The following is a 113,670-nucleotide window of genomic DNA, read 5'->3' as shown; positions in this document are numbered from 1 at the left end:
GCGCGAAAAGCGCTACCCAGCGCCAGGAGAGGTGCCAGCGCCTACCCATTCAACCGCGCTTCGACGCGCTCGAGAATCTGACGGCTCACCTTGCCGACCATCGGCCTGGCGGCCTTGTTGACAGCCTTTTCCATCAGCCGGTTGCCGATCTCGTAGGTCAGGGAAAGCGAGACCCGCGTGCCCTCCTGAACCGGTTCGAGCCGGTAGCGCCCCTGGTTCTTGACGCCATCCAGCGACTCCCAGGCGAGCGTGTGCGGCGCCTCGATCTCGGTCACTACCACGTCGAAGGCCCAATCCATGCCTACCGCGCGCACGTGCCAGCGGTAGCGGTCGTCACCCAGCACGTCGATCGCGTGAATCATGTCGGAGTAGTCGGCGAAGTCCTCGACGCGGCGCAGCAGTTCGAACACCCGCTCCGGCGGGGCGTGGACGATCTCACTATGTTCTATGGTTGCCATGAATACATCTCGAAAAGCGTGAAGGGCGATTGACGGGGCCAGCTAGCCAAGCGCCCGGTCAGTGCGTAAACTGCGCAGCGTTCCGGACCGGACCCCGGACGTCTGCCCGTTGGGCACTCGATAAATTCTCCGATCAGCGAGTATTAGCATGTCTTCCCTTTCCTGTACACACTCCCCCGCCACCGTGGTGATCTACTCCGGCGGCATGGACTCCTTTACCGTCTTGCACCGCGCACTCGAGGAAGGCCTCGAGGTTCACGCGCTCTCCTTCGACTACGGCCAGCGCCATCGGCGCGAGCTCGATACCGCCCGCCGGGTATGCGAAAAGCTTGGCATTCCCCATCAGGTGGTGGATATCCGCGCGATCCACGGGCTAATCGACAACTCGGCGTTGACCGATACCAATGCCGCGATGCCCGACGCCGACTACGCCGAGGAGAACCTCAAGAGCACCGTGGTGCCCAACCGCAACATGATCCTCCTGTCGCTGGCCATCGCCAAGGCGGTGAACATCGGCGCCGGGCGGGTGGACTACGGTGCCCACGGCGGCGATCACGTGCTCTACCCGGACTGCCGACCGGAATTCGTCGAGGCGATGCGCCGCGTCGCGCTGATCGCCGATTTCGAGCCCATCGAGGTGAGCGCACCCTATCTCGAGGCCACCAAGGCAGACATTCTGCGCGAGGGCCTGGCCATGGGCCTGGACTACCGTGATACCTGGACCTGCTACGAAGGGCGCGAGCTCGCCTGTGGGCGGTGCGGCAGCTGCCGCGAACGCCTGGCCGCCTTTGCCGCCAACGGCGTGACCGACCCGCTCGCCTACGCACCGGAGGCTTTCGATGTATCACGTTAAGGAAGCCTTCTACACGCTTCAGGGCGAAGGTGCGCAGAGCGGTCGTGCCAGCGTCTTCTGCCGCTTCACCGGCTGCAACCTGTGGTCCGGGCGCGAGGCCGACCGGGCGAGTGCCCGCTGCACCTTCTGCGATACCGACTTCATCGGTACCGACGGTGCCGGCGGCGGCCGTTTCGAGCGGGCCGAGGCGCTCGCCGAGCACCTCGCGGCGCTTTGGCCAGAGGCCCCTTCCCCCGCCGTGCCCTACGTGGTGTTCACCGGCGGCGAGCCGCTTTTGCAGCTCGACGCCGCGCTCATCACCGCAGTCAAGGCCAGGGGGTTCGAGATCGCCGTGGAGACCAACGGCACCCTGGCAGTACCCGAGGGCATCGACTGGGTCTGCGTCAGCCCCAAGGGCGCTAACGCCCTCGTGGCGCAAAGCGGCGACGAGCTGAAGCTGGTCTACCCGCAGCGCGACGCCCTGCCGGAGCGCTTCACGGCGCTCGAGTTCAGCCACTTCTACCTGCAGCCGATGGACACGGGCTGCCACGAGCAGGCCCGCGCGAACATCGAGGCGACCACCGCCTACTGCATGGCCCACCCGCAGTGGCGACTGTCGCTGCAAACTCACAAGATCGCGGGATTCGAATGATGGCGCTTTTCGTCAAGCAGTTGAGTCATATCGACGTATCGCTCTGGTGCCAAGAGCGCGGGCTCGTCGGCATGAGCTGGCAGGTGGATGCAACGCTGGAGGGCGAGCTCGGCGAGGACGGCATGCTGTTCGACTTCGGCCTGGTCAAGCCTTTCATCAAGAAGACCCTGGATGCCGGCGTCGACCACACTCTGCTCGTACCGACCCGCGCCCCGGGCGTTCACGTCGAGGCGTGTCCGGAAGGGCTTTGCGTGCGCACCACCACGCCCTACGCCATGGAGGTGCGCGGGCCCGAGGCAGCGTTCACGCTGATCGATGCCGATACCGTCGAGCCAGAGGTGCTAGCGGCGACGCTGGGTGAAGAGCTCACCCGGCGATGCCCGGAAAACGTCGGCCGCGTGCGCCTTGCGCTCAGCGAGGAAGTCATCGATGGCGCCGCCTACGGCTACAGCCACGGCTTGAAACGCCACCAGGGCAACTGCCAGCGAATCGCCCACGGCCACCGCTCGCGCCTCGAGATCTATCAAGGCGGCGCGCGCGTGCCAGCGCTCGAAGCGCGCTGGGCACGCTGGCTCGACCAGCGCTACCTGCTCGAGCGTGCCGACATCACCGCTGAAGATGACGAGCGCCTCACCTGCCGCTACGTGGCCGGCGAAGGCGCGTTCGCCATCACCCTGCCCCGGGAGCGCTGCGCGGTGCTGCCCTGGCCGACCACGGTGGAGAACATCGCGCGCTGGCTCGCCGAGGAAGTCGCCGGTGAGACGGCGACCCCCACACGCGTGTACGCCTACGAGGGCTTCAACAAGGGAGCTACTGCCGAGAGCGAACTCGAGTGACGGTGCTGATCGCAAGCCAGGAGAGCGCAACGAACGGCGAGTGCAGAGCCGGCTGCGGGGCGTGCTGCATCGCCCCGTCGATCAGTTCAGCCATCCCCGGCATGCCCCGCGGCAAGCCCGCCGGGGTACGCTGCGTGCAGCTAGATGAAGACAACCTGTGCCGTCTCTTCGGCGATCCGAACCGCCCCATCGTTTGCGCCAGGTTCACCTTCGAGGCCTCGGTGTGCGGCACTCGTCGCGACGAGGCGCTCGACAATCTCGCCTGGCTCGAAGCGAACACCTGAGCCAAGGTAACAGACTAACCAGGCTAGCTTTCGACGCTCGCCATGCGCGACGAGCGGCGATCCAGCAGGTTCGCCCAGCGCACCAGAACCGGGGCATCGCTGTGGCTGACGCTGGCCAGGCGCTGGCGGAAAAGTTCGCGGGTAAGCTTGTCTTCCGGCGCGATATGGGTCAGCCAGAACTCGAGAGCTGCCAGTTCGTGGTGACGGTTACCCTGCTCCCGGGCGTGATCGATGGCGAGCTCCGCCAGCCGGCGTACCTCACCGGGCGCCTCGCCACTCAAGTGGCGCACGCGCGCAAGCTGGGTGGCGATTTCCGGTAGAAACAACGTGCTGCGCTCCTGGGCGATGGCCAGGCACTTTTCCAGGTATTCGGCGGCGCAGGCAAGCTCGTCCAGCGCGATACACGCATCGACATACCAGAGCACCGGTCGCTGGAAGCGGTCACGCCCGTTGAACTCGGCCATTTGATCGAGGCTTTCGCACAGCCGCGCAAGCCCGGAGGGATCGCCGCCCAGCGCCTGCTGCCAGCCAAGCACGCCCTGGGCTGCGATCTGCCACAGCTGCAGGTCCGGCGTCGCCGTCATGGCAGCGGCCCGCTCGGCGTGTCGCGCGGCGAGGTGGACGTGACCAAGCTGGCGATACAGGGCCGCCGCGAACATCAGTGCCATGGCGAGCGTGCCGGGATGGCCGATCTTCTCGGCCAGGCGAATCGCCGCCGATATCTGGCGCTCGGCGCGCTGATAGTCGCCGCGCAGGCACAACGTCCAGCCCTGGAAGCACGCCGCGCTCACCTGGGGATGATCCGAGAACGGCAGCCAATCGATCATCATCGGCGCGTTCAGCGGGTCGATCTCGTTGAGGTGATCGAAGGCTTGGGGAATGCGCCCGGCCCAGTACTCGCACTGCGCGCCGGCGTAGTCGGCAAGCCGCGCGTAGCGCGGGTCCTCCAGTCGCTTGGCGATATCCGAGAGCGTGGCGGCCAGTGCGAAAGCGTCGGCGTGGGCGTAGCGCTGACTACGACCCAGCCACAGCCCCCACTTGACCAGAAATATCTGCTCGAGATCCTCCGGGTCCTCGAGAGTGTCACTGCCGGAGTCACGCAGAAGCTCCCGCGCCTGGACGAAGCACTCGTGGGCAGTCGGCGAACCGTGACCTTCCAGCGCGAAGGCCGCCTGACCTTTCACGGTCAGAAGGCTCACCTCGCGCTCGACGTGATCCTCGACGTCGCTCATGCAGCCCAGCCCGAAATCGGCCATCTTCAAGGCGGTGCGATTGGCGCTGACCTTGAGCGCCTCGCGGGCGGCCAGCTCGAAGTAGCGTGCTGCCCGGGCAGGGTGGCCACTGCGCCGCAGGTGGGTGGCGAAATCTCCCGGATGGCGGCTGATCCACATCGGGAAGCGCTCCTCGATCAGCGTCACTACCTGCTGGTGCAGCGCCACGCGCACGTCCTTCGGGCCGGACAGGTACGCCGCCTCGTGCAAGAGCTGATGGCTGAACTGGTACTCGGGCTCGCCCCCGCCGATCTCCACGCTCTCGATGATCTCGAGCTGGCGCATGTGCTCGAGCGCCTTATGCAGGCGGCCCTTGTCGAGGGCACAGGCTTCGCCGAGCATGTCGAGCCGGAAACGCCGGCCAAGCACCGCCGCCACGTGGACGACGTCGCGATCGGCCTCCAGCTGGTCGATCCGGCTGGTGAGCAGTCCCAGCAGCCCCTTCGGCAACTCATTGAACTGGACGCTGCGCCCTTCGCGGCGATCCATGTCGAGTCGCCGGCAGATCTCCTGCAGGTAGAGTGGAACGCCATCGCAGCGCTCGACGATCTGATTTCTGAGCCGCGGACTGAGGTGGATCTGGTAGCGCCGGGCGAGCTGGGACAAGAGCCTGGTGGCCTGACCAACGTCGAGCTTGCCAAGCGTGATCTGCTGGTCCCAGTGCAGCTTGACCGGAAGCGCTTCTCGCCCGTGATGGCTGGCCACCAGCATGAAAGCGGTATTGATCGGCAATCGCGCCTGCAACCCGGAAAGCACCTTGAAGGAGGGTTCGTCGAGCCACTGCAGATCGTCGATCAGCAGCAGCAGCGTACGCGCTCTGGATTCGCGCTCGATGAGTCGGTGCAAAAGCCTTGCGACCAGCTCGACGGCCTCGCCGTTCTGGGTCAGCCGGCTGATGTCCTCGACGTCGCTCACCCCGAGCGCCTGCTCGAGCAACTCCTGGCGCTCGTCGTCGAGCGCGGTCATGTCGAGCGTCTGCTGGAGCGCCCGCAGCGCCGCGCGGTCGCCTTCATGACCGAAGTGCCAGGCGAGCAGTTGCCGGGCGACCCCGTAGGGCTCCAGCACCGACAGCCGCGTGGTGGGCAGCCAGCACACCGCCGCGTCGCGACTCAGCTCGAGCTGGCGAAAGCCGACCATCAGCGCCGACTTCCCCATGCCGGTGCCGCCTCTCACCAGCACGCTCTGGCGCAGGCCGATGCTGGCCCGGACCTGGGCGTCGCGCAGGGTGCGCAGCGCCGTCTCGCGGCCAATGAGGCTCGGCGGCAGCGCATCGCGCCCGCCTTCGTTCTGGCCCAGCACCAGTGCCCGTAGGCGCACCCGGCCGTCGCTGGCAACGAGCCGCGACGAGAGGCGGGGCTGCAGGTCGAGCGCCGGCGGCATGTGCTGGCTCGCCTCCTGGGAAATGACCAGCTCGCTGCCCTCGGCGGCGCTCATCAGCTCGAGGGACACCTGGGTGACCTGGCCGAGCGGGTCGGCCAGCTGGCGCTCGGGCAGGTAGACCACCCGTCCGCTGTGAAGCCCGGCAGTCAGCTCGAAGCTCGGTGGCGCCTGATCGCCGCTCCAACGCCGCTCGATCTCCTGGGCGAGCGCCTTGCGACAGTGCTCGTAGAGGGCCACCAGCTCGGCAAGCTGGTGGGCCGGGCCGTGGGTGCCGAAACAGGCAAGCCCCAGCCCGCCAGTGGCCCCGGGCAGCCAGAAGCCGCCCAGATGGTGGCACTGCTGCTCGAGCCAGCGCAGAAGCTCCAATTGCAGGTTGAGGCAGTGGCGCATGGCCCCGCGCTCCTGCCAGTCGCCCTTGAGCGCGAGGCGAATGGCCATCACCGATAGCTGGCGCAGCTCGATCTCGTCCTCGCGCAGCGGCTTGCTGTCGGCGGCCAGCGCCCGCGAGTAGGCGCCCTGGGGGCTGACCACGTGAGGGTCGAAATGTCCGTCGGACCAGTAGCTCGCGAGCTGCAAGAAACTTGGCTCCGGCTGCTGGCCGGAGAGCGCGAGAAGCTGCAGATAGCCCTGGTACTGCTCGTGGGCAGCGGCCATCTGGTTGTTCTCGGCGAGCTGGCGCACCAGGTGCTCGTGAAAGGGGCCGTAGCCAGAGAAGCGGCTGACCAGCTCTTCGATCAGCGCATCGGGAATATCGCTCTGGGCGTCGAGCACCTGCTCGGCGAAGCGGATCACGCGCTGGCGCCATTCGTTGCGGGTCTGGAGCAGCCAGCGCTGGAACTCGCTGCAGTTGGTGAGCTGCAACTCCTCGACCAGATCGCCTTGGTAGCAGGCCAACACCGCCTCGAGGGTGGCCAGCTCCGGCGGCCCGTCGAGCAGCGCCTGTAGTTCGTGAAGATCTACCTGCCAGTGCGCCGGCAGCTGAAAGGCGATGGTCTGGCGCGATACGTTGAGCACCGCGTCGGCGCGCTCGCCCAGCGACTGGCGTAGGCAGTGCAAGGCGTGGCGCAGGTTGGTACGCCCGGAGGAGAGTCCCTGATCGGGCCACAGAAGTTCGGCAAGCTGGGCGCGATTGACCGGCTGGCGATGCAGCAGCAGATAGACCAGCAAGGCCTTGACCTTGTCGTAGCTGAAATGGGTCAGTGCGTCATCGCCCTGGGTGAGGGAGAAATGCCCAAAGAGGGTTAACTTGTCGATCTGCTTGGCATCGCGCATGGGGCTCATCCTGCTAGACGGTGGTCGACTCAGGCCGGCACACCGCTATGAAAACGAAACGCGGTATCGGGGGAGGTGATCAGCTCGGCCTCTTGCGCTACGAAGAAGGCGATGCGCTCATCAATCGCCTGCGACGTCTGCTGCCGGGCAAGCAGCAGATAATCCTCGTAGTGGCGCCCCTCGGACTTGACCAGCGTGCGATAGAACCTGGCGAGCTCCTCGTCCAGGTATGGGATCAAGCGGGCGAAGCGTTCGCAGCTGCGCGCCTCGATCAAGGCGCCGACAATCAGAATATCGATCAGTCGCTCCGGGTCCTGGCTTCGCAGGTGCGAGCGCAGCCCCTCGGCATAGCGCGAGGCGCTCAGGTGGGTGTAGGCGACGCCGCGGCGCGCCATCAGCCCCACCACCTGTTCGAAATGCAAAAGCTCCTCGCGGGCGAGTTGCGACATCTTGGCCAGCAGATCCGGCTGGTCGACGTAGCGGTAGAGAAGGTTCATCGCCGTCGAGGCCGCTTTCTTCTCGCACTGGGCATGATCGATCAGAAGCGTTTCCGGGTTGTCCAGCGCCCAGGCGAGCCAGGCATCCGGCGTCGGACAGGCAAGAAACGCATGGAGACTTTCAGGCAGCAGATCTTCCGCGCCGAGCGAATGACCTGCAGGACTCAATACATGTGACTCTATCGACATAATACGGCTACCAAGCGCCTCTATTCGTTGCAGACACACCCAGGCAGGGCGTGTCGTTCCCAAGCTTGTCAACGCCCCGGCTACGTGCGTGCTCTTGCCACGCGGCGTTGAATTTTCGTCGAGCACACGAGGTATTTAAGGGTCTATGGCGGGGTCATTGCAAACGCCATTTGCTCCTGCACGACCTTCGCTCACTAAACCTTGCTCATTACAGTCTAAACGAACGTTTGTCATCTTGAGTAGCGCTTTGTCGACACAACGTCCAAACCCGCGCTCGCGCTGTCGTCTTAACATTGTCGACAGTTTGCCGTAGAATCCCCAGCCATCCACCACACGCTGTTTGTCAAGCGTATGTCTCGTGCCAGGCCGCGTACCGACGACCGTGCGGGTATGTGTCCGGCACCCCAAGTAGATGAGAGGGCCCAACGTGCTTGAAGCTTATCGCCAACATGTCGAGGAACGCGCCGCCGAAGGCGTACCACCCAAGCCCCTGAATGCCGAGCAGACCGCGGCCCTGATCGAGCTGCTCAAGACGCCGCCGGCCGGTGAGGAAGAGTTTGTGCTCGACCTGATCACACACCGCGTGCCGCCCGGTGTCGACGAGGCCGCCTACGTCAAGGCAGGCTTTCTGACCGCCATCGCCAAGGGCGAGGCCAGCTCGCCGCTGATCGACAAGATCCACGCCGTGAAGCTTCTGGGTACCATGCAGGGCGGCTACAACATCGTCTCCATGGTCGAGCTTCTCGACAACGAGGAGCTCGCCAAGGAAGCCGGCGAGCAGCTCAAGCACACCCTTTTGATGTTCGACGCCTTCCACGATGTGGAAGAGCGCGCAAAGAACGGCAACGCCGTCGCCAAGGACGTGATCCAGTCCTGGGCCGAGGCCGAGTGGTTCCTCTCCAAGCCGGCGCTCGCCGAGAAGATCACCCTGACCGTGTTCAAGGTGCCCGGCGAAACCAATACCGACGACCTGTCGCCGGCACCGGACGCCTGGTCGCGCCCGGATATCCCGCTGCACGCCAACGCCATGCTCAAGAACGAGCGCGACGGCATCAATCCCGAGGTGCCTGGCACCACCGGCCCGCTCGCCCAGATCGACGAGATCAAGGCCAAGGGCCACCCGGTCGCCTATGTGGGCGACGTGGTGGGCACCGGCTCCTCACGCAAGTCCGCGACCAACTCGGTGCTGTGGTTCTTCGGCGACGATATCCCGTTCGTGCCCAACAAGCGCGGTGGAGGCTTCTGCTTCGGCGGCAAGATCGCACCGATCTTCTTCAACACCATGGAAGACTCCGGCGCCCTGCCCGTCGAAATGGACGTTGCCAAGCTCGAGATGGGTGATGTCATCGACATCTACCCCTATGAAGGCAAGGTCTGCAAGCACGGCACCGACGACGTGGTGAGCACCTTCGAGCTCAAGACCCAGCTGATCCTGGACGAAGTGCGTGCCGGTGGCCGTATTCCGCTGATCATCGGCCGCGGCCTGACCGGCAAGGCGCGCGAGTCGCTGGGCCTTGCGCCTTCCGACGTGTTCCGCCTGCCCGACCAGCCCAAGGATACCGGCAAGGGCTTCACCCTGGCGCAGAAGATGGTCGGCAAGGCGTGCGGCCTGCCCGGCGTGCGCCCGGGCATGTACTGCGAGCCGAAGATGACCACCGTCGGCTCACAGGACACCACCGGCCCGATGACCCGGGACGAGCTCAAGGACCTGGCGTGCCTGGGCTTCCAGGCGGATCTGGTCATGCAGTCGTTCTGCCACACTTCGGCCTACCCCAAGCCCGTGGACGTGGATACCCACCACACCCTGCCGGACTTCATCATGAACCGCGGCGGCGTTTCCCTGCGCCCGGGCGACGGCATCATCCATAGCTGGCTCAACCGCATGCTGCTGCCGGACACCGTCGGCACCGGCGGCGACTCGCACACCCGTTTCCCGATGGGCATCTCCTTCCCGGCGGGCTCGGGGCTGGTCGCCTTCGCCGCGGCCACCGGCGTCATGCCGCTGGACATGCCGGAGTCGATCCTGGTGCGCTTCAAGGGCAAGCGCCAGCCCGGCGTCACCCTACGTGACCTGGTGCATGCGATTCCGCTCTACGGCATCAAGCAGGGCCTTCTGACCGTGGCCAAGTCCGGCAAGAAGAACGCCTTCTCCGGTCGCGTGCTCGAGATCGAAGGTCTCGAGGATCTCACCGTCGAGCAGGCCTTCGAGCTCTCCGATGCCTCCGCCGAGCGTAGCGCCGCGGGCTGTACCATCACGCTGTCCGAGCAGAGCGTGACCGAGTACCTGAAGTCCAATATCACCCTGCTCAAGTGGATGATGGCCAATGGTTACGGCGATGAGCGCACCATCAGCCGTCGTATCGAGGGCATGGAAGCGTGGCTTGCCAACCCGAGCCTGATGCGCGCGGACCAGGACGCCGAATACGCAGAAGTGATCGAGATCGACCTGAGCGAGATCAAGGAGCCGGTTCTCTGTGCGCCGAACGACCCGGACGATGCGCGCCTGCTGTCCGATGTCGCCGGCGAGAAGATCGATGAAGTGTTCATCGGTTCGTGCATGACCAACATTGGCCACTTCCGCGCGGCGGGCAAGCTGCTCGAGAAGCAGCCGGCGGGAAGCCTGAAGACCCGCCTGTGGCTGGCGCCGCCCACCAAGATGGACCAGCACCAGCTCACCGAAGAGGGTTACTACGGTATCTACGGGCGTGCGGGAGCCCGCATGGAAATGCCGGGATGTTCACTGTGTATGGGTAACCAGGCACGCGTGGCGGCGAAAAGCACCGTGGTGTCCACGTCTACACGTAACTTCCCGAACCGCCTGGGTGATGGTGCCAACGTGTACCTCGCCTCGGCGGAGCTGGCGGCGGTCGCCGCCGTCGAAGGCCGCCTGCCGAGCGTCGAGGAGTACCAGCGCTACATGGGCGAATTTGACGCCCTGGCCGGCGAGATCTATCGTTACATGAACTTCCACGAAATCGAGGAGTATCAAAAGATTGCCTCGAACGTGATTCCGGTCGCCCAGGAAGCGTAAGCCCCCCTGTCGACCGACCCATCGCCGATGCTCGCACCATCGCAGAGGACCTTTCCTCTGAGCCGATGACCGAACGCTCCGCACCTTTCAAAGGTCGGAGCGTTTTTTATCGCCCATGGACCCGAATTTGGAACCGCTTTCGCCATGCAGCCGTTGAAACCGTTGGGCTACGCCCTGATGCGTACCCTAAAGGATCACCTGAGGCCTCTGATCGCCTTCCACCTGCTCTACACGCTGCTCGCCTCGGCGCTGCTGCTGCCCACCTTGGGCTGGGTATCGCAGACCCTGCTCGCCGCTCTCCATCGCACCGTGATCACTACCGACGCCCTGGTGGCGCTGCTGTTCAGCCCGACGGGAATGCTGACGCTGCTGGTGGGGCTCGGGTTCGCCTTTCTGCTGATCTACTGGCAGCAGGCGGGCATGCTGATGGTCGCCGTCTCTGAGCGCAACCACCACTATCGGCTGGCGCTGACCGCACTGTGGCGAAGCACTCGGCGCCTGCCGGCGCTGGCGGGGCTGGTCATTCTCCAGGTAGGCGCACATCTTTTGCTGCTCGCCCCGTTCATGCTCGCGATCGCCGGGCTTTACGACGGGTTTCTCAGCGGGTTGGAGCCTTACTATCTGCAGCGCGTCCGCCCGCCCGTGCTGTGGTACTTCCTGGCCTGCGCGCTGCCGCTGGCGCTTGGCTGGATGTGGCTCGCCGCCTGGCTCTACCTGCGCTGGGTACTGGCGCTACCGCTGGTGGCAATCGAAGGTGCATCGCCACTCGCCGCCCTGGGCCGCAGCGTCACTCTCACCCGCGGATGGCGCCGCTCGATCGCCGCGGCGGTATTGACCCTTCTGGTGCTAATCGTGGCGCTGCCGGTGCTGATCACTTGGCTGTTCGATCTGGTGGTCACACCGCTTCTGTGGTGGCTGCCGGAGCATACCGCGGTACTGATTCCGGCCATGCTCGCCTACCTCACCGGCTACGTGCTGATCACGCTGACCATCACCTTCCTCGGTATCGCCGCCAACGCTCTGCTCTCTGCCTGCCTCTACCAGCAGTTGGCGGGTCGTGCACCCTCCTCTTCCACCTTGCCTCAAGCCACGCCCTCGTCCGGTCGGCTCGCCTGGGCGGTGGAGCTCTTCGTACTGGTGTTCGCCGCACTCCAGGCGTGGTGGATTCTCAACAGCTTCGAGATCCGCGACAACGTGGCGGTGATCGCCCATCGGGGCAGTTCGATGGTGGCGCCGGAGAACACCCTGGCCGCCGTACGCCAGGCGCTTGAAGATCGTGCCGACTATGTCGAGCTCGACGTTCGCCTGAGCGCCGACGATCAGGTGATGCTCTACCACGACCGAAGCCTTGCACGCCTGACCGGCGACGAGCGCGACCTGGATGAGCTGACCCGCGAGGAGCTTGCCGGCTTCGATGTCGGTAGCTGGTTCGGCGACGCTTTCGTGGGCGAGCGAATTGCCGGACTCGACGAGACGCTCGCCGAGGTGCGCGGCAAGGCTGGGCTGATGATCGACATGAAGGCCAGCCGAGGCGACGAGCCACGCCTGGCCGAGGCGGTAATGGATGCGCTGGAGGTCGAGTCGGACATTCGCTATCGCTGCTGGGCGACGCAAGAAAGCGCCCTGACCGGCATGAGCGAATGCGGCTTCCCCAATGTCTTCCTGGAGATGCGTCTGGCGACCATGACGCCGAGCCTGATCGAGACGATCAAGGCGCGCGCGCCGGAAATTCGCGTCACCCTGCTGGCTCAACTGATCCTGCCGGGTACGCTCGATCGAACACGTTTCGATGCGCTGGGGCTTCGCCATAATCGCATCACTCGACGCGAGATCGAACTCGCCGGGCTTTACGGCTACGAGATCCACGCCTGGACGGTGAATGACCGCGCGCGCATGTCCACCCTGATTGACCTGGGGGTGGACGCCATCATCACCGACTACCCGGAGCGGCTGAGCGAGCTGATCGAGGACCGCCGTGCGCTGAGCGACGGCGGCATCATTCTCGTCAAGCTGCGCAACTGGCTGCGCGAGTAACCCGGGCGATCACTCGCCCTCCACCACGCCTTCACGGCGTGGATCGGCACCTCCGAACAGCGTGCCGTCCTCGAGGCGACGAATCGCCTGCAGGCCGCTGGTCAGCTCGCGTTCGCTGACGTTATGGCCCCGCTCGGTGAGCGAGTCGATGGTCGCTTCGGGAAAGCGCCCCTCCTCCAGCCAGACATCGCTGCCCAGCGTCACCGCGTGGGGCAGATTGAGCGCTTCCTGGGCGCTCAGCCCCCAGTCGCGCATGGCCATGAGCGTGCGTGCAGTGTAGTGGATGATCGCCGCGCCGCCGGGCGAGCCGAGGCTCGCCACGAAATCGCCGCTCTCTTGGTCGAACACCAGGGTCGGGCTCATGCTCGAGCGCGGGCGCTTGCCGGGCTCGATCCGGTTGGCCACCGGCTCGCCGTCGATCTCCGGAGTGAAGGAGAAATCGGTCATCTCGTTGTTGAGCAGGTAGCCGCCGGGCAGGCCCGTGCCGCCATCGGCCATGATCCGCGAGCCGAAGGCCTGCTCGATGGTAGTGGTCATGGCCACGGCATTGCCGTCTTCATCAACGATGCTGATATGGCTGGTGCCGTACTCGGGCTGGGTCGGCTGGGAGGCGTAACTCACCACGAACTCGCCGGGGTTACCGGGCTCGGCGGTATCGCCCATGCTGCTCTCTCCGATCAGCTGACTGCGGCGTTCCAGGTAATCCGGCGCAAGCATCATCGCCCAATCACCCCCCGGCGCCTCGACGAACTCCGGGTCGCCGATGTAGCGGTTACGATCGGCGAAGGCCAGCCGTGATGCTTCCAGGAACTGGTGAAGCCAACTGGCGCTCGCCACGCCGTTGTCCAGCGGGGCCTCGATCATCGGCTGGTCATCGAGCATGCCGAGAATCTGCATCACGGTGATATGCCCCGAGGACGGCGGCGGGAAGCCGCAGACGCGCCACTGCTGCCAGGGCGTGCAGAGGGCATCGCGCGTCACGCTTTCGTAGCCTGCGAGATCCTCGAGCGTCATGGCGCCCGGGCGGGTGGGATGATTCGTGACGCGCTCGACGAGATCGCGCGCCACCTCGCCTTCGTAGAAGGCTTGGCTGCCCTGCTCGGCAATCAAGCGCAGGATCGCCGCCAGCGCCGGGTTGGTCAGCGTCTCGCCCACGTCGAGCGGCTCGCCGTTCTCATCGAAGTAGAAGGCGCCGGCGAGCGGATCGTCACCCAGCGCCGGATCCTCGGCAATGCTGGTGTGCAGGCGCTGGCTGACCGGAAAGCCCTCCTCGGCGAGCGTGATGGCAGGCACGAACAGCGTCTTCCAATCGAGCTTGCCGTGGGCGGCGTGGGCGGACTCCAGCATCTTCAGCGTGCCGGGCACGCCGACCGCCTGGCCGCTGACCACGGCATCCATGAACGCGATGGGCTCGCCATCATCCATGAACATCGTTTCCGTTGCCGCTTGGGGGGCCGTTTCGCGGCCGTCGAAAGCCTCGACATTGGCACCCTCGGCGTACATCAAGAAGGCGCCGCCGCCGATGCCGCTGGACTGCGGCTCGACCAGCGTCAATACCATCTGCACGGCGATCGCCGCGTCGATGGCATTGCCGCCGGCCGCGAGAATCTGCCGGCCGGCGTCGGCGGCGAGCGGATTGGCGGCGGCCACCGCGAACTCGTCGAAGGCCCAGCCGGGTTTTTCCTCGTAGCCGGAGCCCACTTCCGGGGTGACGGCGGGCGTGTCGTAGGTGAAGCCGAAGCTGTAGAGGGGTACCAGCAACAGGCCGGTCAAGGGTAACGTCGCCTTGCGTGGCAGCATGATCTCTCCTGGATATCTGGCCGGCATGGTCCGACTTGAGCGGGCCGGGTTGAACAATTCGGTGAACGAAGGACGCCTGCCCCGTTTCAAGCTAGCCTATTAAACGCCTGCGCCCGGCACAATGGCCGGGCGCAAATTAACGCAATCATCGAGTCAGGCTTAGGCGATGGTCTCGCCGGCCAGCATGAACCAGGTTTCGAGCACCGCATCCGGGTTGAGCGAGACCGAATCGATGCCCTGCTCCATCAACCACTTGGCGAGTTCAGGGTGATCCGATGGGCCCTGGCCGCAGATGCCGACGTACTTGCCTTGTGCCTTGCACGCCTTGATCGCCATGGAAAGAAGCTTCTTCACCGCCTCGTTACGCTCGTCGAACAGATGCGCAACGATGCCGGAGTCGCGGTCGAGCCCAAGGGTCAGCTGGGTCAGGTCGTTGGAGCCAATCGAGAAGCCGTCGAAGTGCTCGAGGAATTCGTCCGCGAGCAGGGCGTTGGCGGGCAGCTCGCACATCATGATCACCTTGAGATCGCTCTCGCGGCGATCCAGCCCATTGGCGGCCAGCAGCTCGACGACCTCGCGCGCTTCACCCGTGGTGCGCACGAAGGGCACCATGATCTCGACGTTCTTGAAGCCCATCTCGTCGCGCACGCGCTTGAGTGCGCGGCATTCGAGCTCGAAGCAGGGGCGAAACGCCTCGGACACGTAGCGCGAGGCACCGCGAAAGCCGAGCATCGGGTTCTCTTCGCCGGGTTCATAGAGCTTGCCGCCGATCAGGTTCTCGTACTCGTTGGACTTGAAGTCCGACAGACGCACGATGACCTTCTGCGGATGGAACGCCGCGGCAAGCGTCGACACCCCTTCGACGAGCTTGTCGACGTAGAAGCTGACCGGGTCATCGTAGCCCGCCGTGCGCACGTCGATCACCTGCTTGAGATCCGGCGTCTGACGGTCGTACTCGAGAAGCGCTTTGGGATGCACGCCGATCATGCGGTTGATGATGAACTCGAGACGCGCAAGCCCCACCCCTGCATGGGGCAGCCCGGCAAAGCCGAAGGCGCGATCCGGATTGCCCACGTTCATCATGATCTTGAACGGGATCTCAGGCATGGCATCGACGCTCGACACCTTGCACTCGAAATCAAGAAGTCCCTCGTAGACGTTGCCGGTATCGCCCTCGGAGCAGGAGACCGTGACGTCGACGCCTTCACGCAGCGCGGTGGTGGCGTCACCGCAGCCGACCACCGCCGGAATGCCGAGTTCGCGGGCAATGATCGCCGCGTGGCAGGTACGCCCGCCCCGGTTGGTGACGATCGCCGAGGCGCGCTTCATGATCGGCTCCCAGTCCGGGTCGGTCATGTCGGTGACCAGCACGTCGCCGGACTGGACCTTCTCCATGTCGTCCGGACTCATCACCACCTTGACCGTGCCGCTGCCGATGCGCTGGCCGATGGCGCGGCCGGTGATCAGCTTGCGCCCTTTCTCTTTCAGGTGGAAGCGCTCGAGCTTGCCGCCCTCCTGCTGGGAGACCACGGTTTCCGGACGCGCCTGGACGATGTAGAGCTTGCCGTCGTCGCCGTCCAACGCCCACTCGATGTCCATCGGGCGGCCGTAGTGCTGCTCGATGATCACCGCCTGACGGGCGAGATCCATCACCTGGTCATCGCTGATGCAGAAACGTCCGCGATCGGAAAGCGGCACGTCGACGGTGGCCACCGACTTGCCGGCGCTGGCGCTTTCGCCGTAGATCATCTTGATCAGCTTGGAGCCGAGCGTGCGGCGCAGCACCGCCGGGCGGCCGGCCTCGAGCGTGGGCTTGTGGATGTAGAACTCGTCCGGATTGACCGCGCCCTGTACCACCGTCTCACCGAGCCCCCAAGAGGCAGTGACGAACACCGCGTCGCGGTAGCCGGACTCGGTATCAAGAGTGAACATGACGCCGGAGGCGCCGGTTTCCGAGCGCACCATCTTCTGCACGCCGGCGGAAAGCGCGACGTTCTCGTGGGCGTAGCCGCGATGCACGCGGTAGGAAATGGCGCGGTCGTTGAACAGCGACGCGAACACTTCGTGTACGGCGCGCTTGACGTTGTCGAAACCTTCGATGTTGAGGAAGGTCTCCTGCTGGCCTGCAAAGGAAGCGTCCGGCAGATCCTCGGCGGTCGCGGAGCTTCGCACCGCGGCCTTGAGATCGGGATGGCGGCTCTGGAGCGCGGCGTAGGCATCGGCAAGCGCGCTTTCGAAAGCGGACGGCAGGGGGGTGTCGATGATCCACTGGCGGATGGTGCTACCTGCTTCAGACAGCGCCTTGACGTCATCGACGTCGAGGCGCGAGAGCAGCGCGTTGATGCGGTCGTTCAAGCCCTCGTGCGCCAGGAATTCACGATAGGCATGGGCGGTGGTCGCAAAGCCGCCGGGTACCGTGACACCGGCGTCGGACAAATTGGAGATCATTTCGCCCAGCGACGCGTTCTTGCCGCCCACGCGCTCGACGTCGTTCATGCCCAACTGATCGAACCACACAATGTACTCTTGCACGCAACACCCCTTTTATCGTCACCCTTGGGTTGAATCAGCCAGCGAGCCATGGACGCCCGCCGGTTCGCCCCCTGCCATTGAGCGTGTCACCCTATCACCGCCCCCTCGTATTCGCCATTAGTCTAACCGCGAAGTCACTGAAGGTTTTTTACAACACGCAGGCCTTCAAGGAGTTTCCTGTAGTCGCCCTTCCAGAGGCGGCCTTGGCCAGCGCATTTGCGACACGTTGTGCCGATCCAAAGAAGCGGTGAGAATAAAGCCTCGATTCCACGAGCGATGATAAAGAGAAACGATGGAGAGAAATCCATGAAGCGCACGGCGTTTTTCATTTCCGACGGTACGGGCATTACCGCCGAGAGCCTGGGGCGGAGCCTTCTGGCCCAGTTCAGCGGCGTCGAAATCACGATGCTCACCAAGCCCTACATCGATACGATCGAGAAGGCCCGGGCGCTGGCGGATATCATCGACGCTACCGCCAGTCGCGACGGCCAGCGGCCGATCATCATCGACACCATCGTCGATCAAAGCATCCGCGACGTGATTCGCCAGGCCCAGGGCTTCAAGGTCGATGTCTTCTCGACCTTTCTGGAGCCGCTCGAGCAGGAGCTCGAGACCCACTCTTCCTACAGCGTGGGGCGCACTCATGCGATCGGCAGCGACGACGTCTACATGGACCGCATCCACTCGGTGCATTTTGCCCTCGACAACGACGACGGCGCCCGCACCCACCAGTACGACCAGGCGGACGTGATTCTGGTCGGCGTGTCGCGCTGCGGCAAGACCCCAACCTCGCTCTATCTGGCGCTGCAGTTCGGCATCCGCGCGGCCAACTACCCGCTGACCGAGGACGATCTGGACGAGGATGGCAGCCTCAAGCTCCCCCGTGTGCTCGCCCCGCACCGCCACAAGCTGTTCGGACTGACCATCGATGCGCGAAGGCTCTCGGCGATTCGCAACGAGCGCCGGCCCAACAGCCGTTACAGCTCGATCGATCAGTGCGTGCAGGAGGTCGAGCAGGCGGCGGCGCTCTACCGCTCGATGAACATTCCGTTCATCGACACCACGCGCTTCTCGATCGAGGAGATCTCGACGCGCATGATCGCCGAAACCGGCCTCGCGCGGCGTTTTTCACCGCGCTAGCGAGGCAGGATTTCTATAAAAAACGTTACAGGCCCTTGGGCGCGAAGATGCCCGGGGCGTTGCGCCAATAGCCCTTGTAGTCCATGCCGAAACCGAACACGTAGCGATCCGTCACCTCGAGGCCGCAGTAATTGGCCTTGAGGCCGGGCACCGCCTTGCGATCATGCGTCTTGTCGACCAGCACCGCGGTGGACACACTCGCCGCCTGGGCCTCTTCGCAGTATTTGAGAATCGCTGCCAGGGTCGCGCCCTCGTCGAGGATGTCGTCGATGATCACCACGTGGCGCCCGGCCATCGGCACCTCCGGCGAGACGCGCCAGAAGAGCTCGCCGCCGCGCAGCTCGTTGCGATAGCGCGTGGCGTGCAGGTAGTCCACCTCGAGCGGAAAGCCGAGCCGAGTCAACAGGTGCCCGGTGGTGATCAGTCCGCCGTTCATTACGCAATAAAAAACCGGCAACTTGTCGCCGAGATCCGCAGTGATGGCCTCCGCCATGCGATCCAGCGCCTGTTCGACCTGCGCCTGGGAGATCAGGCAGTCGGCGTTGTCCATCAATTCGCGCATCGAATCCAGCGACTCGAGGGTTTCTTTGTCCAGTTTGGCCATGGGGGCTCCGGCGTTACTCGGGAAAAGGTCGGAAAAGAGAAAACGGAAGCGCCGGTCGTTAACCGGCGAGTTCGGAAAGCTTGGCATTGGCGCGGCGCCAGCGCTTGAGCGCGCCAAGCGCCTCTAGATCCGGCCGGGCGCGGGCGTAGCGAAGCTTGCCGATACGCTTGTTCTGAAGGCCCTGGCAGGCGCCGACCACCTCGAGGGCTGCATCGCGATCGTTGCAGATCAACAGCATGTCGCAGCCCGCCGCCAGCGCCGCCCGGGCGCGTTCGGCGGGACTTCCCGCCACGTGGGCGCCGGCCATGGTCAGGTCATCGGAGAAGATGCAACCCTTGAAGCCCAGCGACTCGCGCAGCATGCCGAGCCAGCTCGGCGAAAAGCCTGCCGGTCGCGAGTCGAAAGCGCTGTAGATCACGTGAGCCGGCATCACGCCATCGAGCTCGCCGGCCAGGCGGGCAAAGGGCACCAGATCGTGCGCCTTCAACGCCTCGAGCGGGCGCGGATCCTCGGCCACCTTCAGGTGGGTATCCGCCTCGATGCCACCATGGCCGGGAAAGTGCTTGCCGATCGCCGCCATCCCGGCTTCGTGCAAACCGCGCACGAAGTGGCCACCCAACAGCGCCACCTGCTCCGGGTCGTGGCCGAAGCTGCGATCGCCGATGACGCTCGAAAGCCCGCTCTCGACGTCGAGCACCGGTGCGAAACTCACGTCGAGCCCGCAGGCGGCCATCTCCATGCCCAAGAGCCAGCCGGCATCCGCGGCCAGCGCCACGCCCGCTTCCGGGTCCTCGACGAAGCGCTCGCCGATACGCGCCATGGCAGGCAGGCGGGTCGCTCCCGCCTTGATGCGCTGCACGCGCCCGCCCTCCTGATCGATGCCCAGCAGCAGATCGGGGCGCTCTGCGCGCACGCTGGCACACAGCCGACGAACCTGCTCGGCGTTCTCGACGTTGCGGGCGAACAGGATGACACCGCCGACGGCGGGATCGCGCAGCAGGGTCTTTTCGGCAATCGTGAGGGAAGGGCCTTCCAGGTCGAGCATGACCGGGCCAAGCGATTGTGTCATGAGCATAGATCCAACGAAACGGGCGCCAATTCTAGTCGATCGGCGCGCTCAGGCAAAATCCGCCATCACGCCAGGCTCTCGCCGTGAAGCCAGACCGGCGTACCGGGGGGCGCGGCGGCGAACAGCGTCAAGAGGTCAGCGTTGCGTACCCGAATGCAGCCGTGTGAGGCGGCGACGCCCATCGGCTCATCCGGCGGCGTACCGTGCAGGTAGATGTAGCGGCGCTGGGAATCGACGCGCCCGCCGCGGTTGACGCCCCGCTCGAGCCCGCAGAGCCACAGGATGCGGGTAAGAATCCAGTCACGCTCCGGATGCGCTTTGGCAAGCATCGGAGTGAAGACTTCACCGGTGAAGCGCCGCCCGCGAAATACCGCGTTCTCCGGCAGGCCTTCGCCGATGGCGGCGCGCACGTAGTGCCAGCCGCGCGGAGTGCGCCCGCTCCCCTCCTCCTCGCCGACGCCGTTGACGCCGGTGGAGATGGCGCATTCGTGAACTACACTTCGCCCCTGCCAAAGGCGCAGCTGCTGCGACTGGCAGTCAATCTCGACCCAGGCGCCCTCCACCGGAGGCAGCTCAGCCAGCTTCGGGGTGGACATGGGAAGGCTCCTCCAGGGTGGCGGGCAGCGGCGCGTGCATGGCGGCGACCACCACCGGGCGCAGGCGGCGCACGAGATCGCGTATCGATACCTGCTCGCCGTACTCCTTGTCGGCGATATCGCGCAGCGCATCGAGCCCGGAAAGCGTGAAGATCACCGTGCCTAGCATGAAGTGCAGCCGCCAGAAGCGTTCGGCATCGGGAAGCCCGGGCGTTGCCTGGCGCACCAGCTCGACGAAACGAGTGAATACATCGCCGTACTGCTCATGAATGTAGCGGCGCAGGTGCCCTTGGGCCTGGCTGTAGGCAAGCCCCAAAAGGCGCATGAAGACCTTGAGGCTGTTGCGCTCGGCGGGCACCGTCAGCACCGTGGTCGCCATGGTCTCGAGCAGCACCTCGAGGGGAATCTGCTGCTCGCCATGACGCGCCTGCAGCTCGTCGAGCGCCTCGTGGAAGCGCTCGCTGAACGGATCGAGATAGCGAGCGAACACGGCCTGGATCAGCGCCTTCTTCGACCCGAAGTGATAGTTCACGGCGGCCAGGTTCACCCGCGCCTTGCTGGTAATGTTGCGCAGCGAGGTTTCGGCGAAGCCACGCTCGGCGAACAGCACCTCTGCGGTATCGAGGATACGCGTGACCGTATCTGACTGCGCCATGACATCCTCCAGAAAACGAGTGTTTCAAACATCGCGGCATAAAGCATCGCGGCATAGTAGGCCATTCACGTTCAGGGCTCAATCGCCAAAACGACGGGGCCTGGCTCGAGAAAGCCAGCGCGCGCTTTATAAACCGGGGCTTGGGTCATATACTGGACACAGAGACATACTGTATACTTAAACACATGTTCTACCGGTCACCTTTTTAGTTACCCGTTTACCCTGGAGTGCGCCATGTCACGCCCGCTTACCGTTCGTCAGCAGCACGTGTTCGACTTTATCGTCAAGACCATGAACGACTACGGCTACCCGCCGACGCGTGCGGAAATCGCCAAGGCACTCGGGTTTCGCTCTCCCAATGCCGCCGAGGAGCACCTGCGCGCGCTCGAGCGCAAGGGAGCGATCCGCATCATTCGCCACACCTCGCGCGGCATCCGCCTGCCCAATCAGGAAGGCGCCGATGCACCGGACACCGCCCCGGCCGCCAACGATTCAACGGACACCGGCACCAGCGGACTTCCGATCATCGGTGAAGTCGCGGCAGGCAGCCCCATTCTCGCTGCGGAGCACATCGATCGCTATTGCCCGCTGCCGGCAGAGTACTTCACGCCCAAGGCCGACTACCTGCTGCGCGTGCGCGGGCTTTCGATGAAGGACATCGGCATTCTGGAAGGCGACCTGCTCGCCGTGCACCGCACCGAGCGGGTGCGCGATGGCCAGATCGTAGTGGCGCGCCTCGAGGACGAAGTGACCGTCAAGCGCTTCAAGCGCGACGGCCATCAGGTGACGCTGCTGGCGGAGAACAGCGATTTCGCCCCCATCGAAATCGACCTGCGCACTCAGCAGCTCGATATCGAAGGGGTCGGCGTCGGAGTGATTCGCGGCGGCAGCGGACAGGCGCTGGGCTAGGAAGTCTCGGCCTTCGGCCGACGTTTGCAATCAAGAACGGGGCGTTTCGCCCCGTTTTCGTTTCTCTCAACCGAACACCACGGTCTTGTTGCCATCGATCAGCACCCGATCCTCGAGATGCCAGCGAAGCCCGCGGGCCAGCACCGACTTTTCCACGTCGCGGCCGAAACGCACCAGATCCGCCGGCGTATGGCAGTGGCTCACGCGGTGAATGTCCTGCTCGATGATCGGCCCGGCGTCGAGCTCTTCGGTCACGTAATGACACGTCGCGCCGATCAGCTTCACACCCCGGGCGTAGGCCTGGTGGTACGGTTTGGCCCCGGCGAAGGACGGCAGGAAACTGTGATGGATGTTGATGATCTGCCCGGCATAGTGCTCGCAAAGCGCCGGCGGCAGGATCTGCATGTAGCGGGCGAGCACGATGCAATCCGCGTCGAGCGCCTCGATCTGCGCCTGAACGGCATCGAAGGAGGCTTGCTTGTTGGTCGGATCCACGGCGATATGGAAATAGGGAATCTCGTACCACTCGGAAAGCGCGCGCATGTCCGGGTGGTTCGAGATGATACCAACGATGTTGCAGTCGAGCTCGCCAGCCTGCCAGCGGTAAAGAAGATCCACCAGGCAGTGCGACTCCCGGGAGACCATGATCACCACGTTGCGCCGCTTCTGGGTATCCACCAGCGCCCACTGCATGTCGAAGGTGGCGGCGATCGGTGCGAACGCCTCTTCAAGTTCGCCTGCGCTCATGCCGATGGAGTCGGCGAGAATCTCGTAGCGCATGAAGAAGCGCCCGGTCTGCAGGTCCGAATGCTGGCTCGCTTCGGTGATGGAGCCACCGTGCTGGGCGATGAAGCTCGAAACGCGGGCGACGATGCCCACCTGATCGGGGCAGGAAACCACTAGACGGTAATAATGTGACATAAATAGACTCTACGTGAATGCACTCTAGAAACATGGCCCGCTGTCAGGCCTGCCAGCGCTCTACCCGGCAAGGTCGCTAGTGTAGCGCAAGCTTTGATCCGAGGCATTGCGATCATTGTTAGCCGCCTCCGCACACCGTATAGTTAAAGTCTTACTTTTCAGGCTGTTCAAAATCAATGGATCCATCACGCGTTCAACTTCGTCCCCGTCGCCGCCCACCCTTGCGCATTCTGCCGCTGGGTGGCTGCGGCGAAATAGGAATGAACCTGACGCTTTATGGCCATGGCGATCACTGGATCGCCATCGATTGCGGCATGATGATTCGCCAGGACCTGCCAAGCGCGCCACTCCAGGTGCCCAACACCCGAACGCTAGAAGAACTCGCGATCGCTCCCAAGGCGCTGTTCATCACCCACGGCCACGAGGACCATATCGGCGCGGTTGCCTGGCTATGGCCCAAGTGGCAGTGCCCGATCTACGCCACGCCCCTGGCGGCGGGACTTCTGCGCCACAAGTTCGCCGAACATAGCCTCTCGAGCGCGGCGATTCGCGTGATCGAGCCGGGCGAGGCGCTCAAGGAAGGCCCGTTCACGCTGCGCTACCTGCTGATGACCCACTCGATTCCCGAGAGCTGCGCGATCATGATGCAGGCTGGCGACTATCGGGTGCTGCATACCGGCGACTGGAAACTCGATCCGGCGCCATTGATCGGCCCCTGCGTCGATCCGAGCCACTTTCAGGCGCTCGCGCCGATCGACCTGTTGGTGGGCGACTCCACCAACGCGCCGCTGCCCGGCAGCGCCGGCAGCGAAGGCGCGGTGGCCAAGGCCCTGGAACAGACGCTCAAGGAGTGCGAGGGGCGCGTGGTGGTTTCCTGCTTTGCCAGCAACCTGGCGCGGGTATTGGCGATCGGCCAGGCGGCGGCTCGAAACGGGCGCCGAGTGAGCCTGATGGGGCGCTCGATGGAGCGCATGGTGAGCGTGGCGCGCGGACTTGGCTACCTGGACGACTTCCCGGCACTGGTGCCGGCCCAGGATCTCGGTTACCTGCCGGCCAACGAGGTAGTGGTGATCGCTACCGGAAGCCAGGGCGAGCCGCGCGCGGCGCTTCAGCGCCTGGCCCAGCGTCGCCACCCCTTTCTGGATCTCGAGCCCGGCGATACCGTCATTTTCTCCGCCAAGGCGATTCCCGGCAACGAACGGCCGATCGCTTCGCTCAAGAAGCGCCTCGCCCAGCTCGGCGTGACGCTGTTCGACGAGACCAATCACCCGGAGCTGCACGCCACCGGCCACCCCGCCCAGGAGGAGCTCAAGACCCTTTACCGCTGGGTTCGTCCGCGCCTGCTCCTGCCGGTGCACGGCGAGATGATCCACCAGCAGGCCCATCAGGCGCTCGCCGAGGAACTCGGTATAAAAGCGCCCCTGGCACCGGTCAACGGCGACCTGCTGACGCTCGACCAGGAAGGCCTGCGGCTTGAAGCGCGCTACCCCCAGCACCCTCACGTGGTGGACCAGAACAGCGTGGTGGCCCATCCAGGGCTGGGGACGCGCGAGAGTGATGCGCCGCGCCGGGGAACGCTCTTTCTGGCACTGCCGGTGTACGCCACCGACACCGGCTGGCAGCGTATCGGCCGGCTGATGCTGGACTCAAGCCACTCCAGCCCGATCGACGAGGAAAGCTTCAGCGACTGGCTCGACGAGCGCCTCGAGGAGATCGAGGCGGACACCCTGACGGAGCTTCGAGAAGCTCTCACCCCGCGCATGCTGAGCTGGCTCGACGACCACTGCCGCCACCTGCCGGACGTTCACCTGCAGATCATGGCGACGGAATCGCCCTTCAACGCCTAGATCACTCGCCTCACCAGCGTGCGGCGTCGCCGGCGTCGCTTTCGCGCTCCTTGACCCAGTAGTCACCTTGGGTTGCGTGCTCCTTCTTCCAGAAAGGCGCGCGAGTCTTGAGAATGTCCATGATGAAGTCGCAGCCCTCGAAAGCGTCGCGGCGATGGGCGCTGGCGGCCAGTACCCGCACGATCGGATCACCCGGCACAAGACGCCCCACCCGGTGAATGATCACCACGCCGGTCAGTGCCCAGCGCGCGCAGGCCTGTGCGGCGATATCGCCAAGGGCGCGCTCGGTCATGCCGGGATAGTGCTCCAGCGTCAGCGCTGTGACCTCCGGTGCCTCGTTGAAGTCACGCACCAGCCCCGTGAAGCCGACCACCGCGCCGATGTCGCAGCGATTGTCGAGCAGTGCGGCGTACCCCTCGTCGAAGGCGAAGGCGGCTTCCTGAACCGTGACGATAATACGAGGATCGCTCATTCAGCCTCCCGTGACCGGCGGAAAGAACGCCACTTCGTCCTCGTCGGTGATCAGCGCCGCATCGTTGGCCATCACCTGATTGATCGCGCAGAGCGTACGCTGCTCTTCGAGCACCGCGAAGCTCGCATCCTGCGCGATTAGCGCTGCCTTGAGACCGGCCACGTCGCGGCTTTGCAGCCGATCGAGCGATAGCGACAGCTCGCTGATGCCGACCCTCTCGCGCAGCTCGGCGAGAAACTTCACCTTGACGCAGGGCGAGAGCTCGCAGCGCCCGCCCAGGCTGACCTCGCCTGGCGTTCCGTCACCGGTGACCAGCGGCGCCCGGGTGCGCTGGTAATCACCGCGCACGCCGCCCTGCTTGCTTTCAAGCTGGATAGCCTCGATGACCATCTCCTTGTCCACCGCCTTGCACATGTCGTAGAGCGTCAGACACGCCACGGAAACGGCGGTGAGTGCTTCCATCTCGACACCGGTACGCCCGGTCAGCCGACAAAGCGCTTCGACCTTGACAACGCCGGCATCGCGGTCGAGGGTGAAGTCGACGCTCACCTTGCTCAACGACAGCGCGTGGCACAAAGGTATCAGCTCGGCGGTGCGCTTGGCGGCCTGAATACCGGCGATGCGCGCCGTCGCGAGCACGTCGCCCTTCGGCAGCTCGCCGGCGCCGAGAAGCTCGAGCGTGGCCGGCGCCATGCGAACGCGGCCCGAGGCCACTGCTTCCCGATGGGAAGGGTCCTTGTTGCCGATATCCACCATGTTGGCTTCGCCATGCGTATTGAGGTGCGTCAGCTGCATATCGTTACCTTTCGTGGTCGGGGAACGCGGCGCACCACTGGAGTATCCAGTGCGCGATGGCGTCGATGTTATCAAGGTCGAGCCGCACAATCGAAGCCTCGAGCGTATCCGGTGCCGCGCCCTTGAGCGCGACCGCCTGGACGTTCTCGCAAGCCAAGATGCCGGGGTCGCCGATATCGTCGCGATATAGCACGAGCTTCGCAATCGGCCACTGCTTGAAGCCTTCGACGATCACCAGATCCGGCGCGTGGGGCTCCATCAGCGACAACAGATGGACAAGATCCGGCTCGTCCTGGTTCGGCGTTTCCTGCATCAGAGCGTAACGTCTGGCGGAGGCGACCAGCGTCGGCGCGGCCCCGGCCTCGCGCAGCCGGTAGCTGTCCTTGCCCGGCTTGTCGATATCGAAGTCATGGTGGGCGTGCTTGATCACCCCGACCTCGAGCCCCGCCGCGCGCAGGCGCGGCAGCAGCTCGACGAGCAGCGTGGTCTTGCCCGTCGAGCTCCAGGCGGCCACGCCCAGCACGGGAAACGTCGTGGCGATCGGCCCCACGGCAACGCTCGTCCGTGTATCAGGCAAGCTCTTTCTCCGCAGGTAGAACCCAGTTCAAGACGATGCCCACCAGGGCGGCAAGACTCACGCCCTGCAGGGTGAATTGGCCTTCCCCAAATTGCATGCCACCAATGCCGAACACCAGGATCAGCGACACCACCACCAGGTTGCGCGGTGCGGTCAGCGACTGTCCGGCGCGCACCAGCGTGTTCATGCCGACCACGGCGATCGAGCCGAACAGCAGCGTCATGATGCCGCCCATCACGGGACCGGGGATGGTCTGGAGCAGCGCGCCGAGCTTGCTGATGAAGGCCAGCACGATGGCAAGCACGGCAGCCACGATCATGAACTTGGGGTTGAACGCCCGAGTCAGCGTGACCGCCCCGGTCACCTCCGAGTAGGTGGTGTTGGGCGGGCCGCCGAACAGCGCCGCTGCGCTGGTGGCCAGGCCATCACCCAGCAGCGTGCGGTGCAGGCCGGGCTTCTCCAGGTAGTTCTTGCGGGTCACCGAGCCGATGGCGACCATGTCGCCGATGTGCTCTACCGCCGGGGCGATGGCCACGGGAAGCATGAACAAAATCGCCGCCCAGTGAAAGGTGGGCGCGGTGAAGGCGGGCACGGAGACCCAGGCGGCATCACGCACCGCAGTGAAATCGACCACGCCCATGATCAGCGACAGTGCATAGCCGGTCACTACGCCACCGATGATCGGCACCAGGCGCAGAAGCCCGCGCCCGAACACGGCGAGCACCAGCGTCACCAGAAGACTCGCCATCGAAAGGAAGATCGCCTGGCCGTAGCTGATGCCCTCGCTGGTCTCGCCTATCGCCATGCTGACCGCGACCGGCGCCAACGCCAGGCCGATGACCATGATCACCGGCCCGACCACCACCGGCGGCAGCAGCCGATGAAGCCAGCCGGTTCCTTTCAGCCGCACGGCTTGGGAGATAACGGTATAAACCAGCCCCGAAGCCATCAGCCCGCCAAGCGTCGCGGGTATGCCGAAGCTTGCGATGGATCCCTGGATCGGCGCGATAAACGCGAAGGACGAGGCCAGAAACACCGGCACGCTTTGCCTGGTGACCGCATGGAAGATCAGCGTACCAATCCCGGCGGTGAACAGCGCCACGCTCGGATCGAGCCCGGTGAGCAGTGGCACCAGCACCAGCGCGCCGAAGGCGACGAACAGCATCTGCGCCCCGGTCAGAAGCGTCTTGGGCCAGGAGTCTTGCGGTGTTTCGTTAGTCATTCAACGTCCCTTGCGTTGTCATGGCCGCGGCTTTCGCTGCGGCTTTTCGAATGGCCGCCAACGGCTGGCCAAAAAAATGCCCCCGGCGCGAGGCGCAAGGGGCATTTCGAAGCGGTCCGCTCAGCGCGTACCAAAGATCTTGTCGCCTGCATCGCCCAGGCCCGGCACGATGTAGCCGTTCTCGTCGAGGCGCTCGTCGACGGAGGCGGTGTAGATCTCGACGTCCGGATGCGCCTTTCGAACCCGCTCGATGCCTTCGGGAGCGGCGACCAGCACGATCACTTTCATACTCTCGCAGCCGCGCTCGCGCAACATGTCGAGGGTGGCGATCATCGAGCCACCGGTGGCGAGCATCGGATCGATGACGATCGCCATGCGCTCCTCGATGTCATTGGCGAACTTGGCGAAGTACGGCACCGGCTCGAGGGTTTCCTCGTCACGGTAAAGACCCACCACGCTGACGCGAGCACTGGGAATCAGGTCGGTCACGCCTTCGAGCATGCCGAGACCCGCACGCAGGATCGGCACTACCGTGACCTTCTTGCCCTTCAGGCGGCAGGTGTTGATCGGCGAGCCGTTCCAGCCCTCGATCTCATGATCCTCGAGCTCGAGGTCCTTGGTGGCTTCGTAGGTCAGAAGCTTGGCGACTTCACCTGCCAGCTCGCGAAAGCTCTTGGTGCTCAGACCCCCTTCCCGCATGAGTCCCAACTTGTGCTGGACAAGCGGATGATTGATGGCATAAACACTCATGAAACGACCTCACTGCAGGGGTGGATGCGCCTGGCATGCGCAAAATTGCGCGCCATTCTACCCGCAACCGGGGCGAAGGTTAAGGGGTGGCGGGCAATTGCCATTCGATCGGCGAGCGCCCGTGCTCTTCGAGAAACCGGTTGGCCTGGGAGAAATGGCGATTGCCCAGAAAGCCGCGATGCGCGGAGAGCGGCGACGGATGTGGCGATTCGAGAATCAAGTGGCGCGCCTGATCGATCAAGGCCTTCTTCTGCCGTGCGTGGCTGCCCCAGAGCAGAAAGACGCAGGGCTCTGCGTGTTCGCTGACCGCCTTGATCGCGGCGTCGGTAAAGTGCTCCCACCCCTTGCCGCGATGAGAAGCGGCGTTGCCCTGCTCTACCGTTAGCGCCGTGTTCAGCAACAATACACCCTGCTTCGCCCAGGGCTCGAGAAAACCGTGGTTGACCGGCGCGACGCCCAGGTCGCTCTCGAGCTCCTTGTAGATGTTGACCAGCGACGGCGGCACCCGCACTTCGGGCAATACCGAAAAGCACAGCCCGTGAGCCTGGTGCGGTCCGTGGTACGGGTCCTGACCGAGAATGACGACCTTGACCCTCTCCAAGGGCGTGAGCTCGAAGGCACGAAACCAGTTCGAGGAGTGCGGGTAGATCACTTTCTTCGCCGCTTTCTCCTGAGTCAGAAACGCCTTCAGCGCGGCCATGTAGTCGGCCTGGAACTCCTGGCCGAGCCATTGGCTCCAGTCCTTGGGTAGCGGGTCGGTCATGTCATCTCTTCAGTTGGTCGGCGAGCGGCTCGACGTAGGCCACGCCCATGTCCCAAGGGAATTGGATCCAGCAATGCTGACCCACTTCGGTCAGGTACTGATCCACCAGCGGGCGGCCATCCGGCTTGGCGTAGATGGTCACGAAATGCGCCTTGGGCAGCATCTCGCGCACCGCCTTCGCGGTCTTGCCGGTATCGACCAGGTCGTCCACCAGCAGCCACCCTTCTCCATCATGGTCCACGCCTTTCAACACGTCCAGCCCGCTCTGCTCCATGTGGTCGTAGCTCTTGATGCACACGGTGTCGATCAGGCGGATGTTGAGTTCGCGGGCGATGAGCGCCGCCGGAATCAGCCCGCCGCGGGTGATCGCGACGATGCCCTTGAAGTCACGCTCGATCAACTGGTGGCAAAGCGCGCGGACGTCGCGATGAAGCTGATCCCAGGAAACCGTGAAATGCTGGTGGTAGCGTTCGCTGCTCATCGTCGGTCACTCGTCTTCGTTGAAGGAACATACCGCGAACACGCCAAAGCCCGCGTCGCGAATTTTCTGGGAACCGCCCAGTTCGGGCAGATCGATGATGGTCGCGGTTTCCACCACCTGGCCGCCGCAACGCTGGATCAGGTTGGCGGCGGCCAGCATGGTGCCGCCGGTGGCGATCAGATCGTCCATCAAGAGGATGCGGTCGCCGTTCTCGAAGGCGTCGGCGTGAAGCTCGACTTCCGAATGGCCGTACTCGAGGGTATAGGTCTCGCTGATCGTCTTGAAGGGCAGCTTGCCCTTCTTGCGCACTGGCACGAAGCTGCAGCCAAGCTCATAAGCCAGCGGCGCGCCGATGATGAAGCCCCGCGCATCGATCGCCGCGATGGCATCTAGGTTCATTTCCTGGTAGCGGTGCACGAAGCTGTCGATCAGCTTGCGAAAGGCGGCGCTGTTCTGGAGCAAGGGGGTGATGTCACGAAAGTTCACGCCCTGCTCAGGCCAGTCTGGAACCGTGCGAATAACGGACTTGATATAGTCGCCGTAGATGCTCATCGCGTCTCTCGTTGGTTGATGTAAACGGGGCCTACCCGAAGAAGAAGAATTTCACTGCGAACAGAAGCCCCAGCACGACCACCGCCGGATTGAGGTCCTTGAAGCGGCCGGAAAGTACCTTGATCGCCACGAAGCTGATGAAGCCCAGGGCGATGCCGTCGGCGATCGAGAAGGTCAGCGGCATGGCGAGTGCAGCGATCAGGACCGGGGCGGCGTCGGTGGCGTCGTCCCAGTTGGCGTGGGCCAGGCTTCCGGCCATCAGCGTCGCCACGTATAGAAGCGCCCCGGCGGTGGCGTAGGCCGGAATCGATCCTGCCAGCGGCGCGAAGAACAGGCTGATCAGAAACAGCACGCCCACCACCACGGCGGTGAGACCGGTACGCCCGCCGGAGGCGATGCCCGCAGTGGACTCGATGTAGCTGGTGGTGGTCGAGGTGCCCAGCGCCGCACCGGCCATGGAGGCGGTGCTGTCCGCCATCATGGCGCGGCCGATACGCGGAAGCTTTCCGTCCTTGTCCAAAAGCTTGCCGCGGTGGGCGACCCCGACCAGCGTACCGGAAGTATCGAACAGGTCCACGAACAGGAAGGCGAAGATCACGCTGAGCATGGCGACGTCGAGCGCGCCCGCCAGGTCCATCGCCATGAAGGTCGGTGCGATCGAGGGCGGCATGGACATCAGCCCGCCGTAGGCGTTGTGCCCCAGCAGCATGGCCACCACGGTCACGCCGAGAATGCCGATCATCACGGCCCCGGTGACGTTCAGGTAGGCTAGTGCCGTGATCACGAAGAAACCGACCAGCGCATAGATGGGTGCGGGCTGGGTAAGATCGCCAAGCGACACGTAGGTAGCCGGGTTGGCGACGATGATACCGGCATTCTTCAAGGCGATCATCGCCAGGAAAAGGCCGATACCCGCCGCGATCCCCAAGCGCAGCGACAGCGGAATAGAGTTGATGATCCACTCGCGGATCCTGAAGATGCTCAGCAAAAAGAACGTCAGGCCCGAGAAGAACACCGCCCCCAGCGCCGCTTCCCAGGTATAGCCCATGCCGAGCACCACGCCGTAGGTAAAGAAGGCATTGAGCCCCATGCCCGGCGCCTGGGCGATCGGGTAGTTGGCCCAGATACCCATCACGAAGCAGCCCACGGCGGCGGCAAGGCAGGTGGCCACGAATACCGCGCCGTAGTCCATCCCCGCTTCCGACAAAATGCTCGGGTTGACGAAGATGATGTAGGCCATCGTCAGAAAGGTGGTGATACCGGCGATCACCTCGGTCTTGACGCTGGTGCCTTGCTCGGAGAGCTTGAAGTAATTATCCAGACCTTTCATAGCGTTTTTTTGTCCCTGCGCCCTTGGATACGAGCCCTAGATACGAGAAAAGCCGCACATACTACCGAAAGGCCCCGCCTGATGCGAGCGCCCGGCACGTGCAGCCAACGGGTGCGGGAAGTGCCCCGCGCTGACTCTTTGCAACGAGTGTGAAGCAATCTTCAGGCCATGGCTTGACCACTCGGTCAGCTCGGCCGTTTTTTTTGACGGCTGGCCGACGACAGCGCGGGAACGTATCAGGCGCGCGCGGCGAGAACTCGCTCCACGGTCTCGACGATCACCTGGGTCTGCGGGTCGACCTCGATATTGACCTTTGAGCCCGGCAGGCGCTCCTTAAGCGTGGTGCGCTCGAGGGTTTCGGGAATTAGGTTGACGCTGAATTCGACGCGCTCCTCGCCGCGCCGCACGTCACCGACCGTCAGGCTGATGCCGTCCACCCCGATATAGCCCTTCTCGAACACGAATCGGCCAAGCGATCCGGGCAGCGAAAACCACAGCCGGCGATTGTTGGGTGCCTCGTCGATGGCGACGACCTCCGCCATGCTGATGATGTGGCCGGACATGGCGTGGCCACCGATCTCGTCACCAAAGCGTGCCGCGCGCTCGATATTGACGCGATCACCGGGTACCAGCGCACCAAGATTGGTCAGCCGCAGCGTCTCGCGCATCAGGTCGAAGCTGACGCGTTCGCCCTCGACGCGCGTCACGGTCAAGCAGACGCCGTTGTGGGCCACGGAGGCGCCGAGCGCCAGCCCTTCGCGAAGCGCCGGCGACAGCGCCACCACGTGAGTGCGAAACCCGTCGAGCTCGTGAATGTCGACGATCTCCGCCGTGCCCTGCACAATACCTGTAAACATCGCTCTCCCCTTGCAGCTTCGTGCGCACCGATCACGGGACCGACGCGCTTGAGGCGGCATTATCGCCCTTAACCGGCTGCGAACCAACGCCCTTGCGTCCATTTATCGAAGGCGGATTAAAACGCCCGCTTCAATTGACAACCCGCAGGCCTCTATTTAGACTTTCGGCGCAAATGTTTTGACGCCGATTTGTACCCAGATTGCGGGCGTCCACCTGCCGATGGCGTGGTGAAGTGCAGCTAAAAGGGTGTGTCCAGCGTTGATGGCCACCCGTATGGGTGGCCTTTTTTTATTTCACGCCCCCGCCACTTCACGTCTTCGGCCTAGAATCAAGGCAGACGCTATGATCGAACTCAGCAACGTCAGTAAAACCTACGGCAGCGGCGCCAAAGCGGTGCATGCCCTGAAGAACGTCCACCTCGCCATTCCCAAGGGGGCGATCCACGGCGTCATCGGACTTTCCGGGGCGGGCAAGTCCACCCTGATCCGCTGCGTCAACCTGCTCGAGCGCCCTACCGAAGGCAGCGTCGTCGTCGACGGTCGCGACATCACGCGACTCGGCGCGGCCGAGCTCAACCGGGCGCGCCACCGCATCGGCATGATCTTCCAGCACTTCAACCTCCTGACCACGCGCACGGTGTTCGACAACGTCGCGCTGCCGCTGGAGCTTGCCGGCGAGCGCAAGGCGGCGATCAAGCGCCGCGTGGCGCCGCTGCTCGACATGGTAGGCCTTGCCGACAAGGCGGGCATGTATCCCGCCCAGCTTTCCGGCGGGCAAAAGCAGCGCGTGGCCATCGCCCGGGCGCTGGCCAGCGACCCGCAGGTGCTGCTGTGCGACGAGGCCACCTCGGCCCTCGACCCGCAGACCACCAGCGCTATTCTGGAGCTTCTGCGCGACATCAACGTCAAGCTCGGCATCACCATCTTGCTGATCACCCACGAGATGGAGGTGGTCAAGTCGATCTGCCACCGGGTCAGCCTGATTTCCAACGGCGAGCTGGTCGAGGACGCCGACGTGGGGGACTTCTTCACCGCGCCACGCACCGACCTGGGCCGCGATTTCTTGAACGACTTTCTGGAGCTCACCCCGCCCAAGGAGCTCACCGCACGCCTGCTCGAGGCCCCGGGCGAGCACACCCACCCGGTGGTACGCCTGACGTTCTCGGGCGATGCCGTCTCGACCCCGCTGATCTCGCGCCTGGCACGGGAGTGCGACGTGGATGTCAGCATCCTGCAGGCGAAGGTGGAATCGATCCAGGAGCGCACCTTAGGCCTGATGATCGCCGAGCTGCTCGGCGACACCGATCAGACCCGCAAGGCGATGGAGTATCTGAAAGCGCATCAACTACAGGTGGAGGTACTAGGCCATGTCCAGCGCGATGTTTGATCTGATCCTGCAGGCCACGCTCGACACGCTCTACATGGTGGCGATCTCCGGCGTGATCTCGACGCTTCTGGGGCTGCCGCTCGGCGTGCTGCTCTATGTCACCCGCCCGCGCCAGATTCTCGCGCGGCCGATGCTGAACCAGGCACTGAGCCTGATCACCAATATCGGCCGCTCGATCCCCTTCATCATTCTGATGGTGGCGATCATCCCTTTCACGCGCATGCTGGTGGGCACCTCGATCGGCATCAACGCCGCATCAGTGCCGCTGACCATCGCCGCGATCCCTTTCGTCGCGCGGTTGATCGAAGGCGCGCTCAACGAGCTCTCGCCGGGGCTGATCGAGTCCGCCCAGGCAATGGGCGCCACACCCTGGCAGATCATCTGCAAGGTGCTGATTCCCGAAGCGCGCGGTGGCATCATCACCGGCCTCACCATCACCGTGGTGACGCTGGTGAGCTATTCGGCCATGGCCGGGGCGGTAGGCGGCGGCGGCCTGGGAGATCTGGGCATTCGCTACGGCTACAATCGCTTCAACCCGACCATCATGCTGACCACGGTGGTGATTCTCGTGTTCATGGTACAGGGCTTTCAGAGCTTGGGTGACTACCTGGTGCGCAAGAGCGATCGCAAGTAGTTGGCGAGTTCACCGGAACCGATGCCAAATATAACCAAAAAGCATTATAAAAAGTTTTTTTATTGCTATAATCTCGTATCTTCAAGGTACGTCAACAGGAGAGTCACCATGCAGAAACAGCTTCTCGGCGGCCTGACCGCCCTTGCTCTGGCCATCAACGTGGCCCACGCCCAGGAAGCCCGCAGCATCAAGATCGGCACCGTCGCGGGCCCCGAGAGCGAGGTCATGGAAGTGGCCGCGCGCATCGCCAAGCAGGAGTACGACCTCGATGTCGAGATCGTCGAGTTCACCGACTACGTCACCCCGAACGCGGCGCTCGCCGACGGCAGCCTGGATGCCAACGCCTACCAGCATGCCCCCTATCTCGAAACCATGAACAGCGACCGCGGCTACGACCTAGTGGCCGCCGGCTACACCTTCGTCTACCCGATCGGCGCCTACTCCTCGAAATACGACAGCCTCGAGGCGCTTCCCGACGGTGCACAGATCGCCCTGCCCAACGACCCGACCAACGAAGGGCGCTCGCTGATCCTGATGCACAACCAAGGCCTGATCACCCTGAGCGACCCGGAAAACCTGGAAGCGACGCCGATCGACATCGCCGAGAACCCCAGGAACTTCCGTTTCCGCGAGATCGAAGCCGCCCAGCTGCCGCGCGTGCTGCCGGACGTGGACATGGCGTTCATCAACAACACCTTCGCCCAGCCAGCAGGGCTGAGCCTCGACGACGCGCTGGTGCGTGAAGGCCCCGAATCCCCCTACGTCAACCTGATCGCCGTGCGCAGTGGCGACGAGGAGCGCAAGGAGATTCGCCAGCTCGTCGACGCCTACCAGCGTGACGAGGTGATCGAGAAAGCCGAGGAGCTCTTCCAGGGTGGTGCCGTGCCGGGTTGGGTCGAGTAAACCTGCTTTCCACCCACCAAGCATCACTCAGGCCGGCCCCAGGGCCGGCCTGTTATTTTTCAAGGAGATATCATGGCACCGGTCGACTACCCCCTGCTCAACCGCCAGCTCGAAGCGCTGCTGGACACGCGTGACTGGCTGGTCAACGCCGCCCAGACCAGCGCCTTTCTCATGCAGTCACTGCCCGCGCTGAACTGGGTGGGGTTCTACCTGCAGCGCGAGCCCGAGCTCCTGAGCCTGGGCCCCTTTCAGGGCAATCCGGCCTGCAACCCCATCCCCTTCAGCAAGGGCGTGTGCGGGGCGGCGGCGCGCAGCCGCGTTACCCAGCGCGTGGAGGACGTTCACGCCGTGGCGGACCATATCGCCTGTGATGCGGCCTCCCGGTCGGAACTGGTGATCCCCGTCGTGGCCGGTACCCATTTGTGGGGAGTGCTGGACATCGACAGCCCCGAACTCGCGCGCTTCAGCGCCGAGGATCAGGCCGGCATCGAGGCATTGGTCGCGACCTTCGTGCGCCAAACCGACCTTTCCTGAGCCGCGCACCAACGATATCTAGACAAACGAAAACGCCCCGCTCTGATGAGCGAGGCGTTCATGAATTCTGGTAGGACCAGGCGGATTTGAACCGCCGACCTCCACGATGTCAACGTGGCGCTCTAACCAACTGAGCTATGGTCCTTCAGCACGCGTCAAAGACCTGGTAGGACCAGGCGGATTTGAACCGCCGACCTCCACGATGTCAACGTGGCGCTCTAACCAACTGAGCTATGGTCCTGCTTTGTGTGCGAGGCGTATTCTACGTATTCGAGTCACAAATGCAAGGTGTTTTTTCATCGCGTGCTTTTTATAGAGCCTTGAAAAGAAAGTTCTCTTTTACATCGACACGTCTTTCACAAGCCAGCTAAGCTAAGTCCAATAACGTCATAGCCTATGTTAAGGAGGTAGATCTTGCTCGGGCCACTCGTGGGCATCATCGCACTACTGCTGTTCCTCGCGACTCTGATCGCTCGCATTCATCTACGCTGGTGGTTCGTACGAAGCTTCGAGTTCCCGCGCGTCCAGCTCGCCATCGCCGCCTTCGCCAACACGGTGGCAGCGCTCGTGCTGCTTGACCCCGGCGCCTGGCGCGCCGGAGCCGGCACGCTGTCCCTGGTCACTCTGCTGATCCAGGTGGTCTACATCCTGCCGTGGACGCGAGTCTGGCCGGTGGAGGTGAAATCTGCTTGCGAGCCAGAGCCAGCGCGTGTCATCACGCTGCTGATCTCTAACGTGCTTACCCCCAACCGCCAGTCCGACAAGTTGATCGCGGCGATCAAGGCGCATCAGCCCGATATCGTCATCACCCTGGAGTCGGACGACTGGTGGCAGGCACGGCTCGACGAGTCACTGGGTGAAAGTTACTTCCACAGCGTCAAGGTGCCGCTCGACAACCTCTACGGCATGCACCTCTACTCGCGCCTGCCCCTCGAGGGCACAGAGGTAAAGTGGTTGATCCAGGAAGATATTCCTTCAATTCACACCTACGTGACGCTCGAAAGCGGCGAGCGCATTCGGCTTTACGCCGTTCACCCTCGCCCGCCGGCCCCCAGCGAAAGCGAAAAATCGCTATGGCGCGATGCCGAGCTTCTATGGGTGGGTCAGGAAATTCACGAGAAGCCGGCGCCGACGCTGGTGGCGGGAGATCTCAACGACGTGGCCTGGTCGCGGACCACGCGGCGCTTCTGCCGCGTGGGCGGCATGCTCGACCCGCGCCGAGGCCGGGGCATGTTCAGTACCTTCCACGCTCACTACCCCATGCTTCGCTGGCCGCTGGATCACATCTTCGTCACCGAGCACTTCACTCTGATGGACATGCAGCGCCTTGCGGAAATCGGCTCGGACCATTTTCCGATCCTGGCATCGTTTTGTTACTGCCCCGCAGAGCAAGGCGAGCAGGAAACGCCGCAGGCGAGCGAGGAAGAGCGGGAAGAAGCCGAGGAAACGATTCGCGAAGGCCAGACGGAAAAGCAGCAGCGCTGACCCGCCCGGCTCCGGGGCGGCCTATTCCGGCACACCGCCCCGGGTGAGCACGGCCGGGTCAAGCAGGCGCTCGAGCGTCTGGCGATCAAGCTCGGTCTCCTCCTCGGCCACATCGATAATCGGCCTTCCCGCCTGATAAGCCTTCTTGGCCACCGCCGCCGCCGCGTTATACCCGATAGCGCCGTTCAGCGCCGTCACCAGGATCGGGTTGCGCGCCAGCGGCTCCTCCAGATGCGTCTTGCGCACCTTGAAGGTGGCGATAGCGCGCTTGGCCAACAGGTTCGCCGTGTTGCTCATCAGGGTGATCGAGGTGAGCAGGTTCGTGGCCACCAGGGGCAGCATCACATTGAGCTGAAAGTTGCCGCTCTGCCCCGCCACGGTGATCGCCGCATCGAGCCCGATCACCTGGGCGGCGGCCTGGGCGGCGGACTCGGGAATCACCGGATTGACCTTGCCCGGCATGATCGAGCTGCCCGGCTGCAGCGCCTCGAGCTCGATCTCGCCCAGGCCCGCCAGTGGACCGGAGTTCATCCAGCGCAGGTCGTTGGCGATCTTCATGATCACGCAGGCGAGCCCCTTGAGCTGACCGGAGAGCTCCACCGCAGCGTCCTGGCTCGAAAGGCTGGCGAAGAAGCTGTCGTTGGGGACGAAGGAGAGCCCGGTCTGGGCGCTGAGCTCCTTGGCCACGGCCTCTGCGAAACCTTCCGGCGCGTTGATGCCGGTACCCACGGCAGTGCCTCCCTGGGCCAGGCGCTGAAGGCGCTCGAGGGCGCTGTCGAAACGCTCGATCGCCTGGCCGATCTGGCTCGACCAGCCGCCGAGCTCCTGGTCCATGCGCAGCGGCATGGCGTCCATCAGGTGCGTTCGCCCGGTCTTCACCAAGTCCTTGAGCTCGTCAGCGCGGCGGTCGATGGTCTCGCGCAGGGCGACCAGCGCCGGGCGCAGGGTGTCGCTCACGGCGATGGCCGCCGCCACGTGAATGGCGCTGGGAATCACGTCGTTGCTCGATTGGCCCATGTTGACGTGGTCGTTGGGTGTCACCTCTACCCCTTCGCGGGAGGCGAGCGTGGCCAGCACCTCATTGACGTTCATGTTGGTCGAGGTGCCGGAGCCGGTCTGGTAGACGTCGATGGGGAACTGGTCGTCGTGATGGCCATCGATCACCGCTTGCGCCGCCTTCTCGATCGCTTTGGCGCGAGGCTCGTCAAGATACCCCAGCGCCAGGTTGCTGCGCGCCGCGGCGAGCTTGATGCGCGCCACCGCGTGCACGAACGCCGTGGGCATCGGGGTGTGCGATACCGGGAAGTTGTCGATCGCCCGCTGGGTCTGGGCGCCGTACAGGGCGCTGGCGGGTACCTCGAGCTCGCCCATGCTGTCGCGTTCGATGCGTGTCTGCATTGCCTGCCTCCTTTCAGTGAACCGATCTCCGCGCGGCGGCGCGGCTACCTGATTACCCTAGTCGGCGATACCGCTTACGACAACACGGCGCCACGTGCGGGGCGCTCTACCAGGCGAGTGCCGACTTGACGAAGGGAATGGTGAGCTTGCGCTTGGCGGAGAGCGAGGCCTGATCCAGGGTATCCAGCGCCCGGCAGAGCTCGCCGAGCTCTCGCGGGCCGCGGTGAAGGATGTAGCGGGCGACATCGTCGGGAAGCTCCATGCCGCGCACCCGGGCGCGCAGCTTGAGCGCCTCGAGCCGGTCGGCATCGTCCAGCGGATGCAGGTGGTAGGTGACCCCCCAGCTCAACCGCGAGGCCAGATCCGACAGCGCGACGTTCAACTGACGCGGCGGAGCGCTGGCCGAAACGATCAATCCCTTGCCCGCATCGCGCAGCCGGTTGAAGGCGTGAAACAGCGCCTCTTCCCAGCGCTTGCGGCCCACCACGTACTCCAGGTCGTCGATGGCGACCAGATCGAGGCGCTCGATGTCCTCGAGCATCAGCGGCGGGAAGTGGCCGAGATCCGCAAGCGGCAGATAGAGCGAGCGCTTGTCGGCATCCGAGGCCGCGTGGCAGGCCGCCTGCAAGAGGTGGCTCCGCCCGCTCTTCGGTGCCCCCCAGAGGTAGATGAACGGCTCCGATGCCGGCGCCAGCTGGCGAGTCAGCGACGTCAGAAGCGACGCGTTCTCGCGCGAGGCAAAGTAGTTGCCGAAGGTGGCATCGTCACGCAAGCCGACGCCGAGCGGCAGCTGGGCCGGTACTCTGCTCATGGAATCTCCCTGTCCGTATCATGATCGAGCCGGTGCGGCAGTGCCGGGCCCTCCATCGGCCGCTCCACCCCCGCGTAGAGCTCGCTTTTCTTGTAGCGCTCGATCACCTCGCGCAGCAGCACCATGATGACCGCCGCGGCGGGCAGTGCCAGCAGCACGCCGGTCAATCCGAACAAACTGCCTCCGGCGAGCACTGCAAAGATCACCGCCACCGGATGAAGGCCGATCTTATCACCTAACAATTTTGGTTGTAATACAACGCTTTCCGCTACCTGCCCGATACTGAACACGGCTAGCACCCCGACCAGTCCCCACCAGCTTTCGAACTGGAAGAAGGCCACGACCAGGGCAACGCCGAGCCCCACGATGAAGCCCAGAAACGGCACGATGCTGACCAGCCCCGAGACCACTCCGATCAGCAGACCGAAGTTGAGCCCGATCACGGTCAACCCCACGGCATAGATCACCCCCAGGCACAGCATGACCAGAAGCTGCCCACGCAGGAAGGCGGCCAGCACCTCGTCGCAGCGCCGCGCCAGGCGCGCGGTGTCCGCAAGCCAATGGCGCGGCACGAGGCCGACGATATTGGCCAGCAGCCGATCCCAGTCGAGCAGCAGATAGAAGGTGACCACGGGAATCAGCGCCACGTAGGTGATCCAGGTGGCAAATGCCGCACCAGATCGGCCTATCTGCCCGAGCGCCTGGGCGAGATACCCACCGGCGTCGCGCCAGTTCTCGGCGAGCGTGGCCTGCAGGTTGCCGAGTTCCGAGCGCACATCGTAGCCGGTCCAGTCGAGCACCTGCGGTGCCAGGCGATTCTCGACCCAGGTGAAGATGCCCGGCAACGCCTCGCCGAGCTGCTTGATCTGGGAGACGATCAACGGAATCAGGATCAGTAGTGCCACGGTAAGCAGCAGTGTCAGCACCAGGAAGACGCTGCAGACCGCGACGGGGCGCTTCATGCCCCACTCCTGGAAGCGATTGGCCAGTGGATCCGCGAGATACGCCAGTATCATGCCGGCGATGAACGGCATGAGAATCGACTCCAGCAGGTAGACGAAGCCCACCAGCAGGACCAGAAACACTACACCCCACCAAGAGTTGCGCATACGGGTCATCCAAGGTCGTCAAGGGTCATGGCGCATGGTATCCCGAAGGTAACCTGTCTTGCGAGATATGGCGACACGTCGATGCGGCTTCCCTCGTCAAATGGTACAATCCGCCGGATCAACGGCCGACACCGGCCGCGCGGCCTCCCCACCCCGTTTCGCTATAGGCTCTACAGGACCTGTCATGACCAAGACAACCCCTTCTCAGGCTTCTTCATCACTTAGCTACAAGGATGCCGGCGTCGATATCGATGCCGGCAACGCCCTGGTGGAGCGCATCAAGCACGTCGCCAAGCGGACGACGCGCCCGGAAGTGATGGGAGGGCTCGGCGGTTTCGGCGCGCTGTGCGAGATGCCGGCGGGCTACAAGCAGCCGGTACTGGTCACGGGAACCGATGGGGTCGGCACCAAGCTGCGCCTGGCGATGGATCTTGATAAGCACGACACCATCGGCATCGATCTGGTCGCGATGTGCGTCAACGATCTGGTGGTAGCCGGCGCCGAGCCCTTCGTGTTTCTCGACTACTACGCCACCGGCAAGCTCGACGTCGACATTGCCGCCGACGTCGTGACCGGCATCGGTGCCGGCTGCGAACAGGCGGGCTGCGCGCTGGTCGGCGGCGAGACCGCCGAGATGCCCGGCATGTACGAAGGCAGCGACTACGACCTGGCGGGCTTTTGCGTCGGCGTGGTGGAAAAGGCCGACATCCTCGACGGCAGCCGCGTTGGTGAAGGCGACGTGCTCCTGGGCCTGGCCTCCTCCGGCCCGCACTCCAACGGCTACTCGCTGATTCGCAAGATCCTCGAGATCAACGCAAGCTCTCTCGACGAAAGCATCGACGGCACGCCCTTGAAAGACGCGCTGATGGCGCCGACGCGCATCTATGTCAAACCGCTGCTGGCGCTGCTGCGCGAAAGCGGCCTTGCCGTTCACGCGCTCTCTCACATCACCGGCGGCGGGCTGCTCGAGAACATCCCCCGGGTGCTGCCGGAGACGCTGGCGGCGCGCATCGACGTCAGCGCCTGGAAGCGCCCGGCGGTGTTCGACTGGCTGCAGCAGAAAGGCAACGTCAGCGAGGTGGAGATGCACCGGGTGCTCAACTGCGGTATCGGCATGGTGGTCGTCGTGCCCGCCGCCGAGGCCGACCAGGCCGAAGCCTACCTGAAGGTGCAGGGTGAAACCGTTCACCGCATCGGCGCTATCGTCGAGCGCAGCGGCGAGGCGGTCGTGCTGGAGAACCCGCGCCGTGAGCAGTAACGACTACGCCAGTGACACGCTGACCGACATGACGCCGGCGCCGGTCGATCAGCGCCGCATCGTGGTGCTGATTTCCGGCAGCGGCAGCAACCTCGCCGCGCTGATCGAGGCCCAGACCCACGACCGCCTCGGCGGCGAGATCAAGGCGGTCATCTCCAACGAGCCCGGCGCTTACGGGCTCAAGCGCGCCCATGAGGCGGGCATCGAGGCGGTCGCCCTGCCCCACCGCGAGTACGACAGCCGCGAGGCCTACGACGGTGCCCTGATCAAGGTGATCGAGCGCCACGAGCCGGATTTGATCGTGCTGGCAGGCTTCATGCGCATCCTGACGCCGCGCTTCGTGCAGCGCTTCATGGGCCGGATGCTCAACATCCACCCGTCGCTGCTGCCCGCCTACCAGGGGCTTGACACCCACGCTCGGGCACTTGCCGATGGCGTCGATGTTCACGGCTGCAGCGTGCACTTCGTCACCGAGGAACTCGATGGCGGCCCGGTCGTGCTTCAGGCCGAGTGCCGGGTCACCCCGGAGGACAGCGTCGAGAGCCTCAAGGAGAAGGTCCACGCCCGCGAGCACCTGATCTTCCCCATCGCCGTACAGTGGTTCCTGCAGGGTCGGCTTCAGTACGCCAACGATGCCGTGACCATCGATGGCCAGCCCCTGCCGCCCCACGGCATGCGTCTTTCTCACGACGATGCCGCCGAGGAGCTCGACGAAGAGCGCTGACGGTCGCCTCGGACCGGCAGGAACCAACGAAAAAAGTGCGCCTTGTAAGGCGCGCTTTTTTTGGCTTCGATAGCGCTCAGGTACGCGGAAGCGTCACGCCACGCTGGCCCATGTACTTGCCGCCGCGATCCTTGTAGGAGGTTTCGCACTCCTCGTCGGCGGTCAAAAACAGCATCTGTGCCACGCCTTCGTGGGCGTAGATCTTGGCCGGCAGGTTGGTGGTATTGGAGAACTCCAGCGTCACGTGGCCTTCCCACTCGGGCTCGAGGGGCGTGACGTTGACGATGATGCCGCAGCGCGCGTAGGTGGACTTGCCAAGGCAGATGGTTAGTACGTTGCGCGGAATGCGAAAGTACTCGACGGTACGCGCCAGCGCAAAGGAGTTGGGCGGAATGATGCAGACATCGCCCTTCACGTCGACGAAGCTCTTCTCGTCGAACGCCTTGGGATCGACGATCGCCGAGTGGATGTTGGTAAAAACCTTGAATTCGTCCGAGCAGCGCACGTCGTAGCCATAGCTCGAGGTACCGTAGGAGATCACCCGCTGGTCGTCGACATGACGCACTTGACCGGGCTCGAAGGGTTCGATCATGGCGCTCTCTTGCGCCATGCGGCGAATCCACTTATCTGGCTGAATACTCATGGGCTGGCTAATCACTCACTAAAGGAAATCGTGGGGCCGCTCTGCTGCGTCCCCATCACCGCCTGGGCCACCTGGCGGGCGATATCGGCAAAGGCCTGGCTCTCGGCGCTCTCGGGCTTGGCGATCACGCTGGGTGTACCGGAGTCGGCCAGCTCGCGAATGTCGAGGGTCAGCGGCAGGCGACCGAGCAGCGCGGTATTATACTCATCGGCGATGCGTTCGCCTCCACCGGCGCCGAAAATAGTGGCTTCGTGGCCGCACTTCTCGCAGGTGTAGAGACTCATGTTCTCGACCACACCGACCACCGGCACCTTGACCTTGCGGAACATCTCGATGCCCTTGCGTGCGTCGAGCAGCGCGATGTCCTGCGGCGTGGTGACAACCACCGCGCCGGAAACCGGCACCTTCTGGGCAAGTGTCAGCTGGATATCACCGGTACCCGGAGGCATGTCGATCAACAGGAAGTCGAGATCGTCCCACTTCGTCTGGTTGAGCATCTGCTGGAAGGCACCGACCACCATCGGACCGCGCCACACCAGCGCATCCCGGCTGTTGACCAGAAACGCCATCGACATCGCCTGGAGCCCATGGGCCTCGAGCGGCAGAAAGGTATTCTCGCCCACGGTTTGTGGACGCGTCCCCTCCGCAACGCCAAGCATCTGCGCCTGGCTCGGCCCATAGATGTCCGCATCCAGCACGCCGACACGATACCCCTGGGCGGACAGCGCCAGCGCCAGGTTGACGGTGACGGTGGACTTGCCGACGCCCCCCTTGCCGGATGCAACGGCGACGATATGCTTGATCCCTTCCATCGGGCGCTCCTTGAACGTTGAATTGGCTAGATCATACGCGTTGAGGCGGCGTTCATAAACTCGGCGCATAAAAAAGCGGGTACGGCCCTGACCGTACCCGCGGGACATCTGAAGGCTCAGTTATTGGCCTGGCCCTGCTGCTCGTCGTCGGCTTCCTGGTTCTGCTGCACTTCGTCCTGCTGTGTCTGCTCCTGTGACGCAGAACCATCCTGGCCCTGCGCGGACTGGCCTTGCGCGGAAGAGGCGCTGCCGGAAAGATCGGGCACGTCGTCCTCGGTCACATCGTCGACCTCGCCCAGGCGGTCATCCAGCGCCGAGAGCTCGCTGCGCCAGTCGCGCAGCTGGTTCTCCAGCCGCTCGAGCTGCGCTTCGCGAGTCTCGATATCGCTTTCGACGCTTGCCAGTTCCTCGCGGCCGATATCGAGCGCCACCATCAGGTCGTCGGTCTCGCCGCGCACCTGAGTCAGGCTCTGCTCCTGCTCTTGGCGCTGCTCACCGAGCGCGTCGATCTCGCTCTGTAGATCGTCGCGTTCGCTGCTGATGCTGTCGCGCTGGCTCTGAAGCTGCTCGAGCTCCTGCTCGGCGCTGTCGACCTGCTCCTGGAGTGCGCTCAAGCGCTCATTGGCCTGATCGACCTGGGACTGGATCGCTTCGAGCTCTTCCTGAGCCTCGTTCTGCTCGTCGAGCGCCTGCTGGCGCTGCTCCTCGGCCTGTTGACGCGCGGTTTCCGCTTCCTGACGCGCCTCTTCAGCGCTTTCGCGGGCCTGTTCGAGCTCGTCGAGCGACGACTGGGCCTCGTCGCGAGCGCTGACCGCTTCGTCACGCTCGTCGCGTAGCGACTGCATGCTGCTCTGAGCATTTTCGAGCTCTTCTTCCAGTGCATCCACTTCCTGCTGGAGCGAGTCACGCTGACTTTGAAGCTCCTCGAGTCGCGACTGGACCGAGCCAACCTCTTGCTGCGCCTCCTCGAGACCCGACTGTGCCTGACTTTGCTGCTCCTCGAGGGAAGCAATCTCTTCACGCATCGCCGCAAGGTCCGTCTCGGCTTGCTCGTACTCGCTCACGCGCTGACTCAGGCGCTGGTTCTGCTGCTCGGCGGCGGCCAGATCAGCTTGCAACGAATCGACGCGCTCGCGATGGGTGTTGGCATTGGACTGCGCCATGATGGCCCAGACCACTCCGATTGCGGCGATACCGGCGATCGCCCTGACCCGGTTGTGACGAAAGAGCTCGCGCGTGCTGAGCTTGCGAGGAGTGTCATGCCGATGATCTAGCGGATTCTCGTCTGCCATATTGCGTCCCTGAACGATTTGTTTATCTTCAAAAACTTGGTTTATCTTCAAAAACGTAGTTAACTCGGACGCTACCCGCCAGTAATTCACGAAAAACCCGCGTCGTACCCTGCCATCCTGCCGCTTAACCGTCATTTTATATTCCAAAAAGATATAACTTCTTTCGTCAATCATGGCAGAAGGCTTACATCGCTGCGCCGGGTTTGACGCTATCCTCTCTTATCGATTGCCGACCACCACGTATTGCGAAGGGATCACGCATGCTCGTGCACGACACACCTTCCACCGCTCTTCTCAGCGCAGAGCGCCTGCTAGCGCATCTGCCAGGCGTCATCTTCCAGCTTCATCGCGACCGCAACGGGCGACTACAGTTTCGCTACCTCGAAGGGGGTGGCAGTATTCTCGAGCGCCTGGATCGGGTGCGCCTGGGGGAGGATGCCGCGCCGGTCATCCAGACGCTGGCCGGCGAGCATTGGCCTGCCATCGAAACCGCGATCGAGCGCTCGGCGCGCTGGCTGGTGCCGCTGTCGACCCGCTTTCGCATCGTCCACCCCCAGCATCGACTGTGCTGGGTCGGCGTGAGCGCCCTCCCCGAGCGAAACGTGGACGGCGTGACATGGAACGGGCTGATGATGGACGTCACAGGCCAGGTCGCTCACGAGCAGCGTCTCGAGAAGCGCTGCCATACCGACCTTCTCACCGGACTCGCCAACCGGCGCCGTTTGATGATGGAGCTCAAGCGTCGTGCCCAGCAAAGCCGCGAGGAGGCGACGCCCTTGTCGGTGATGATGATCGACGTGGACTTCTTCAAGCGCTTCAACGATCGCCACGGCCACGCTCGGGGCGACGAGATCCTGCGCTCGTTGGCGCAACAGACGCAGCAACTTCTGCGTGCAAGCGATCTGATGGCGCGCCTGGGCGGTGAAGAGTTCGTGGTAGTGGCGCCGCGCACCCCCCTGAGCCACTGTCGCTGCATCGCCGACCGCGTTCGCGATGCCATCGCACGGCTTGACCTGGGTACCGGCGTTGGCGAGGTCACGGTCAGCATCGGCGTTGCCGAATATCGCCCGGACGAGGCGTTGACCACCCTGCTCAAACGCGCCGATCAGGCGCTCTACCGGGCCAAGGATACCGGTCGTGACTGCGTCTACCCCATTGCCTGAACCCGCTTGAGGCCACTGCTTGAATTTGTGGCCTATTCGCACCCGCGCGGTGTGGCAGTTCTTCTACCACGGTGGCATCATTAAGCGCTGCACATCCTTTCCAGTCATCGCCTAACGAGGTAGTGGTCTACATGTTCGAGCATATTGAGCGGGTCCCGGGAGACGCCATTCTAGGACTGATCGAAGCTTTCAAGAAGGACACCAATCCCCAGAAAGTGGATCTGGGCGTTGGCGTATACCGCGATGCCCAGGGCAATACGCCGGTCATGCGCGCCGTCAAGGAAGCAGAGTTCCGCCTGCTCGAGAACGAGACCACCAAGACCTACATCGGCTCCCACGGTGCCCCCGCCTACGGCGAGGTCGTGCTGCCGATCGTGCTCGGCGAAGGCTCACCGGTACTGGCCGCCAAGCGCGCCAGCGCCACCCAGTCTCCGGGCGGCACCGGCGCGCTGCGCCTGGCGGCGGACTTCATCGCAAGCCAGATGCCTGGCAAGGGCATCTGGGTGAGCGACCCCACTTGGCCGAACCATCACGGCATCTTCACCTCGGCCGGCATTGAGCTGCACAAGTATCCCTACGTCGACGCGGACAATCGCCTGGACTTCGACGGCATGGTCAACGCGCTCAAGCAGATCCCGGAAGGCGATGTGGTGGTGCTGCACGCCTGCTGCCATAATCCTACCGGCTTTGATCTCTCCCAGGAGCAGTGGCGCGAAGTGCTCGACATCCTCAAGCAGCGCAAGCTGCTGCCGCTGGTGGATTTCGCCTACCAGGGCTTCGGCGAAGGGCTCGAAGAGGATGCCTTCGGCGTACGTCTGCTGGCCGAGAACCTCGACGAGGTCATCATCACTAGCTCCTGCTCGAAGAACTTCGGTATCTACTGCGAACGTACGGGCTGCCTGATCCTGGTAGCGAAGGACGAGGAGCAGATGGAGAACGTCCGCTCCCAGGTCGCCATCGTCGCCCGCGAGAACTACTCCAACCCGCCGGCCCATGGCGGTGCCATCGTCAGCACCATCCTGAGTGATACCGAACTCACGGCGATGTGGCGCGAGGAGCTGACCGAGATGCGCGATCGCATCAACACACTGCGCCGCGAGTTCGTCGAGGCGCTCGCGCCGTACGGCCTGGCGGACAAGTACGCCTGCGTCGCCGAGCAGCGCGGCATGTTCTCCTACACTGGCCTGACACCGGAGCAGGTGGATCGCCTGCGCGACGAGTTCGGCATCTACATGGTGCGCTCGGGACGCGCCAACGTGGCCGGCTTCTCCAAGGAGAACCTGCCCTATCTCGCCAAGGCGATCGCCGCCGTCAACGAGTAACGTACCACTCCCTCGAAGCGCCCGGGCCTTGTGCCCGGGCGCTTTCGTTTTGAATCCGAAAAAACTGACCGATTAGTCAAGTCGCCAACGACACGGCGGCTTTTTATCCTAGAGGCATTTCATGGCGGCCCACGGCATACGCTACCCTTGGTACAAGAAGGAAGACACCGACGCTTTCTTCGCCCTCTTTCAGAACAACATCGCCAACTTCGTGATCATCGCGATCACAATGCTGAGCCTCGGCTTTCCTGCCGAGATCGTCTACGGCCAGGTACTGCCCGGCGCGGCAGTGGCCGTGATGGTGGGCAATTTCTACTACGCCTGGAGCGCAGCGCGCCTGGCGCGACGCGAACAGCGCACCGACGTCACTGCGCTCTCCTACGGCATCTCGACGCCGGTGATGTTCGTCTTCCTGTTCGGCGTGCTGCTGCCCGCCAAGCAGCTCACCGGCGACGCCGAGCTCGCCTGGAAGGTGGCCGTCGCCGCCTGCTTCATCAGCGGCGCCATCGAGGTGCTGGTCAGCCTGGTGGGTCGCTTCGTTCAGCACCACCTTCCGCGAGCGGCAATGCTAGGCGCGGTCGCCGGGGTAGCGCTCACCTTCATCGCCGGCGAGATGCTGTTCAAGACGCTGGAAATGCCGGTCATCGGCCTGGTGGTGCTGGCCATCACTATCGTGGGTCTGGTGGCGCGCGTGGCCATGCCGTTCAGGCTGCCCACCTCGCTGTTCGCCATCGTGATCGGCACGGCGCTTGCCTACCTGATCGACGATGCCGGCGGCGAGCGTTTCAGCGACGCTTTCACCCATCTGGGCTTCTACCCGTTGCTGCCCAACGCCGCCTGGTGGGAAGGCCTGGTCTTCCTGCTGACCGGCATGCTCGCCATCCTCACCGTGGTGCTGCCGATCACGCTCTACAACGCCATCGAGACGATGAACAATGTCGAGGCAATGGAAGCCGCGGGCGACAAGTACGACGTGCGCGAGTGCCAGGCGGTGGACGGCGCCGGCACCATGATCGGCGCGCTGTTCGGCGGCGTGTTTCCGACCACGGTCTACATCGCCACCGTCGGTGCCAAGTGGATGGGCGCCGGGCGCGGCTATAGCCTGCTCAACGGGGCGGTCTATGGCCTGGCGACGATGCTCGGGCTGATCGCCGCGCTCGCCGCGATCATTCCCGTCTCGGTGGTCGCCCCGATCCTGGTGTTCGTGGGCATCTCGATGATCGCCACGGCCTTTCAGGCCAACGATACCCGTTACTACCCGGCGGTGGCGCTGGCCATGCTGCCCTACTTCGCCAACTACGTGATGACGCGCTTCAACCGCGGCGCCGAAGAGGTCGTCAGCGGTATCTCGCCGGCCATCGTCGGTGTGGGCCAGGGAGCGATGTTCATGGCGATCCTGCTCGGGGCGATGACGGTTTCGGCGATCGATCACCAGTTCCGCAAGGCGGCGGTCTTCGCGCTGATCGCCGCCGGACTCTCCTTCGTCGGCTTGATGCATGCTCCGGCGCTCGCCCTGAACGCCGCACCGCAGTTCGTCATGGGTTATCTCGCCATGGCGCTGCTGTTCGCCTACTTCTCGTTGCAGAAGACGCCGCTGCGCTAGCCCGGCGCTCGTGCCCGCCGCTGCGGGCGCGAAAGGATTCGCCGCAGCAGGTACCAGGCGGCGAGCCCCGCCAACACGTTACCCGCCGCTGCTCCGGCGGCGAGTCCCGTCCAGCCGTAAAGCGCGGCCCCGATCCACAGGCAAGGCAGGTAGAACGCGAACAGCCGGGCGCTTGACAGCAGCATGGCGCGCAGCGGCCAGCCCAGTGCGTTGCCGGCGGATACCACCAGCATGCACACCCCGAGCGCTGCGTAGCTGGGCAGCAGGAAGCGAATCAACAGCGTCAGCGCCTCCCGTACATCCGGGCTGCCCGCCAACACATCAGCCACGAACGGGGCCCCCAGCGCCAGCAACACGCCCAGCGCCAGTTGCCAGCACACCGCCACCTTGAGCGCCAGGCTCATGAGCGCGTGGATCTGTGTCCAGTCGCCGGCACCGAAGCAGCGCCCGAGCCAGGGCGGCAGCGACATGGTCATCGCCAGGATCACCATCAGCGACACCGTCTCCAGCCGGTTGGCGAGTCCCCAGGCGGCCACCTGAACGTCGCCAAGCCCGGCCACCGCGGAGATCGCCAGCATCGCCGCCAGCGGCGGCATCAGCTGGCCGATCATCGCCGGCCCCGCGATGCCGAGAAACCCGCGCGCCGAGGCGTGCGCTTCGTCGAGTACGCCCTCGCGGGCCAGCCATCGCTTGCCAACGAGCTTGCGTCCGACTACCCACAGCCCTACGCCAAAAGCGATGGCAGTCGCCCAGGCCGCACCCGGGAGCCCAAGCCCCGGCCAGTCGCCGACCCCGAAGATCAACAGCGGATCGAGCGCCAGATTGACGAAGCTGCTGAGCACCATCATCTTGCCCGGCAGGCGCGTGTCGCCGTGGGCGCGAAACAGGCTATAGACGAAGTAGAGCAGCGCCCCGAGCCAGGAGGAGAAGAGCTGAGGTCCCCAGTAGCGGCGGATATAGTCAAGCGCGCCTTCATCGGCCCCCAGGAGCGTGAAGACCGGCACCTGCACGACCCACAAGAGCAGCGCCAGCACACCGATGACGCCGCCGCCGAAGAGCAGTACCAGGGTCCCCAGGCGCCTGGCACGCGCGATTTCTCCGGCGCCCAGCGCGCGCGATATCAGCGCGGCGATAGCGATGCCCATGCCCACTTGGACGCCGATGATCAGAAACGACAGTGGAAAGGTGAACGACTGGGCAGCCAGGGGCGCGGTACCGAGCCTGGCGATGAAGGCGCTGTCCACCAGTTGAAACCCCAGCAGGGCCAGAACGCCGATCGCCATGGGCCAGGTCTGGCGCCACAGGGTAATCGCCAGGGAGTGCCTGAAAACGGCCAACGCGTCTCTCCTCGTTGAAAATTCGATGCGTCACAACGCAAAAACGCCACCACCCCGATCGGAGTGGTGGCGTTTTTAACACACCGCTGTTACTGGCGGATACCTTCGAAGGTCACGTAGAGCTCGAGCTCGTGCATGGCTTCCGGGAAGTCGCTCATGTCGATACCGTAGTCGTCGAGCACGAGAGTGGTGCTGCCCTCGAAGCCGGCGCGGTAGTTGCCCCAGGGGTCTTCGCCCTGGCCGATCAGCGTGACCGGCATCTCGATTTCCTGGGTCTCGCCGTGCAGGGTCAGCTCACCGGTGAGGGTGCCTTCGTCGTCGCCGGTGGACTCGAAACCGGTGGAGGTAAAGGTGGCGGTCGGGTACTCGCTGGCATTCAGGAAGTCGCCGCTCAGGATGTGGCGATCGCGCTCGGCGTGGTTGGAGTTGAGGCTATCGATCTGCACCTCGACGTTGACGCTCGAGGCGTCCAGGTCGTCTTCATCGAAGGTGAAATCGCCGCTGAACTCCTCGAAGCTGCCCAGGATGTAGGACATGCCGAGGTGGCTGATCTTGAACTGGACGAAGGCGTGCTGGCCTTCGGTATCGATCACGTAGTCGGCAGCCTGAGCCTGGCTCAACGGAATCAGGGCAGCGGCGGCAACAGCGCTTGCAAGCAGACTTTTCTTCAACATGGGACAACTCCTCTCTTTCCTTGCTGGGGGTCGAGGCGCCAGGGCGCCCCTCGTTGGGAAATCGTTCAGCCGGGGCGGCGGCTGTGCGCCGGGTTCACCATCCGCACCAAGGTGCGGTGGCGATCGTGAAAATGATGCTTGATGGCCGCTAAAGCGTGGCCCGCGGCGACGATAAGCAAAAGCACCGCGCTGTACCAGTGGATGTCGCCGGCAATGCTTGCCTGGTTGGGCAAGCCGTGGAGCAAGGCCGGCATCTCGAACCAGCCGAACACGCTGACCCCGCGCCCGTTGGCAGTAGAAATCATATAGCCGCTGAGCATGACCAGCAGCAGCAGCACGTAAATACCGATATGGCCCAAGTGGGCGGCGATGCGCTCGAAGCGACTCCCTTCGGCCGCGGGTGTCGCGTTCAACAAGCGCCATGCCATTCGCCCCACCGTCACCAGTAGCAACAGAATGCCGATCGAGCGATGGATCCATGGCGCCTGGTTGTACCATGAGTGGTAATAACCCAAGCCGGTCATCCACCAGCCTAGTAGGAAAAGGCCGATCACGGCGAGTGCACTCAGCCAGTGAAACGAGATACTCACCACTCCCCAACCATTTCGCGTGTTACGCCACATGCCCATCCCCTGATCCAGCCTTTCCTACATGATCGGCATGCATCGCCTGCCGCATTTTTTTGATCAATGTTTCAACGACTTCGAGCGATAGAGCATAGCGATTCGCCGCTCGAACTACTGCTGAAAAAAGCAGGACATTTCATTCGTAAAAACCATTGATTAACCGGCTAAACGTTACCATCCATCTAGACGAGACTTGGCAAACCATCACGGTGAAGCGAAAAACCCCACCAACGTGGGGTTTTCAAGACCAGCATTGGATGTCGCGTCAGGTGGCCAGTGCATCCAGGCCCCGGGCGAGATCGGCACGAATGTCTTCCTGACTCTCGAGCCCCACCGCGATGCGGATCAGCCCGGGGGCGATGCCCGCAGCCTCGCGCTGGGCGTCACTCAGCCGGCCGTGAGTCGTGGTCGCCGGGTGAGTGATGGTCGTCTTGACATCGCCCAGGTTACCGGTGATCGATAAGAGCCGCGTGGCGTCGATCACCTGCCAGGCGCCCTCTTGGCCGCCCGTGACTTCGACGCCCAGCACTGCCCCGAAGCCGCGCTGCTGGGCCTTGGCCAGCGCGTGCTGCGGGTGGCTGGGCAGGCCGCTGTAGTGCACCTTGACCACCGCCGGGTGCGCCGCCAACCACTCGGCGAGCGCCTGAGCGTTCTCGCTATGGGCCTTCATGCGCAGCGACAGCGTCTCGAGCCCCTTGGTAAAGATCCAGGCGTTGAAGGGGCTCAGGCACGGCCCGCAGGTGCGCACCACGCCGAAGACCTCCTCGAGAAGCGTCGATCGCCCCACCACCGCGCCGCCAATGGCGCGCCCCTGGCCGTCGAGGTACTTGGTGGCGGAGTGGATGACCAGATCCGCCCCAAGCTCCAGCGGTCGCTGAAGCGCCGGGGTGAGAAAGCAGTTGTCGATCGCCAGCAGCGCCCCGCTCTTCTTGGCAAGCGCCGAAAGTGCCGCGATGTCGGCCACCTCGGAAAGCGGGTTGGAGGGTGTTTCGGCGAACAGCAGTCTAGTCGCCGGGGTGATCGCTTGCTCCCAGGCGTCCAGGTCGGAAAGCTCCACGTAGCGGGTGACGATGCCGAACTTGCCCAGGTACTTGTCGAACAGGCTCACCGTCGAGCCGAACAGCGAGCGGGAGGCGACGATCTCGTCACCCTGAGAGAGCAGCGCCAGCGCCGTGGAGAGGATCGCCGCCATGCCGGAGCTGGTCGCCACGCAGCGTTCGCCGCCTTCGAGCGCCGCCAGGCGGCGCTCGAAGGTATGCACCGTCGGGTTGGTGAAGCGCGAGTAGACGTTGCCGGGCTCCTTGCCGCCGAACTTGCGCGCCGCTTCAGCGGCGCTCTCGTAGACGAAGCTCGAGGTAGGAAAGATCGGCTCGGCGTGCTCCTGCTCGAAGGTGCGCTCGTGGCCGGCGCGAATGGCCAGCGTCTCGAGCGAGTAGTTCGCGACCTCAAAATCGTCGTGCATGGTCATCCTTCCCGGAAAATCGCGTGGGTGTTAGTCGTCCAGGTCGTCGTCCTGGTTGTGCATGTCCACCAGCGCGTGATCACCCGCGCTCTTGTCCTTCGCTGCGTCGTTACGGCTAGCTTCGAGCACTGCAAGGTAGGCGTCGTCGATGTCGCCGGTGACGTAGTTACCGTCGAACACCGAACAGTCGAACTCCTTCATGTCCGGATTCACCTCGCGACAGGCCGCCTTCAGGTCCTCGAGATCCTGATAGAAAATGCGGTCGGCACCGATCATCTCACCGACCTCGGCCTCGGTGCGCCCGTGGGCGATCAGCTCGGATGCTACCGGCATGTCAATGCCGTAAACGTTGGGGTAGCGCACCGGCGGCGCGGCGGAGGCGAAGTAGACGTTCTGGGCGCCAGCGTCGCGAGCCATCTGGATGATCTGCTTGCAGGTGGTGCCGCGCACGATGGAGTCGTCCACCAGCAACACGTTCTTGCCACGAAACTCGACGTCGATGGCGTTGAGCTTCTGACGCACCGACTTCTTGCGCTGGGTCTGACCCGGCATGATGAAGGTACGCCCGATGTAGCGATTCTTCATGAACCCTTCGCGGTAGGTCACGCCCAGGTGCTGAGCCATCTCCAGCGCCGAGGTGCGCGAGGTATCGGGAATCGGGATGACCACATCGATGTCGTGATCCGGCCATTCGCTCAAGATTCGATCACCGAGCTTTCTGCCCATCTGCATGCGCGTACCGTAGACATAGGCGCCGTCGAGCAGCGAGTCAGGCCGCGCCAGGTAGACGTGCTCGAAGATGCACGAGTGCAACGTGGGCTTGTCGGCGCACACTTGAGTGGTGATACGCCCTTCCATGTCGACGAAGATCGCCTCGCCCGGGCCCAGATCACGCACGAGTTCGAAGCCGCCAACGTCGAGCGCGACGGATTCGGAGGCGATCATCACCTCCTGGCTGTCACCTTCCTGGCGGGTGCCGAACACCACCGGGCGAATGCCGTGAGGGTCGCGAAACGCCACCATGCCGAAGCCGTTGATGATCGCCACCGCCGCGTAGCCGCCCTTGCAGCGCCGATGGACCCGCCGCACGGCATCGAAGATGTCGCCGGGCTCGAGGTGCAGCCCCTGCTTGCCCAGCTCGTGGGCGAACACGTTGAGCAGCACTTCGGAATCGGAGCTGGTATTGATGTGGCGAAGGTCGGTGGAGAAGAGCTCCTGCTTCAGCTGCTCGGAGTTGGTCAGGTTGCCGTTGTGGGCAAGCGCGATGCCGTAGGGCGAGTTGACATAGAACGGCTGCGACTCGGCTTCGCTCGATGAGCCGGCGGTAGGGTAGCGCACGTGGCCGATGCCCAGGCGCCCCTTCAGGCGCGCCATGTGGCGGGTATGGAACACATCCCGTACCAGCCCGTTACTCTTGCGCAGCAGAAAGCGTCCCTCGCTCCAAGTCATCATGCCCGCGGCATCCTGCCCCCGGTGCTGAAGAACGGTCAGGGCGTCGTAGATACCCTGGTTCACCGCTTGCTTGGCCAGAAGGCCGACGATACCGCACATGCGTGTTACCTCGCTTTGCACCACGCCCGGGACAGCGAGCGCGGATGTTCGATCATGATGTAGCCGGCCCCACGCAGGGGGCGGGACCGGTAATTACGGCGCGGGGGCCGGTGAGCCGTTGGATGCGCCTGGCACGCTCAAACGAAGCTCGGGCAAACTAATGTCGCGCAGCGACTCGGGCGCCCGGGGCAGCTCGCGCTCCCATTGGTTAAGCTGGCTGACCGCCCAGTCTCTTAGTTCGATAAAGGTGGGACGCAGGCTCGCCTGCTGCCAGGCCTCGAGATCGGACAGCGGCGTCAGGGTGATCAGCACCGTCGCGACCAGCAGCACGACCACGCCGCGCGCCGCGCCGAAGGCAGCCCCGGCAAAACGGTTCAAGAGCCCCATGCCGACCCAGACGATCGCGGCGTGCACCAGGCGAATGACGATGCCGCACAGAAGGATCACTGCGAAGATGACCAGCGCGAAGGCCAGTACCAGGCGCGCATCGTAGCTGTCGATCAGCCCGCTCATGAGCTCCGCGACCGGGGCGGCCAGCACCCTCGCCACCATCAGCGCGATCACCCAGGCGGCCAGGCCCAGTGCTTCGCGCACGAAGCCGCGCAGAAACCCCGCCAGCATTGACAGCGCCAGCACCGCCAGAAAGAGTGCATCGATCCAGGTAAGCGCCATCGTCAATCCCGCACCCGCACCAGGAGCCCCTGAACGTTAGCACGCTGCTTGATCAGCGCCATGGCGGATTCACCCTCTTCCGAGGTGGCGTAGGGGCCGACATAGACCGATGTCAGGTTATTGTCCCGGGCGCGGCGAAAGGCAGTGAAACCCTGGCTTGCGAGCTGCTCGCTCAGTCGCTGGGCATTGGCCACGTCACCGAAGCTACCCACCTGTACGGCCCACTCGCCCTGCTCGGCGGTGGCCGGAGCACGGGTCGAGGACGCCTCGCTCTGATCGCTTCCCGAGGAACTGGCGGTATTCGAGGTAACCTCGTTGGAGGCGACCAGATCGGCGATCGGGTCGGGCGTGGCGGGGGCTTCGCTTGAGTTGGGCGAAGACGCTTCAACGCGATCGGTATCCGGCGAGACCGGCAGGGCTTCGATGCCGCTGGCGACGGCCGTGTCGCGAGACGGCTCCGGCGCGTCCTCCTCGATGCTGGCCGGACGTTGCGGTACGGGCACTTCCTGGCGGGTGACGCTGCCGGGCTGCTCGATGACGAACGTGGGCTGCGGGCGCTCTTCGCGGGGAGCCGGGTCACTCATCAACCACGGCACGAAGATGGCCAGCAGCGCAAGCAGGATCACGATACCGCTGATGCGCTCCGTCTTACCGTATTTCATATCGCTCTCCTTGAAGGCGTCAGGCCCGCCTGACGCTCAAACACCGCCGATTCACGCCTGGGGCAGCGTGAGCTCGAGCAGTGCAGCCACGGTCTTGAACGAGCCCATTGCCAGCACGCGATCGCGTTCGCCAAGCTCGGCCTCGATGGCATGCACGCCGGCCTCGGGCGAATCGGCCAGTGCACGCACCGTACCGCCCTTGGCCTCGATCCGCCGGCCAAGATCCGCGGCGCTGCGCCCGCGCTCGCCGTCGAGGCTCACGCATACCCAGTCGGTGACGCGGTCGAGCAGCGCATCGATCACCCCATCGGCATCCTTGTCCTCGAGCATGCCGATCAACGCCCACTGGCGGCCGCCTTCGGGCGGGGCCGGCAGTCGATTGGCCACGTAGCGCGCCGCGTGGGGGTTATGGCCCACGTCGAGGCACCACTGGCCGATCCACTGCATACGACCGGCGACGATCAGGCCGCGAAACGCCTGGGTAGTCAAGGCGGTATCGAAATCCAGCCCCACCAGCGCCAGCGCCTGCAGGGCCGTGGCGGCATTGTCGATCGGCAGCCCCGGATCCGGCAGCGCGTCGAGCGAAACGGTATCGCCCTCCGGCGTGAGCCCATGCCAGCACCAGGGCGTGGTGAGATCACCCGGCGCCTTGACGCCAGCGCTGTGCTTGAACCCGACACCCTGGGCGTAGATCGTGGACGCCATGGCGATCGCGGTGTCCGGCACGCTGACGGGAAGCGACGTGCTGCCCAGCACCGCCGGCTTGAGGGGGCGAAAGATGCCCGACTTCTCGCGACCGATCTGCTCGAGGTCGGTGCCGAGGTAGTCGGCGTGATCCAGCGCCACCGTGGTGACGATGCTCACGTCCGGCTCGATGATGTTGACCGCGTCCAGACGACCGCCCAGGCCGACCTCGAGAAGCGCAAGGTCAAGTTCCTCCTGGGAAAGACACCAAAGCGCACAGAGCGTTCCCGCCTCGAAGTAGGTAAGGCTGACCTCGGGCGCCCGGGTGCGCGCCTTCTCGACCTGCTCGAAGCCATCGATCAACTGCGCGTCGCTGGCTTGGCGGCCGTTGATGGTCACGCGCTCGTTGTAGCGCACCAGGTGCGGCGAGGAGTAGGTTCCCGCGCGCCAGCCGTGGGCGCGCGCGACGGCATCCATCATGGCAAGGGTGGAGCCCTTGCCGTTGGTGCCCGCCACCATGATGACGTGCTTGGCTACCGGGCGCTCGAGAAGCCCCATACGGTTGGCGACCTCGGTGACCCGGTCGAGGCCCATGTCGATGCCCACCGGGTGCAGGGTTTCCAGATGAGCAAGCCAATCGGCCAGGGAGTTAGGCATTGCGGCTGGATTCGTCGCTCGTGGCGCTGGAGGACGTCGCGTGCGCTTCGGCGTCGCTTGCGATCTGCTCCTCGTTCACCACCGGTTCCTGGATATCGGCGTCGAGGGCCTCGTCGCCATCGCCGAGCGGGTCCTGGTGGGTGAGCTTGCGCAGCACACCGCCGACCCGGGTACGCATGTCGTGGCGATGGACGATCATGTCAACGGTGCCGTGCTCGAGCAGGAACTCGCTGCGCTGGAAGCCTTCCGGCAGAGTCTCGCGCACGGTCTGCTCGATCACGCGCGGGCCGGCGAAGCCGATCAGCGCATTGGGCTCGGCGATGTTGAGATCCCCGAGCATCGCAAGCGACGCCGAAACGCCGCCAAAGACCGGGTCGGTCAACACCGAGATGTAGGGAATGCCGGCCTGCTTGAGCTTTTCGAGCGCCGCCGACGTCTTGGCCATCTGCATCAGGGAGAACAGCGCCTCCTGCATGCGCGCTCCGCCGGAAGCGCCGAAGCAGACCAGCGGAATCTCCTCTTCAAGCGCCAAGGTCGCGGCGCGCACGAACTTCTCGCCTACGACGGCGCCCATCGAGCCACCCATGAAGGTGAACTCGAAGGAGACGGCGACGATCGGCAGACCATCCAGGGTGCCGCGCATGGCGATCAGCGCATCCTTCTCGCCGGTCTCCTTCTGGGCCGCGCTCAGGCGATCCTTGTACTTCTTGGAGTCCTTGAACTTGAGCCGGTCGACGGGCTCGAGGTCTGCGGCGATCTCCTCACGCCCTTCCTTGTCGAGGAACCAGTCAAGGCGCTTGCGCGCGGTCAGGCGCAGGTGATGATCGCACTTGGGGCATACGCTTTGATGCTTCTCAAGCTCAGGCAGGTAAAGCACCGCCTCGCACTTGGGACATTTACGCCAGAGACCGTCGGGCACGCTGGCACGACGGTCCTTACGCTGGATACGCCCCATGGAAGGTACGATTTTATCTAACCAGCTCATATCAAAAAGGCTTCCGTAGTCGTCACGCCCGGCCATGCCAGGCTATGGGTGTCGTCGATCAAGATTCAGTCCAAGCGATGGAGGCCCTCAGGCGTCCATCGCGGTGCGCATCTCGCTCAGCACGCTCGCAAGCTCGCCGGCGATCACTTCCGGGGTATCGGCGTGTTCGGCGATACGGTTCACCAACGCACTGCCGACGATCACCCCATCGGCCACCTTGGCCACTTCAGCGGCAGTGATGCCGTCGCGGATGCCGAAGCCCACGCATAGAGGAAGGCGCGTCAGCTCGCGCAGTGGCGCGAGGTGCTCGGCGACGTCCTGGGCATTAAGGGTAGCGGCACCGGTGACGCCCTTGAGCGACACGTAGTAAAGGTACCCTTCACCATGGGCGCATATTGTAGCGGCTCGGCCCCGGGAAGTGGTAGGCGCAACGAGGAAAATTGCAGCCAAATCACGCTGTTTGAGAATAGGCCCGAACTCGTCGGCCTCCTCCGGGGGCATGTCCACCACCAGTACCCCGTCGACGCCCGCCTGCGCCGCCCGGTCGGCAAAGGCGGCGTAGCCGATCCGCTCGATGGGGTTCAGGTAGCCCATCAGCACCACCGGCGTGCGGGTATCGCTCTGGCGGAACTCGGCCACCATGTCCAGAAGATCCACCAGCCGCGTGCCCCTAGCCAGCGCCCGCTCGCAGGCCTTCTGGATCACCGGGCCGTCGGCCATCGGGTCGGAGAACGGCACGCCGAGCTCGATCACGTCGGCCCCGGCCTCGACCAAGGCATGCATGAAGCCCACGGTGTGCTCCGGGCCCGGATCTCCGGCGGTGATGTAGGGAATCAGGGCCTTGCGGCCCTGACGCTTGAGTTCGTCGAAGCGCTGATCGATACGATTCATGCTCACCCTCAAAACGTGATGCCGTCGATATCGGCAACGGTCATGATGTCCTTGTCGCCGCGCCCGGAGAGATTGACCACGATGTGCTGATCACGCCCCATGGTCGGCGCCAGCACCTTGGCATGGGCCAGGGCGTGGGCGGACTCGAGCGCCGGCATGATGCCCTCCATGCGGGTCAGCTCGCGAAACGCCTCGAGCACCTCCTTGTCATTGGCGGTGACGTACTCGACCCGCCCGACATCCTTCCACAGCGCATGCTCGGGCCCCACGCCCGGGTAGTCGAGCCCGGCGGAGATCGAGTGGGTGTCCGACACCTGCCCCGCCTCGTCGGACATCAAGTAGGTGCGGTTGCCGTGCAGCACGCCGCGCGGGGCATTGGAGGCCAGGGGTGCCGCGTGGCGGCCGGTCTCGACGCCATCGCCGCCGGCCTCGACGCCGTACATCGCCACACCCTCGTCCTCGACGAAGGGATAGAACAGCCCAATGGCGTTGGAGCCGCCGCCGACGCAGGCGACGAGCGCATCCGGCAGCCGCCCGATTTGCTCGAGCGACTGGCGGCGCGCCTCGCGCCCGGTCACGGCGTTGAAGTCGCGCACCAGCTGCGGGTACGGGTGCGGGCCGGCCACGGTGCCGATGATGTAGAAGGTGTCGTCGACGTTGGTCACCCAGTCCCTGAGCGCCTCGTTCATGGCGTCCTTGAGCGTGCGGGTACCGGATTCCACCGGAATGACGCGGGCGCCGAGCAGGTGCATGCGGTAGACGTTGAGCTTCTGGCGCTCGACGTCCTGAGCGCCCATGTAGATATCGCAGGAGAGCCCGAGGCGCGCCGCGACCGTGGCGGTGGCCACGCCGTGCTGGCCGGCTCCGGTCTCGGCGATGACGCGCGGCTTGCCGCTGCGCTTGGCGAGCAGCGCCTGGCCGATGGTGTTGTTCACCTTGTGGGCACCGGTGTGGTTGAGATCCTCGCGCTTGAGCCAGATCTGCGCGCCGCCGAGGGACTCGGACCAGCGCTTGGCATGGTAGAGCGGCGACGGGCGCCCCACGTAGTGGGCGAGATCGACGTCGAACTCGGCCTGAAAATCGGGGTCGTCACGCAGGCTGTGGTAGGTCTTTTCCAGATCCTCGAGCGCGAAGCTCAACGTCTCCGACACGAACCGACCACCGTAGGGCCCGAAATGTCCGCGCGCATCCGGTAGCCGGGTCAGATCGCTCAGGCCGGGCTTCGCGTTGGGGGTCTCCCCTTTTGCTGAGACACTCACAAAGGCACCTCTCAAGATCGCCAGCAGGCAAACAGTCGATGAACGTGGGCTTGAGCGTTCGCGCCGGACGCTACTCGGCGCCGCGATCGGCGAGCGCCACCTGGCGCGCGAACTCGCTCATGGCTTGGCGGGATTTGACCCCGGGCGAGGCCTCGATACCGCCGGAGACATCCAGCGCGTAGGGGGCGACCGCAGCGATCGCCCCGGCGGCGTTAGCCGGGCTCAATCCACCGGCGAGGATAACAGGTTTTGCCAGGGATGCGGGAATTCTCGACCAGTCGAAGACCTCCCCGGTGCCGCCGGGCACGCCGGGGCGATAGGCATCCAGCAGCAGCGCCTGGGCATCTGCGTAAGCGTCTGCGGCGGCCGCGAGATCGACTCCTTCGCGCATGCGCAGCGCCTTGATCCAGGGCTTGCCGAACTGGGCGCAGAACGCCGGCGTCTCGTCACCGTGAAACTGCAGCAGATCCAGGTGCGCCAGCGCCTGCTCGATCTCTTCGCACGGCTGATCGACGAACAGCCCCACCCGGGTAACGAAGGCCGGAACGCTCGATGCGAGCTTTGCCAGAGCTTGCGCCGTGATGGCTCGCTTGCTGTGGGGCCAGAGCACGAACCCCAGCGCATCCACCCCGAGGGTCACGGCGTGGTCGATATCCTCGGCTCGCGTGAGCCCGCAAAACTTGATGCGCGTGCGCATGGTGCTCCCTTGAATGACTGGATGGAATGACTGGATGGAATGACTGGATGGAATGGCTGAATGACGAAAGACCGCGCGATGTGCCTAGGGCCGAGGGTCCAGGGCATCGGCGAAGCTGAGCTTGCGCCGGGCGGCGATGCGCGCGTTGTCCGGCAGCGCCCGCTCGCCGCTCCACTCGCCGGTGAAGGCGAGCAGGTTCGGGCCCAGCGGCTCGCGCGGCAGTTCAAAGCGCTCGTCGTAGATCGAGTCGACGAAGTGCAGCCCGCAGGCCGGCGCGGTCACGTCGCCCTCGCGGCGGCTACGCTTGTCAAGCAGCTCCTTGATGTAGCTCTCGCTCCGAGCACCCCGGCCAACGCTCGCCAGGGCGCCTGCGATGTTGCGAATCATGTGATGCAGAAAGGCGTTGCCCTGGATGTCGATGACCACCAGCGGGCCAAAGCGATTGACCTCGCAAAAGTGCATCTGCCGCCAGGGCGACTTGGACTGGCAGCCCGCCGCCCGGAAGCTCGAGAAGTCGTGCTCGCCCACCAGCGCCTGGGCGGCGCGGTGCATCGCCGGCGCGTCGAGCGGGTCACGACACCAGGTGACGTTGTGGCGCTCCATCACCGGGCGACTCAGCTGGTTCAGGAAGATATAGCGGTAGCGCCGGGCGAGCGCCCCCAGGCGACTGTGGAAGTCGTCGGCGACCGGTTTGACCCAGCGAATGGCCAGGTCCCGCGGCAGGTTGCTGTTGGCGCCGAAGATCCAGGCCTTCTCGCTGCGCGCCGTCGGCGGGTCGAAGTGGATCACCTGACGGGTGGCGTGCACGCCGGAGTCGGTGCGTCCGCTGGCGTAGAGATGCACCGGGGCGCCGGCCACTCGGGCGAGCGCCTCTTCGAGTGCCCCCTGCACCGACGGGGCGTGCTTCAGGCGCTGAAAACCGCAAAACCGCGTGCCGTCGTACTCAACGCCCATCGCGAGCCGGCCGGTCAGCGGCGTCGTTTCGTCAAAGTGGTAGTAAAGCGTCATTCGCCACGTCTGCTGGAAAAAGGATCAGTTATTATCCCGGCGTCGCGGCTTAAATGCCACCTCCTCGATCTCCCACTCCGGCGAATCAGCAGGCGACGACGACGGCTCGTCGCGTTCGAGCGCCGGTGCCGCCGACGCATCGGTCTTGGCGTGTGCCGGGGGCTGGTAGTCGATGGTGTAATCGGCCGCGTCGCGGGCGGGCTTGGGCGCCAGGGGTTGCTCCGGCTCCTCGGCGATCGGTGCCGGTGGGGCATCCTCCTGCAACGCCATTGCCGTATCGGCCTCCTCGTCCCACCAGGCGGCGGTCTTGGCGGGCGCCTCCCGAGACGCCGGAGTGCGCTCTTCCAAGGCCAGGCGAGTCGCCTGCTCGCTTGCCGGCACGGACGCCTTTGGCGGCGTCGGTGCGGGGCGCTTCTCGACCGGCGCGGGCGGCGCGGCGCGGGCCGCGCTCGGCTCGCTCACCGGCGTGGATGCAGACGCTGGGCCGACCGCAGGCTCGGTGCGGGGCGGCGGCGCCTTGGCACTGGCGGGCGCAACGGGGGCCCTCGGCGTCTCGACCAGCGGCGCTGGCTCCCAGCGGCGCTCGCGGCGCTTGCGCGTGATCACCATGGTGGCCAGCAGCAGCGCCAGTGCCAGGCCGGCAAGCCATACCCACTGCTCGCGCAGCGTGGCCCAGAACCCGGGCGATGCCTGCTCGGCGGATGTCGCGCTGGGCAGCGCCGCAGGCTCGGCGAGCGCCAGCGTCTGAACGGCGGCGAGCGTCTCGCGCAGGCCGGCCATTTCCCGGCGCAGGGTGTCGATCTCCTCGGCCTGACGCGCCTGCTCGTCGCGCAGCGCCGCCAGCTCACGCTCGTCCGGCGCGGCCTGGGCCAGCGGCAGAGGCGACAGCGCCGAGAGCGGCGCCAGAAGCCCGGCCAGGCGTTCGATGCTCGAGCTATCCAGCGCAGAAACGGGCCCCTCGCGGCCCTCGGGCTCGCCTTCGCTAGCGACAGCGCTCTCCCCGCCGCCCGGTACCGATGGCTCGGTGAGCGCCACTGCCGCCTCCTGCGCCGGCTGCGATACGCCGGGCGCGGCCGCAACGGTGCGTTCCAGCGGCGCCGGCGGCGGGGCTCGGCGCGCGCGCAGGCTGCGCGCCGCCTCCTCCGGGCTCAGATTCAGCGCCTGTTCGCGGCTAGGCAGGCGTAGGCGCTGACCGACGCGCAGGTCATCGATGCTGCCGTTGGCAAAGGTCTGGGGGTTCGCCGCCACCAGCGCCGCGATCATCTGCTGGGCCTCGACGCCGGGCGCGCGAGTGCGCAGAGCGATGTTCCAGAGGGTATCTCCGGGAGCGACGGCAATCTCGTCCCCGGAGGTGGCTGACGCCGGCCGCGGTGGCGCTGTTTCAACCGGCGCCGGGCGAACGGGCTGCGGCGTGCGCGGTACGCTTGCGGCGGCGGGCGTGGCCGGCAGGTAGTCGACGGGGTCGAACAGCAGCGTGATCGCCTGAGTCTGGCGTCCGGCGGGCGTGGTGAGGGTGACCAGTACGTCGAGCCAGGGCGTATCGACGGGCAGGCCGCTGGTGAGCTGCAGGTAGGTGCGTCCGTTCTGGCGTACGGGGGTGATGTCGACGCCGCTCAAAAGCGGCGACCAGTCGAGGCCCAGCGCGCCAAAAGCGGACGGTTCGGCCACGCTTGCCCCGAGCGCCTCGACCGGGACGTCATCGGCATCGAGCAGGGCGACGCGCGCGTCGAGCGGCGCCGAGAGCGGCGACAGCACGGTGGTCTGCCCGAGCCCTACGGCAAGCGCAACGGGGCTCAGTAGCGTCAGTGAGAGCCAGGATGCCCTGGCAAGCGTCTTGTTCATCGAGGCCCCTTGCCTTCGTTTCCCGGGCCTTGGGTTCGCAGGCCCCTGGATCATGCTTTTTTACCATAGCCTACTCTGTTTTGGGGGGCCGAGTGTAGCGCTCTTCGCCCGGCGTCAACGAAAAGGGAGGCCGCTAGGGCCTCCCTCTTTGACGCGCCTGTCGCGAATGCGACGTGCGATCACTGCTCGCGCAGGATCTTGAGCATGCGCTTGAGCGGCTCTGCCGCGCCCCACAGGAGCTGATCGCCGACGCTGAAGGCGGAGAGATATTCGCCGCCCATGTTGAGCTTGCGCAGACGGCCGACCGGAATGTCCAGCGTGCCGGTCGCCGCCGTCGGGGTGAGCCCGGCGATGGTGGCTTCCTTGTCGTTGGGGATCAGCTTCACCCAGTCGTTGTGCTTGGCGATGCGCTCCTCGATCTCGTCGAGCGGCACATCCTGCTTGAGCTTGATGGTGAACGCCTGGCTGTGCGAGCGCATCGCGCCGATGCGCACGCACAGGCCGTCGATGGGCACCGGGTTGTCGCCAAGGCCGAGGATCTTGTTGGTCTCGACGAAGCCCTTCCACTCTTCGCGGCTCTGGCCGTTTTCGAGTTTGCTGTCGATCCAGGGGATCAGGCTGCCGGCCAAGGGTGCTGTAAAGTTCTCGGTCGGGAAATCGCCGGCGCGCATTCTGGCCGTGACCTGGCGGTCGATCTCGAGAATGGCGCTGGCGGGATTGGCGAGATCCGTCACCACACTATCTCGCAGATCGCCCATCTGACTGAGAAGCTCGCGCATGTGCTTGGCGCCGGAGCCGGAAGCCGCCTGGTAGGTCATGGAGGTCATCCACTCGACCATGTTGGCCTCGAAAAGCCCGCCCAGGCCCATCAGCATCAGGCTTACGGTGCAGTTGCCGCCCACGAAGGTCTTGGCACCACGGGCGAGTTGCGCATCGATAACGTGGCGGTTGACCGGGTCGAGCACGATGGTCGCCTCGTCTTCCATGCGCAGGGTGCTCGCCGCATCGATCCAGTAGCCGTTCCAGCCGCTCTGGCGCAGGTCCTTGTATACCTTCTTGGTGTAGTCGCCGCCCTGACAGGTGACGATGACATCCAGTGCCTTGAGGGCGTCGAGATCGAAGGCATCTTTCAGCGCCGGTACGTCCACGCCGATGTCGGGTCCCGGCTGACCCACCTGCGAGGTGGTGAAGAACACGGGTTCGATCCCCTTGAACTCACCGTCCTCCTGCAGGCGATCCATGAGCACCGAGCCCACCATGCCGCGCCATCCGACAAAACCGACTTTCAACATGTAACGTCCTCCGCTGGTACGTGTAAGAGTTGTAGGTCATTCACTATAACAAAAGACGCCGGCCGCTGCGTACAGCGGCCGGCGGTTCGGGCCCTGAGGTGTGCGCAGCGCTCAGCCGCGCTTGGCGAAGGCCTCAAGCACGGCGTCGCCCATCTCGACGGTAGAGGCGTGGACCTCGCCCGGCTGGGCGATGTCCGCGGTACGAAGCCCCTGGTCGAGCACGTCGCCCACGGCAGCCTCGATGCGCTCGGCAAGCGTCGGCTCGTCGAGCGAGTAGCGCAGCATCATGGCGACCGAGAGCATCATCGCCAAGGGGTTCGCCACGTTCTGGCCGGCGATGTCCGGGGCGCTGCCGTGGCAGGGTTCGTACATGCCCTGGCCGGATTCATTGAGTGACGCCGACGGCAGCATGCCGATGGAGCCGGTAAGCATGGCGGCGGCATCCGACAGGATGTCGCCGAACATGTTGCCGGTGACCACCACGTCGAACTGCTTGGGCGCACGCACCAGCTGCATGGCGGCGTTGTCGACGTACATGTGGGAAAGCTCGACGTCCGGGTACTCCGGCGCCAGGCGTTCCATCACTTCGCGCCACAGGATGGTGACCTCGAGCACGTTGGCCTTGTCTACCGAGCAAAGCTTGCCGCCGCGCTTTTGCGCCATCTCGAAGGCGACCCGACCGATGCGCTCGATCTCCGACTCCGAGTAGACGTAGGTATTGAAGCCCACCCGCTCGCCGTTTCGTTCCTCGATGCCGCGCGGCTGACCGAAGTAGATACCGCCGGTGAGTTCGCGCACGATCATGATATCGAGCCCGGCCACCAGCTCCGGCTTCAGGCTCGAGGCGCTGGCGAGCTGCGGGTACAAGAGCGCCGGGCGCAGGTTGCCGAACAGGCCGAGGTTCTTGCGCAGGCCGAGAAGCCCCTTTTCCGGACGCTTGGAGAGATCGTCGAGCTTGTCCCACTTCGGCCCGCCGACGGCGCCAAGCAGGATGGCATCGGCGGCCTTGGCTTTTTCCAGCGTCTCGGCGGGCAGCGGCTCGCCGAACGCATCAAACGCCGAGCCGCCGACCAGCGCCTCTTCCACCTCGATATCGAGCCCCGCGTTCTGGCAGGCCTCGAGCAGTCGGGCCGCCTGAGCGGCGATTTCCGGGCCAATGCCGTCACCGGGCAAAAGCAGTACTTTCTGGGTCATGCGAATTCCTTAAAAAGCGTCGGTGAACGTCAGGCACTCTGACGGAAAAGCCACGGGCGGGCCTGGCGGTGCTTCGCCTCGAAATCACGAATGGCATCCTCGTCCTGGAGCGTGATGCCAATGTCGTCGAGGCCCTCGAGCAGGCAGTGCTTGCGAAAGGCGTCTACCTCGAAGGTGAAGACGTCGCCGCCCGGGGTGGTGACGCGCTGGTTCTCGAGGTCAACGTCCAGGCGGTAGCCTTCACTGCTTTCGACTTCCTGGAACAGCTGGTCGACCTGCTCTTCGGCCAAGGTGATCAGCAGGATGCCGTTCTTGAAGGCGTTGTTGTAGAAGATGTCGGCGAAGCTCGGCGCGATCACCACACGAAAGCCGAAGTCGTCCAGCGCCCAAGGGGCGTGCTCGCGAGAGCTGCCGCAGCCGAAGTTGCGCCGGGCGAGCAACACCTGGGCGCCCTGGTAGCGCGGCTGGTTGAGCACGAAGCCGTCGTTGAGCGGGCGCTTCGAGCAGTCCTGGCCGGGCTGGCCTTCGTCGAGGTAGCGCAGCTCGTCGAACAGGTTCACCCCGAAGCCAGTGCGCTTGATCGATTTCAGAAACTGCTTGGGGATGATCAGGTCGGTGTCGACGTTGGCGCGATCCAGCGGCGCGACCAGACCTTCCAGGCGTTCGAACTTGTTCATATCAGGCCTCCTGGGCGTGAGTGGCGTCGTTGGCGGGCAACGTGCGCACGTCGACGAAATGGCCGGCGATCGCCGCGGCGGCGGCCATGGCTGGGCTCACCAGATGGGTGCGCCCGCCGTAGCCCTGACGGCCTTCGAAGTTGCGATTCGACGTCGAGGCGCAGTGCTCGCCGGCGCCGAGCTTGTCGGCGTTCATCGCCAGGCACATCGAGCAGCCCGGCTCGCGCCACTCGAAGCCCGCCTCGATGAAGATCCTGTCGAGCCCCTCGGCTTCCGCCTGGCGTTTCACGAGCCCCGAGCCCGGCACCACCATGGCGAGCTTGATCGAGTCCGCCACCTTGTTGCCCTTGGCCACTTTAGCGGCCTCGCGCAGATCCTCGATGCGCGAGTTGGTGCAGGAGCCGATGAACACCTTGTCGAGCTTGATGTCGGTGATCTTCTGGTTCGCCTGCAGGCCCATGTACTCCAGCGCCCGGGTGTGGCTGCGCTTGACAGTTTCGTCCACCGCGGCCAACGGGTCCGGCACCTGGCCTGAAATGCCGGTGACCATCTCGGGGCTGGTGCCCCAGCTCACCTGGGGCTCGATCTCTTCGGCTTTCAGCGTGACGACCTTGTCGAAGGCCGCGTCACTGTCCGAGACCAGCGCGCGCCAGTCGGCCACCGCGGCGTCCCACTGCTCGGCGGTGGGCGCGAAGGGGCGCTCGGCGAGGTACTCGATGGTGGTGTCGTCGACGCCAATCAGGCCCACCCGGGCGCCGGCTTCGATCGCCATGTTGCACACCGTCATGCGCCCTTCCATGGAGAGCGAGGCAATGGCGCTGCCGGCGAACTCGATGGCGTAGCCGGTGCCGCCGGCGGTGCCGATCTCGCCGATGATCGCCAGCACCACGTCCTTGGCAGTCACGCCGAGACCCAGTTCGCCTTCCACCCGCACCTGCATGTTCTTCATCTTCTGGGCCAGCAAGCACTGGGTCGCCAGCACGTGCTCGACTTCCGACGTGCCGATGCCGTGGGCCAGTGCCGCGAAAGCGCCGTGGGTGGCGGTGTGGGAGTCGCCGCACACCACGGTCATGCCGGGAAGCGTGGCGCCCTGCTCCGGGCCCACCACGTGGACGATACCCTGGCGCGGGTCGTTGATCTTGAACTCTTCGATGCCGTACTCAAGGCAGTTGTCGTCAAGTGTCTGCACCTGGATCAAGGAGACCGGGTCCTCGATACCGCTATTGCCGGCAGCGCGCTCCTTGAGCGTGGTCGGCACGTTGTGATCCGGCGTGGCCAGGTTGGCATCCAACCGCCACGGTTTGCGCCCGGCCAGGCGCAGGCCCTCGAACGCCTGAGGTGAGGTCACTTCGTGCAGCAGCTGGCGATCGATGTAGATCAGCGCAGTGCCGTCGTCGCGCTGTTTGACCAGGTGCTGGTTCCAGAGTTTGTCGTACAGGGTTTGACCTGACATCGTGCTCTCCCGGGCGGTTGCCCTGCTGGTTCGGTCCGGTGCGTCAATTTTATTGCATTCCGCCTCTCGGGGCGGTAGATGGCGACCAGTGTCACGCGGCTCGCACATAAAAGCAATTCATGTTATTCATGGATTGGATTCCATACTGGAATACCTGCCCAAGCGCTTTTCAGTCAGGAGATCGCGGATGGATACCCAGAGCCTGCAGGCTTTTCTGGCCGTAGCCGATACCCAAAGCTTTTCCCGCGCTGCCGAGCGACTCCACCTGACCCAGCCGGCGGTGAGCAAGCGCATCGCCACCCTCGAAACCCAGCTCACAACACGGCTTTTCGATCGTATCGGGCGGCGCATCGCGCTGACCGAGGCGGGCCATTTGCTGCGCCCGCAGGCAGTGCGCATTCTCGAGGCGATGGAGGATAGCCGCCGGGCGCTGGCCAACCTGTCGGGCCAGGTGGGCGGCAGGTTGACGCTTGCCACCAGTCATCACATCGGCCTTCATCGCCTGCCACCGATTCTCAAGCGCTATACCCGGGCCCACCCGGACGTGGCGCTGGATTTGCGCTTTCTGGATTCGGAGCTCGCCTACCAAAGCGTGCTCGACGGTCAGGTGGAGATCGCGGTGGTGACCCTTTCACCCACGCCGCTGACAGCGCTTTCGGCAATGGAGCTATGGCGCGACCGGCTGTGTTTCGTCTGCGCTGCGGATCACCCCCTCGCCCACCTGCCGGCGCCGCTGTCGCTCGACACGCTGTGTGCCTTCGACTGCGTATTGCCGGGGTTTCAGACCTTCACCCACGCGCTGATCCAGCGCCGCTTCGAGCAGGCGGGCCTGGCGCTTCAGGTGTCCGTCGCCACCAACTACCTCGAGACGCTGAAGATGCTGTGCAGCGTCGGCCTCGGCTGGAGCGTGCTGCCCCAAGGCATGGTGGAGGGTGAGCTGGTCGAGCTCGAAGTCGCCACTTCCCGCCTCGAGCGCCCGCTGGGCTATCTGGTACATACCCGCCGCACGCTCTCCAATGCCGCGCTCGAGCTGATCGACGCGTTAGAAAGTCAAGGCCAGGCGCCGAAAGCAAGATGAGAAATGTCATGCGCTTTCTCTAGGTCGGGCGTAGCAAGCGGGCGTGATATGGGCTGGGCCTCACTGGCCATCAGGTTCACGTTTTAGGCTAGTTTTACATTTCAGATACTCCTATACACTGAAAGTTACACTTAATTACAAAAGTGTTACTTCATCGCCCTGTGTAGGACACTCATCATGCATGATCGCCTTCGCCCTTTCTGGCCCTTGAGCCTGCTCGCAAGCCTGATGGCAGGAGCGGCCCAGGCCCAGAGCAGTACGGACGTGACCCGCGAATCGCTGGTACGCGAAGCGCGCCAGGGGGCGCTTCCTGAGGCCATCGCGGGCCTCGAGCGCCTTTACGCCCAGACCGGCGACGAGCGTGTGCGGGCGGATCTGATCGCGCTGCTGGTGCGTGCCGAGCGCTACCAGCAAGCGCTCAATGTCTGCACCGGCTGCCGAGTCGAACAGTACCAGGTCGGCGAACTCGAGACGCTAGCGAGCGCGGCGAGAAGCATCCAGGCCTTCGATCAGGCGCTTGTCTACTACCAGGCGCTCGCGCGGCGCGACCCGGAGGCCACCCAGGCTCTGCTCGGCCAGGCGCTCGTCTACACCGACCAGCAGCGCTATACCGAAGCCGGTATCGCGTTAGAGCGCTACGAGCGCCTTGCGGGCAGCACCACCCAGGGGCTCGAGGCGCGCGGCTATCTCGCCTCCCAGACCCAGAACCCGGTACAGGAGCTCGCCGCCCGCCAGGCGCTGGTCGAGCGCAATATCGACAACACCGGCGAGCTCCAGGCGGTCTACCGCCTGGCGGTGGGGCTCGGCGCCAGCAGCGCCGCGCGTGAGCTGATGCTCGCACACCCGGACACCTTCGCGGCCAGCGACCGGCTGTGGCTCGCCTACTACGAGGCGGTGACCGATATTCGCCTGGGCATTCATACCGACCAGCCGGACCGCACGGCAAGCGGGCTGGCCCAGCTCGATTCAGTGCTGGCCGCGCCGGGCCTGCCCGACGAGCTCGAAGCCCGCGCCGAGTACGACAAGGTGGTGGCCCTCTCGGAGCTGCGCCGCTTCAGCGAGGCCGAGGCGCTGTCGATGCGACTCGAGCTTCAGCATGGTGCCCTGCCCGACTACGTGCTGCGCGCCCGCGCCCTGGCGCTGAACGGGCTGGGACGCCCGGATGAAGCCGCCACCCTCTACCGCGAGCTGATCCGCCGCTCACCGCAGATGGCCGTGGACCCGGACGACCCGCTCAACGAAGGGCTCTTCTACAGCTATACCGACGCCCAGCGCTTCAAGGAGGCCGACCGGCTGCTGCAGAGCTGGCTTGCCAAGGAGCCGGAGTACCGCTGGGACTTCACCCGCACCGTTCAAATCAACAACACCAACTACCAGAAGATTCTCATGCTCGATGTCCTCCTGACCGCCTGGCGCGGACAGATGGACGAGGCCAGCGAGCGGCTGGCGAGCTACCAGGCCCAGGCGCCGGGCGAGCCGTATCTTTGGGTCACCAAGGGCGACCTGGAGCGCGACCGGGGCTGGCCACGCGAAGCCGAAACCTCTTATCAGATGGCCGAAACCCTGCTGCCGCCGGACCAGCGCTACCAGGCCGAGCACGGGGTGCTTCTGGCGCGCCTGCAGCGCGGCCAGTGGGAAGGCACCACGACCGAGATCGCCCGCGAAATAAGCGAAGCGCGCCCCAGCGCCTCCCGTGACGAGCTGGCCCGGGAGTGGCGTGAAGCCCGGGCGCCGCAGCTGAGCGCCACCTTCACGCGCGGCCGCAGCGACGGCACGAGCACCCAGGCATCGCAAGAGTGGCGCTCGCAAGTGCGCCTGGATGGACCGCGCGACGCCCGTGGCTCGCTCCCCTTCGTCGAGCAGATCAACCAGTACGGCGAGTTCGACGACCGAGAGCTTCGCGCCGGCTACACCGTGGCAGGCTACGAGATCAACCTGTACCCGGCGACCGTGGTGGTCGCGGCAGGCACCGGCGCGCAGCTGGGCCGCGACTTTCTCGCCCGGGCGGACATTCGCTACGCCATCAATGATCAGCTCAGCGCGACGCTGGGCGTCGACATCAACAGCGTGGATACGCCGCTGCGCGCGCTCGACGACGGCGTCAGCGCCGACCGCTACCGCGCCGAGCTCGCCTTTCGCCGCGACGAGCGCGGCACCGGCGCGCTCGGCGTATCGGCGATGGACTTCAGCGATGACAACCTGCGCCGCGCCGCCTACGGCTACTGGCGTGAGACGCTCTATCACCTGGATCGCTGGCAGATCGACGCTGAAGTACAGGCGAGCGCCTCGCTCAACGACGACGTGACGGCGAGCTACTTCAACCCGGAGCGCGACGCGAATCTCGCCGGGGTACTGTCGGTGAACTACGAGATTCCGCTGGATTACCGCCAGTCGTTCATCCAAACGCTGACGATCGGCTCCGGGCGCTACTGGCAGGAGAATTTCGATGACGAGAATACCTGGTCGATCGGCTACGGCCACCGCTTCGAGCTCGCGCCACGCTTCGAGCTCGAATACGGCATCACCCGGGAGCGCGCGGTCTACGATGGCGTTCCTGAGTACGACAACACCCTGAGTGCAGGTATCGTATGGAGATTTCAGTAATGGACTGGCGACGATTCATCGCAGGCGTGGTGATCTTGCTGGCGAGCCTGCCGGCCCTGGCGCAGCGCGCCCCGAACGACTTCGTGGTGATCAGCTACCACGACGTGGTGGACGCCCAGGTCACACCGGATAGAACGCTCTATTCCCAGACCATCACGCGCACGCGGCTGGTGGAGCATTTCAACCTCATCGAAGCGGAGGGCTATCAGCCGGTCAGCTTCCAGCAGATCCTCGATGCCCGAGAAGGCCGCGCGCCGCTGCCGGACAAGGCGGTGCTCTTGACCTTCGACGACGGCTACCAAAGCTTCTACGACATCGTCTTTCCGCTTTTGAAGCTCTACGACTTTCCTGCCGTGCAGGCGGTGGTGGGCAGCTGGCTCGACGTGCCCGCCGGCGGCCAAGTGCCCTACGGGGCCACCACCCTGCCCCGCGAGCAGTTCTTGAGCTGGGCGCAGGTGCGCGAGCTCGACGACTCCCCGCTGGTCGAGATCGCCTCGCACTCCTTTGATCTACACCACGGGGTGCTGGGCAACCCGCAGGGCAACGAGCAGGGCGCGGCGGTGACCAGCATCTGGAGCCGCCAGGGCGGCTACGAGTCCGAAGCCGGGTACCTGGCGCGCATTCGCGCCGACATGGCGCGCACCCGCGCGCAGTTCGACGAGCACCTGGGCCGCGCGCCGCGCCTGATGGTATGGCCTTACGGGGCGTACAGTCAGGCCACCCTCGACCTTGCCGCCGAGGTCGGCATGCGCTACACCTTCAGCCTTTTGAGCTCGCCCAACCGCGAAGGCGACTCGCTCGACAGCATCCACCGCTACCTGATCGATCAGGAGACCAGCCTGCAGACGATCGACGAGATCCTCGCCAACCGCGTGTGGGAGAACGAGGCGCTGCGCATCGTCCACGTGGACCTCGACTACGTCTATGACCCGGACCCGGTCCAGCAGGAGCAGAACCTCGACCGACTGATCCAGCGCATCTACAGCTACGGCGTTTCCACGGTCTACCTGCAGGCCTTCGCCGACCCGGAAGGCGACGGCGTGGCCAACGCCCTCTACTTCCCCAACCGCCACCTGCCGATGCGCGCGGACCTGTTCAATCGCGTGGCCTGGCAGCTCAAGAAGCGCGCCGGAGTGAAGGTCTACGCCTGGATGCCGGTGCTCTCCTTCAACCTGGGCGAGGGTCACTCCTACGTCATCAACGACCGCACCGGCGGCGAGGCGCCGGAGCTCTACCGCCGCCTCTCCCCCTTCGACGCCGACAACCGCCGGCTCATCAACGAGATTTACCAGGATCTCGGTCGCATGACCAAGTTCGACGGCGTGCTGTTCCACGACGACGCCTTCCTGACCGATCACGAGGATGCCGGCACCGAGGCGCTCAGGGCCTACGCCAACGCCGGCCTGCCCGGTAGCCTCGATGCGCTACAGAGTGAGGCCTCGATTGCGCGCTGGACCGACTACAAGGAGCGTTTTCTGGCGGACTTCACCCAAGAGCTGCTCGCCTCGGCCAACTATTACCGCCAGTCGGACAACAAGGAATTCACCAGTTCGCGCAACCTTTACGCGGTCACGATCATGAACCCGGAAAGCCAGCAGTGGTTCTCGCAAAGCGCGACCGGCTTCGCCCGCGCCTACGATTTTGTCGCGGTGATGGCCATGCCCTACATGGAAAGGGCCGATACCGATCCCGACGGCTGGCTAAGAACGCTCGCGCGGCGCGCGCTTGCAAGTGTCAGCGCCGAGCAGCTGGTGTTCGAGCTGCAGACCCAGGACTGGCGTACCCAGACGCCGATCCCGAGCGAGGAGATCGCTGGCTGGGTGCGCCTGCTCAAGGAGGAAGGCATTCGCCACATCGGCTACTACCCGGACGACTTTCTGCAGAATCACCCGGAGATCGACGTGATCCGCCCGCACTTTTCTATTGGCCAACGCTTCAGGGCGCTCCCATGAACCTGCTCGACTCCCTGGCCGTCTTCACGCTGAGCTACCCAAGCGTCATGGCCACCATCTGGATATGCGGTGGCGTCTACTTCTACCTTCACTGGGAGCGCAAGCAACCGCGCACCACCACCTTTCAGTGGCAGGCCGGTGCGCCGTCGGTTTCGGTGCTGCTGCCCTGCTACAACGAAGGGCTCAACGTTGATGAAACCGTGCAGCACCTGTTCAGGCAGAACTACCCCGACATGGAGGTAGTGGCGATCAACGACGGCAGTCGCGATGACACTCTGGCGAGGCTCACCGCCCTGGCAGCGATCCACCCGCGCCTGACAGTGCTCGACCAGCCCAACCAGGGCAAGGCGAGCGCCATGAACCACGGTCTGAGCTGCGCTCGCGGCGAGATCATCGTGGGCATCGACGGCGACGCAATCCTCGATTACGACGCGGTGGGCTTCATGGTCAGCCACTTTCTGAGCAGCCCCCGGGTGAGCGGCGTGACCGGCAATCCCCGGGTGCGTACCCGCTCGACGGCGATCGGCAAGATCCAGACCGGCGAGTTCTCGGCGATCATCGGGCTGATCAAGCGCGCCCAGCGCATCTACGGCATGGTGTTCACCATTTCCGGGGTGATCTGCGCCTTTCGCCGCCAGGCGCTGGAAGAGATCGGCGGCTGGAGCACCGACATGATCACCGAGGATATCGACGTCAGTTGGCGCCTGCAGCTGGCTGGCGGCCAGGTGCGCTACGAGCCGCGGGCCATGTGCTGGGTCTTGATGCCCGAGACCCTGCGCGGGCTCTACAAGCAGCGCCTGCGCTGGGCCCAAGGGGGTGGCGAGGTGTTTTTGCGCTACTTCACCCAGACCATGCGTTGGCGAAACCGCCGCTTCTGGGTCTTGATGCTCGAATACATCGTCAGCGTGATCTGGTGCTACTCGGTACTGGTGCTGATGCTTTGCTGGCTTGTCACGACGTTACTCTCACCCTGGAGCTTTCCGATCACCGCCGGGATGCTGTCGTATTTCGGCAGCCTTCTGGTGTTCATCAGCTTCATCCAGTTCTCGGTGAGCTTCTACATCGATAGCCGCTACGACCGCGAGATTCTCAAATGCGTGTACTGGAGCATCTGGTACCCCTTCGCCTACTGGCTGCTCAACATGACCACCGTGATCGTCGCCTTTCCCAAGGCAATGCGTCGTCAAAATGGCCGGCTCGCCACCTGGCAGAGCCCCGACCGAGGAGAGATGTTCCATGAGCAACAAGCTGACTCACGTGATCATCGATAATGCCTGCCGCAAAGGCTGGCAGTACCGCGCCCGCGACGGTGTCATGGCGCTGGTCACCCTGGCCCTGTGGCTGATGGTACTGTCGCGGCTGCATGCCTTCTACGCGGTGGAGGACGCCATCCTCGCGCAGCTCATGCACTCGACCATGCTCCAGCTGCTGGTCGCGGGGTTCATCGTCACCTTCCTGACGTTTCACGCCTGGGCGATCTACAATCGCTATCTCTATGTGAGCATGTTGAAGAACCTTGCCATCGAAACACCGGTACTCGAACACCAGGTCCCTTTCGAGCACGAGCAGTTTGGCCTTGCCCAGCGCATTAAAGTGCCTGCTCCACCCAAGCGACAGTAACATTGCTCGATAAAATCCCGAATCGCCTGACCAGAAACCTTGAAGTTCTTCCGCCTCACGAACCCTGTGAGTGCTTCGCGAACAGCTCCTCGCCGGTAAGGTTTTCGGTCTTTTCGGAAAACGAGTAGTAAGCAGGTTTTTGCTCGATGAACACCTGCTGGGTGAACGACCAAGCGGTACTGCCCTCGAACAGCCCCACGGGTACAGCGCAGTAACTCAGATCTTTCAAGCGAAAGAAGAGATGAGTGCCGCACTGTCTGCAAAATCCGCGTTCCGCCCACTCGGAGGAGCCGAAAAGCACTATGTATTGCTGACCTTCGAAACTCAGGTTGCGATTACACTCCACGACCATCATCGGGCCGCCTCCCCATCGGCGACACATCTGACAGTGGCACGCATCGACATGCAGAGAGGTTGGGATGGCCGTTAGACGCACGGCGCCACACAGGCACTGTCCGCGTAGCTCGGATCGAGTGGTCATGTTTATCTCCTTTCTCCAAGGGTCAGTGACACCGTTGTACCCTACCCTTTTCTACCTCTTGAAACACGGGTGCGGGTCGCTCTGGTCTTTCATCGCCGTTGCGATTAGCCTGCTAATCCCTCTTCAAGGAAAAGTCATGGATAGAACTCTCTCTCGCCAACGTCTCGCGGGCGCCTTGGCGTTGCTGGGATTGATCGCTCAGCTCGTGGGCTTTACCCCTTGGGCCGACACCACTCAGGGCGTGAGCTACCTGTTCTGGGCAGCGGTGGCGCTGCTGTGGAAAGACATACCCAAGCGGTCGCGAACTCAAGCGGCGGTGCTGATCATACTCTCCTGCGCGATGCTGTTACTGGCGCGGCTTGGCTATGGCGCGGACATCCAGTGGACTCGAGTGCTGGACGGCAACGTCTTCGTGGTGGCGATGCTGATCGGGGTGAGCTTCATATCGCTGGTCGGCTCTCAGGAAAACACACGGGCGTCGGGCAAGCGGCTGACCGGCAGCGGCGGCATCCTGCGTACCTGGCTGGGGGTGCACTTTCTGGGCACCATCCTGAATCTTTCAACCATCTTCATGGTGGGCGATCGCATCGCGCGCCGGCGCCCGTTGAGCATGCCCCAGTACCTGGCACTCAACCGGGGCCTTTCGAGCGCCGCGCTCTGGTCGCCGTTCTTCGCCTCGATGGGGCTGGTCATCGCGCTGGCGCCCGAGGTGCGGTACGGTCATATCGCGCTGCTGGGATTTCCGCTCGCCCTGCTGTCGGGACTTTTCACCACCGTGGAGCTCAACCGGCGCTTCGACCTCGCCGAGGTTGACGGTTTCTCGCTCTCGCCCAGAAGTCTTCTGATGCCGCTGTGCATGGCGGCGGGTGTCATGCTCTTTCATTTCTGGCTGACGCCCACGCTCTCCATCGTCAGCATCATCACGTTCTTGATTCCCGCCGTGGCGGTATGCGCCAATCTGCGTCATGGCGGCGTCCAGACCGTCAAGCGCCTGCGCCTGCACACGTTCAGCCGCCTGCCCGCCATGCGCGGCGAGCTTTCACTATTCCTGGCGGCGGGGCTTCTGACCACCGGGCTCTCGACGCTGGTCAACGCCGCTGCCGGCGAGAACTGGACGCTCTTCGCGCACTTCGGCACGTTTCAGGCGATGGCGAGTTTTATCGCGATCACGCTGAGCGCACTGGCGGGGCTTCACCCGATCATCGGCATCTCGATACTGGCCTCGGTGCTCGAGCTTGGCGCCGGTGAGCAAACGCTGTTCGCCTTCGTGGCGCTGAGCGCCTGGTCGGTAGGGACCAGCGTCGGGCCGCTTTCCGGTATCAATCTCTCGCTGCAGGGGCGCTATGGCGTGGGCAGTTACGCGATGATGCGCAACAACTTCGTATATGCCGGGGTGATGAGCCTGCTCTCGCTGGGCGCGATCGCAGGCCTGGGAAGGGTCGGCGTCTAAGGCCGCTCAGGTCTCGACAATCTTGTTCGGGAAGCGGTAGAAGTAGCGGTGGCCGCACTGATGACAGGGCTCGAGGCGCGCGACGGTCTCAAGCATCACCTGGGCATCGCAGTGGACGCAGGCCATGAGCCCGGGGGCAGCCACCTCGCCTTCGCAGTAGTCGGCACGCGCGGCCTCCAGGTCATCCTCGAAACGCTCGCGCTCGACCACGCTGCGATCGGCAATGGAAAGCAGCGACTCCGCGACCCGCCGCGACAGCGTGTCGATGTCGACGCCGAGCCACTGGGCGACCTGCTTGCCGGTGTCCGCCATGTAATGGCGCATGTCCTTGAGATCGCGCTCGACCCAGGCGCGCAGCAGTGCCATCTCGTCCTTGGTGTACTCCTCGAACTCCGCCTCGAAAGCCACGGCGTCGTCCAGATCCTTCTGCAGGTTGGTCCAGGTGAGCTCGCTTGCGCCATCCTTCATGCGCTCCAGTAGGCGTTCGTAGCCTTCGCGCAGCCGGTGATCGTTGTGTCGTTCCATGGTCGCTCTCCTTTTCAATATCGCGCTTGACGTGCCTGGCCACCATCGGCGGCTAACCGTTCAAGGTTTTATCAGCATAGGATACAATCGAGCCTACTTGTCTGACAGATGTCATTCTCATTCATACCGCGCCCGCAGGGGCGACTTACGCCAAGGCATTGAAAAAACCGATGGATGCACACTACAGCCCTCGTGAGATCGAACGTGACGCCCAGCAGTACTGGGACAAGAACCAGTGCTTCAAGGCGGTAGAGGACGCCAACCGCGAAAAGTTCTACTGCCTGTCGATGTTCCCCTACCCCAGCGGCAAGCTTCACATGGGCCACGTGCGCAACTACACCATCGGTGACGTGGTCTCGCGCTTTCACCGCATGCAGGGCAAGAACGTCCTTCAACCGATGGGCTGGGACGCCTTCGGCATGCCGGCGGAAAATGCCGCCATCCAGAACCAGGTGCCACCGGGTGAGTGGACCTACCAGAACATCGACTACATGCGTCGCCAGTTGAAGGCGCTGGGCTTCGCCTACGACTGGAGCCGCGAGTTCGCCACCTGCGACGTCAGCTACTACCGCTGGGAGCAGTGGTTCTTTACCAAGCTGGTCGACAAGGGCCTGGTCTACAAGAAGATGTCCACGGTCAACTGGGACCCGGTGGACCAGACGGTATTGGCCAACGAGCAGGTGATCGATGGCCGCGGCTGGCGCTCCGGAGCACTCGTCGAGCGCAAGGAGATTCCGCTGTGGTTCTTGAAGATCACCGACTACGCCGAGGAGCTTCTGGCGGATCTGGACAAGGTCGAGTGGCCGGAGCAGGTCAAGACCATGCAGCGCAATTGGATCGGCAAGTCGAAAGGCGTGGAGCTCAGCTTCGATATCCAGACTCACACCGGCGAGGCGTGCGAGCCGTTGTCCGTCTACACCACTCGCCCGGACACGCTGATGGGCGTGACCTACGTGGCCGTGGCCGCCGGCCACCCGCTGGCGAAAGCCGCCGGCGAGCACAACCCGGCGCTTGCCGCCTTCTGTGAAGAGTGCGCCAAGGGCGGTACCTCGGAAGCCGAAATGGCGACCAAGGAGAAGCTCGGCATGGCCACCGGCCATAGCGCGACCCATCCGATCACCGGCGAGCGCGTGCCGGTTTTCGTGGCCAACTTCGTGCTCATGGAGTTCGGTACCGGCGCGGTGATGGCAGTGCCCGCCCACGATCAGCGCGACTGGGAGTTCGCTACCAAGTACGGCGTGACGATCAAGCCGGTCATCGCCGGTGAAGATGGCAGCGCGCCGGATCTGTCGGCGGCCGCCTATACCGAGCACGGCACGCTGATCAACTCCGGAGAGTTCGACGGCCTCGGGTTCGAGGCGGCGTTCGAGGCCATCGCAGCGAAACTTGCCGAGATGGGCCGCGGCGAGGTCAAGACCAACTACCGCATCCGCGACTGGGGCGTGGCCCGCCAGCGCTACTGGGGCGCGCCGATTCCGGTCAAGTACGGCCCCGAAGGCCAGACCGTCCCGCTCACTGACGACGAACTCCCGGTACACTTGCCCATGGAGGTCACCGTTGACGCCTCCGGCTCGCCGCTCAAGAAGATGCCGGCATTTTCCGATCTGGGCGACGGCTGGACGCGCGAAACCGACACCTTCGACACCTTCATGGAGTCCTCCTGGTACTTCGCCCGCTTCGCCTGCGCCGATAACACTGATGCCATGCTCGACGAGCGCGCCAACTACTGGCTGCCGGTGGATCTCTACATCGGCGGTATCGAGCACGCCATCCTGCACCTGCTCTACGCCCGCTTCTTCCACAAGCTGATGCGCGATTTCGGCCTGGTCGAGTGCGACGAGCCCTTCCAGCAGCTACTCACCCAGGGCATGGTGATCGCCGAGACCTACTACCGCACGCAGGATAACGGCGGCAAGCAGTGGTTCAACCCGGCGGACGTGGACGTCACCCGCGATGACAAGGGCCGCCCGGTCAGCGCGGTATTGTTGAGCGATGGGCAGCCGGTCGAGATGGGCGGCATCGAGAAGATGTCGAAATCAAAGAACAACGGGGTCGATCCGCAGTCGATGATCGACCGCTTCGGCGCCGACACCGTGCGCCTGTTCATGATGTTCGCCGCCCCGCCGGAGCAGTCGCTCGAGTGGTCCGACTCCGGCGTCGAAGGCGCGCACCGCTTCTTGAAGCGCATCTGGCGTCAGGTCCAGGAGCATCTGGAAGCCGGTACGCCCAGCTCGCTCGATACCGCCGCGCTCGACGACGAGCAGAAGACGCTGCGGCGCAAGACCCACGAGACGATCAAGAAGGCGAGCGACGACATCGGTCGGCGCACCACCTTCAACACCGCCATCGCGGCGGTCATGGAGCTTTCGAACGCCGTGGCCAAGTTCGACGATGCCTCCACCCAGGGTCTCGCCGTGAGTCGCGAGGCGCTCGAGGCGTGCGTGCTGATCCTCGCGCCAATCACCCCGCACATCGCCCATGCGCTGTGGCAACAGCTTGGCCACAGCGAGCCCGCCATCGAGGCGACCTGGCCGGCGGTGGACGAGACGGCGCTGACCCGCGAAAGCCTCGAGCTTGTGGTGCAGGTCAACGGCAAGCTGCGCGCCCGCCTCGAGGTACCGGCCCAGGCGGACAAGGCCTCCATCGAGCAACTGGCGATGGAGAACGACAACGTACAGCGACATCTCGAGGGCAAGACGGTGCGCAAGGTGATCGTCGTCCCGGGCAAGCTGGTCAACATCGTGGTGAGTGGATGAGCATTTCTCGACCCGTGACACGCCGCCGCCTGCTGGCGATCGGCACAAGCCTCGCCTCGGCGGCGCTGCTCGCCGGGTGCGGCTTCAAGCTGCGGGGCGCCGACTCGCTCCCCGCCCTGCCGCCACTGTCGCTCGAAGGCGACACTACCTCGGCTCTCGCCCGCTCGCTTGAGGCCCAGCTCTCTCGCCAGGGCACCCAGGTAGCCGGCGACGCCCCCTGGCGGGTGACCCTGAGCACGCCGACGGTCGAGAACCGGGCGATCGGCAGCGAAGGCCGCGCCAGCCGCGAGCACGAGCTGACCATGAGGGTCACGGTATCGGTGCAGCAGCGCGCCAACGACGCCTACGCGCTCAACAACGAAGCAATCGCCACGTCCACGCGGATTCGCGTCAACGACGACGACCTGCTGAACCGCCAGAGCCTGCTCGAGGAAGCGACCCAGACGCTGGCCCGGCGGCTCGCCGAGCGTATCATCGAGCGACTGGGCCGACTCGAGGCGCCGGCGTGAAAGTCTTCGCCGATCAGCTGGCCGCGCAGCTCGCCAAGAAGCTGCCTCGCACGGTGATCGTCGCCGGCGACGAGCCCTTGCAGCATCGCGATGCCTGCGACGCAGTGCGCCAGGCGGCGCGGGGCGCCGGCATCGAGGAGCGCGAGGTACTCGACGTCGAGGCCAACTTCGCCTGGGGGCGACTGCTGGAAACCGCCAGCAACCTGTCGCTGTTCGCCAGCAGCAAGCTTCTAGAGCTTCGCCTGGGCCACCACAAGCTCGGCCAGGAGGGCGCCAAGGCGCTCGCCCAGTACGCCGAGCTTTCGGAGCAAGGCGACGACGTGCTGCTGATCAGCATGGGCAAGCTCGATACCAAGCAGCAGAAGAGCGCCTGGTTCAAGGCGCTCGACAAGCAGGGGCTGTTCGTGCCGGTCTGGCCGGTAGACGTCTCGCGGCTGGGCTACTGGCTGCGGGACCGCGCCGCCCTGCACGGCGTGCAGATCGACCTCGATGCAGCGCGCCTGCTCGGCGAGCGCACCGAAGGCAACCTGCTCGCCGCCGACCAGGAGCTGCAGAAGCTGGCGCTGATCCATCCGCCGGGCGCCCGGCTCGACGTCGAGAGCATCGCCGTGGGCGTCGAGGACAGCTCGCGCTTCGACGTCTTCAACCTGGCGGACGCTTGCCTCAAGGGCGAGCCCCAGCGCGTGTCTCGCATCGTCACCGGGCTCAAGAGCGAAGGCGTCGAGGCACCGATCGTGCTCTGGGCGCTGACCCGGGAGCTCAGGACGCTGCTCTCGCTTCATCAGCACCTGGACCAGGGCCAGAGCTTCGAGCACGCCTGCAAGACGCAGAAGCCGATGATCTTTGACAAGCGCCGTCCGGCTTACCAGAAAGCGATCAACCGTCTGCCGATGAAACGCCTGCACAAGCTTTTGCTCATGGCCCAGCGCCTGGATCTCGCGGTCAAGGGCGCATCCGCAGTGCCGCTATGGCCGGGGCTGCACGATTTGGCGATGACGCTGTCCGGAGCGAAAGGTATACTCGCCGAGACCCCCTGGACCTACCGTATCGGGGTCTAGGATTCACGACTCCCCGTTCTACTGCGCTTTGCGCGATTGTCTAAGGATGAAGACGATGAAAACCCTGCGTGCCTCCCTCTCCTCCCTGCTGATCCTGGCCTTGGTGATCACCAGCCTGCCGGTCGTCGCCGCAACCCCCGCCGCCAGCGAGCTGATGTCGACCCAGTCGGTGCTGGCAAGCGATCAGGCTGGCAGCGACCGTCAGCGCATCAACGACGTTCTTGCCCGCGCCGACGTGCAGCAGGCGCTCGTGAACCAGGGCGTGAGCCCCGCGGACGTGCAGGAGCGCGTAGCAGCGCTGAGCGACAGCGAAGCCCGGCAGATGGCGGATCGCCTCGACGAACTGCCCGCCGGCGCCGGCGTGGTCGGTGCGCTGTTCGCGGTCTTCGTGATCCTGTTGATCACCGACATTCTTGGCCTGACCGACGTCTATCCGTTCACGCGCTGATCCTTCGATGACACGCTGCCTCTTCAACGCCCGCCTCGCGGGCGTTTTCATGCTGGCCCTTGTTCTGAGCGCCTGTGCGCGAACGCCGGTGTTGCTCGACAGCACCCGCGAGGAAATCGCCCCGCGCACGGAGCTCGGCGAGGTGCCCTTTTACGCTCAGACCGAGTATCAGTGCGGCCCGGCGTCGCTTGCCATGGTGCTCGAGCATCAGGGCGAGACCGCCAGCATCGAGGCACTGATTCGCCAGGTCTACGTGCCCGGGCGAGAAGGCAGCCTGCAGCCGGAAATGCTCGCCGCCGTGCGCCGCCATGGCCTGATCGCCTATCCGATTCGCCCCACGCTGGATGCGCTGCTCGCTCATCTCGACGCCGATGAACCGGTGGTGGTGCTGCAGAACCTGTCGCTGCCGCTTTACCCGATGTGGCACTACGCGGTGGCGATCGGCTACGACCTGCCTAGAGAAACCCTGATACTGCGAAGCGGCGAGATTCCGCGCCATACGCTTTCGCTTGCGCGTTTCGATGCCACCTGGGCACGCAGCCAGCGCTGGGGGTTCGTGGTCAAGCCGCCAGGCGAACTCGCCACAGGCGTTTCGGTACGCAGTGCCATCGAGGCGATCAGCGCCTTCGAGGCCGTGCAGGGGCCGAGTACCGCACTCGATAGCTGGCAGGCACTGGTAGAACGTCATCCGGATAGCGCCCTTGGCTGGTTCGCGCTCGGCAACGCCCGCTACGCCGACGGCAAGCCTGGTGAAGCAGTCGACGCCTTCGAGACGGCGACTCGGCAGGACCCGGCGCTGGGGGCGGCGTGGCTCAATCTGGGGCTGTTGCTGACCCAGCTTGATCAGCCCGGCGCGATCACCGCCTTCGAGCGCGCCGCCGCCCTCGAGGGGCCGTGGCAGTCCAAGGCGAGAGAACACTTGGGCCATTGACCCCATCACGCAACGAAAAAAGGGCCCGCAGGCCCTTTTTTCATGCGTGATACCGGCTAGAACACCCGATTGAGGCCGTTCTGCGCCGCCACCCGGTAGGCTTCCGCCATGGTCGGGTAGTTGAAGGTGGTATTGATGAAGTAGCGCAGCGTGTTGGCCTCGCCCTTCTGCTGCATGATCGCCTGGCCGATATGCAGGATCTCGGAGGCCTGGTCGCCGAAGCAGTGGATGCCGAGTATCTCGAGCGTGTCTTGATGGAACAGGATCTTGAGCATGCCCACCGTGTCGCCGGTGATCTGTGCCCGGGCGGTATCCTTGAAGAACGCCTTGCCGACCTCGTAGGGAATCTTCGCCTCGGTCAGCTCGCGCTCGTTGCGCCCGAAGGAGCTGATCTCGGGAATGGTGTAGATGCCCGTGGGAATGTCGGTGACGAAGCGGTACTCCTTGTCGAGCAGCTCGTTGCTCGAGTTGAGCCCTTGGTCGTAGGCGGCGCTGGCAAGGCTCGGCCAGCCGATGACGTCGCCTGCGGCGTAGATGTGCGGGATCTCGGTACGGTAGTGCTCGTCGACGTTGAGCTGACCGCGGCCATTGGCCTGCAGGCCGATATTCTCGAGCCCCAGCGAATCGGTGTTTCCAGTGCGCCCATTAGCCCACAAGAAGGCATCGGCGCGAATCTTCTTGCCAGACTTGAGATAGACGACCACGCCGGCTTCATCGCCCTCCACGCGGTCGTACTCCTCGTTGTGGCGTACCAGCACGCCGTGCTTGCGAAGATGGTACGACAGCGCATCGCTGATCTCGTCATCCAGAAACGACAGGAGACTGTCGCGGCTGTTGATCAGGTCGACCTTGACACCGAGCCCCGAGAAGATCGAGGCGTACTCGCAGCCGATGACCCCGGCGCCGAAGATCACCATGGTGCGCGGCGAATGGGCAAGGCTCAGGATGGTGTCCGAGCAGTAGATGCGAGGGTGGCGAAAGTCGATGTCGCCGGGGCGGTACGGGCGCGAGCCGGTGGCGATCACCACCTTCTTGGCGACAAGCTCTTCGGTGGCGTTCTGGCGATCGCGCACCAGCAGGGTATGCTCGTCCTTGAAGCGCGCGGTGCCCTGGAACAGGTCGATACGGTTTCGCGCATAGAACGTGGTGCGCATCTCGACCTGCTTGTCGATGGTCTCACGCGAGCGCTCCATGACGCGCGGAAAGGAGAACAGGCGCGGCTCGCCGATATCGCGGAACATGCGGTTGGTGTTGAACGACAGGATCTGCCTGACCTGATGACGCAGCGCCTTCGAGGGAATCGTGCCCCAGTGGGTGCAATTTCCGCCCACCTGAGGCTGCTTCTCGACGATGGCCACACGCTGGTCGTGCTTGGCTGCGTTGATGGCCGCGCTTTCGCCCGCCGGGCCCGTCCCGATCACTACCACATCGTAATTGTGAACCGCCATACCGTCTGCGTCTCCTCGATCCCGTTGTCGCGGGCCATGCCCGCGCTGTCGTCTACCGCGTGGCTTTGACCCCTAGCGACGGGTCGCATCGTAACCGAGGTCCGCGCCACGGCTTTCGTCGCTCGCCCGGCGCAGGCTACCGCGCTTGCGATTCTCTTCCTCGCACACCTCATCCTTGCCGCCGCAGATATCGCAGCCGTCCTTCATACCGATCGCATTGAGCCCGCCGCAGGAGCCCGCAATGGGCTTGCGCCCCATCAGCACGCCGACCGCCATGGCGGTCATGATCAGCGCCATGAAACCGAATACCAGTAACCAGATAGCCATATACGCCTCCTGTGACGTCCAAACCGCTCCCTTCGGGACAACGGTGCGTCTGGAAAGTGCCGCTCCGGGCCGACCGGCCCCGGCGAGGAAATACTGCGTCATTATACCTTACAGTGGCGGTACGATCAGGCAGTACGTCCCGATCAAAAACGAACGGGGCTAGCCTTGGCTAGCCCCGTCGAGGGTGAACCGCGCCCTTAACCGCCGAAGTCGTCGAGCATGATGTTCTCGGGCTCGACGCCGAGATCCAGCAAGAGCTTGATGACCGAGGCGTTCATCATGGGAGGCCCGCACATGTAGTACTCGCAATCTTCCGGCGCCGGGTGGTCCTTCAGATAGTTTTCGTACAGCACGTTGTGGATGAAGCCCGTCGGACCTTCCCAGTTGTCTTCCGGCAGCGGGTCGGAGAGCGCCAGGTGCCATTCGAAGTTCGGGAACTCCTCGGCGAGCTGGTCGTACTCCTCGTTGTAGAACGTCTCGCGCCAGGAGCGCGCGCCGTACCAGAACGACATCTTGCGATCGGACTTCAAGCGCTTCAGCTGATCGAAGATGTGGCTGCGCATCGGCGCCATGCCGGCACCGCCGCCGATGAAGACCATCTCGGCCTCGGTGTCCTTGGCGAAGAATTCGCCGAAGGGTCCCATGACCGTGACCTTGTCACCCTCTTTCAGGCTGAAGACGTAGGTCGACATCAAACCGGGCGGGTGGCTCGAGTTGGGCGGGGGCGTCGCGATACGGATGTTGAACTTCAGAAGCCCTTTCTCTTCCGGATAGTTCGCCATCGAGTAGGCGCGAATGACCTCTTCGTCGTTCTTGTGAGACACGTCGAACAACTTGAATTTTTCCCAATCCTCGCGGTACTCCTGTTCGATATCGAATTCCGAGAACTTGATATCGTAGGGAGGCGCGACCAGCTGCACGTAGCCGCCGGCGCGGAAGGCGACTTCCTCGCCTTCGGGCAGCTTCAGGTTGAGCTCCTTGATGAAGGTGGCGACGTTGGGGTTGGCGGTGACCTCGCACTCCCACTTCTTGACGCCGAACACCTCCTCGGGCACCTCGATCTTCATGTCCTGCTTGACCGGTACCTGGCAGGAGAGGCGCCAGCCTTCCTTCTTCTCGCGCATGGTGAAGTGCGACTCTTCGGTCGGCAGAATCGAGCCGCCGCCCTCTTCCACCCGGCACTTGCACTGGGCACAGGAGCCGCCGCCGCCACAGGCGGAGGACAGGAAGATGCCGTTGGCCGCCAGGGTGTTGAGAAGCTTGCCGCCGGCCTGGGTGGTCAGGGTGTTCTGGGGGTCGTCGTTGACCTCGATGGTCACGTCCCCGCTACTCACGAGCTTGCTGCGCGCTGCCAGAATGATCGCCGTCAGACTGATGACGATGACCGTGAACATGACAACACCGAGCAAGATGACGGATGTATCGATCATGTCGGTTTCCTATTGCTGGGGTCGTGCCGCGGGTCTTGGCCGCGACACGACCGGCCGATTAAAGCTGGATGCCGGAGAAGGACATGAAGCCCAGGGACATCAAGCCAACGGTGATGAACGTGATGCCCAGGCCCTGCAGTCCGCCCGGCACGTCGCTGTACTTCAGCTTCTCGCGAATACCCGCCAGGGCCGCGATCGCCAGCGCCCAGCCGGTGCCGGCGCCGAAGCCGTAGACCACGGCTTCACCGAAGTTGTAGCTACGCTCGACCATGAACAGCACGCCACCGAGGATGGCGCAGTTCACGGTGATCAGCGGCAGGAAGACGCCCAGCGCGTTGTAGAGCGACGGTACGTACTTGTCCAGGAACATCTCCATGATCTGGACGAGGGCCGCGATCACGCCGATGTAGGACAGAAGCCCCAGAAACGACAGGTCGATGTTCTCGGCGCCCTCGATCCCGGTCCAGGTCAACGCACCCTCCTGCAGCAGGTAGGTGTAGACCAGGTTGTTGACCGGCACGGTGACGGTGAGCACCACGATGACCGCGATACCCAGGCCGATGGCGGAGGAAACCTTCTTGGAAACCGCAAGGAAGGTACACATCCCCAGGAAGAAGGCCAGCGCCATGTTCTCGACGAAGACCGAAGCGACGAAAAGGCTCAGATAGTGTTCCATGTTACACGGCCTCCTTCGGCTTGGTGTTTTCCTTCATCTTGAACTCGTTCTCTTCCACCTGCTCGGGGTTGAGCGAGCGCAGCACCCAGATCATCAGACCGATGATGAAGAAGGCCGAGGGCGGCAGCAGCAGCAGGCCGTTGGAGATGTACCAGCCGCCATCCTGCACGGTGGGCAGCACGGTGAAACCGAAGATGCTGCCCGCACCGAGCAGCTCGCGGAAAAAGCCCACGACCAGCAGCACGAAGCCGTAACCAAGGCCGTTGCCGATACCGTCGAGAAACGACATGCCCGGCGTGTTGGACATGGCGAAACCTTCGGCACGCCCCATCACGATGCAGTTGGTGATGATCAAACCGACGAACACCGACAGCTGCTTGGACATCTCGTAGGCGTACGCCTTCAGGATCTGATCCACCACAATGACCAGCGAGGCGATGATGGTCATCTGCACGATGATACGAATCGCCGAGGGGATGTGGTTACGTATCAGCGATACGAACAGGTTCGAGAAGGCGGTCACGAAGATAACCGCCAATGCCATGACCAGCGACACGCTCATGCTGGTGGTGACCGCCAGAGCGGAACAGATTCCGAGAATCTGAAGCGCAATGGGGTTGTTCTGGAATATAGGGCCTACCAGTACGCCCTTTACATTTACATCCGCCATGATCAAGCCCCCTCAACGTCGTTGAAGTCGGTATCGGTGTCGTCGGCGTCTTCCGGCTCGGTACCGCTTCTGAACTTGGCAAGATAAGGACCGAAGCCCTCTTCGCTGAGCCAGAACTGCAGCATGTTGGTCACGCCGTTACTGGTCAGCGTGGCGCCGGAAAGCGCGTCCACTTCGTACTCGCCGCTTGCGCTCTTGCTCAGGTGAATCGCCGGGGTGAGATCGCCTTCCTCATCGTAGATCTCCTTGCCCTCCCACTGAGCCTGCCAACGCGGATTGTTGACCTCACCACCGAGCCCGGGAGTTTCGCTGTGCTCGAAGTAAGTGATACTCACGATGGTGTTGCCATCGCCTTCGACCGCCAGGAAGCCGCGCATGCGCCCCCACAAACCCTGGCCACGGATCGGCAGAACGATCTGCTCCGGGTCTTCCGGGTCGCCCACGAGATAGACGGTGGCATAGTTCTCGACGCGTGTGAGACCCGCGATGTCACGATCACCCGAGAGCGTGCGGCCGGTGGCCGGGTCACGGGCGGCTTCGAAGCCATCGTACTCGTCAGCGTCGAACTGATCGGTGTAGTCGCCGGTCTCGAGCTCGACCACGCGGCCGGTGATCTGCTCGGCGAAGACCTCTTCCACATCCATGCCCGGCTCATAGAGCTTGGCCACGTTGAGGATGTTGGTCTTGCGGTCGAGCTCCTGATTGAGCTGCTGCGCCGGGCGCAGCGCCACGGCCGCCGTGGAGACGATCACCGAGCAGATGATGCACAGCGAAAACGCCACGATCAGGATTTTCTTGATGGAGTTGTTACCTTGTGCCATTAGGCGGTCTCCTCGGCCGGTGCGCCGACACGCTTACGACGACGCTTCACGTTGGCCTGGACGAAGAAGTAATCGATCAAGGGCGCGAACAGGTTGGAGAACAGGATCGCCAGCATGATGCCCTCCGGGAAGGCCGGGTTCACCACGCGGATCAATACCGTCATCACCCCGATCAGCGCGCCGAAGACCAGACGCCCCTGGTTGGTCATCGATGCCGAGACCGGATCGGTGGCCATGAACACCATGCCGAAGGCGAAGCCGCCGATCACCAGATGCCAGTACCAGGTCATGGCGAACATCGGGTTGGTCTCGGAGCCGATCAGGTTGAACAGCGTGCTGGTCGCCACCATGCCGAGGAATACCCCGAGCATGATTCGCCAGGAGGCGATGCGCGTCCACAGGAGCACCGCAGCGCCGAGCAGGATCGCAAGAGTCGACACCTCTCCCACCGAGCCCGGAACGAAGCCGAAGAAGGCATCACTCCAGCTGAAGGTGTTGGAAAGCGTGTCCATGCCGTCCTGGAAGGCGACCGACAGTGCCGTGGCGCCGGTATAGCCGTCCGCGGCGACCCACACCGCGTCACCGGAGATCTGGGCCGGGTAGGCGAAGTACAGAAACGCACGACCGGTCAGCGCCGGGTTCAAGAAGTTCTTGCCGGTGCCGCCGAAGATCTCCTTGCCGATTACCACGCCGAAGGTGATGCCGAGCGCCACCTGCCAAAGCGGAATGGTCGCTGGCAGGATCAGAGCGTAGAGCACCGAGGTGACGAAGAAGCCTTCATTGACCTCATGGCCACGCTTGAGCGCGAACAGCACTTCCCAGAAGCCACCCACGGCGAAGGTCACCAGGTAGATCGGCAGGAAATACACGGCGCCCAACGCGAAGTTGGACCACAGGCTGCCCGGATCGTGACCGGCGGCCAGCAGCATGAACAGCGACTCGCGCCAGCCTTCGAGCGGAGCGTAGCCCGCATCGATGGCGACGTTGGCCTGCCAGCCGGCGTTCCACATGCCGAAGAACATGGCCGGGAAGGTGCATAGCCACACCGTGATCATGATCCGCTTGAGGTCGATACCGTCACGAATGTGCGCGGTGGTCTTGGCGACGCTCGGCGGAGAGTAGAAGATCGTGTCCACCGCCTCGTAAAGCGGGTAGAACTTCTCGTACTTGCCACCCTTGTGGAAGTGCGGCTCGAGCGTGTCGAGTGTGTGTCGAATACCCATATCAGGCCTCTTTCTCGATCATGGTGAGATTGTCACGCAGGATAGGGCCGTACTCGTACTTGCCGGGACAGGCGTAAGTACAAAGGGCGAGATCCTCCTCGTCGAGCTCCAGGCAGCCCAGGTCCATGGCGGACTCGATGTCACCCACGATCAGCGAACGCAGAAGCTGCGTCGGCATCACGTCCAGCGGCATCACGCGCTCGTAGTTGCCCACCGGCACCATGGCGCGCTCGGAGCCGTTGGTGGAGGTGGTCGGCGCGAAGTTGTGCAGGCCCTTGAACTTGGACAGGTAGATACCCATGACCGAGTGGCGGTTGGCGCCCGGCGAGAGCCAGCCCATGAAGGTACGCTTGTTACCCTCTTCGAGCAGACTGATCTGGTTGTGGAAGCGGCCAAGGTAGGTCAGCTTGCCTTCGGCGGCAAAGCCCGAGAATACCGACCCGGAGATGGTGCGCGTATCCTGGGGTTGGATGGTTTCACCCTCGAGAAGTTCATCGAGACTGGCACCGACGCGGGTACGCAAGAGGCGCGGCGCCTCGGCGCGCGGGCCGCCAACGGCGACGATGCGACGGTTGTCGATACGCCCCTCGACGAACAGCTTGCCGAACGCTATCACGTCCTGATAGCCGATATGCCATACCTGCTTGTGCAGGGCCACGGGCGAGAGGTAATGGATGTGCGTGCCGACCAGGCCCGCCGGGTGCGGCCCCTTGAAGCTTTCGGTCTTGACACCGCTTACGTCGCTACCGGGAATGGCAGCGTTTTCACCCGTGCACAGAAAAACGTTGCCCTCGGTCAGGCGGGTTAGCACCTTGAGGCCGTCTTCGAATGCCTGGGCATTTTCGTCGATGATGAAGGCAGGGTCAGCGCTGAGTGGATGGGTATCCACGGCGGTGACGAAGATGTCGGCGGGTTTGCTGCTTGGCGCCGGCGTACGCGAGAAAGGGCGCGTGCGCAGGGCCGTCCAGAGTCCGCTTTCGATGAGTTGGTCGACGACCAGCTGACGCTCGAGCGTGGTCAGGGCGTCGCGATCGTGGGAGGCGAAGGTTTCGGCCTCCTCGTTCTCGTCGACCTTGATGACCACGGAGAGCAGACGTCGTTTTTCGCCACGGTTGATAGCCACCACTTCACCACCGGCAGGCGCGGTAAAGCGTACGCCTTCGATCTTCTTGTCGGTGAAAAGTAGCTGGCCCAGTTTGACCTTGTCCCCTTCCTGAACTTCCATGGTTGGCTTCATGCCAACGTAGTCGGTACCCAGGATTGCCACGTGGCGCACAGGCCGCGCATCGTCAATACGCTGCTCGGGCGCTCCCGTGATGGGGAGATCCAGGCCTTTTTTGACTTCGATCATAGTCTCGCCCAGTTGATGGATCGGATATACGAAGGTAAGGGGTTCGAATGCTCATGTTCTGCAGAGGGAATTCTTGTTGGCGGTGCAGATCGTTACCAGTCAGGCCCAAGCATGCTTGAACCACCCCGAAAAATCCCCAGCATTATAAAGACAAGCGCGGCCAATGACCACATCCCCGACCGTCGCCTAAAGTGTTATATACGTGAAGCGCCTCTTGATTCATCCATAAAAAAACGCCACCTTGCGGTGGCGTTGTCGTCTTAAGCGAGGCGCGAAAGATTATCCGCGCGGCAGCTTCAGAAATTCGACGTTGGACATGTGCTGCAGGATGCGAATGACCTGGCAGCTGTAGCCGAACTCGTTGTCGTACCACATGTAGACCACCGCGTGGTTGCCGTTGGCGATGGTCGCCTTGGCATCGACGATCCCGGCGTGGCGATTGCCGACGAAATCCGACGACACCACTTCGGCGGAGTCGACGAAGTCGATCTGCTTCTGGAAGTTGGAGTCGATCGACATGCGACGCAGGTAGTCGTTTAGCGCGGCGGCGTCGGTCTCCTTCTCGAGCGTCAGGTTCAGGATCGCCATCGAGACGTTGGGCGTGGGCACGCGAATGGCGTTGCCGGTCAGCTTGCCTTCGAGCTCTGGCAGCGCCTTGGAAACGGCCTTGGCCGCACCGGTCTCGGTCAACACCATATTGAGCGCGGCGCTACGCCCGCGACGGTCGCCCTTGTGGTAGTTGTCGATCAGGTTCTGATCGTTGGTGTAGGCGTGGACGGTCTCGACGTGACCGGTCTTCACGCCGAATTCGTCGTTGATCACCTTGAGCACCGGCACGATGGCATTGGTGGTGCACGACGCCGCCGAGACGATGCGATCATCATCATTGATCGACTGATGGTTGATACCGAAGACGATGTTCTTGATATCGCCCTTGCCCGGCGCCGTCAGAAGCGCCTTCGCCACGCCCTTGCACTCCAGGTGCTGACCCAGGCCCGCCTCGTCGCGCCAGATACCGGTGTTGTCGACCACTACGGCGTTGTGGATACCGTAGACGGTGTAGTCAATCTCGCTTGGCGAGTCGGCGTAGATCACCTGCACCACGTTCCCGTTGATGGTCAGCGTGCGCGCCTCGGCGTCGACCCCGATGGTGCCCTCGAAGGGGCCGTGGACGGAGTCGCGGCGCAGAAGGCTAGCGCGCTTCTCGAGGTCCTTGGCAATGTCGCCGCGCCCGCGCACGACGATCGCGCGAAGCCGCAGCAGGTTGCCGCCGCCGGCCTTTTCGACCAGCACGCGCGCCAGCAGCCGGCCGATACGCCCGAAGCCGTAAAGCACCACGTCCTTGGGCTCGCCGGTGCTCGCCCCCGGCTGGTGGCCGTCGATGATCTCCGCAAGCTCACGCTTCAAGAACGCGTCCAGGTCGCCACCGCCCTGATGTTTGAAGGCGACCGCCAGCTTGCCGATATCGACGTGGGCCGGGCCGAGATTCAGCGCCGCCATCGCCTCGACGATCGGAAAGGTGTCCTGGACCGAGAGCTCGGTGCCCTCGATCTTGCGCACGAAACGGTGGTCCTTGAGAATGCGGATGACCGACTTCTTGATCAGCGAACGCCCGAACATGGTGGCCACGACGTTGTTCTGGCGGTACAGCTTGCCGACCAGCGGAATCATCTGCTCGGCAAGCGCTTCGTCGCTTTGCCACTTCTGAAAGACGTTCTCGAGCGTTTGCTGGCTCACGTAGGGCCCCTTTGCGTGGTGATGGTAATCAGCGCGTATTATCCAAAGCCCGCCCCTCCCCCGCAATCAAAGGATAGTCGCACGCCGTGTAGGGGTATTACACAACGGCCCATTTGACTACAAACACGAAATCGGGTTATGCGCGAGGCACGCACGGTCTCTCTGACGCCACGATCGTGTATGATTAGACCTTTGTCCAGGCGCAAGATACGACTATGCCCTCTTTCTCCCCGCTCGACCCGCCCGAGCCCCAAGGGGCTCGCGACACGCTTTATCTGACGGCGCCGCCCGGAAGCGCGCCGGCGTTGACGCTGGCCCGGATCGCCGATGACGCGCCCTTGCTGGTCATCACGCCCAGCACTGCCAGCGCCCAGCGGCTGGAGCAGGACCTGGCGTTCTACAGCCAGGTACCGGTGCTGCCCTTTCCGGACTGGGAGACGCTGCCCTACGACAGCTTCTCGCCGCACCAGGATATCGTCTCCGCTCGGCTGCGCACCCTGCGCCTTCTGCAGGACGGCGTGAAGGGCATCGTGCTGGTACCGATCAATACCCTGATGCAGCGCCTGCCGCCGGTTTCCTATATCGCCGGGCGCGTCATGACCCTCGAGGCCGGCGCGACCCTCGAGCGCGAGAGCTTTCGCGAATCACTGTCGCGGGCGGGCTATCGCGCCGTGGAAACGGTTTATGAACCCGGCGAGTACGCCATGCGCGGCGCGCTGATCGATCTGTTCCCGATGGGTGTTCCCGACCCGATCCGCATCGACTTGTTCGACGACGAGATCGACACCCTGCGCCACTTCGACCCGGGCAGCCAGCGCTCCACGGAGAAGGTCGAGCGCATCGAGCTTCTGCCCGCCCACGAGTATTCGCTCAGTCGCAGCGCCATTGCCTGCTTTCGCGAGCAGTTCGAGACCCTGTTCGACGTCGACCCGCGCCAGTGCCCGCTCTACAACGACGCGCTCAAGGCGATTCCCTCGCCGGGGCTTGAACACTACCTGCCGCTGTTCTTCGACGAGACCGCCTCATTATTCGAACACCTGACTCGGGACACCCGCGTGGCGCTGCTGCCTGGCGTGTTCGAGGCCGCCGAACAGCACTGGCGCTCGATCGAGTCGCGTTATGAGAATCTCGGCGTCGACCCGACCCGGCCACTTCTGCCGCCGCACCGCGCGTTTCTTCCGGTCAACGAGATCTTCTCGGCGATCAAGGAGCGCCCGCGCGTCGAGCTCGTCGAGACGGACAGCGACCAGCGCCATGCCCACGCGCCAAAGGCCCAGGCGCTGCCTTCGCTTGCCGTCAACGCCCGCGCCAAGGCACCGCTCGGCGCGCTCGAGAGCTTTCTTTCTGAGCACGCACAGACCCGCGTACTGTTCGTGGCCGAATCCCGCGGCCGGCGCGAGGCGCTCGAGGAGCTTTTGGCACCGCTGCGCCTCGCGCTGCCCTACGTCGCCGGCTTCACGGCGTTTCTGGAAAGCGAAGCCCGCACGGCCATCACCGAGAGCCCGCTCACCAGCGGCCTGTGGCTCGGCGACCCGTCGCTTGCGGTGGTCAGCGAGACCGAGCTGTTCGGCGATGTGGTGCGCCAGAGCCGCCGCCAGGACAAGGCGACCGACGACAACGAACTGGCGGTACGCCATCTGGCCGAGCTCAAGGAGGGGGCGCCGGTGGTGCATCAGGCTCATGGCGTGGGACGCTACCTGGGCCTCGAGGCGCTGGAAGCCGGTGGCCAGGCCAACGAGTTCCTGGCGCTCGAGTACGATGGTGGCGCCAAGCTCTACGTGCCCGTTGACAGCCTGCACCTGATCTCGCGCTACAACGGCGCCGACGACGAGCATGCTCCGCTCAACAAGCTCGGCTCCGACCAGTGGGAGAAGGCACGGCGCAAGGCCGCCGAGAAGATTCGCGATACCGCTGCCGAGCTTCTGGACATCTACGCCCGTCGCGAGGCCCGCGAGGGTACGGTCTACCAGGCCCCGGACGAGGAGTACGCCCGCTTCGCGGCGAGCTTCCCCTTCGAGGAGACACCGGACCAGAAAGCCGCCATCGAGGCAGTGATCGACGACATGGTCTCGCCCCAGCCGATGGATCGCGTGGTGTGCGGCGACGTCGGCTTCGGCAAGACCGAAGTCGCCATGCGCGCGGCGTTTCTGGCGGTGCAATCCGGCCGCCAGGTGGTGGTGCTGGTGCCCACCACCCTGCTCGCCCGCCAGCACTTCGAGAACTTCCGCGACCGCTTCGCCGACACCGCGGTCAACATCAGCCTGATCTCGCGCTTCACCGGCGGCAAGGAGATGACCAAGACGCTCGAGAACATCAAGGAGGGGCACGCGGATATCGTCATCGGCACCCACAAGCTTTTGTCGAAGAGCGTCGAGCTGCCCAAGATGGGTCTTCTGATCATCGACGAGGAGCACCGCTTCGGCGTCGCGCAAAAGGAGAAACTCAAGAGCCTGCGCGCCGAGATCGATATCCTCACGCTGACCGCCACGCCGATCCCGCGCACGCTCAACATGGCGATGAGCGGCATTCGCGATCTCTCGATCATCGCCACCCCGCCGGCCAAACGGCTGTCGGTGAAGACCTTCGTGCAGCAGCACAACGAAAGCCTGATCAAGGAAGCGCTGCTGCGCGAGCTACTTCGCGGCGGCCAGGTCTACTTCCTGCACAACGAAGTGAAGACCATCGAGAACGCCGCCGAGAAGATTCGCGAGCTGGTACCCGAGGCGCGCGTCGGCGTGGCCCACGGTCAGTTGCCGGAGCGAAGCCTAGAACGGGTGATGTCGGACTTCTACCACCGCCGCTTCAACGTGCTGGTGTGCTCGACCATCATCGAGACCGGCATCGACGTGCCGAGCGCCAACACCATCCTCATCGAGCGCGCGGACAAGTTCGGCCTCGCCCAGCTCCACCAGTTGCGCGGGCGCGTGGGCCGAAGCCATCACCAGGCCTACGCCTACCTGCTCACCCCGCCGCCCAAGGCGATGACTCGGGACGCGGTCAAGCGCCTCGAAGCGATCAGCGCCTCGGTCGATCTGGGGGCGGGCTTCACGCTCGCCAGCCATGACATGGAGATTCGCGGCGCCGGCGAGCTTCTCGGCGACGAGCAGAGCGGCCAGATGGAGACCGTCGGCTACACTCTCTACATGGAGATGCTCGACCGGGCGGTGAAGGCGATTCGCGCCGGCAAGACACCCAACATCGAGGCGCCGTTCGATAGCGGCCTGGAAATCAGCCTGAACCTACCCGCCTTGATCCCCAGCGACTATATTCATGATGTACAGCAGCGTCTGGTGATGTACAAGCGTATCGCCAATACCCAAAGCGACGCCGAGCTCAAGGAGCTGCAGGTGGAACTGATCGATCGTTTTGGCCTGTTGCCCGCTGCGCTCAAGAACCTGATTCGCCAGACCCGGCTTCGCCATCGGGCCGAACCGCTGGGCATCGCGCGCATCGAGGCCGGCGATACCCGAGGCCGTGTGCTCTTCGAGAACACGACACAGGTCGACCCGCTGACGCTGGTCAACCTGATCCAGACCTCCTCGGCGCACTATCGCCTCGACGGCGCGGATACGCTGAGGTTCGAATTTCCCATGGAAACCTTCGATCAGCGTTTCGAGGTCATCGAAAACCTGCTGGGGAAGCTCAACCAAAAAGTAGCGGCGGCGTAAGCCTTGGGGCACACTTAGACCTAAGCCGCATGACAAGCGGATTGGCTCGACTGAAGACGCGACTTAGCGGTGGATTAACTCATTAGGAACGACCATGAACACACGACGCACCTTTACTCTCTGGGGGCCCACGAGCCTTGCGGTCCTGATGGCCGCCAGCCTCGCCGGGCCGGTCTACGCACAGCAAAACGGTGACGCACCGACCGTCGCCACCCAGGGTCTGGACGCCCAGGCGCTGGCCAGCGCCGAGCAGGTCGAGGCCCAGCGCGAGCTGCCGCGCGGCCACTACCGCCTGCCGGACGAAGGCGACATCGTCGGCCAGTACTACACCGTCACCGTCGAAAACCCGGAAGAGACGCTGCTCGACATCGCCAGACGCCACAATATCGGCTATGAAGAGATTCGCATGGCCAACCCGGACGTGAGCCTCTGGGTACCCGGCGAAGGCACCGAGGTGGTGATTCCCGCCCAGTACATCCTGCCGCCGGCGGAGCGCAAGGGCATCGTGGTCAACCTGTCGGAGCTGCGCCTTTACTACTACCCCGAGGACAATCCCGGCATCGTCGAGACCTACCCGGTCAGCGTCGGCCGCGAGGAGTTCGCCACCCCGGTGGGCTTGACTCGCACCACCGTCAAGGTGAAGGACCCCGCCTGGTCGCCCCCCGCTTCCATGCGCCGTGAAGCCGCCGAGCGTGGTGAACCCGCCCCTTCCGTGGTCCCCGCCGGCCCGGACAACCCGCTGGGTCGTCACGCGATCCTCCTGGGCATGCCGAGCTACCTGATCCACGGTACCAACCGCCCTGACGGCGTGGGCATGCGTGCTAGCCGTGGCTGCATTCGCATGTATCCGGAAGACATCGAATCGCTCTGGGAGCGGGTTCCGAGCGGCACCCAGGTCAACCTGATGGATGCGCCGTTCAAGGCCGGCTGGGGCGCTGACGGCACACTCTACGTGCAGTCCTACCCGCAGCTCGAGGAGAACGTGGGGGATTTCGAACCGCTGCTCAACGCCATCGAGCGTGTCGAGGCACTCACCCAGGAAGAGATCGAGGTGGATTACGCCCAGGTGAAGCGCGCGGTGGAATCCCCGAACGGTCGCTTCGTGGCCCTGTACGGCCCGCAGGCGCCGGCGGCAGAAGCCGAGTCGCCCGCAGAGCAGGCGCCTTCCGAGCGCGAAGGACTCTTCCAGGAAGTGGAGCTCAGCGCCGTGGTCGAGGGCGACAGCGACGCCTGACAAGCTCTGAAGCAATCAGCGGCTACCACCCAGCGGTAGCCGCTTTTTCATGCCCGCTTCCTTTTCACCCCCGCTTCCCTTTTTCAGTCCCGCTTCATGGCGCTGCCTGAAACAGACAATAAAAACGAGCAATAAAGAACCGGCCATAAAAAACCCCGCACAAGGCGGGGTTTTTCACAGCTTACGCAGACCGCTGAGCCCAGTGGGTACTCAGTGGTCCATGCAGAATTACTTCTGCATGGAGCGCTGGAACTGACGGCTCATTTCTTCACGGTTCTGCTCGGACATCTGCAGAGCGGCTTGCGCGTCGCGCTGAGCCTGGTTTGCAGTGTTCAGAGCCTGTGAAGCCATGCTGCGAGCTTCTGCGGCGTCAGCCTGGGCAGATTCGGCAGTCATGCGAACTTCTTCCAGAGCGCTGGTAGAAGCACAGCCAGCCAGAACGGCCAGAGAAGCAGCAGCAGCGGTCATTTTCAGAGCAGTCTTCAGAGTCATGATGTTCTCCTTGAGTCTTCCTTGGGTACTACGTTGAAGGTATGACAAAACGAAGGCTAGAAGGTCAGCTTGGTTTTGTCTACCTGCGGTGCAGGTTCTTTACAGTGACTGGCGCCAATGACTTACGTCATCCGGCTCAAGTCAAACGCTGTTTTATATTAGTCCACAGCGCTTGTCCATAGCCACCTGTTTTAAACCTGAAACTTCCTTATGGACCGCTATCATACTAGCGGATCACGACACGGGTGCCAACATCTACGAGCGATGCGATGCGTTCGATCTGATCGTTGGTGACCGCGATGCAACCCTGAGTCCAGTGATAACGCCCGTGAATATCCGGGTCGGCGGAGCCCAGCCCGTGTATGCCGATGGCGCCCCCCAAGGCGGTTTCCTGCGGGGGGTACCCGAAGCGGCGGTACGCGTCGAAATACGCCTCGTAATCGGCCTGGGAGTAGATACCGGCCTCGAGCGCCATGCGCGCGTGAGGCGGCGTAGGATAATCGATACCGATGAAGATATGCCAGCGACTTTCGCGGTTGAAGCGATACACGCGAAACTCGCCCAGCGGCGTGGTGTTGTCACCGCGTACCCGCTGCGTTCTGGCGCCGCCCCGCCCCAGCGAAATCGGCGCGTAACGCTCGATCAAGGCGTCGCCGCGGAAAACGCTCAATACCGATTCTCGGTCGTCGATCAGCACCCAGAGTTCGTTGCTATGACGCGGCTTGGCGGCGCTGTCGAGCAACGTCCGGATCAAGTCGCTGGGCTGGTACGGGGTGGCGGGCGCGTTGACGGATGCACTGGCGACGGCGGGCCAGCCCATGGCGAGCGCTAGAAAGCGACGACGGTTCAAAGGCATCGGACAATTCTCGGTACGGGCCAAAAACGATCGGCCGAGAGACAAAATGGCTAGGGACGTTTATACCCTATCGGCCGTGGCCCTGTCAGTGCCCGAGCATTAAAAAGGCGCCTCGCGGCGCCTTGAAAATGACTCGACCCAGCTGAGGCGCCCGACTTCGCCCTGGCGGGTCACCGTCGACGACGGATGGTCACGCACCCAAGCCTGAGGGGCTTGAGCGCGTCGCGATCTACCACTCCAGACTGGTTTCACGCAGCGCGGCCATATCCTGCTTGGCCTGACGCAGGCGATGGCGAAGCTCGTCGCCGAGGGGGGGCTCGCCGTCAAGGGCGATCATCGCCGGGTTCGAGGAGCGCCTGCGGGCCACGCCGTCGTCGCCGTGCAGCATGACGAGCTTGCCCACCAGCCAGCCGAGCCAGCTGTCGGGGTCACGGGCCAGATCGCCAAGCCGTTTCAACTCGGCAAGCGGTGGACCGTCGGTGGCGAGCAGCACCTGCCAACGGCGCGTGTCGAGGCGCGCATGCTCGGTCACCTCGGCGAGAAAGGCTTCCAGCGCCAGCTCGAAAAGCGCCAGCGCCCCCTCCTCGATGGCCATACGGCGCGCCGCGGCGTGCTCGTCATCACCGCCGGGCGACTCCGCGAGCAACTCGGCCTGGTAGAGAAGCTGGTTGGTGCGCGCCCTCGAGCTCACTTGCGCTTGTCCTCGACGTGCCACTTGCCGGCCTCGAAGGTGGCTTTCCACCCCGTTGCCTTGCCCTCCTCATCGGTCATCACGTACTGCTCCTTGTTCTTGCGCGAATAGCGGATCTGCGCCGGGCGACCGTCCGGGTCTTCGCTAGGCGCCTTGAGGATGAAGTGATACTTCTCCGGCAGCTCGTCCTTGTGTGCCTTGAGCTCCTTGACCAAAGGCGGACGCGTCTCGCGGTTCTTGGGGAACTTGCTTGCGGCGAGAAACAGGCCGCTGGCGCCATCACGCAGCACGTAGTGATCGTCCACCTTCTGGCAGGCGAGCTCCGGCATCGGGATCGGGTCCATCTTGGGCGGCGCCACTTCTCCGCTTCTCAACAGCTTGCGGGTATTCTTGCATTCGCTGTTGGTGCAGCCGAAGTACTTGCCGAAGCGCCCTGACTTGAGCTGCATTTCGGATCCGCACTTGTCGCATTCGATCACCGGGCCGTCGTAGCCTTTGATCTTGAACTTGCCCTGCTCCACGGCGTAACCATCGCAGTCCGGGCTCTGCCCGCAGATATGCAGTTTGCGCGTCTCGTCGATCAGGTAGCTGTCCATCGCCGTGCCGCACTTGTCGCAACGGCGTTTGGCGCGCAGCGCATCGGTTTCAGCTTCTTCACTGGCATCTTCGGCGACCGCTTCTTCACCGGGAATCAAATCGATGGTGGTCTTGCAGCGCTCCTTGGGCGGCAGGTTGTAACCGCTGCAGCCGAGGAATACGCCGGTCGAGGCGGTACGGATCTGCATCTTGCGTCCGCAGCTCGGGCAGTCGATATCCGTCGGTACCGGTTGGTTGGGGCGCATGCCCTCATCGCTTTCGGCACGACCGAGCTCCTGGCTGAACTCGCCGTAGAAGCTATCGAGTAGCGCCCGCCAGTTGCGCTCGCCTTCGGCCACCTCGTCGAGGCTGTCCTCCATGCGCGCGGTGAAGGAGTAGTCCATGAGATCTGGAAACGACTCCTTCAAGCGTTCGGTGACGATGTCACCAAGCTTCTCGGCGTAGAAGCGCCGACTTTCGAGCTTGACGTAGCCGCGATCCTGAATGGTCGAGATGATCGAAGCGTAGGTAGAGGGGCGGCCGATGCCCTGCTTCTCGAGCTCCTTGACCAGGCTCGCCTCGGTATAGCGCGCCGGGGGCTTGGTGAAGTGCTGCTGCGGGTCGAGCTTCTCGAGCGTCATCGGGGTATCGACGGGCAGATCCGGCAGGCTCTGGTCCTCGTTCTTGCCGGCAGGCTTCATCACCCGGGTATAGCCGTCGAACTTCAGCACGCGGCCCTTGGCACGCAGCTCGAATCCGTCCACTTCCACGCTCAGGGTGCTGGAAAGATACTCCGCCGGCACCATCTGGCAGGCCACGAACTGGCGCCAGATCAGCTCGTAGAGCCGCTCGGCGTCGCGCTCCATCCCGGAAAGATCGCTCGCCTTGCGCTCGACGCTCGAGGGACGAATCGCCTCGTGAGCTTCCTGGGCGCTCTCCTTGCTGGAGTAGCGGTTGGGCGACTCGGGCAGGTAGCGCTTGCCGTATTCGCTCGCGATGTAATCGCGCGCACTCTCCACCGCATCCTTGGAAAGATTGGTGGAGTCGGTACGCATGTAGGTGATGTAGCCCGCCTCGTAAAGCCGCTGGGCCATGGTCATGGTCTTCTTCACCGAAAAGCCGAGCCGGCCGCTGGCCGCCTGCTGAAGCGTCGAGGTGATGAAGGGGGCGGTCGGCTTGGAGCGGGTCGGCTTGTCTTCCCGGTTGGTGATCGCAAGCGAGGCACCCTCGAGGCCGGCGATGCGCGCGTAGGTCTCGTCGCGAGAGGTCGGGCGAAACGCCTGACCATCCTGACGGGCAAGCGCAAAGCGCACCGACTGGCCATCCGGCGAGACCAGGTCCGCGTGCACGTCCCAGAATTCTTCGGGAATGAAGGCGCGAATGTCACGCTCGCGCTCGACGATCAGGCGCACCGCCACCGACTGCACGCGTCCGGCGGAGAGCCCGCGGGCGATCTTGGCCCACAAGAGCGGCGAGAGCATGAAGCCGACCACTCGGTCGAGAAAGCGCCGCGCCTGCTGGGCTTCGACACGCGGAATGTTGAGCGCCCCCGGCGCCTTGAAGGCATCCTGGATGGCGTTCTTGGTGATCTCGTTAAACACCACGCGCTTGTAGCGCGCATCGTCACCGCCGATGGTCTCGCGCAGGTGCCAGGCGATCGCCTCTCCTTCGCGGTCCAAGTCCGTCGCCAGGTAGACGGCGTCGGCCTTCTCGGCGAGCTTCTTGAGCTCGGCAACCACCTTTTCCTTGCCGGGCAGTATCTCGTAATGGGCCTGCCAGGCGTTGTCCGGGTCGATGCCCATGCGGCGAATCAACTGGTCGTGGGCCTTCTTCTTCTTGTACTCCGCCTTCTCCTCCGGCGAGAGCTTGCGGGTCGCCGCAGCTTGGCGCGCGCGCTCCTTGGGGTCGACGGCGGTCTTGCCCGAGCCGCTGGTCGGCAGGTCACGTATATGACCCACGCTCGACTTAACGATGAAATCGTTGCCGAGATACTTATTGATCGTCTTCGCCTTGGCAGGCGACTCGACGATGACCAGTGACTTGCCCATAGTGCTCCACTTCCTGTTGCTCGAGCTTGAAAGCCTTCGCTCTGAATACGTACCGCGTCTAGACGTGGTGTCGGTGTCAAAAAATGCGCCTACCCTACCCCAGGCCTTGACCAAGCGCCAGTCGCCCGAAGCGAGCCGGGTGCTTTATTGAATGAGGGCGAGAGCCGCCGTTTGCAAATTTCACTGCAAGGTAGCTAGACACTAGACTGCCATGTACCACTCGGCAACCAAAACCGGCCCGCGTAACGAAACGCCCCGGGCATTGCCCGGGGCGCAGGAAAAGCGCTCGATAGCGCGAGGCGGCTCAGCGCTTGGGACGAGGCTTGGTTCCAGTGCGCTTGGCAGGTGCGGCGCGCTTGGCGCCCGCTTGTGCGGTGTCACTATTTACACTGGCGGAAGAGGCCTTGGAAATAGCCTTCGGTTTTTGGCGCGCTTGATCGAACAGCATCTTGATCTGCTCGAAGCGCTCGGCCCCGTTCTCGCTGAGCGCGCCGCTGGCGGCGAATACCTGGGTCAACTGCTGAAGATGCCTGTCGAGTGCTTCGTTGCTCTCACCCTCGAGAAGGCCTGGCAGCGTCGCGAGCGCCTTGTCACGGTCGAGCTTAAGAATGAAGAACTGCTCGCGCACCAGGCGCTTGAATTCGCACAGCGATACCTGGGAGTCGAGCTTGGCGCGCGAGGCGCGAAGACGCTTGAAATTGCGCTCGTCGGTGGCGGGCGCCCCGCCCAGCACGTAGATGATCGAGCGCACGATCGCCTCGGGCGCGCCGCCCTGGCTTGCCTTTTCTCGCAGCGACTGCTGGCGATGGGCGATGAAGCGCCGATGCTCGGGCTCGGCGCCTGGACGACGGCGATGCACGTGGGCATCGCCGTAGAGCCCGACGGCAGCTTGAAGCAGCGGCTGGCCGTAGAGGGCCAGGAACGCCGTTTCGGTCGCACCGTCACGCAGATCGCGAAAGCCGTTCAGGTTGCTGACGATCTGATCCGATACCAGCGTCTCGAGGGTCCTGAAGGGGTTGTCCTCTGTCACCTCATGACGATTATCCCGCACCATTTGAGCCATCGTCGGCAGCAGTACGGTGAGCGGATTGCGATCCGACATCAGGCGATAGCCCAGGCGAATGGGGTGCATTCGGCGCATCAGGCGCGCCGATTCCGGCGTGACCATGGCACGTACCCAAGGCTGCATGTAAAGCCGGTAGAACCCCAGGTTGATCTCTGAAATACGCGCGACCGTGGCAAACCGGCGATCGTCCTCGGGGCGATGCTGAACGTCCTTGTCGAGCTCGTCGAAGTCACGCGGCGAGAACTCCAGCAAGTAGTCGCGCTCGATGAGTTCGGCGTCCTCGCGTTCGCTGGCACGGCTGATCGTGGTCTCGTAAAGCCCCGGGGGCATCACATCGATGTAGTCCATGTTGGCGGTGAACTCGGAGTGCTCCTTGCGCGAGACGCTGCCGGAAACGAAGATCCCGAGGTGCCCGGTGGTATCGTGCAGACAGTAGATGATGGTCTGCTCGTTGGCGACGATATCCTCCTCCCCCTCGTAGAGATCACGAATCCAGCCCAGCGCCTGAGGCGGTGGGGTAATATCGTCACCGCGCGAACAGAACACCACTACCGGCGAGCGCAGGTTGCGCAGGTCGATGCGCCGCCCGTCCTGGGTCACCAGCTGGGCGGTAGACAGCCGGTTACCGACGAACAGGTTGTCGACGATGTACTGAATCTCGTCACCGCCGAGCACCACGTGGCCACCCCACCAGCGCTCGAACTCCAGATAGCGCGTGGTTTCGGTATCGACATTGGCGTAGAGGTGGTACTGCTTTTTCCAGTAGGTGTTGGCCGGGTTCAAGCGCTCGAAGTTCTGCACGAGCCATGCGCCGTCGAACCAGCCGTTTCCGAGATCGCTCGTCAGCGCCGTGCTCCAGCTGCCGCCTGCCATACCGGCGGTATAGCGCATCGGCGCCTTGCCGCGTTCACCAGCCCAGTAGGAGAGCGGAGCGCCGGCGATCAGAATCGGCCCGAAGACGTCCGGCTCGAGCGCGGCGGCCATCATCAGCTGCCACCCCGCCTGGCAATTGCCCACTACCATGGGTTTCTCGGTGATATCCGGGTGGCGCGCGATCACGTGGCGCAGAAACTCGACTTCCGCCTCGACCACGTCCTCCACGGTCTGGCCCGGCTCGGGATAGGGCAGAAAACCGATGAAGTAGCAAGGATGTCCTGCCTTGAGCGCCACGCCGATCTCGCTGTCCGGCTTGAAGCCGCCGATGCCAGGGCCGTGGCCGGCACGCGGGTCGACCACCACGAAGGGCCGCTTGGCCGGGTCGATGTGCACTCCTTCCGGGGGCAGCACGCGCAAGAGCTCGTAGTTAGTGGGCCGCGCAAGCGTTCGACCATCGACGAGCACTTCGGTCTTGAAACCCAGCACGTTGGGCTTGGTCTGTTCCATGTGTTCGAGGTACTGGTTGCCGCGTTCGCGCATCACATCCCAGTAGAGGATGCTGCGCTCGACACCATCACGCCAGTAGTCGATGGCGGCACGCCCGACGCCGAAAGGGTCCATCAGGTTGGCGAGCGCGTTCTGCGCCGGGGCGGCGTCGCCATCTTCCAGGCGCTCGGGCAGCTTGAACCAGCGTGCCGGCAGAAAGGGATTCGCGAGAAAGCTCATAGAGTCTCCTGGGAATTTGTCAGGCGTTGCCTCAAGCGTCGCCCATGACGCGACCATGCTGCAATGCAACAAGTCTAGGCCATTCCCGGCACGTCGTCGATATAAAGACACCCTGCCCGCGCCGTACAGACGAAACCTGCCATTGATGGTAGCATTTCGCTCACTCGTCACTGCTCGACCGCGCCAAGCTCATCGACCGGAGAGGTTGCCATGACATCACCCAACCTGCTCAATCGATTGACCTTTCGCCAGCTCCAGGTATTCCAGGAGGTGTATCGAAAGCGCTCCTACTCCCGCGCAGCCGAGCAGCTCGGCCTCACCCAGCCCGCGGTGAGCTCCCAGATCCGCCAGCTCGAACAGGCGCTGAGCGAGCCGCTCTTCAAGTACGCCGGCAAGACCCTGCACACCCTGCCCGCAGCGGACACCCTGGCACTGTCGGCACGCGAGATCATCGGCCAGCTCGCACGGCTGCAGATGAACCTCTCAGGGCTCGATGGCAGCATCAAGGGGGAGCTCAACCTGGCAGCGGTCTCGTCGGCGCAGTACGTGGTGCCCTATCTGCTCGCCCGCTTTCGCGCCCGGTATCCGGACATCACGCTGCGCCTGAAGGTGTGCAACCGCAGCCAGGCTCTGGAGCGGCTGGCCCAGCAGCGCGACGACGTGGTGATCATGGCCATGGTGCCCGAGGACGACGGCCTCTCAGTGCTGCCGCTGCTGGAGAACGAGCTGATCGCCGTGGTCTGGCCCAACCACCCGCTGCTCGACCTGGCTCAACCGACGCTCGTCGACTTCGCCCGCCATTATGTCCTGATGCGCGAGCCGGGCTCCGGGGTACGCAACGCCTTCGAGCAGCTGGTGGCCGATCAGGAAGTAGGCCTGCCTCACCGCCTTGAGCTTGGCTCGAACGAAGCCATCAAGCAGGGCGTGATGGCGCACCTGGGCGTTGCGGTGCTGCCTCGGCTGTCCGTCAAGCTCGAACTCGAACATGGCCTTCTGGCGCAGCTCGATTTGCCGCACTTTCCCCTGCGTCGGGCCTGGTGCGCGGTACACCGGCGCGATCACTTCCCCACGCCCGCCGCCGAACTCTTTCTGCGTTTCACCCGTGAGCACCTGGCCGATTACCGGCGCCATTTTCAGACCCTGGCCGCGCCGCTCCCGAGTCCTGGCGTTTCGTGCCTGCCGTTGTCGGTCATGCCGTGACCCTGACCCCACGCTATTTAGCGCGCCGCCAAATATGTTACATTGACACTACTACCTATGTCGTATCCAACATGTCGTATCGAGCACGTCGAGTCGAGTGCGTCGATACCCTATACCGGGACGGGCCGACGAACGGCCTCGACGTTCAGCACCTTCGATATGGCCCGTTGCACAGTAGAGAGGCTCTTGTCTATGAGCGATACCCCCACACGGCGTGTACCCAGCGGCGAAAAGTTTCGCGACGAACGCGGCACGACGGTGATCAAGGATGGGATGAAGCAGCGCAAGGAGCAGCAGCCCCAGAGCCCGTCGCTCGAACGCAAGCCCAAGTGGCTACGCGCCCAGATTCCTGCGGGCGAACGCTTCGAAGCCGTCAAGAAGAACGTGGCCACCCACCGCTTGAGCACGGTGTGCGCCGAGTCCCACTGCCCCAACATGGGCGAGTGCTGGAGCAACGGCACCGCCACCATCATGCTGATGGGCTCCGTCTGTACCCGGGCTTGTCGCTTCTGCGCCGTGGATACCGGCAACCCCAAGGGCTGGCTCGATGCCGAGGAGCCGGAGAACACCGCCAAGTCCGTCGAGCTGATGGGGCTTCGCTACATTGTGCTCACGTCGGTTGACCGCGACGACCTTGATGATGGCGGCGCAACCCACTACGCCAAGTGCATCCAGGCGATCAAGGCACGCACGCCTGAGGTGGTGGTCGAGGCGCTCACGCCGGACTTCGACGGCAAGCACGATGCCATCGAGCGCGTGGTGGACTCGGGTCTCGAGGTGTTCGCCCAGAATGTCGAGACCGTCGAGCGACTGACCTCGCGGGTACGCGATCCCCGCGCCGGCTATCGCAAGACGCTGGACGTGCTGGCGCATGCCAAGCAGCACCGCCCTGACGTGATCACCAAGACCAGCCTGATGCTCGGCCTCGGCGAGACCGACGAGGAGATCCTGCAGACCTTCGATGACCTGCGCGAGATCGGCGTGGACATCGTCACCCTTGGCCAATACCTGCGCCCGACCAAAAACCACCTGCCGGTGGAGCGCTGGGTCAGCCCCGAGGAGTTCGACCGCTACCGCGTACTGGGCCTGGAAAAAGGCTTCATGGAAGTGCCCTCCGGCCCGCTGGTGCGCTCGAGCTATCGCGCCGACCGGGTGTTCGAAAAGAACAACCTGGGGCTGACCTCCCCCGCCGCCGTGCCGGGTCAGGAAGAAGACACCAACCGTATTCCGGTGTTCAACGTCGGCTAGAACGGGCACGCAAACAAAAAAGCGCCTGACCGCACACGCGGTCAGGCGCTTTTTTAATGGCTCAAGGCCCTTTACGGCATATCGCTGTATGCCGGGCTTACGTCGCGACCGAGAAGCTCGGCAAGCGCCCGGGCAAGCTTTTCGCCCACCGCGCCAGGAGCGTCGAGCGCCACCAGATCGGCCAGGCGCGTTACCGCCATACCCGCGTAGCCGCAAGGATTGATGCGGGCAAAAGGCGCAAGATCGGCATCGACGTTCAGTGCCACCCCGTGATAGCTCGCCCCGCGGCGAATGCGCAGCCCGAGCGAGGCGATCTTGGCCTCACCAAACGGGGTCTTCACGTACACCCCCGGTGCATCCGGGCGGGCGTGAGCCGCCACCCCGTAGCCATCAAGCACCGTGATCACGGCGTTTTCCAGCGCGCTGACGAGATCGCGCACGCCGAGCTTCGCCCGGCGTACGTCGAGCAGCGGGTAGAGCACCACCTGGCCCGGGCCATGATAGGTCACCTGCCCGCCACGGTCGGTCTGCACCACGGGAATGTCGCCAGGCATCAAGAGGTGCTCGGGCTTGCCGGCCTGGCCCTGGGTGAAGACCGGGTCGTGCTCGACGAGCCAGAACTGATCCGGCGTCGTGTCGTCCCGCCCATCGGTGAGCGAGCGCATCGCTTCCCAGACCGGCGTATAGGGGCGCCGGCCCAGGTCGAACAGCTCGATGGGCGCATCGCTTGTCATCACACCACCATGTGCACGCGGCCGGTCGCCTTGAGCTCCTCGAACAGCGCGGCGAGCTGCTGCTCGCCGGTCGCCCGGATGCTCACGCGTACCGACTGGAAGCGGCCATTGCGGCTGTCCACCACCTGCAGCGCGCCAGCGTCGAAGTCCGGATCGTACTTGACCAGGATCTGGCAGACGCTGGCGGCGAAATCCTCCGCCGCATCCCCCACCACCTTCAGCGGGTAGTCGCAGGGAAAGCTGATCTTCGGTACGTTGACACTCGGCGTTCGCAGATCGCGAAAGCCCTTCTTCACATCCTTTTTCATGGCCTGCCTTTGGTTACCGGTGGGCGCCCGTCTCGCGGGCGCATCTCGATGAACGCGTGGGATCAGTCGGTGAAGTTGCTGATCAAACCACTGAAGAAGCGACGCACCTGATCGAACAGGCGCTTGAAGAGACCGCCCTCCTCGACGTTTTCCAGCGCCGTCAGCTGACGCTCGCCGACCATCTCGTCGCCCAGGTACACCTCAAGGGTGCCCACTTCGTCGCCTACCGCGATCGGCGCCTGCAGGTCCTCGCGCAGATTCAGGCGCGCGCGCAGCTCCTCGTTGCGGTTGCGCGGTAGGGTCATGTAGACCTCCTCATCGACGCCGACGCGAAGCTCATTGGTCTCGCCGCCCCACACGCGGGGAGTGGCCAGCACCGCGCCGCGCTCGTAGAGTTTCATGGTCTCAAAGAAGCGAAAGCCGTAGCTCAAGAGCTTCTGGGTTTCCTGAGCACGAGCCTCTTCGGAGTTGGTGCCCATGACCACCGAGATCAGACGCATGTCCTCGCGCTGGGCCGAGGCGACCAGACAGTAGCCTGCCGCGTTGGTCCAGCCGGTCTTCAGGCCGTCGACGGTCGGGTCGCGCCACAACAGCCGGTTGCGGTTGGGCTGGTCGATGCCGCCGTAGGAGAAGTTTCGCTGGGAGTAGACTGCGTAGTGCTCGGGGTAGTCGTTAATGATGTGCTGGGACAGCAGCGCCAGGTCGTGTGCCGAGGAGTAGTGGTTGTCGTGAGGCAGGCCCGTGGCGTTCTCGAAGTGAGTGTTGCGCATGCCGAGCCGGTCGGCGTGCTGGTTCATGAGATCGGCGAAGGGCGTCTCGCCGCCGGCCAGGTGCTCGGCCATGGCCACGCTCGCGTCGTTGCCGGAGACGATGATGATACCGTGCAGCAGGTCGTCGACGGAGACCTGATCGCCCACCTCGATGAACATCTTGGAGCCGCCGGTACGCCAGGCGGTTTCGCTGATGTTGACCATGTCCTCGAGGTTGATGGTACCGCGATCCAGCTCGCGCTCGACCAGGTAGGCGGTCATCAACTTGGTGATACTCGCCGGCGGCAGGCGCTCGTCGGCGTTGTGCTCGACCAGAATGCGTCCGCTGTTGGCATCCATCAGGATCCAGGAGCTCGCGGCGAGCTGCGGCGCAGCGGGAATGATCGTCTGCGGCTGGGGAATTACCTGGGCGCTGGCCGTGACCGGCAGGGCAACGGCGGTCACCGTCGCGAAGAGGCAAAGCCGGGCAGAGCGGCGAATCGCGTTGAAAATAGTCATTACTCACTTCTCACTTGCAAAAAAAGAACGTCAAGAAAACCGTTGAAGGGCCACGGGTGTTACCGATTATCGCACAACGAAGACCTGTGAGAAGCCCGCCTGGTTGAGCGCCGCACGAGCCTGTTGCTCCTGGCTCGGCGCCATCGGCCCGACCTGGACGCGGTGGACGTCACTGTCGCTGAGCACGCGCACCGAATGCAGAAGCTCGTCGCCCAGGCGCTGCTGAAGCGCCCGTGCGCCCTCTTCGCTGCCGAGCGCGGCGATCTGCAGATAGATCTCATCGCCCTGGCCGGCGGGCGACGGACGGGCGGCGGGTGGCGCGGCGGGAGCCGGGCTGGTTGCCGGAGCCGGCGCGGCAGCAGGCGCCCTCACTGGTCCAGCGCTGGCGGCCGGCGCGGGGCGCGTCCCGCCGCCCCGGTTGGCGAGCCACTGCTCGGGGTCGATCGCCTCGACGCGAACGCCGCCAGTGCCGTTGTCCAGGATGCCGAGTCGCGCCGCCGCAGCGTAGGAGAGATCGATCTCACGGTCGCTGTGGAAAGGGCCACGGTCGTTGACCCGCACGATGACCGAGCGCCCGTTGGCAAGGCTCGTCACCCGCGCGAAGGTCGGCAGCGGCAGCGAGCGATGCGCCGCCGACATCTTGTACATGTCGTAGATTTCGCCGTTGGAGGTGGCGTAGCCATGGAACTTCTCGCCGTACCAGGAGGCTGTCCCCTGCTTGGCATAGCCATTGGCACTGGGCAGCACGTGATAGGTTTCGCCCCACACCTCGTAGGTCGATCGGTTGCCCGCCGACGAGCGCGGCTCGATGCGCGGCTGAGCGTCGGGTACCTCGCTGACATCCGGCGGCTCGAGCGGGTAGGCGTCGCCGCTCATGGCGTAGCGCCCGCCCCCGGAGCTCGCGGCGCTGGCTGCCTTGGGGGCATCTTCACGCGGGGTGTGGTCCACGCTCGACGTCGGTGACGCCGCCTGCCCGGCGCAGCCTGCAAGCAGCGCCGCCAGAGCGAGCCCGGCACCGGCCGTCGCCGCCTTGTAGAACCTTGGTTTCATCCTTGAGCCTCAAGCTTTTGCGCAATGGCATCTGCCAGTTCGGTCACCGCCATCGCGTAGAGATGGCTGTGGTTATAGCGAGTGATGACGTAGAAATTGAACTCCCCCACGCCATAGCGGATGCGGCCATCATTGAGCTCCAACGCAAGCGGTGTCACTTCGAGAGCCGGATCGAGCGTCTCGACGGGCTCGATGCCGAAGGCCTGCAGCGCGTCGAGACGCGTGGCTGGCGGCGTGGTCAGGTTGACGTCGAGCTCGCCCGGCACGCGCTCGGGGCCTTGTGCCTCGTGATAGATGGGGGCGCCTGCGCGCCAACCGTGTTCGGCGAAGTAGTTGGCCACGCTGCCGATGGCGTCGACGGGATTTTCCCACAAATCGCGCCGCCCATCATCATCGAAATCCACGGCGTAGGCCTGGTAGCTGGTGGGAATGAACTGCGGGTAGCCCATCGCTCCGGCGTAGGAGCCGTAGACGCTGTCCGGCTCTACCTGCTGCTGATAGGCGATCTCGAGAAAGGCTGCGAGCTCGCCGCGAAAGAAGTCGCCGCGGCTCGGGTGGTAGAACGCCAGTGTCGCCAGGGAGTCGAGCACCTTGTGCTGCCCCTTGTGGCGTCCGTAGTAGGTTTCCACGCCGATGATCGCCGCGATCACTTCAGGGGGCACGCCGTAGGTTTCTTGCGCCCGCTCGAAGGCGTCGCGATGCGCCGCGATGAAATCGGCCCCCGCGTCGATGCGCTCCTCGCTCATGAAGATATCGCGATACTCGTGCCAGGCCAGGCGTCGCTCCGCCGCCCCGTCCATGGCGTCGAGCACTTCCTGACGGTAGCGTGCAAGACCGAGTGACTGCTCGAGCCACGCATCGGGAAGCCCGCGGGCAACGAGTTCTTGCGTCAGTTGACGCGTGTCCGCATTGGTCTCTGGCGCGAACGAGACCGTGCCATCATCGCCCATCACCGGTGAGGCGCCCGCCATCCAGGCCGCCAATAAAACGCCGCTGATCGTGTATCGGGTCCTGCCCATTGCACCTCTCCTTTGAAATTCCTTCGCCAGCCGAGACTAGCGCGACAGCAGCCGTCGATGAGCGTGTATCGACATGAGAATACCGAAGCCCGCCAGCAGGGTCACGCTCGACGTGCCGCCGTAGCTGACCAGCGGTAGCGGCACGCCCACCACGGGCAGAATGCCGCTGACCATGCCGACGTTGACGAACACGTAGATAAAGAACG

General features: G+C 64.2%; 101 protein-coding genes and 2 tRNA genes (2 of these 103 only partly in view). 34 read left to right on the top strand and 69 right to left on the bottom strand.

From position 1 onward, the window contains the following. Positions 1 to 49, bottom strand: partial view of a TVP38/TMEM64 family protein gene (locus GEV37_RS14875; protein WP_227391055.1) — the beginning only. Its footprint begins 620 nt before the window's first position; the window shows 49 of its 669 coding nt (coding positions 1-49); its start codon is at positions 47 to 49; the stop codon falls past the left edge of the window. Continuing rightward, entirely contained in the window at positions 42 to 458 is a 417-nt protein-coding gene (locus GEV37_RS14870; protein WP_227391054.1) for an SRPBCC family protein, read from the bottom strand. The genes GEV37_RS14875 and GEV37_RS14870 overlap by 8 nt, the downstream gene beginning before the upstream one ends. A gap of 148 nt (positions 459 to 606) precedes the next feature. Here GEV37_RS14870 and queC point away from each other — a divergent pair, with 148 nt between their 5' ends. The 4 genes from queC to GEV37_RS14850 are packed head-to-tail and all read left to right on the top strand — an operon-like array spanning position 607 to position 3,062. Then, on the top strand, positions 607 to 1,311 hold the full coding sequence (queC, locus tag GEV37_RS14865; protein WP_227391053.1) for a 7-cyano-7-deazaguanine synthase QueC: 705 nt from the start codon (positions 607 to 609) through the stop codon (positions 1,309 to 1,311). Beyond that, positions 1,298 to 1,942: a 7-carboxy-7-deazaguanine synthase gene (gene queE, locus GEV37_RS14860; RefSeq protein WP_227391052.1), complete on the top strand. Its 645-nt coding sequence runs from the start codon at positions 1,298 to 1,300 to the stop codon at positions 1,940 to 1,942. The genes queC and queE overlap by 14 nt, the downstream gene beginning before the upstream one ends. Next, on the top strand, positions 1,942 to 2,778 hold the full coding sequence (locus tag GEV37_RS14855; protein WP_227391051.1) for a 6-pyruvoyl trahydropterin synthase family protein: 837 nt from the start codon (positions 1,942 to 1,944) through the stop codon (positions 2,776 to 2,778). Before queE ends, GEV37_RS14855 begins: the two co-directional genes overlap by 1 nt. Beyond that, on the top strand, positions 2,775 to 3,062 hold the full coding sequence (locus GEV37_RS14850) for a YkgJ family cysteine cluster protein (RefSeq protein ID WP_386111631.1): 288 nt from the start codon (positions 2,775 to 2,777) through the stop codon (positions 3,060 to 3,062). Before GEV37_RS14855 ends, GEV37_RS14850 begins: the two co-directional genes overlap by 4 nt. A 23-nt stretch (positions 3,063 to 3,085) precedes the next feature. Here GEV37_RS14850 and GEV37_RS14845 read toward each other — a convergent pair whose 3' ends face one another. Together GEV37_RS14845 and GEV37_RS14840 are read right to left on the bottom strand one after the other, a co-directional pair. Continuing rightward, on the bottom strand, positions 3,086 to 6,985 hold the full coding sequence (locus GEV37_RS14845) for an ATP-binding protein (RefSeq protein WP_227391050.1): 3,900 nt from the start codon (positions 6,983 to 6,985) through the stop codon (positions 3,086 to 3,088). 29 nt (positions 6,986 to 7,014) lie between these two features. Then, a complete protein-coding gene (locus GEV37_RS14840) occupies positions 7,015 to 7,671 on the bottom strand; it encodes a MiaE family protein (RefSeq protein ID WP_227391049.1) in 657 nt (218 codons plus the stop codon). 427 nt (positions 7,672 to 8,098) lie between these two features. Here GEV37_RS14840 and acnB point away from each other — a divergent pair, with 427 nt between their 5' ends. Further along, positions 8,099 to 10,702, top strand: a complete 2,604-nt coding sequence (gene acnB / locus GEV37_RS14835) for a bifunctional aconitate hydratase 2/2-methylisocitrate dehydratase (RefSeq protein WP_227391048.1) — start codon at positions 8,099 to 8,101, stop codon at positions 10,700 to 10,702. 144 nt (positions 10,703 to 10,846) lie between these two features. Continuing rightward, entirely contained in the window at positions 10,847 to 12,736 is a 1,890-nt protein-coding gene (locus GEV37_RS14830; protein ID WP_227391047.1) for a glycerophosphodiester phosphodiesterase family protein, read from the top strand. Between the two features lie 9 nt (positions 12,737 to 12,745). On the opposite strand, the gene ggt is transcribed toward GEV37_RS14830, so the two are convergent. Next, the gene (gene ggt, locus GEV37_RS14825; protein ID WP_227391046.1) at positions 12,746 to 14,536 is read right to left on the bottom strand and encodes a gamma-glutamyltransferase; all 1,791 of its coding nucleotides are present in this window, start codon (positions 14,534 to 14,536) and stop codon (positions 12,746 to 12,748) included. Positions 14,537 to 14,695: 159 nt separating this feature from the next. Beyond that, on the bottom strand, positions 14,696 to 17,068 hold the full coding sequence (ppsA, locus tag GEV37_RS14820) for a phosphoenolpyruvate synthase (RefSeq protein ID WP_227391045.1): 2,373 nt from the start codon (positions 17,066 to 17,068) through the stop codon (positions 14,696 to 14,698). A gap of 306 nt (positions 17,069 to 17,374) precedes the next feature. On the opposite strand from ppsA, the gene ppsR reads away from it, so the two are divergent. Beyond that, positions 17,375 to 18,208 carry a posphoenolpyruvate synthetase regulatory kinase/phosphorylase PpsR gene (gene ppsR / locus GEV37_RS14815; RefSeq protein ID WP_227391044.1) on the top strand — a complete coding sequence of 278 codons (834 nt, stop codon included), beginning with the start codon at positions 17,375 to 17,377 and terminating at the stop codon, positions 18,206 to 18,208. 25 nt (positions 18,209 to 18,233) lie between these two features. Here ppsR and GEV37_RS14810 read toward each other — a convergent pair whose 3' ends face one another. The 4 genes from GEV37_RS14810 to GEV37_RS14795 all read right to left on the bottom strand — a co-directional run bounded on the left by GEV37_RS14810 (position 18,234) and on the right by GEV37_RS14795 (position 21,132). Beyond that, positions 18,234 to 18,812 (bottom strand): hypoxanthine-guanine phosphoribosyltransferase, encoded by a 579-nt coding sequence (locus tag GEV37_RS14810; RefSeq protein WP_227391043.1) that lies wholly within the window; start codon positions 18,810 to 18,812, stop codon positions 18,234 to 18,236. 58 nt (positions 18,813 to 18,870) lie between these two features. Beyond that, the gene (nagZ, locus tag GEV37_RS14805) at positions 18,871 to 19,881 is read right to left on the bottom strand and encodes a beta-N-acetylhexosaminidase (protein WP_227391042.1); all 1,011 of its coding nucleotides are present in this window, start codon (positions 19,879 to 19,881) and stop codon (positions 18,871 to 18,873) included. A 65-nt stretch (positions 19,882 to 19,946) separates the two neighbouring features. After that, the gene (locus GEV37_RS14800; protein ID WP_227391041.1) at positions 19,947 to 20,477 is read right to left on the bottom strand and encodes a L,D-transpeptidase; all 531 of its coding nucleotides are present in this window, start codon (positions 20,475 to 20,477) and stop codon (positions 19,947 to 19,949) included. Continuing rightward, a complete protein-coding gene (locus GEV37_RS14795; protein ID WP_227391040.1) occupies positions 20,455 to 21,132 on the bottom strand; it encodes a TetR/AcrR family transcriptional regulator in 678 nt (225 codons plus the stop codon). The genes GEV37_RS14800 and GEV37_RS14795 overlap by 23 nt, the downstream gene beginning before the upstream one ends. A 234-nt stretch (positions 21,133 to 21,366) precedes the next feature. Here GEV37_RS14795 and lexA point away from each other — a divergent pair, with 234 nt between their 5' ends. After that, positions 21,367 to 22,041 carry a transcriptional repressor LexA gene (lexA, locus tag GEV37_RS14790; protein WP_227391039.1) on the top strand — a complete coding sequence of 225 codons (675 nt, stop codon included), beginning with the start codon at positions 21,367 to 21,369 and terminating at the stop codon, positions 22,039 to 22,041. A gap of 66 nt (positions 22,042 to 22,107) precedes the next feature. On the opposite strand, the gene purU is transcribed toward lexA, so the two are convergent. Continuing rightward, the gene (gene purU / locus GEV37_RS14785) at positions 22,108 to 22,962 is read right to left on the bottom strand and encodes a formyltetrahydrofolate deformylase (protein WP_227391038.1); all 855 of its coding nucleotides are present in this window, start codon (positions 22,960 to 22,962) and stop codon (positions 22,108 to 22,110) included. A 260-nt stretch (positions 22,963 to 23,222) separates the two neighbouring features. Here purU and GEV37_RS14780 point away from each other — a divergent pair, with 260 nt between their 5' ends. Then, on the top strand, positions 23,223 to 24,809 hold the full coding sequence (locus tag GEV37_RS14780; RefSeq protein ID WP_227391037.1) for a ribonuclease J: 1,587 nt from the start codon (positions 23,223 to 23,225) through the stop codon (positions 24,807 to 24,809). A 10-nt stretch (positions 24,810 to 24,819) separates the two neighbouring features. Here GEV37_RS14780 and moaE read toward each other — a convergent pair whose 3' ends face one another. The 10 genes from moaE to GEV37_RS14730 all read right to left on the bottom strand — a co-directional run bounded on the left by moaE (position 24,820) and on the right by GEV37_RS14730 (position 32,608). Beyond that, complete coding sequence (moaE, locus tag GEV37_RS14775; protein ID WP_227391036.1) at positions 24,820 to 25,281, bottom strand: molybdopterin synthase catalytic subunit MoaE; 462 nt, start codon at positions 25,279 to 25,281, stop codon at positions 24,820 to 24,822. Then, the gene (moaC, locus tag GEV37_RS14770) at positions 25,282 to 26,076 is read right to left on the bottom strand and encodes a cyclic pyranopterin monophosphate synthase MoaC (protein WP_227391035.1); all 795 of its coding nucleotides are present in this window, start codon (positions 26,074 to 26,076) and stop codon (positions 25,282 to 25,284) included. 4 nt (positions 26,077 to 26,080) lie between these two features. Further along, the gene (gene mobB, locus GEV37_RS14765) at positions 26,081 to 26,653 is read right to left on the bottom strand and encodes a molybdopterin-guanine dinucleotide biosynthesis protein B (protein ID WP_227391034.1); all 573 of its coding nucleotides are present in this window, start codon (positions 26,651 to 26,653) and stop codon (positions 26,081 to 26,083) included. Next, the gene (locus tag GEV37_RS14760; protein ID WP_227391033.1) at positions 26,646 to 27,875 is read right to left on the bottom strand and encodes a uracil-xanthine permease family protein; all 1,230 of its coding nucleotides are present in this window, start codon (positions 27,873 to 27,875) and stop codon (positions 26,646 to 26,648) included. The genes mobB and GEV37_RS14760 overlap by 8 nt, the downstream gene beginning before the upstream one ends. A 120-nt stretch (positions 27,876 to 27,995) precedes the next feature. Beyond that, entirely contained in the window at positions 27,996 to 28,625 is a 630-nt protein-coding gene (upp, locus tag GEV37_RS14755) for a uracil phosphoribosyltransferase (RefSeq protein ID WP_227391032.1), read from the bottom strand. Between the two features lie 79 nt (positions 28,626 to 28,704). Beyond that, positions 28,705 to 29,388, bottom strand: coding sequence for a uracil-DNA glycosylase (gene ung / locus GEV37_RS14750; protein ID WP_227391031.1), 684 nt, complete (start codon positions 29,386 to 29,388; stop codon positions 28,705 to 28,707). Between the two features lies 1 nt (position 29,389). Further along, complete coding sequence (gene gpt, locus GEV37_RS14745) at positions 29,390 to 29,869, bottom strand: xanthine phosphoribosyltransferase (RefSeq protein ID WP_227391030.1); 480 nt, start codon at positions 29,867 to 29,869, stop codon at positions 29,390 to 29,392. A 6-nt stretch (positions 29,870 to 29,875) separates the two neighbouring features. Continuing rightward, on the bottom strand, positions 29,876 to 30,421 hold the full coding sequence (locus GEV37_RS14740; RefSeq protein WP_227391029.1) for an adenine phosphoribosyltransferase: 546 nt from the start codon (positions 30,419 to 30,421) through the stop codon (positions 29,876 to 29,878). Between the two features lie 31 nt (positions 30,422 to 30,452). Next, complete coding sequence (locus tag GEV37_RS14735; protein ID WP_227391028.1) at positions 30,453 to 31,751, bottom strand: NCS2 family permease; 1,299 nt, start codon at positions 31,749 to 31,751, stop codon at positions 30,453 to 30,455. A gap of 236 nt (positions 31,752 to 31,987) precedes the next feature. Next, entirely contained in the window at positions 31,988 to 32,608 is a 621-nt protein-coding gene (locus GEV37_RS14730; RefSeq protein ID WP_227391027.1) for a riboflavin synthase subunit alpha, read from the bottom strand. A gap of 343 nt (positions 32,609 to 32,951) precedes the next feature. Here GEV37_RS14730 and GEV37_RS14725 point away from each other — a divergent pair, with 343 nt between their 5' ends. The 4 genes from GEV37_RS14725 to GEV37_RS14710 all read left to right on the top strand — a co-directional run bounded on the left by GEV37_RS14725 (position 32,952) and on the right by GEV37_RS14710 (position 36,066). After that, positions 32,952 to 33,995, top strand: a complete 1,044-nt coding sequence (locus tag GEV37_RS14725) for a methionine ABC transporter ATP-binding protein (protein WP_227391026.1) — start codon at positions 32,952 to 32,954, stop codon at positions 33,993 to 33,995. Then, the gene (locus tag GEV37_RS14720; protein WP_227391025.1) at positions 33,976 to 34,629 is read left to right on the top strand and encodes a methionine ABC transporter permease; all 654 of its coding nucleotides are present in this window, start codon (positions 33,976 to 33,978) and stop codon (positions 34,627 to 34,629) included. The genes GEV37_RS14725 and GEV37_RS14720 overlap by 20 nt, the downstream gene beginning before the upstream one ends. A gap of 108 nt (positions 34,630 to 34,737) precedes the next feature. Beyond that, positions 34,738 to 35,532: a MetQ/NlpA family ABC transporter substrate-binding protein gene (locus GEV37_RS14715; RefSeq protein ID WP_227391024.1), complete on the top strand. Its 795-nt coding sequence runs from the start codon at positions 34,738 to 34,740 to the stop codon at positions 35,530 to 35,532. Positions 35,533 to 35,604: 72 nt separating this feature from the next. Continuing rightward, positions 35,605 to 36,066 carry a GAF domain-containing protein gene (locus tag GEV37_RS14710; protein WP_227391023.1) on the top strand — a complete coding sequence of 154 codons (462 nt, stop codon included), beginning with the start codon at positions 35,605 to 35,607 and terminating at the stop codon, positions 36,064 to 36,066. A gap of 68 nt (positions 36,067 to 36,134) precedes the next feature. On the opposite strand, the gene GEV37_RS14705 is transcribed toward GEV37_RS14710, so the two are convergent. Together GEV37_RS14705 and GEV37_RS14700 are read right to left on the bottom strand one after the other, a co-directional pair. Continuing rightward, a tRNA-Val gene (locus GEV37_RS14705) sits at positions 36,135 to 36,211 on the bottom strand. Positions 36,212 to 36,230: 19 nt separating this feature from the next. Next, a tRNA-Val gene (locus GEV37_RS14700) sits at positions 36,231 to 36,307 on the bottom strand. A gap of 173 nt (positions 36,308 to 36,480) precedes the next feature. Here GEV37_RS14700 and GEV37_RS14695 point away from each other — a divergent pair. Next, a complete protein-coding gene (locus tag GEV37_RS14695; protein ID WP_227391022.1) occupies positions 36,481 to 37,551 on the top strand; it encodes an endonuclease/exonuclease/phosphatase family protein in 1,071 nt (356 codons plus the stop codon). A gap of 21 nt (positions 37,552 to 37,572) precedes the next feature. Here GEV37_RS14695 and GEV37_RS14690 read toward each other — a convergent pair whose 3' ends face one another. The 3 genes from GEV37_RS14690 to GEV37_RS14680 form a co-directional block, all read right to left on the bottom strand. Further along, the gene (locus GEV37_RS14690) at positions 37,573 to 38,949 is read right to left on the bottom strand and encodes a class II fumarate hydratase (protein ID WP_227391021.1); all 1,377 of its coding nucleotides are present in this window, start codon (positions 38,947 to 38,949) and stop codon (positions 37,573 to 37,575) included. Positions 38,950 to 39,055: 106 nt separating this feature from the next. Then, a complete protein-coding gene (hda, locus tag GEV37_RS14685) occupies positions 39,056 to 39,760 on the bottom strand; it encodes a DnaA regulatory inactivator Hda (protein WP_227391020.1) in 705 nt (234 codons plus the stop codon). After that, on the bottom strand, positions 39,757 to 40,869 hold the full coding sequence (locus GEV37_RS14680; RefSeq protein WP_227391019.1) for an AI-2E family transporter: 1,113 nt from the start codon (positions 40,867 to 40,869) through the stop codon (positions 39,757 to 39,759). The genes hda and GEV37_RS14680 overlap by 4 nt, the downstream gene beginning before the upstream one ends. A gap of 184 nt (positions 40,870 to 41,053) precedes the next feature. Here GEV37_RS14680 and purM point away from each other — a divergent pair, with 184 nt between their 5' ends. Then, the gene (purM, locus tag GEV37_RS14675) at positions 41,054 to 42,127 is read left to right on the top strand and encodes a phosphoribosylformylglycinamidine cyclo-ligase (protein ID WP_227391018.1); all 1,074 of its coding nucleotides are present in this window, start codon (positions 41,054 to 41,056) and stop codon (positions 42,125 to 42,127) included. After that, positions 42,117 to 42,851, top strand: a complete 735-nt coding sequence (gene purN / locus GEV37_RS14670) for a phosphoribosylglycinamide formyltransferase (RefSeq protein WP_227391017.1) — start codon at positions 42,117 to 42,119, stop codon at positions 42,849 to 42,851. Before purM ends, purN begins: the two co-directional genes overlap by 11 nt. Positions 42,852 to 42,927: 76 nt before the next feature. Here the strand turns inward: purN and dcd are convergent, their stop codons facing one another. From dcd to GEV37_RS14655, 3 genes are all read right to left on the bottom strand, one after another. After that, positions 42,928 to 43,494, bottom strand: a complete 567-nt coding sequence (dcd, locus tag GEV37_RS14665) for a dCTP deaminase (RefSeq protein WP_227391016.1) — start codon at positions 43,492 to 43,494, stop codon at positions 42,928 to 42,930. An 11-nt stretch (positions 43,495 to 43,505) separates the two neighbouring features. Continuing rightward, positions 43,506 to 44,306, bottom strand: coding sequence for an iron-sulfur cluster carrier protein ApbC (gene apbC / locus GEV37_RS14660; protein WP_227391015.1), 801 nt, complete (start codon positions 44,304 to 44,306; stop codon positions 43,506 to 43,508). A 116-nt stretch (positions 44,307 to 44,422) separates the two neighbouring features. Then, complete coding sequence (locus GEV37_RS14655; RefSeq protein WP_227391014.1) at positions 44,423 to 45,598, bottom strand: coiled-coil domain-containing protein; 1,176 nt, start codon at positions 45,596 to 45,598, stop codon at positions 44,423 to 44,425. A gap of 260 nt (positions 45,599 to 45,858) precedes the next feature. On the opposite strand from GEV37_RS14655, the gene GEV37_RS14650 reads away from it, so the two are divergent. The 3 genes from GEV37_RS14650 (at position 45,859) to GEV37_RS14640 (ending at position 49,686) form a co-directional block, all read left to right on the top strand. Continuing rightward, the gene (locus GEV37_RS14650; RefSeq protein WP_227391013.1) at positions 45,859 to 46,761 is read left to right on the top strand and encodes a GGDEF domain-containing protein; all 903 of its coding nucleotides are present in this window, start codon (positions 45,859 to 45,861) and stop codon (positions 46,759 to 46,761) included. A gap of 131 nt (positions 46,762 to 46,892) precedes the next feature. Next, the gene (locus GEV37_RS14645; protein WP_227391012.1) at positions 46,893 to 48,083 is read left to right on the top strand and encodes an amino acid aminotransferase; all 1,191 of its coding nucleotides are present in this window, start codon (positions 46,893 to 46,895) and stop codon (positions 48,081 to 48,083) included. Between the two features lie 121 nt (positions 48,084 to 48,204). Then, positions 48,205 to 49,686 (top strand): SulP family inorganic anion transporter, encoded by a 1,482-nt coding sequence (locus tag GEV37_RS14640; RefSeq protein ID WP_227391011.1) that lies wholly within the window; start codon positions 48,205 to 48,207, stop codon positions 49,684 to 49,686. Here the strand turns inward: GEV37_RS14640 and GEV37_RS14635 are convergent. The 18 genes from GEV37_RS14635 to leuC form a co-directional block, all read right to left on the bottom strand. Continuing rightward, complete coding sequence (locus tag GEV37_RS14635) at positions 49,683 to 50,969, bottom strand: MATE family efflux transporter (protein WP_227391074.1); 1,287 nt, start codon at positions 50,967 to 50,969, stop codon at positions 49,683 to 49,685. The genes GEV37_RS14640 and GEV37_RS14635 overlap by 4 nt on opposite strands. Positions 50,970 to 51,112: 143 nt before the next feature. Further along, complete coding sequence (locus tag GEV37_RS14630; RefSeq protein WP_227391010.1) at positions 51,113 to 51,697, bottom strand: YceI family protein; 585 nt, start codon at positions 51,695 to 51,697, stop codon at positions 51,113 to 51,115. A 65-nt stretch (positions 51,698 to 51,762) separates the two neighbouring features. Beyond that, positions 51,763 to 52,320: a cytochrome b gene (locus GEV37_RS14625; protein ID WP_227391009.1), complete on the bottom strand. Its 558-nt coding sequence runs from the start codon at positions 52,318 to 52,320 to the stop codon at positions 51,763 to 51,765. Between the two features lie 268 nt (positions 52,321 to 52,588). After that, entirely contained in the window at positions 52,589 to 53,785 is a 1,197-nt protein-coding gene (locus GEV37_RS14620; protein ID WP_227391008.1) for an O-succinylhomoserine sulfhydrylase, read from the bottom strand. A 30-nt stretch (positions 53,786 to 53,815) separates the two neighbouring features. After that, positions 53,816 to 55,336 carry an amidophosphoribosyltransferase gene (gene purF / locus GEV37_RS14615; RefSeq protein ID WP_227391007.1) on the bottom strand — a complete coding sequence of 507 codons (1,521 nt, stop codon included), beginning with the start codon at positions 55,334 to 55,336 and terminating at the stop codon, positions 53,816 to 53,818. Positions 55,337 to 55,429: 93 nt separating this feature from the next. Next, a complete protein-coding gene (locus GEV37_RS14610) occupies positions 55,430 to 56,008 on the bottom strand; it encodes a CvpA family protein (RefSeq protein ID WP_227391006.1) in 579 nt (192 codons plus the stop codon). 2 nt (positions 56,009 to 56,010) lie between these two features. Then, positions 56,011 to 56,670, bottom strand: coding sequence for an SPOR domain-containing protein (locus GEV37_RS14605; protein ID WP_227391005.1), 660 nt, complete (start codon positions 56,668 to 56,670; stop codon positions 56,011 to 56,013). A gap of 51 nt (positions 56,671 to 56,721) precedes the next feature. Continuing rightward, entirely contained in the window at positions 56,722 to 58,011 is a 1,290-nt protein-coding gene (folC, locus tag GEV37_RS14600) for a bifunctional tetrahydrofolate synthase/dihydrofolate synthase (protein ID WP_227391004.1), read from the bottom strand. Continuing rightward, the gene (gene accD, locus GEV37_RS14595; protein ID WP_227391003.1) at positions 58,004 to 58,996 is read right to left on the bottom strand and encodes an acetyl-CoA carboxylase, carboxyltransferase subunit beta; all 993 of its coding nucleotides are present in this window, start codon (positions 58,994 to 58,996) and stop codon (positions 58,004 to 58,006) included. The genes folC and accD overlap by 8 nt, the downstream gene beginning before the upstream one ends. Before the next feature lie 87 nt (positions 58,997 to 59,083). Then, positions 59,084 to 59,887, bottom strand: a complete 804-nt coding sequence (trpA, locus tag GEV37_RS14590; RefSeq protein WP_227391002.1) for a tryptophan synthase subunit alpha — start codon at positions 59,885 to 59,887, stop codon at positions 59,084 to 59,086. A gap of 8 nt (positions 59,888 to 59,895) precedes the next feature. After that, positions 59,896 to 61,146, bottom strand: coding sequence for a tryptophan synthase subunit beta (gene trpB / locus GEV37_RS14585; RefSeq protein WP_227391001.1), 1,251 nt, complete (start codon positions 61,144 to 61,146; stop codon positions 59,896 to 59,898). 70 nt (positions 61,147 to 61,216) lie between these two features. Next, entirely contained in the window at positions 61,217 to 61,858 is a 642-nt protein-coding gene (locus GEV37_RS14580) for a phosphoribosylanthranilate isomerase (RefSeq protein ID WP_338035135.1), read from the bottom strand. Positions 61,859 to 61,927: 69 nt separating this feature from the next. Next, entirely contained in the window at positions 61,928 to 62,851 is a 924-nt protein-coding gene (gene truA / locus GEV37_RS14575) for a tRNA pseudouridine(38-40) synthase TruA (RefSeq protein WP_227390999.1), read from the bottom strand. A gap of 24 nt (positions 62,852 to 62,875) precedes the next feature. After that, positions 62,876 to 64,693, bottom strand: coding sequence for a FimV/HubP family polar landmark protein (locus tag GEV37_RS14570; protein WP_227390998.1), 1,818 nt, complete (start codon positions 64,691 to 64,693; stop codon positions 62,876 to 62,878). A 179-nt stretch (positions 64,694 to 64,872) separates the two neighbouring features. After that, entirely contained in the window at positions 64,873 to 65,985 is a 1,113-nt protein-coding gene (asd, locus tag GEV37_RS14565; protein WP_227390997.1) for an aspartate-semialdehyde dehydrogenase, read from the bottom strand. A gap of 111 nt (positions 65,986 to 66,096) precedes the next feature. Then, a complete protein-coding gene (gene leuB, locus GEV37_RS14560) occupies positions 66,097 to 67,179 on the bottom strand; it encodes a 3-isopropylmalate dehydrogenase (protein WP_227390996.1) in 1,083 nt (360 codons plus the stop codon). A 29-nt stretch (positions 67,180 to 67,208) separates the two neighbouring features. Continuing rightward, complete coding sequence (leuD, locus tag GEV37_RS14555; RefSeq protein ID WP_227390995.1) at positions 67,209 to 67,856, bottom strand: 3-isopropylmalate dehydratase small subunit; 648 nt, start codon at positions 67,854 to 67,856, stop codon at positions 67,209 to 67,211. Position 67,857: 1 nt separating this feature from the next. Then, positions 67,858 to 69,309 carry a 3-isopropylmalate dehydratase large subunit gene (gene leuC / locus GEV37_RS14550; protein ID WP_227390994.1) on the bottom strand — a complete coding sequence of 484 codons (1,452 nt, stop codon included), beginning with the start codon at positions 69,307 to 69,309 and terminating at the stop codon, positions 67,858 to 67,860. Positions 69,310 to 69,496: 187 nt separating this feature from the next. Between leuC and GEV37_RS14545 the strand changes: the two genes are divergently transcribed. From GEV37_RS14545 to GEV37_RS14525, 5 genes are all read left to right on the top strand, one after another. Beyond that, positions 69,497 to 70,387, top strand: coding sequence for a LysR family transcriptional regulator (locus tag GEV37_RS14545; RefSeq protein WP_227390993.1), 891 nt, complete (start codon positions 69,497 to 69,499; stop codon positions 70,385 to 70,387). Positions 70,388 to 70,564: 177 nt separating this feature from the next. Beyond that, a complete protein-coding gene (pgaA, locus tag GEV37_RS14540) occupies positions 70,565 to 72,991 on the top strand; it encodes a poly-beta-1,6 N-acetyl-D-glucosamine export porin PgaA (protein ID WP_227390992.1) in 2,427 nt (808 codons plus the stop codon). Then, positions 72,991 to 74,943 (top strand): poly-beta-1,6-N-acetyl-D-glucosamine N-deacetylase PgaB, encoded by a 1,953-nt coding sequence (gene pgaB / locus GEV37_RS14535; RefSeq protein WP_227390991.1) that lies wholly within the window; start codon positions 72,991 to 72,993, stop codon positions 74,941 to 74,943. Before pgaA ends, pgaB begins: the two co-directional genes overlap by 1 nt. Beyond that, a complete protein-coding gene (gene pgaC / locus GEV37_RS14530) occupies positions 74,940 to 76,214 on the top strand; it encodes a poly-beta-1,6-N-acetyl-D-glucosamine synthase (protein WP_227390990.1) in 1,275 nt (424 codons plus the stop codon). Before pgaB ends, pgaC begins: the two co-directional genes overlap by 4 nt. Further along, positions 76,180 to 76,563, top strand: coding sequence for a hypothetical protein (locus GEV37_RS14525; protein ID WP_227390989.1), 384 nt, complete (start codon positions 76,180 to 76,182; stop codon positions 76,561 to 76,563). The genes pgaC and GEV37_RS14525 overlap by 35 nt, the downstream gene beginning before the upstream one ends. A 55-nt stretch (positions 76,564 to 76,618) precedes the next feature. Here GEV37_RS14525 and GEV37_RS14520 read toward each other — a convergent pair whose 3' ends face one another. Next, a complete protein-coding gene (locus tag GEV37_RS14520) occupies positions 76,619 to 77,044 on the bottom strand; it encodes a GFA family protein (RefSeq protein ID WP_227390988.1) in 426 nt (141 codons plus the stop codon). Between the two features lie 136 nt (positions 77,045 to 77,180). On the opposite strand from GEV37_RS14520, the gene GEV37_RS14515 reads away from it, so the two are divergent. Continuing rightward, the gene (locus GEV37_RS14515; protein ID WP_227390987.1) at positions 77,181 to 78,494 is read left to right on the top strand and encodes a hypothetical protein; all 1,314 of its coding nucleotides are present in this window, start codon (positions 77,181 to 77,183) and stop codon (positions 78,492 to 78,494) included. 6 nt (positions 78,495 to 78,500) lie between these two features. Here GEV37_RS14515 and GEV37_RS14510 read toward each other — a convergent pair whose 3' ends face one another. After that, entirely contained in the window at positions 78,501 to 79,019 is a 519-nt protein-coding gene (locus GEV37_RS14510) for a zinc ribbon-containing protein (RefSeq protein ID WP_227390986.1), read from the bottom strand. Between the two features lie 170 nt (positions 79,020 to 79,189). Between GEV37_RS14510 and leuS the strand changes: the two genes are divergently transcribed. The 5 genes from leuS to GEV37_RS14485 are packed head-to-tail and all read left to right on the top strand — an operon-like array spanning position 79,190 to position 84,721. Next, positions 79,190 to 81,775, top strand: coding sequence for a leucine--tRNA ligase (leuS, locus tag GEV37_RS14505; protein WP_227390985.1), 2,586 nt, complete (start codon positions 79,190 to 79,192; stop codon positions 81,773 to 81,775). Next, positions 81,772 to 82,284, top strand: a complete 513-nt coding sequence (locus GEV37_RS14500; RefSeq protein ID WP_227390984.1) for an LPS-assembly lipoprotein LptE — start codon at positions 81,772 to 81,774, stop codon at positions 82,282 to 82,284. The genes leuS and GEV37_RS14500 overlap by 4 nt, the downstream gene beginning before the upstream one ends. Further along, a complete protein-coding gene (gene holA, locus GEV37_RS14495) occupies positions 82,281 to 83,342 on the top strand; it encodes a DNA polymerase III subunit delta (protein ID WP_227390983.1) in 1,062 nt (353 codons plus the stop codon). Before GEV37_RS14500 ends, holA begins: the two co-directional genes overlap by 4 nt. A 55-nt stretch (positions 83,343 to 83,397) precedes the next feature. Next, entirely contained in the window at positions 83,398 to 83,790 is a 393-nt protein-coding gene (locus GEV37_RS14490) for a PA2779 family protein (protein ID WP_227390982.1), read from the top strand. Between the two features lie 49 nt (positions 83,791 to 83,839). Then, positions 83,840 to 84,721, top strand: a complete 882-nt coding sequence (locus tag GEV37_RS14485; protein WP_227390981.1) for a PA2778 family cysteine peptidase — start codon at positions 83,840 to 83,842, stop codon at positions 84,719 to 84,721. Between the two features lie 56 nt (positions 84,722 to 84,777). On the opposite strand, the gene sthA is transcribed toward GEV37_RS14485, so the two are convergent. From sthA to GEV37_RS14440, 9 genes are all read right to left on the bottom strand, one after another. After that, positions 84,778 to 86,169 carry a Si-specific NAD(P)(+) transhydrogenase gene (sthA, locus tag GEV37_RS14480; RefSeq protein ID WP_227390980.1) on the bottom strand — a complete coding sequence of 464 codons (1,392 nt, stop codon included), beginning with the start codon at positions 86,167 to 86,169 and terminating at the stop codon, positions 84,778 to 84,780. A 72-nt stretch (positions 86,170 to 86,241) separates the two neighbouring features. Continuing rightward, positions 86,242 to 86,496, bottom strand: a complete 255-nt coding sequence (gene nqrM / locus GEV37_RS14475; RefSeq protein WP_227390979.1) for a (Na+)-NQR maturation NqrM — start codon at positions 86,494 to 86,496, stop codon at positions 86,242 to 86,244. A 197-nt stretch (positions 86,497 to 86,693) separates the two neighbouring features. Continuing rightward, entirely contained in the window at positions 86,694 to 87,926 is a 1,233-nt protein-coding gene (gene nqrF, locus GEV37_RS14470) for an NADH:ubiquinone reductase (Na(+)-transporting) subunit F (protein WP_227390978.1), read from the bottom strand. Between the two features lie 58 nt (positions 87,927 to 87,984). Beyond that, positions 87,985 to 88,602, bottom strand: coding sequence for an NADH:ubiquinone reductase (Na(+)-transporting) subunit E (nqrE, locus tag GEV37_RS14465; protein ID WP_227390977.1), 618 nt, complete (start codon positions 88,600 to 88,602; stop codon positions 87,985 to 87,987). 1 nt (position 88,603) lies between these two features. After that, positions 88,604 to 89,272 carry an NADH:ubiquinone reductase (Na(+)-transporting) subunit D gene (locus tag GEV37_RS14460; protein ID WP_227390976.1) on the bottom strand — a complete coding sequence of 223 codons (669 nt, stop codon included), beginning with the start codon at positions 89,270 to 89,272 and terminating at the stop codon, positions 88,604 to 88,606. Between the two features lie 2 nt (positions 89,273 to 89,274). Then, positions 89,275 to 90,093, bottom strand: a complete 819-nt coding sequence (locus GEV37_RS14455) for a Na(+)-translocating NADH-quinone reductase subunit C (protein WP_227390975.1) — start codon at positions 90,091 to 90,093, stop codon at positions 89,275 to 89,277. Next, complete coding sequence (locus GEV37_RS14450; RefSeq protein WP_227390974.1) at positions 90,093 to 91,316, bottom strand: NADH:ubiquinone reductase (Na(+)-transporting) subunit B; 1,224 nt, start codon at positions 91,314 to 91,316, stop codon at positions 90,093 to 90,095. The genes GEV37_RS14455 and GEV37_RS14450 overlap by 1 nt, the downstream gene beginning before the upstream one ends. Before the next feature lies 1 nt (position 91,317). Then, entirely contained in the window at positions 91,318 to 92,667 is a 1,350-nt protein-coding gene (locus GEV37_RS14445) for a Na(+)-translocating NADH-quinone reductase subunit A (protein ID WP_227390973.1), read from the bottom strand. A gap of 279 nt (positions 92,668 to 92,946) precedes the next feature. Then, positions 92,947 to 94,404: a glyceraldehyde-3-phosphate dehydrogenase gene (locus GEV37_RS14440; RefSeq protein ID WP_227390972.1), complete on the bottom strand. Its 1,458-nt coding sequence runs from the start codon at positions 94,402 to 94,404 to the stop codon at positions 92,947 to 92,949. Positions 94,405 to 94,619: 215 nt separating this feature from the next. On the opposite strand from GEV37_RS14440, the gene mfd reads away from it, so the two are divergent. After that, positions 94,620 to 98,072, top strand: coding sequence for a transcription-repair coupling factor (mfd, locus tag GEV37_RS14435; protein WP_227390971.1), 3,453 nt, complete (start codon positions 94,620 to 94,622; stop codon positions 98,070 to 98,072). A 94-nt stretch (positions 98,073 to 98,166) separates the two neighbouring features. Then, positions 98,167 to 99,306, top strand: coding sequence for a L,D-transpeptidase family protein (locus GEV37_RS14430; protein ID WP_227390970.1), 1,140 nt, complete (start codon positions 98,167 to 98,169; stop codon positions 99,304 to 99,306). 228 nt (positions 99,307 to 99,534) lie between these two features. On the opposite strand, the gene GEV37_RS14425 is transcribed toward GEV37_RS14430, so the two are convergent. The 5 genes from GEV37_RS14425 to GEV37_RS14405 all read right to left on the bottom strand — a co-directional run bounded on the left by GEV37_RS14425 (position 99,535) and on the right by GEV37_RS14405 (position 106,637). Further along, positions 99,535 to 99,798 (bottom strand): Lpp/OprI family alanine-zipper lipoprotein, encoded by a 264-nt coding sequence (locus GEV37_RS14425; RefSeq protein WP_227390969.1) that lies wholly within the window; start codon positions 99,796 to 99,798, stop codon positions 99,535 to 99,537. Between the two features lie 226 nt (positions 99,799 to 100,024). After that, a complete protein-coding gene (locus GEV37_RS14420) occupies positions 100,025 to 100,654 on the bottom strand; it encodes a L,D-transpeptidase family protein (RefSeq protein ID WP_227390968.1) in 630 nt (209 codons plus the stop codon). Between the two features lie 229 nt (positions 100,655 to 100,883). After that, a complete protein-coding gene (locus tag GEV37_RS14415) occupies positions 100,884 to 101,345 on the bottom strand; it encodes a DUF6586 family protein (protein WP_227390967.1) in 462 nt (153 codons plus the stop codon). Continuing rightward, the gene (gene topA, locus GEV37_RS14410; protein ID WP_227390966.1) at positions 101,342 to 103,969 is read right to left on the bottom strand and encodes a type I DNA topoisomerase; all 2,628 of its coding nucleotides are present in this window, start codon (positions 103,967 to 103,969) and stop codon (positions 101,342 to 101,344) included. Before topA ends, GEV37_RS14415 begins: the two co-directional genes overlap by 4 nt. Before the next feature lie 304 nt (positions 103,970 to 104,273). Then, complete coding sequence (locus tag GEV37_RS14405; RefSeq protein WP_227390965.1) at positions 104,274 to 106,637, bottom strand: DUF3141 domain-containing protein; 2,364 nt, start codon at positions 106,635 to 106,637, stop codon at positions 104,274 to 104,276. Positions 106,638 to 106,847: 210 nt separating this feature from the next. Here GEV37_RS14405 and GEV37_RS14400 point away from each other — a divergent pair, with 210 nt between their 5' ends. Next, complete coding sequence (locus tag GEV37_RS14400) at positions 106,848 to 107,837, top strand: LysR family transcriptional regulator (RefSeq protein WP_227390964.1); 990 nt, start codon at positions 106,848 to 106,850, stop codon at positions 107,835 to 107,837. A 192-nt stretch (positions 107,838 to 108,029) separates the two neighbouring features. After that, complete coding sequence (gene lipA / locus GEV37_RS14395) at positions 108,030 to 109,085, top strand: lipoyl synthase (RefSeq protein ID WP_227390963.1); 1,056 nt, start codon at positions 108,030 to 108,032, stop codon at positions 109,083 to 109,085. Between the two features lie 71 nt (positions 109,086 to 109,156). On the opposite strand, the gene lipB is transcribed toward lipA, so the two are convergent. From lipB to rodA, 6 genes are all read right to left on the bottom strand, one after another. Continuing rightward, complete coding sequence (lipB, locus tag GEV37_RS14390) at positions 109,157 to 109,819, bottom strand: lipoyl(octanoyl) transferase LipB (protein WP_227390962.1); 663 nt, start codon at positions 109,817 to 109,819, stop codon at positions 109,157 to 109,159. Next, positions 109,819 to 110,127, bottom strand: a complete 309-nt coding sequence (locus tag GEV37_RS14385; protein WP_227390961.1) for an HP0495 family protein — start codon at positions 110,125 to 110,127, stop codon at positions 109,819 to 109,821. The genes lipB and GEV37_RS14385 overlap by 1 nt, the downstream gene beginning before the upstream one ends. A 62-nt stretch (positions 110,128 to 110,189) precedes the next feature. Beyond that, positions 110,190 to 111,395, bottom strand: coding sequence for a D-alanyl-D-alanine carboxypeptidase family protein (locus GEV37_RS14380; RefSeq protein ID WP_227390960.1), 1,206 nt, complete (start codon positions 111,393 to 111,395; stop codon positions 110,190 to 110,192). Positions 111,396 to 111,461: 66 nt separating this feature from the next. Further along, positions 111,462 to 112,445 (bottom strand): septal ring lytic transglycosylase RlpA family protein, encoded by a 984-nt coding sequence (locus GEV37_RS14375; RefSeq protein WP_227390959.1) that lies wholly within the window; start codon positions 112,443 to 112,445, stop codon positions 111,462 to 111,464. After that, positions 112,442 to 113,464: a lytic murein transglycosylase B gene (mltB, locus tag GEV37_RS14370; RefSeq protein ID WP_386111595.1), complete on the bottom strand. Its 1,023-nt coding sequence runs from the start codon at positions 113,462 to 113,464 to the stop codon at positions 112,442 to 112,444. The genes GEV37_RS14375 and mltB overlap by 4 nt, the downstream gene beginning before the upstream one ends. Positions 113,465 to 113,500: 36 nt before the next feature. After that, a protein-coding gene (gene rodA / locus GEV37_RS14365; protein WP_227390958.1) for a rod shape-determining protein RodA crosses the window boundary here: on the bottom strand, positions 113,501 to 113,670 show its final stretch. 994 nt of this gene lie beyond the right edge of the window; only the last 170 of its 1,164 coding nucleotides appear in the window; the start codon falls outside the window, past its right edge; its stop codon occupies positions 113,501 to 113,503.

The sequence above is a fragment of the Vreelandella malpeensis genome (assembly GCF_020622355.1).
GTDB classification, from domain to species: Bacteria; Pseudomonadota; Gammaproteobacteria; order Pseudomonadales; family Halomonadaceae; genus Vreelandella; species Vreelandella malpeensis.
This window is presented reverse-complemented; position numbering and strand designations above follow the sequence as displayed.

What these genes read in the sequence shown, in the direction of transcription:
- GEV37_RS14570 (WP_227390998.1), bottom strand. Translation starts at nt 64,693, where the DNA reads ATGAACAAGACGCTTGCCAGGGCATCCTGGCTCTCACTGACGCTACTG.
- purF (WP_227391007.1), bottom strand. Translation starts at nt 55,336, where the DNA reads ATGTGCGGTATCGTCGGCCTTCTGGCCAAGCAAGCGGTGAACCAGGGT.
- GEV37_RS14525 (WP_227390989.1), top strand. Translation starts at nt 76,180, where the DNA reads ATGAGCAACAAGCTGACTCACGTGATCATCGATAATGCCTGCCGCAAA.
- GEV37_RS14650 (WP_227391013.1), top strand. Translation starts at nt 45,859, where the DNA reads ATGCTCGTGCACGACACACCTTCCACCGCTCTTCTCAGCGCAGAGCGC.
- mltB (WP_386111595.1), bottom strand. Translation starts at nt 113,464, where the DNA reads ATGGGCAGGACCCGATACACGATCAGCGGCGTTTTATTGGCGGCCTGG.
- GEV37_RS14720 (WP_227391025.1), top strand. Translation starts at nt 33,976, where the DNA reads ATGTCCAGCGCGATGTTTGATCTGATCCTGCAGGCCACGCTCGACACG.
- GEV37_RS14710 (WP_227391023.1), top strand. Translation starts at nt 35,605, where the DNA reads ATGGCACCGGTCGACTACCCCCTGCTCAACCGCCAGCTCGAAGCGCTG.
- GEV37_RS14610 (WP_227391006.1), bottom strand. Translation starts at nt 56,008, where the DNA reads ATGGCGCTTACCTGGATCGATGCACTCTTTCTGGCGGTGCTGGCGCTG.
- GEV37_RS14375 (WP_227390959.1), bottom strand. Translation starts at nt 112,445, where the DNA reads ATGAAACCAAGGTTCTACAAGGCGGCGACGGCCGGTGCCGGGCTCGCT.
- GEV37_RS14630 (WP_227391010.1), bottom strand. Translation starts at nt 51,697, where the DNA reads ATGTTGAAGAAAAGTCTGCTTGCAAGCGCTGTTGCCGCCGCTGCCCTG.
- GEV37_RS14810 (WP_227391043.1), bottom strand. Translation starts at nt 18,812, where the DNA reads ATGGCCAAACTGGACAAAGAAACCCTCGAGTCGCTGGATTCGATGCGC.
- queC (WP_227391053.1), top strand. Translation starts at nt 607, where the DNA reads ATGTCTTCCCTTTCCTGTACACACTCCCCCGCCACCGTGGTGATCTAC.
- GEV37_RS14795 (WP_227391040.1), bottom strand. Translation starts at nt 21,132, where the DNA reads ATGGCGCAGTCAGATACGGTCACGCGTATCCTCGATACCGCAGAGGTG.
- GEV37_RS14735 (WP_227391028.1), bottom strand. Translation starts at nt 31,751, where the DNA reads ATGAAAGGTCTGGATAATTACTTCAAGCTCTCCGAGCAAGGCACCAGC.
- moaE (WP_227391036.1), bottom strand. Translation starts at nt 25,281, where the DNA reads ATGAGCGATCCTCGTATTATCGTCACGGTTCAGGAAGCCGCCTTCGCC.
- GEV37_RS14830 (WP_227391047.1), top strand. Translation starts at nt 10,847, where the DNA reads ATGCAGCCGTTGAAACCGTTGGGCTACGCCCTGATGCGTACCCTAAAG.
- sthA (WP_227390980.1), bottom strand. Translation starts at nt 86,169, where the DNA reads ATGGCGGTTCACAATTACGATGTGGTAGTGATCGGGACGGGCCCGGCG.
- gpt (WP_227391030.1), bottom strand. Translation starts at nt 29,869, where the DNA reads ATGAGCAGCGAACGCTACCACCAGCATTTCACGGTTTCCTGGGATCAG.
- GEV37_RS14605 (WP_227391005.1), bottom strand. Translation starts at nt 56,670, where the DNA reads ATGAAATACGGTAAGACGGAGCGCATCAGCGGTATCGTGATCCTGCTT.
- GEV37_RS14760 (WP_227391033.1), bottom strand. Translation starts at nt 27,875, where the DNA reads ATGACTAACGAAACACCGCAAGACTCCTGGCCCAAGACGCTTCTGACC.
- GEV37_RS14400 (WP_227390964.1), top strand. Translation starts at nt 106,848, where the DNA reads ATGACATCACCCAACCTGCTCAATCGATTGACCTTTCGCCAGCTCCAG.
- accD (WP_227391003.1), bottom strand. Translation starts at nt 58,996, where the DNA reads ATGAGCTGGTTAGATAAAATCGTACCTTCCATGGGGCGTATCCAGCGT.
- GEV37_RS14740 (WP_227391029.1), bottom strand. Translation starts at nt 30,421, where the DNA reads ATGAGCATCTACGGCGACTATATCAAGTCCGTTATTCGCACGGTTCCA.
- GEV37_RS14380 (WP_227390960.1), bottom strand. Translation starts at nt 111,395, where the DNA reads ATGACTATTTTCAACGCGATTCGCCGCTCTGCCCGGCTTTGCCTCTTC.
- GEV37_RS14680 (WP_227391019.1), bottom strand. Translation starts at nt 40,869, where the DNA reads ATGCGCAACTCTTGGTGGGGTGTAGTGTTTCTGGTCCTGCTGGTGGGC.
- GEV37_RS14545 (WP_227390993.1), top strand. Translation starts at nt 69,497, where the DNA reads ATGGATACCCAGAGCCTGCAGGCTTTTCTGGCCGTAGCCGATACCCAA.
- GEV37_RS14625 (WP_227391009.1), bottom strand. Translation starts at nt 52,320, where the DNA reads ATGTGGCGTAACACGCGAAATGGTTGGGGAGTGGTGAGTATCTCGTTT.
- purM (WP_227391018.1), top strand. Translation starts at nt 41,054, where the DNA reads ATGACCAAGACAACCCCTTCTCAGGCTTCTTCATCACTTAGCTACAAG.
- GEV37_RS14620 (WP_227391008.1), bottom strand. Translation starts at nt 53,785, where the DNA reads ATGCACGACGATTTTGAGGTCGCGAACTACTCGCTCGAGACGCTGGCC.
- mfd (WP_227390971.1), top strand. Translation starts at nt 94,620, where the DNA reads ATGCCCTCTTTCTCCCCGCTCGACCCGCCCGAGCCCCAAGGGGCTCGC.
- GEV37_RS14520 (WP_227390988.1), bottom strand. Translation starts at nt 77,044, where the DNA reads ATGACCACTCGATCCGAGCTACGCGGACAGTGCCTGTGTGGCGCCGTG.
- truA (WP_227390999.1), bottom strand. Translation starts at nt 62,851, where the DNA reads ATGACGCTTTACTACCACTTTGACGAAACGACGCCGCTGACCGGCCGG.
- upp (WP_227391032.1), bottom strand. Translation starts at nt 28,625, where the DNA reads ATGAGTGTTTATGCCATCAATCATCCGCTTGTCCAGCACAAGTTGGGA.
- leuB (WP_227390996.1), bottom strand. Translation starts at nt 67,179, where the DNA reads ATGACCCAGAAAGTACTGCTTTTGCCCGGTGACGGCATTGGCCCGGAA.
- queE (WP_227391052.1), top strand. Translation starts at nt 1,298, where the DNA reads ATGTATCACGTTAAGGAAGCCTTCTACACGCTTCAGGGCGAAGGTGCG.
- GEV37_RS14510 (WP_227390986.1), bottom strand. Translation starts at nt 79,019, where the DNA reads ATGGAACGACACAACGATCACCGGCTGCGCGAAGGCTACGAACGCCTA.
- GEV37_RS14655 (WP_227391014.1), bottom strand. Translation starts at nt 45,598, where the DNA reads ATGGCAGACGAGAATCCGCTAGATCATCGGCATGACACTCCTCGCAAG.
- GEV37_RS14800 (WP_227391041.1), bottom strand. Translation starts at nt 20,477, where the DNA reads ATGTCCACCCCGAAGCTGGCTGAGCTGCCTCCGGTGGAGGGCGCCTGG.
- asd (WP_227390997.1), bottom strand. Translation starts at nt 65,985, where the DNA reads ATGTTGAAAGTCGGTTTTGTCGGATGGCGCGGCATGGTGGGCTCGGTG.
- nqrE (WP_227390977.1), bottom strand. Translation starts at nt 88,602, where the DNA reads ATGGAACACTATCTGAGCCTTTTCGTCGCTTCGGTCTTCGTCGAGAAC.
- nqrM (WP_227390979.1), bottom strand. Translation starts at nt 86,496, where the DNA reads ATGGCTATCTGGTTACTGGTATTCGGTTTCATGGCGCTGATCATGACC.
- GEV37_RS14635 (WP_227391074.1), bottom strand. Translation starts at nt 50,969, where the DNA reads ATGGCGATCGGCGTTCTGGCCCTGCTGGGGTTTCAACTGGTGGACAGC.
- GEV37_RS14840 (WP_227391049.1), bottom strand. Translation starts at nt 7,671, where the DNA reads ATGTCGATAGAGTCACATGTATTGAGTCCTGCAGGTCATTCGCTCGGC.
- GEV37_RS14645 (WP_227391012.1), top strand. Translation starts at nt 46,893, where the DNA reads ATGTTCGAGCATATTGAGCGGGTCCCGGGAGACGCCATTCTAGGACTG.
- lipA (WP_227390963.1), top strand. Translation starts at nt 108,030, where the DNA reads ATGAGCGATACCCCCACACGGCGTGTACCCAGCGGCGAAAAGTTTCGC.
- moaC (WP_227391035.1), bottom strand. Translation starts at nt 26,076, where the DNA reads ATGCAGCTGACGCACCTCAATACGCATGGCGAAGCCAACATGGTGGAT.
- pgaC (WP_227390990.1), top strand. Translation starts at nt 74,940, where the DNA reads ATGAACCTGCTCGACTCCCTGGCCGTCTTCACGCTGAGCTACCCAAGC.
- ung (WP_227391031.1), bottom strand. Translation starts at nt 29,388, where the DNA reads ATGACCGACCCGCTACCCAAGGACTGGAGCCAATGGCTCGGCCAGGAG.
- nagZ (WP_227391042.1), bottom strand. Translation starts at nt 19,881, where the DNA reads ATGACACAATCGCTTGGCCCGGTCATGCTCGACCTGGAAGGCCCTTCC.
- GEV37_RS14780 (WP_227391037.1), top strand. Translation starts at nt 23,223, where the DNA reads ATGAACCTGACGCTTTATGGCCATGGCGATCACTGGATCGCCATCGAT.
- leuD (WP_227390995.1), bottom strand. Translation starts at nt 67,856, where the DNA reads ATGAACAAGTTCGAACGCCTGGAAGGTCTGGTCGCGCCGCTGGATCGC.
- GEV37_RS14855 (WP_227391051.1), top strand. Translation starts at nt 1,942, where the DNA reads ATGGCGCTTTTCGTCAAGCAGTTGAGTCATATCGACGTATCGCTCTGG.
- GEV37_RS14690 (WP_227391021.1), bottom strand. Translation starts at nt 38,949, where the DNA reads ATGCAGACACGCATCGAACGCGACAGCATGGGCGAGCTCGAGGTACCC.
- GEV37_RS14730 (WP_227391027.1), bottom strand. Translation starts at nt 32,608, where the DNA reads ATGTTTACAGGTATTGTGCAGGGCACGGCGGAGATCGTCGACATTCAC.
- ggt (WP_227391046.1), bottom strand. Translation starts at nt 14,536, where the DNA reads ATGCTGCCACGCAAGGCGACGTTACCCTTGACCGGCCTGTTGCTGGTA.
- GEV37_RS14500 (WP_227390984.1), top strand. Translation starts at nt 81,772, where the DNA reads ATGAGCATTTCTCGACCCGTGACACGCCGCCGCCTGCTGGCGATCGGC.
- leuC (WP_227390994.1), bottom strand. Translation starts at nt 69,309, where the DNA reads ATGTCAGGTCAAACCCTGTACGACAAACTCTGGAACCAGCACCTGGTC.
- GEV37_RS14715 (WP_227391024.1), top strand. Translation starts at nt 34,738, where the DNA reads ATGCAGAAACAGCTTCTCGGCGGCCTGACCGCCCTTGCTCTGGCCATC.
- folC (WP_227391004.1), bottom strand. Translation starts at nt 58,011, where the DNA reads ATGCCTAACTCCCTGGCCGATTGGCTTGCTCATCTGGAAACCCTGCAC.
- pgaA (WP_227390992.1), top strand. Translation starts at nt 70,565, where the DNA reads ATGCATGATCGCCTTCGCCCTTTCTGGCCCTTGAGCCTGCTCGCAAGC.
- ppsR (WP_227391044.1), top strand. Translation starts at nt 17,375, where the DNA reads ATGAAGCGCACGGCGTTTTTCATTTCCGACGGTACGGGCATTACCGCC.
- GEV37_RS14420 (WP_227390968.1), bottom strand. Translation starts at nt 100,654, where the DNA reads ATGCCTTTGAACCGTCGTCGCTTTCTAGCGCTCGCCATGGGCTGGCCC.
- hda (WP_227391020.1), bottom strand. Translation starts at nt 39,760, where the DNA reads ATGAGCAGAGTACCGGCCCAGCTGCCGCTCGGCGTCGGCTTGCGTGAC.
- GEV37_RS14425 (WP_227390969.1), bottom strand. Translation starts at nt 99,798, where the DNA reads ATGACTCTGAAGACTGCTCTGAAAATGACCGCTGCTGCTGCTTCTCTG.
- GEV37_RS14460 (WP_227390976.1), bottom strand. Translation starts at nt 89,272, where the DNA reads ATGGCGGATGTAAATGTAAAGGGCGTACTGGTAGGCCCTATATTCCAG.
- GEV37_RS14455 (WP_227390975.1), bottom strand. Translation starts at nt 90,093, where the DNA reads ATGGCACAAGGTAACAACTCCATCAAGAAAATCCTGATCGTGGCGTTT.
- pgaB (WP_227390991.1), top strand. Translation starts at nt 72,991, where the DNA reads ATGGACTGGCGACGATTCATCGCAGGCGTGGTGATCTTGCTGGCGAGC.
- nqrF (WP_227390978.1), bottom strand. Translation starts at nt 87,926, where the DNA reads ATGATCGATACATCCGTCATCTTGCTCGGTGTTGTCATGTTCACGGTC.
- lipB (WP_227390962.1), bottom strand. Translation starts at nt 109,819, where the DNA reads ATGACAAGCGATGCGCCCATCGAGCTGTTCGACCTGGGCCGGCGCCCC.
- GEV37_RS14385 (WP_227390961.1), bottom strand. Translation starts at nt 110,127, where the DNA reads ATGAAAAAGGATGTGAAGAAGGGCTTTCGCGATCTGCGAACGCCGAGT.
- apbC (WP_227391015.1), bottom strand. Translation starts at nt 44,306, where the DNA reads ATGGAAGGGATCAAGCATATCGTCGCCGTTGCATCCGGCAAGGGGGGC.
- GEV37_RS14450 (WP_227390974.1), bottom strand. Translation starts at nt 91,316, where the DNA reads ATGGGTATTCGACACACACTCGACACGCTCGAGCCGCACTTCCACAAG.
- lexA (WP_227391039.1), top strand. Translation starts at nt 21,367, where the DNA reads ATGTCACGCCCGCTTACCGTTCGTCAGCAGCACGTGTTCGACTTTATC.
- GEV37_RS14845 (WP_227391050.1), bottom strand. Translation starts at nt 6,985, where the DNA reads ATGCGCGATGCCAAGCAGATCGACAAGTTAACCCTCTTTGGGCATTTC.
- GEV37_RS14485 (WP_227390981.1), top strand. Translation starts at nt 83,840, where the DNA reads ATGCTGGCCCTTGTTCTGAGCGCCTGTGCGCGAACGCCGGTGTTGCTC.
- leuS (WP_227390985.1), top strand. Translation starts at nt 79,190, where the DNA reads ATGGATGCACACTACAGCCCTCGTGAGATCGAACGTGACGCCCAGCAG.
- GEV37_RS14445 (WP_227390973.1), bottom strand. Translation starts at nt 92,667, where the DNA reads ATGATCGAAGTCAAAAAAGGCCTGGATCTCCCCATCACGGGAGCGCCC.
- GEV37_RS14725 (WP_227391026.1), top strand. Translation starts at nt 32,952, where the DNA reads ATGATCGAACTCAGCAACGTCAGTAAAACCTACGGCAGCGGCGCCAAA.
- trpA (WP_227391002.1), bottom strand. Translation starts at nt 59,887, where the DNA reads ATGAATCGTATCGATCAGCGCTTCGACGAACTCAAGCGTCAGGGCCGC.
- dcd (WP_227391016.1), bottom strand. Translation starts at nt 43,494, where the DNA reads ATGAGTATTCAGCCAGATAAGTGGATTCGCCGCATGGCGCAAGAGAGC.
- GEV37_RS14870 (WP_227391054.1), bottom strand. Translation starts at nt 458, where the DNA reads ATGGCAACCATAGAACATAGTGAGATCGTCCACGCCCCGCCGGAGCGG.
- GEV37_RS14430 (WP_227390970.1), top strand. Translation starts at nt 98,167, where the DNA reads ATGAACACACGACGCACCTTTACTCTCTGGGGGCCCACGAGCCTTGCG.
- GEV37_RS14515 (WP_227390987.1), top strand. Translation starts at nt 77,181, where the DNA reads ATGGATAGAACTCTCTCTCGCCAACGTCTCGCGGGCGCCTTGGCGTTG.
- purU (WP_227391038.1), bottom strand. Translation starts at nt 22,962, where the DNA reads ATGTCACATTATTACCGTCTAGTGGTTTCCTGCCCCGATCAGGTGGGC.
- GEV37_RS14405 (WP_227390965.1), bottom strand. Translation starts at nt 106,637, where the DNA reads ATGAGCTTTCTCGCGAATCCCTTTCTGCCGGCACGCTGGTTCAAGCTG.
- topA (WP_227390966.1), bottom strand. Translation starts at nt 103,969, where the DNA reads ATGGGCAAGTCACTGGTCATCGTCGAGTCGCCTGCCAAGGCGAAGACG.
- GEV37_RS14640 (WP_227391011.1), top strand. Translation starts at nt 48,205, where the DNA reads ATGGCGGCCCACGGCATACGCTACCCTTGGTACAAGAAGGAAGACACC.
- GEV37_RS14490 (WP_227390982.1), top strand. Translation starts at nt 83,398, where the DNA reads ATGAAAACCCTGCGTGCCTCCCTCTCCTCCCTGCTGATCCTGGCCTTG.